112 protein-coding genes and 2 pseudogenes (1 of these 114 only partly in view) are annotated in these 112,937 nt (G+C 61.0%); 39 read left to right on the forward strand and 75 right to left on the reverse strand.

The genetic code is table 11. From position 1 onward, the window contains the following. The 8 genes and pseudogenes from K6G35_RS29180 to K6G35_RS29215 form a co-directional block, all read right to left on the reverse strand. Positions 1-1,059 carry the 5' portion of a ClcB-like voltage-gated chloride channel protein gene (locus K6G35_RS29180; protein WP_495677162.1) on the reverse strand. 675 nt of this gene lie to the left of the window's left edge, so only the first 1,059 of its 1,734 coding nucleotides appear in the window; it begins with the start codon at positions 1,057-1,059; the stop codon falls past the left edge of the window. 153 nt (positions 1,060-1,212) lie between these two features. Further along, the gene (locus K6G35_RS29185; protein WP_495677163.1) at positions 1,213-1,704 is read right to left on the reverse strand and encodes an aconitase X swivel domain-containing protein; all 492 of its coding nucleotides are present in this window, start codon (positions 1,702-1,704) and stop codon (positions 1,213-1,215) included. After that, on the reverse strand, positions 1,701-2,936 hold the full coding sequence (locus K6G35_RS29190) for an aconitase X (RefSeq protein WP_495677170.1): 1,236 nt from the start codon (positions 2,934-2,936) through the stop codon (positions 1,701-1,703). The genes K6G35_RS29185 and K6G35_RS29190 overlap by 4 nt, the downstream gene beginning before the upstream one ends. A gap of 352 nt (positions 2,937-3,288) precedes the next feature. After that, positions 3,289-5,469 (reverse strand): malate synthase G, encoded by a 2,181-nt coding sequence (locus K6G35_RS29195; protein WP_495677164.1) that lies wholly within the window; start codon positions 5,467-5,469, stop codon positions 3,289-3,291. A 94-nt stretch (positions 5,470-5,563) separates the two neighbouring features. Continuing rightward, positions 5,564-5,965, reverse strand: a complete 402-nt coding sequence (locus K6G35_RS29200; RefSeq protein ID WP_495677165.1) for a heme-binding protein — start codon at positions 5,963-5,965, stop codon at positions 5,564-5,566. A gap of 13 nt (positions 5,966-5,978) precedes the next feature. Continuing rightward, positions 5,979-7,196 (reverse strand): glycolate oxidase subunit GlcF, encoded by a 1,218-nt coding sequence (gene glcF / locus K6G35_RS29205; RefSeq protein ID WP_495677171.1) that lies wholly within the window; start codon positions 7,194-7,196, stop codon positions 5,979-5,981. Positions 7,197-7,207: 11 nt separating this feature from the next. Continuing rightward, the gene (gene glcE / locus K6G35_RS29210) at positions 7,208-8,302 is read right to left on the reverse strand and encodes a glycolate oxidase subunit GlcE (protein ID WP_495677166.1); all 1,095 of its coding nucleotides are present in this window, start codon (positions 8,300-8,302) and stop codon (positions 7,208-7,210) included. Next, a pseudogene (locus K6G35_RS29215) lies at positions 8,302-9,069 on the reverse strand (FAD-linked oxidase C-terminal domain-containing protein); the annotation flags it as partial. The gene glcE and the pseudogene K6G35_RS29215, both read right to left, overlap by 1 nt. Before the next feature lie 65 nt (positions 9,070-9,134). Here K6G35_RS29215 and K6G35_RS29220 point away from each other — a divergent pair. From K6G35_RS29220 to K6G35_RS29235, 4 genes are all read left to right on the forward strand, one after another. Further along, positions 9,135-10,127: a hypothetical protein gene (locus K6G35_RS29220; protein ID WP_495677167.1), complete on the forward strand. Its 993-nt coding sequence runs from the start codon at positions 9,135-9,137 to the stop codon at positions 10,125-10,127. Then, complete coding sequence (locus tag K6G35_RS29225; RefSeq protein ID WP_008650722.1) at positions 10,124-10,507, forward strand: GtrA family protein; 384 nt, start codon at positions 10,124-10,126, stop codon at positions 10,505-10,507. The genes K6G35_RS29220 and K6G35_RS29225 overlap by 4 nt, the downstream gene beginning before the upstream one ends. Continuing rightward, positions 10,504-11,625 (forward strand): glycosyltransferase family 2 protein, encoded by a 1,122-nt coding sequence (locus K6G35_RS29230; RefSeq protein ID WP_008650723.1) that lies wholly within the window; start codon positions 10,504-10,506, stop codon positions 11,623-11,625. Before K6G35_RS29225 ends, K6G35_RS29230 begins: the two co-directional genes overlap by 4 nt. Positions 11,626-11,881: 256 nt before the next feature. After that, positions 11,882-12,160, forward strand: a complete 279-nt coding sequence (locus K6G35_RS29235; protein WP_223277440.1) for a zinc ribbon domain-containing protein — start codon at positions 11,882-11,884, stop codon at positions 12,158-12,160. Positions 12,161-12,217: 57 nt separating this feature from the next. Here K6G35_RS29235 and K6G35_RS29240 read toward each other — a convergent pair whose 3' ends face one another. Both K6G35_RS29240 and flgB read right to left on the reverse strand, forming a co-directional pair. Continuing rightward, positions 12,218-14,707, reverse strand: a complete 2,490-nt coding sequence (locus K6G35_RS29240) for a heavy metal translocating P-type ATPase (RefSeq protein WP_011514822.1) — start codon at positions 14,705-14,707, stop codon at positions 12,218-12,220. 499 nt (positions 14,708-15,206) lie between these two features. Beyond that, positions 15,207-15,629 (reverse strand): flagellar basal body rod protein FlgB, encoded by a 423-nt coding sequence (flgB, locus tag K6G35_RS29245; RefSeq protein WP_008650726.1) that lies wholly within the window; start codon positions 15,627-15,629, stop codon positions 15,207-15,209. Between the two features lie 296 nt (positions 15,630-15,925). On the opposite strand from flgB, the gene K6G35_RS29250 reads away from it, so the two are divergent. Further along, positions 15,926-16,993, forward strand: coding sequence for a porin (locus tag K6G35_RS29250; RefSeq protein ID WP_011229350.1), 1,068 nt, complete (start codon positions 15,926-15,928; stop codon positions 16,991-16,993). 182 nt (positions 16,994-17,175) lie between these two features. Continuing rightward, positions 17,176-17,454 carry a hypothetical protein gene (locus K6G35_RS29255; RefSeq protein ID WP_008646716.1) on the forward strand — a complete coding sequence of 93 codons (279 nt, stop codon included), beginning with the start codon at positions 17,176-17,178 and terminating at the stop codon, positions 17,452-17,454. A gap of 298 nt (positions 17,455-17,752) precedes the next feature. Here the strand turns inward: K6G35_RS29255 and czcE are convergent, their stop codons facing one another. From czcE to czcN, 9 genes are all read right to left on the reverse strand, one after another. Then, positions 17,753-18,154, reverse strand: a complete 402-nt coding sequence (gene czcE, locus K6G35_RS29260; protein ID WP_011514820.1) for a copper-binding periplasmic protein CzcE — start codon at positions 18,152-18,154, stop codon at positions 17,753-17,755. A gap of 108 nt (positions 18,155-18,262) precedes the next feature. Continuing rightward, positions 18,263-19,693 carry a sensor histidine kinase CzcS gene (czcS, locus tag K6G35_RS29265; RefSeq protein ID WP_011229349.1) on the reverse strand — a complete coding sequence of 477 codons (1,431 nt, stop codon included), beginning with the start codon at positions 19,691-19,693 and terminating at the stop codon, positions 18,263-18,265. A gap of 4 nt (positions 19,694-19,697) precedes the next feature. Continuing rightward, positions 19,698-20,375, reverse strand: coding sequence for a heavy metal homeostasis two-component system response regulator CzcR (gene czcR / locus K6G35_RS29270; RefSeq protein ID WP_008646724.1), 678 nt, complete (start codon positions 20,373-20,375; stop codon positions 19,698-19,700). Between the two features lies 1 nt (position 20,376). Next, a complete protein-coding gene (locus K6G35_RS29275; RefSeq protein WP_004635344.1) occupies positions 20,377-21,327 on the reverse strand; it encodes a cation diffusion facilitator family transporter in 951 nt (316 codons plus the stop codon). A gap of 50 nt (positions 21,328-21,377) precedes the next feature. Further along, complete coding sequence (czcA, locus tag K6G35_RS29280) at positions 21,378-24,569, reverse strand: heavy metal efflux RND transporter CzcA (RefSeq protein WP_004635342.1); 3,192 nt, start codon at positions 24,567-24,569, stop codon at positions 21,378-21,380. A gap of 16 nt (positions 24,570-24,585) precedes the next feature. Next, on the reverse strand, positions 24,586-26,148 hold the full coding sequence (gene czcB / locus K6G35_RS29285) for a heavy metal efflux RND transporter CzcB (RefSeq protein WP_004635340.1): 1,563 nt from the start codon (positions 26,146-26,148) through the stop codon (positions 24,586-24,588). A 17-nt stretch (positions 26,149-26,165) separates the two neighbouring features. Then, complete coding sequence (gene czcC / locus K6G35_RS29290; protein ID WP_024570390.1) at positions 26,166-27,422, reverse strand: heavy metal efflux RND transporter CzcC; 1,257 nt, start codon at positions 27,420-27,422, stop codon at positions 26,166-26,168. A gap of 75 nt (positions 27,423-27,497) precedes the next feature. Beyond that, positions 27,498-27,845 carry a CDF family cobalt-zinc-cadmium transporter CzcI gene (czcI, locus tag K6G35_RS29295; RefSeq protein ID WP_011229345.1) on the reverse strand — a complete coding sequence of 116 codons (348 nt, stop codon included), beginning with the start codon at positions 27,843-27,845 and terminating at the stop codon, positions 27,498-27,500. 314 nt (positions 27,846-28,159) lie between these two features. Beyond that, positions 28,160-28,810: a heavy metal efflux RND transporter CzcN gene (gene czcN / locus K6G35_RS29300; RefSeq protein ID WP_020206397.1), complete on the reverse strand. Its 651-nt coding sequence runs from the start codon at positions 28,808-28,810 to the stop codon at positions 28,160-28,162. A gap of 249 nt (positions 28,811-29,059) precedes the next feature. Here czcN and K6G35_RS29305 point away from each other — a divergent pair, with 249 nt between their 5' ends. After that, entirely contained in the window at positions 29,060-29,518 is a 459-nt protein-coding gene (locus tag K6G35_RS29305; protein WP_004635330.1) for an MgtC/SapB family protein, read from the forward strand. Between the two features lie 603 nt (positions 29,519-30,121). On the opposite strand, the gene K6G35_RS29310 is transcribed toward K6G35_RS29305, so the two are convergent. After that, on the reverse strand, positions 30,122-30,298 hold the full coding sequence (locus K6G35_RS29310; RefSeq protein WP_004635326.1) for a hypothetical protein: 177 nt from the start codon (positions 30,296-30,298) through the stop codon (positions 30,122-30,124). 597 nt (positions 30,299-30,895) lie between these two features. On the opposite strand from K6G35_RS29310, the gene K6G35_RS29315 reads away from it, so the two are divergent. Together K6G35_RS29315 and K6G35_RS29320 are read left to right on the forward strand one after the other, a co-directional pair. Next, entirely contained in the window at positions 30,896-31,849 is a 954-nt protein-coding gene (locus K6G35_RS29315; protein WP_251165158.1) for a DNA-binding protein, read from the forward strand. Next, positions 31,846-33,333, forward strand: coding sequence for a tyrosine-type recombinase/integrase (locus tag K6G35_RS29320; protein ID WP_251165159.1), 1,488 nt, complete (start codon positions 31,846-31,848; stop codon positions 33,331-33,333). The genes K6G35_RS29315 and K6G35_RS29320 overlap by 4 nt, the downstream gene beginning before the upstream one ends. A 187-nt stretch (positions 33,334-33,520) precedes the next feature. On the opposite strand, the gene K6G35_RS29325 is transcribed toward K6G35_RS29320, so the two are convergent. The 10 genes from K6G35_RS29325 to K6G35_RS29370 all read right to left on the reverse strand — a co-directional run bounded on the left by K6G35_RS29325 (position 33,521) and on the right by K6G35_RS29370 (position 41,191). Next, a complete protein-coding gene (locus tag K6G35_RS29325) occupies positions 33,521-34,489 on the reverse strand; it encodes a YncE family protein (protein WP_225934913.1) in 969 nt (322 codons plus the stop codon). Between the two features lie 94 nt (positions 34,490-34,583). Next, positions 34,584-35,510: a DUF1259 domain-containing protein gene (locus K6G35_RS29330; RefSeq protein ID WP_029306717.1), complete on the reverse strand. Its 927-nt coding sequence runs from the start codon at positions 35,508-35,510 to the stop codon at positions 34,584-34,586. A gap of 57 nt (positions 35,511-35,567) precedes the next feature. Further along, entirely contained in the window at positions 35,568-36,809 is a 1,242-nt protein-coding gene (locus K6G35_RS29335) for an MFS transporter (RefSeq protein WP_029306716.1), read from the reverse strand. Positions 36,810-36,831: 22 nt separating this feature from the next. Continuing rightward, positions 36,832-37,140, reverse strand: a complete 309-nt coding sequence (locus K6G35_RS29340) for a hypothetical protein (protein ID WP_029306715.1) — start codon at positions 37,138-37,140, stop codon at positions 36,832-36,834. A gap of 19 nt (positions 37,141-37,159) precedes the next feature. After that, positions 37,160-37,519 carry a hypothetical protein gene (locus tag K6G35_RS29345; RefSeq protein WP_029306714.1) on the reverse strand — a complete coding sequence of 120 codons (360 nt, stop codon included), beginning with the start codon at positions 37,517-37,519 and terminating at the stop codon, positions 37,160-37,162. A 58-nt stretch (positions 37,520-37,577) separates the two neighbouring features. Then, entirely contained in the window at positions 37,578-38,000 is a 423-nt protein-coding gene (locus K6G35_RS29350) for a chromate resistance protein ChrB domain-containing protein (protein ID WP_017510988.1), read from the reverse strand. Continuing rightward, a complete protein-coding gene (gene chrE, locus K6G35_RS29355; protein ID WP_011239975.1) occupies positions 37,997-38,338 on the reverse strand; it encodes a rhodanese family chromate resistance protein ChrE in 342 nt (113 codons plus the stop codon). Before chrE ends, K6G35_RS29350 begins: the two co-directional genes overlap by 4 nt. 17 nt (positions 38,339-38,355) lie before the next feature. Continuing rightward, on the reverse strand, positions 38,356-38,949 hold the full coding sequence (locus K6G35_RS29360; RefSeq protein WP_011239974.1) for a superoxide dismutase: 594 nt from the start codon (positions 38,947-38,949) through the stop codon (positions 38,356-38,358). Positions 38,950-38,968: 19 nt separating this feature from the next. Further along, positions 38,969-40,174: a chromate transporter gene (locus K6G35_RS29365; RefSeq protein ID WP_011514877.1), complete on the reverse strand. Its 1,206-nt coding sequence runs from the start codon at positions 40,172-40,174 to the stop codon at positions 38,969-38,971. A gap of 42 nt (positions 40,175-40,216) precedes the next feature. Beyond that, a complete protein-coding gene (locus K6G35_RS29370) occupies positions 40,217-41,191 on the reverse strand; it encodes a chromate resistance protein ChrB domain-containing protein (RefSeq protein ID WP_011514878.1) in 975 nt (324 codons plus the stop codon). Positions 41,192-41,471: 280 nt separating this feature from the next. Here K6G35_RS29370 and K6G35_RS29375 point away from each other — a divergent pair, with 280 nt between their 5' ends. Beyond that, positions 41,472-41,840 carry a COG4315 family predicted lipoprotein gene (locus tag K6G35_RS29375; RefSeq protein WP_029310258.1) on the forward strand — a complete coding sequence of 123 codons (369 nt, stop codon included), beginning with the start codon at positions 41,472-41,474 and terminating at the stop codon, positions 41,838-41,840. 108 nt (positions 41,841-41,948) lie between these two features. On the opposite strand, the gene K6G35_RS29380 is transcribed toward K6G35_RS29375, so the two are convergent. Continuing rightward, positions 41,949-42,116: a YHYH domain-containing protein gene (locus tag K6G35_RS29380; RefSeq protein ID WP_349677146.1), complete on the reverse strand. Its 168-nt coding sequence runs from the start codon at positions 42,114-42,116 to the stop codon at positions 41,949-41,951. 238 nt (positions 42,117-42,354) lie between these two features. Here K6G35_RS29380 and cnrY point away from each other — a divergent pair, with 238 nt between their 5' ends. The 7 genes from cnrY to cnrT all read left to right on the forward strand — a co-directional run bounded on the left by cnrY (position 42,355) and on the right by cnrT (position 50,498). Beyond that, positions 42,355-42,642, forward strand: coding sequence for a cobalt/nickel resistance anti-sigma factor CnrY (gene cnrY, locus K6G35_RS29385; protein ID WP_011239971.1), 288 nt, complete (start codon positions 42,355-42,357; stop codon positions 42,640-42,642). Then, positions 42,639-43,085: a periplasmic nickel sensor CnrX gene (cnrX, locus tag K6G35_RS29390; RefSeq protein ID WP_011239970.1), complete on the forward strand. Its 447-nt coding sequence runs from the start codon at positions 42,639-42,641 to the stop codon at positions 43,083-43,085. Before cnrY ends, cnrX begins: the two co-directional genes overlap by 4 nt. Continuing rightward, complete coding sequence (gene cnrH / locus K6G35_RS29395; RefSeq protein WP_011239969.1) at positions 43,082-43,657, forward strand: nickel resistance ECF sigma factor CnrH; 576 nt, start codon at positions 43,082-43,084, stop codon at positions 43,655-43,657. Before cnrX ends, cnrH begins: the two co-directional genes overlap by 4 nt. 72 nt (positions 43,658-43,729) lie before the next feature. Further along, positions 43,730-44,986 carry a nickel efflux RND transporter outer membrane subunit CnrC gene (gene cnrC / locus K6G35_RS29400; protein ID WP_011239968.1) on the forward strand — a complete coding sequence of 419 codons (1,257 nt, stop codon included), beginning with the start codon at positions 43,730-43,732 and terminating at the stop codon, positions 44,984-44,986. Then, a complete protein-coding gene (gene cnrB, locus K6G35_RS29405; protein WP_011239967.1) occupies positions 44,983-46,170 on the forward strand; it encodes a nickel efflux RND transporter periplasmic adaptor subunit CnrB in 1,188 nt (395 codons plus the stop codon). The genes cnrC and cnrB overlap by 4 nt, the downstream gene beginning before the upstream one ends. Further along, positions 46,167-49,397 carry a nickel efflux RND transporter permease subunit CnrA gene (gene cnrA, locus K6G35_RS29410; protein WP_011239966.1) on the forward strand — a complete coding sequence of 1,077 codons (3,231 nt, stop codon included), beginning with the start codon at positions 46,167-46,169 and terminating at the stop codon, positions 49,395-49,397. Before cnrB ends, cnrA begins: the two co-directional genes overlap by 4 nt. A gap of 45 nt (positions 49,398-49,442) precedes the next feature. Further along, the gene (gene cnrT, locus K6G35_RS29415) at positions 49,443-50,498 is read left to right on the forward strand and encodes a nickel diffusion facilitator CnrT (protein WP_011239965.1); all 1,056 of its coding nucleotides are present in this window, start codon (positions 49,443-49,445) and stop codon (positions 50,496-50,498) included. A gap of 90 nt (positions 50,499-50,588) precedes the next feature. Here cnrT and K6G35_RS29420 read toward each other — a convergent pair whose 3' ends face one another. From K6G35_RS29420 to K6G35_RS29465, 10 genes are all read right to left on the reverse strand, one after another. Then, positions 50,589-53,528 (reverse strand): Tn3 family transposase, encoded by a 2,940-nt coding sequence (locus K6G35_RS29420; RefSeq protein WP_011239964.1) that lies wholly within the window; start codon positions 53,526-53,528, stop codon positions 50,589-50,591. Positions 53,529-53,739: 211 nt separating this feature from the next. After that, the gene (locus K6G35_RS29425; RefSeq protein WP_029310259.1) at positions 53,740-54,171 is read right to left on the reverse strand and encodes a DUF3304 domain-containing protein; all 432 of its coding nucleotides are present in this window, start codon (positions 54,169-54,171) and stop codon (positions 53,740-53,742) included. Positions 54,172-54,561: 390 nt separating this feature from the next. Beyond that, complete coding sequence (locus K6G35_RS29430) at positions 54,562-54,933, reverse strand: hypothetical protein (protein WP_017510401.1); 372 nt, start codon at positions 54,931-54,933, stop codon at positions 54,562-54,564. 136 nt (positions 54,934-55,069) lie between these two features. Then, a complete protein-coding gene (locus K6G35_RS29435; RefSeq protein ID WP_029310261.1) occupies positions 55,070-56,839 on the reverse strand; it encodes a phosphoadenosine phosphosulfate reductase domain-containing protein in 1,770 nt (589 codons plus the stop codon). 107 nt (positions 56,840-56,946) lie between these two features. Further along, positions 56,947-57,231 (reverse strand): hypothetical protein, encoded by a 285-nt coding sequence (locus tag K6G35_RS29440; protein WP_011239962.1) that lies wholly within the window; start codon positions 57,229-57,231, stop codon positions 56,947-56,949. A 291-nt stretch (positions 57,232-57,522) separates the two neighbouring features. After that, positions 57,523-59,847: a sbcc family protein gene (locus tag K6G35_RS29445; RefSeq protein WP_011239961.1), complete on the reverse strand. Its 2,325-nt coding sequence runs from the start codon at positions 59,845-59,847 to the stop codon at positions 57,523-57,525. Further along, the gene (locus tag K6G35_RS29450) at positions 59,835-60,350 is read right to left on the reverse strand and encodes a hypothetical protein (protein WP_011514882.1); all 516 of its coding nucleotides are present in this window, start codon (positions 60,348-60,350) and stop codon (positions 59,835-59,837) included. Before K6G35_RS29450 ends, K6G35_RS29445 begins: the two co-directional genes overlap by 13 nt. A gap of 178 nt (positions 60,351-60,528) precedes the next feature. Next, a complete protein-coding gene (locus K6G35_RS29455) occupies positions 60,529-61,977 on the reverse strand; it encodes a metallophosphoesterase family protein (protein ID WP_011239960.1) in 1,449 nt (482 codons plus the stop codon). Between the two features lie 96 nt (positions 61,978-62,073). Then, positions 62,074-63,390: a recombination directionality factor gene (locus tag K6G35_RS29460; RefSeq protein ID WP_011239959.1), complete on the reverse strand. Its 1,317-nt coding sequence runs from the start codon at positions 63,388-63,390 to the stop codon at positions 62,074-62,076. Next, the gene (locus tag K6G35_RS29465) at positions 63,339-63,647 is read right to left on the reverse strand and encodes a DUF7696 family protein (RefSeq protein ID WP_035822786.1); all 309 of its coding nucleotides are present in this window, start codon (positions 63,645-63,647) and stop codon (positions 63,339-63,341) included. Before K6G35_RS29465 ends, K6G35_RS29460 begins: the two co-directional genes overlap by 52 nt. A 649-nt stretch (positions 63,648-64,296) precedes the next feature. Here K6G35_RS29465 and K6G35_RS29470 point away from each other — a divergent pair. From K6G35_RS29470 to K6G35_RS29480, 3 genes are read left to right on the forward strand one after another with little or no spacing between them, the layout of a single operon-like run. Continuing rightward, positions 64,297-64,863, forward strand: a complete 567-nt coding sequence (locus tag K6G35_RS29470) for a hypothetical protein (protein WP_011239958.1) — start codon at positions 64,297-64,299, stop codon at positions 64,861-64,863. Beyond that, entirely contained in the window at positions 64,850-65,488 is a 639-nt protein-coding gene (locus tag K6G35_RS29475) for a hypothetical protein (protein WP_011239957.1), read from the forward strand. The genes K6G35_RS29470 and K6G35_RS29475 overlap by 14 nt, the downstream gene beginning before the upstream one ends. Before the next feature lie 11 nt (positions 65,489-65,499). Beyond that, positions 65,500-65,919 carry a bactofilin family protein gene (locus K6G35_RS29480; RefSeq protein ID WP_011239956.1) on the forward strand — a complete coding sequence of 140 codons (420 nt, stop codon included), beginning with the start codon at positions 65,500-65,502 and terminating at the stop codon, positions 65,917-65,919. 100 nt (positions 65,920-66,019) lie between these two features. Here the strand turns inward: K6G35_RS29480 and K6G35_RS29485 are convergent, their stop codons facing one another. The 17 genes from K6G35_RS29485 to K6G35_RS29565 all read right to left on the reverse strand — a co-directional run bounded on the left by K6G35_RS29485 (position 66,020) and on the right by K6G35_RS29565 (position 79,556). Beyond that, positions 66,020-66,391 carry a hypothetical protein gene (locus tag K6G35_RS29485; RefSeq protein WP_231138459.1) on the reverse strand — a complete coding sequence of 124 codons (372 nt, stop codon included), beginning with the start codon at positions 66,389-66,391 and terminating at the stop codon, positions 66,020-66,022. A gap of 267 nt (positions 66,392-66,658) precedes the next feature. Next, positions 66,659-67,633 carry a DUF932 domain-containing protein gene (locus tag K6G35_RS29490; RefSeq protein ID WP_011239955.1) on the reverse strand — a complete coding sequence of 325 codons (975 nt, stop codon included), beginning with the start codon at positions 67,631-67,633 and terminating at the stop codon, positions 66,659-66,661. A gap of 449 nt (positions 67,634-68,082) precedes the next feature. Next, positions 68,083-69,633, reverse strand: a complete 1,551-nt coding sequence (locus tag K6G35_RS29495; protein WP_011239954.1) for a hypothetical protein — start codon at positions 69,631-69,633, stop codon at positions 68,083-68,085. Positions 69,634-69,698: 65 nt separating this feature from the next. Further along, positions 69,699-70,052 carry a hypothetical protein gene (locus tag K6G35_RS29500; protein ID WP_011239953.1) on the reverse strand — a complete coding sequence of 118 codons (354 nt, stop codon included), beginning with the start codon at positions 70,050-70,052 and terminating at the stop codon, positions 69,699-69,701. A gap of 57 nt (positions 70,053-70,109) precedes the next feature. Continuing rightward, positions 70,110-70,502, reverse strand: a complete 393-nt coding sequence (locus tag K6G35_RS29505; protein ID WP_011239952.1) for a hypothetical protein — start codon at positions 70,500-70,502, stop codon at positions 70,110-70,112. A gap of 243 nt (positions 70,503-70,745) precedes the next feature. Beyond that, the gene (locus tag K6G35_RS29510; RefSeq protein ID WP_011239951.1) at positions 70,746-71,216 is read right to left on the reverse strand and encodes a hypothetical protein; all 471 of its coding nucleotides are present in this window, start codon (positions 71,214-71,216) and stop codon (positions 70,746-70,748) included. A gap of 12 nt (positions 71,217-71,228) precedes the next feature. Then, positions 71,229-71,612, reverse strand: a complete 384-nt coding sequence (locus K6G35_RS29515) for a hypothetical protein (protein ID WP_011239950.1) — start codon at positions 71,610-71,612, stop codon at positions 71,229-71,231. A 222-nt stretch (positions 71,613-71,834) separates the two neighbouring features. Further along, the gene (locus K6G35_RS29520; RefSeq protein ID WP_011239949.1) at positions 71,835-72,308 is read right to left on the reverse strand and encodes an outer membrane lipoprotein; all 474 of its coding nucleotides are present in this window, start codon (positions 72,306-72,308) and stop codon (positions 71,835-71,837) included. A gap of 150 nt (positions 72,309-72,458) precedes the next feature. Beyond that, on the reverse strand, positions 72,459-72,716 hold the full coding sequence (locus K6G35_RS29525) for a hypothetical protein (protein ID WP_152560226.1): 258 nt from the start codon (positions 72,714-72,716) through the stop codon (positions 72,459-72,461). Positions 72,717-72,789: 73 nt separating this feature from the next. After that, complete coding sequence (locus K6G35_RS29530; protein ID WP_029309947.1) at positions 72,790-73,494, reverse strand: hypothetical protein; 705 nt, start codon at positions 73,492-73,494, stop codon at positions 72,790-72,792. A gap of 194 nt (positions 73,495-73,688) precedes the next feature. Next, positions 73,689-74,492: a PRTRC system ThiF family protein gene (locus K6G35_RS29535; protein ID WP_011239947.1), complete on the reverse strand. Its 804-nt coding sequence runs from the start codon at positions 74,490-74,492 to the stop codon at positions 73,689-73,691. After that, positions 74,489-75,130, reverse strand: a complete 642-nt coding sequence (locus K6G35_RS29540) for a PRTRC system protein A (protein WP_011514884.1) — start codon at positions 75,128-75,130, stop codon at positions 74,489-74,491. Before K6G35_RS29540 ends, K6G35_RS29535 begins: the two co-directional genes overlap by 4 nt. Positions 75,131-75,132: 2 nt before the next feature. Next, the gene (locus tag K6G35_RS29545; RefSeq protein WP_011239945.1) at positions 75,133-75,852 is read right to left on the reverse strand and encodes a PRTRC system protein B; all 720 of its coding nucleotides are present in this window, start codon (positions 75,850-75,852) and stop codon (positions 75,133-75,135) included. Positions 75,853-75,861: 9 nt separating this feature from the next. Further along, complete coding sequence (locus K6G35_RS29550) at positions 75,862-77,001, reverse strand: PRTRC system protein F (protein WP_011239944.1); 1,140 nt, start codon at positions 76,999-77,001, stop codon at positions 75,862-75,864. Between the two features lie 90 nt (positions 77,002-77,091). Then, positions 77,092-77,316, reverse strand: coding sequence for a PRTRC system protein C (locus tag K6G35_RS29555; protein WP_011514885.1), 225 nt, complete (start codon positions 77,314-77,316; stop codon positions 77,092-77,094). 10 nt (positions 77,317-77,326) lie between these two features. After that, positions 77,327-77,794 carry a PRTRC system protein E gene (locus K6G35_RS29560; protein ID WP_011239943.1) on the reverse strand — a complete coding sequence of 156 codons (468 nt, stop codon included), beginning with the start codon at positions 77,792-77,794 and terminating at the stop codon, positions 77,327-77,329. A 76-nt stretch (positions 77,795-77,870) separates the two neighbouring features. Continuing rightward, positions 77,871-79,556 carry a PRTRC system ParB family protein gene (locus tag K6G35_RS29565; protein ID WP_495677168.1) on the reverse strand — a complete coding sequence of 562 codons (1,686 nt, stop codon included), beginning with the start codon at positions 79,554-79,556 and terminating at the stop codon, positions 77,871-77,873. Positions 79,557-80,224: 668 nt separating this feature from the next. Here K6G35_RS29565 and K6G35_RS29570 point away from each other — a divergent pair. After that, the gene (locus K6G35_RS29570; protein ID WP_152560225.1) at positions 80,225-80,623 is read left to right on the forward strand and encodes a hypothetical protein; all 399 of its coding nucleotides are present in this window, start codon (positions 80,225-80,227) and stop codon (positions 80,621-80,623) included. A 224-nt stretch (positions 80,624-80,847) separates the two neighbouring features. Here the strand turns inward: K6G35_RS29570 and K6G35_RS29575 are convergent, their stop codons facing one another. The 4 genes from K6G35_RS29575 to K6G35_RS29590 form a co-directional block, all read right to left on the reverse strand. Next, positions 80,848-81,741 carry an N-6 DNA methylase gene (locus K6G35_RS29575; protein WP_011239941.1) on the reverse strand — a complete coding sequence of 298 codons (894 nt, stop codon included), beginning with the start codon at positions 81,739-81,741 and terminating at the stop codon, positions 80,848-80,850. A gap of 141 nt (positions 81,742-81,882) precedes the next feature. Further along, entirely contained in the window at positions 81,883-82,362 is a 480-nt protein-coding gene (locus tag K6G35_RS29580; RefSeq protein WP_011239940.1) for a hypothetical protein, read from the reverse strand. 103 nt (positions 82,363-82,465) lie between these two features. Further along, positions 82,466-82,669 carry a hypothetical protein gene (locus K6G35_RS29585; RefSeq protein ID WP_231138460.1) on the reverse strand — a complete coding sequence of 68 codons (204 nt, stop codon included), beginning with the start codon at positions 82,667-82,669 and terminating at the stop codon, positions 82,466-82,468. A 162-nt stretch (positions 82,670-82,831) separates the two neighbouring features. Then, positions 82,832-83,356, reverse strand: coding sequence for a hypothetical protein (locus K6G35_RS29590; RefSeq protein ID WP_017510437.1), 525 nt, complete (start codon positions 83,354-83,356; stop codon positions 82,832-82,834). Positions 83,357-83,513: 157 nt separating this feature from the next. Between K6G35_RS29590 and K6G35_RS29595 the strand changes: the two genes are divergently transcribed. The 9 genes from K6G35_RS29595 to K6G35_RS29635 all read left to right on the forward strand — a co-directional run bounded on the left by K6G35_RS29595 (position 83,514) and on the right by K6G35_RS29635 (position 91,627). After that, positions 83,514-83,963, forward strand: a complete 450-nt coding sequence (locus tag K6G35_RS29595) for a hypothetical protein (RefSeq protein ID WP_011239938.1) — start codon at positions 83,514-83,516, stop codon at positions 83,961-83,963. Next, the gene (locus K6G35_RS29600) at positions 83,960-85,420 is read left to right on the forward strand and encodes a 3'-5' exonuclease (protein ID WP_011239937.1); all 1,461 of its coding nucleotides are present in this window, start codon (positions 83,960-83,962) and stop codon (positions 85,418-85,420) included. The genes K6G35_RS29595 and K6G35_RS29600 overlap by 4 nt, the downstream gene beginning before the upstream one ends. 11 nt (positions 85,421-85,431) lie before the next feature. Further along, positions 85,432-86,658 carry a DUF1173 family protein gene (locus K6G35_RS29605; RefSeq protein ID WP_251165162.1) on the forward strand — a complete coding sequence of 409 codons (1,227 nt, stop codon included), beginning with the start codon at positions 85,432-85,434 and terminating at the stop codon, positions 86,656-86,658. Then, positions 86,645-87,013, forward strand: a complete 369-nt coding sequence (locus K6G35_RS29610) for a hypothetical protein (RefSeq protein ID WP_251165163.1) — start codon at positions 86,645-86,647, stop codon at positions 87,011-87,013. The genes K6G35_RS29605 and K6G35_RS29610 overlap by 14 nt, the downstream gene beginning before the upstream one ends. Positions 87,014-87,390: 377 nt before the next feature. After that, on the forward strand, positions 87,391-88,509 hold the full coding sequence (locus K6G35_RS29615; RefSeq protein ID WP_251165164.1) for a phage Gp37/Gp68 family protein: 1,119 nt from the start codon (positions 87,391-87,393) through the stop codon (positions 88,507-88,509). Next, the gene (locus K6G35_RS29620) at positions 88,506-89,756 is read left to right on the forward strand and encodes a DNA methyltransferase (RefSeq protein ID WP_251165165.1); all 1,251 of its coding nucleotides are present in this window, start codon (positions 88,506-88,508) and stop codon (positions 89,754-89,756) included. Before K6G35_RS29615 ends, K6G35_RS29620 begins: the two co-directional genes overlap by 4 nt. Then, entirely contained in the window at positions 89,753-89,998 is a 246-nt protein-coding gene (locus K6G35_RS29625) for a hypothetical protein (RefSeq protein ID WP_251165166.1), read from the forward strand. The genes K6G35_RS29620 and K6G35_RS29625 overlap by 4 nt, the downstream gene beginning before the upstream one ends. Positions 89,999-90,092: 94 nt before the next feature. Beyond that, complete coding sequence (locus K6G35_RS29630; protein WP_008648655.1) at positions 90,093-90,683, forward strand: hypothetical protein; 591 nt, start codon at positions 90,093-90,095, stop codon at positions 90,681-90,683. A gap of 53 nt (positions 90,684-90,736) precedes the next feature. Continuing rightward, the gene (locus K6G35_RS29635; RefSeq protein WP_251165167.1) at positions 90,737-91,627 is read left to right on the forward strand and encodes a DNA/RNA non-specific endonuclease; all 891 of its coding nucleotides are present in this window, start codon (positions 90,737-90,739) and stop codon (positions 91,625-91,627) included. Between the two features lie 90 nt (positions 91,628-91,717). On the opposite strand, the gene K6G35_RS29640 is transcribed toward K6G35_RS29635, so the two are convergent. The 4 genes from K6G35_RS29640 to K6G35_RS29655 all read right to left on the reverse strand — a co-directional run bounded on the left by K6G35_RS29640 (position 91,718) and on the right by K6G35_RS29655 (position 94,801). Next, complete coding sequence (locus tag K6G35_RS29640) at positions 91,718-92,635, reverse strand: hypothetical protein (protein WP_008648652.1); 918 nt, start codon at positions 92,633-92,635, stop codon at positions 91,718-91,720. Positions 92,636-92,639: 4 nt separating this feature from the next. Then, on the reverse strand, positions 92,640-92,933 hold the full coding sequence (locus K6G35_RS29645) for an HU family DNA-binding protein (RefSeq protein WP_008648651.1): 294 nt from the start codon (positions 92,931-92,933) through the stop codon (positions 92,640-92,642). An 86-nt stretch (positions 92,934-93,019) separates the two neighbouring features. Beyond that, on the reverse strand, positions 93,020-93,601 hold the full coding sequence (locus K6G35_RS29650) for a hypothetical protein (protein WP_008648650.1): 582 nt from the start codon (positions 93,599-93,601) through the stop codon (positions 93,020-93,022). A gap of 45 nt (positions 93,602-93,646) precedes the next feature. Further along, a complete protein-coding gene (locus K6G35_RS29655; RefSeq protein ID WP_251165168.1) occupies positions 93,647-94,801 on the reverse strand; it encodes an integrase domain-containing protein in 1,155 nt (384 codons plus the stop codon). A 1,101-nt stretch (positions 94,802-95,902) separates the two neighbouring features. On the opposite strand from K6G35_RS29655, the gene K6G35_RS29660 reads away from it, so the two are divergent. The 3 genes from K6G35_RS29660 to K6G35_RS29670 all read left to right on the forward strand — a co-directional run bounded on the left by K6G35_RS29660 (position 95,903) and on the right by K6G35_RS29670 (position 97,614). Next, positions 95,903-96,904 carry a PRTRC system protein D gene (locus K6G35_RS29660; RefSeq protein ID WP_058698174.1) on the forward strand — a complete coding sequence of 334 codons (1,002 nt, stop codon included), beginning with the start codon at positions 95,903-95,905 and terminating at the stop codon, positions 96,902-96,904. 11 nt (positions 96,905-96,915) lie between these two features. Continuing rightward, positions 96,916-97,398 (forward strand): hypothetical protein, encoded by a 483-nt coding sequence (locus tag K6G35_RS29665; RefSeq protein WP_143010732.1) that lies wholly within the window; start codon positions 96,916-96,918, stop codon positions 97,396-97,398. Between the two features lie 90 nt (positions 97,399-97,488). Next, on the forward strand, positions 97,489-97,614 hold the full coding sequence (locus tag K6G35_RS29670) for a hypothetical protein (protein WP_256333827.1): 126 nt from the start codon (positions 97,489-97,491) through the stop codon (positions 97,612-97,614). 83 nt (positions 97,615-97,697) lie between these two features. Here the strand turns inward: K6G35_RS29670 and ltrA are convergent. Further along, a pseudogene (ltrA, locus tag K6G35_RS29675) lies at positions 97,698-98,720 on the reverse strand (group II intron reverse transcriptase/maturase); the annotation flags it as partial. A gap of 29 nt (positions 98,721-98,749) precedes the next feature. Between ltrA and K6G35_RS29680 the strand changes: the two are divergent. The 3 genes from K6G35_RS29680 (at position 98,750) to K6G35_RS29690 (ending at position 101,631) form a co-directional block, all read left to right on the forward strand. After that, entirely contained in the window at positions 98,750-99,037 is a 288-nt protein-coding gene (locus tag K6G35_RS29680; RefSeq protein WP_058698175.1) for a DUF5372 family protein, read from the forward strand. Between the two features lie 52 nt (positions 99,038-99,089). Continuing rightward, complete coding sequence (locus tag K6G35_RS29685) at positions 99,090-99,422, forward strand: DUF6788 family protein (RefSeq protein ID WP_058698176.1); 333 nt, start codon at positions 99,090-99,092, stop codon at positions 99,420-99,422. A 136-nt stretch (positions 99,423-99,558) separates the two neighbouring features. Further along, positions 99,559-101,631 carry a recombinase family protein gene (locus K6G35_RS29690; RefSeq protein WP_058698177.1) on the forward strand — a complete coding sequence of 691 codons (2,073 nt, stop codon included), beginning with the start codon at positions 99,559-99,561 and terminating at the stop codon, positions 101,629-101,631. Between the two features lie 8 nt (positions 101,632-101,639). Here the strand turns inward: K6G35_RS29690 and K6G35_RS29695 are convergent, their stop codons facing one another. From K6G35_RS29695 to K6G35_RS29730, 8 genes are all read right to left on the reverse strand, one after another. Next, a complete protein-coding gene (locus K6G35_RS29695) occupies positions 101,640-101,975 on the reverse strand; it encodes a reverse transcriptase family protein (protein ID WP_176844252.1) in 336 nt (111 codons plus the stop codon). A 1,000-nt stretch (positions 101,976-102,975) separates the two neighbouring features. Continuing rightward, positions 102,976-104,199, reverse strand: coding sequence for an ISL3 family transposase (locus K6G35_RS29700; protein ID WP_116318649.1), 1,224 nt, complete (start codon positions 104,197-104,199; stop codon positions 102,976-102,978). Between the two features lie 153 nt (positions 104,200-104,352). Further along, positions 104,353-104,562: a hypothetical protein gene (locus K6G35_RS29705; protein WP_058698180.1), complete on the reverse strand. Its 210-nt coding sequence runs from the start codon at positions 104,560-104,562 to the stop codon at positions 104,353-104,355. A gap of 103 nt (positions 104,563-104,665) precedes the next feature. Then, entirely contained in the window at positions 104,666-105,742 is a 1,077-nt protein-coding gene (locus tag K6G35_RS29710) for a primase-helicase zinc-binding domain-containing protein (protein WP_058698181.1), read from the reverse strand. Positions 105,743-105,954: 212 nt separating this feature from the next. After that, positions 105,955-106,524 carry a single-stranded DNA-binding protein gene (locus K6G35_RS29715; protein WP_058698182.1) on the reverse strand — a complete coding sequence of 190 codons (570 nt, stop codon included), beginning with the start codon at positions 106,522-106,524 and terminating at the stop codon, positions 105,955-105,957. Between the two features lie 12 nt (positions 106,525-106,536). Then, entirely contained in the window at positions 106,537-107,337 is an 801-nt protein-coding gene (locus K6G35_RS29720) for a hypothetical protein (protein WP_058698183.1), read from the reverse strand. Positions 107,338-107,340: 3 nt separating this feature from the next. After that, positions 107,341-107,769, reverse strand: coding sequence for a hypothetical protein (locus K6G35_RS29725; protein WP_058698184.1), 429 nt, complete (start codon positions 107,767-107,769; stop codon positions 107,341-107,343). Between the two features lie 96 nt (positions 107,770-107,865). Then, a complete protein-coding gene (locus tag K6G35_RS29730) occupies positions 107,866-108,198 on the reverse strand; it encodes a hypothetical protein (protein WP_495677151.1) in 333 nt (110 codons plus the stop codon). A 573-nt stretch (positions 108,199-108,771) separates the two neighbouring features. Here K6G35_RS29730 and K6G35_RS29735 point away from each other — a divergent pair. From K6G35_RS29735 to K6G35_RS29745, 3 genes are all read left to right on the forward strand, one after another. Then, positions 108,772-109,980: a coiled-coil domain-containing protein gene (locus K6G35_RS29735; RefSeq protein WP_058698186.1), complete on the forward strand. Its 1,209-nt coding sequence runs from the start codon at positions 108,772-108,774 to the stop codon at positions 109,978-109,980. Positions 109,981-109,992: 12 nt separating this feature from the next. Further along, complete coding sequence (locus K6G35_RS29740; protein ID WP_058698187.1) at positions 109,993-111,168, forward strand: FlhC family transcriptional regulator; 1,176 nt, start codon at positions 109,993-109,995, stop codon at positions 111,166-111,168. Positions 111,169-111,698: 530 nt separating this feature from the next. Continuing rightward, the gene (locus K6G35_RS29745) at positions 111,699-112,712 is read left to right on the forward strand and encodes a CAP domain-containing protein (RefSeq protein ID WP_058698188.1); all 1,014 of its coding nucleotides are present in this window, start codon (positions 111,699-111,701) and stop codon (positions 112,710-112,712) included. Positions 112,713-112,937 lie beyond the last annotated feature (225 nt).

The following is a 112,937-nucleotide window of genomic DNA, read 5'->3' on the forward strand; positions in this document are numbered from 1 at the left end:
GAATATGCACCCGACCACCGCACCTACAAAGAGCGTAGGCGTAAAGACGCCCCCGACCGCCCCTGTTCCGGCTGTAGCGAGTGTCGCGATGACTTTGAGAACCAGCACCAGGAGTAGCGCCTTCCAGGTCCACTGCTGATGCAGTAGCGAGTTCACGACCTCGTAGCCATTTCCCCAGACCTCGGGCGCCCACACGGAGACGATACCGACGATAAGACCTCCCATTGCGAGCTTCATCGGAAGAGGAAGAGGCAGTTTTCCGAACCCTTTCTTGGAAACCGCGAAAAGCTGAAGGAACCGAGGTGCCAGAAGACCACAGAGAAGGCCGAGGACGATGAATGGAAGCACTTCGACGCCCGTGACAGTCGGAAATGCAGGCATCTCGTATGGAGGTCGATAGCCCGCGAACTCACGCATCGTGATATTGGCTACAACTGATGACACGACGATCGGGCCGAACCACTCCATCGCCATCGACCCGAGCACCAGTTCCGTGACGAAGAAGGCGCCCGCAATTGGGGCGTTATAGGCCGATGTGATGCCTGCTGCCGCGCCGCATGCAACGAGCATGCGCAAACGAGCCGGGTCGAATCGAACCAAACGGCCGATTATCGACGAGCAAAGCGCCGCGAGCTGAACCATCGAGCCTTCCCGACCAATCGAGCCGCCGCTTGCGATTGAGAAAAGCGATGACACGGTGCGCCAGATGCTCTGCCAAACCGGCACAACGCCGTCCCCGATGGTGACGGCCTCCATATAGTCAGCGCCGGACTTTGAAGCCCCTCGCCGCGCGACCAGTAGACAGATGCCTGCGATCAGACCTCCTCCCGTTGGCACCGCAATACGAATGGGCCAAGGTAAAGCTTTCGCCAGTTCGACGAAATTTCCCGGCTCTCCGCCTACCGCTTTCTGTAGCAAATCGACGCCTTCGCGAAAAGCAGCAGTCGCGTACGCGCCAGCGACGCCGACCACAACGGCCCACAAAAGCATTGCATGCGTGTCAGGCTGACGAACTGCCTTCCATAGGAAGGCCCGAAGCAGGCGAGAACTGTTTTTCATGAAGGGCCGCTGCAGGTGGGTCGATAATGCTGACCGGTCAATGCACAGACAGCACCGAAACTCTGACCTGAAACTGGGTGCCGCGACGTTGGGGGAACGAAGAACAACGCCGCTTTAAACGGCGGCGTTGTCATTCGGCGCGGTGAGACATGCTCAGTGTCGCGATTTGATGTGAACGGGAGACGTTTCGGATTGCCCGTGAGCGAACGTTGCGGAGGAGGTCTCACCCGAACCCGCGCGCAGCAGGCGAAGCGTCTTCGTTTCCGGGTCGACCTCGACCAGCGACCCGTGCGGAATAACCTCTGTCACGTCCTGGTCAAATCCGGCCAGCATCGAGATGCCGCCGAGCGCAGCGCCCTGTGCCAGAATCGTATTGACAGTGTTGAAGATGATGGCAACCGGCGCCATGTTCCGTGATTGCATCTCGTGGAGCATCCAGGCGCTCGCAACCCCGCCCTTCGCCGTATCCAGCACCAGAATCCGACCAACGTACGACTGGCCAACCAGTTTGTGCGCAGGACGCGAGAACACCCCTTCCAGACGATTCAAGTCGTAGCGGGCCGAGAACCCGTCCTTTGCAACAAGCGCCTCTGCCGACACCTTCTTTCCGAGCGCGTGACGCGCCGTCAATACCAGTTCGCTCATGCCAGTTCTCCCTTTTCCGCGGCAGCTACACACTCGTCCATCGATGCAAGCATGGGCGTGTAGCCGTAGCCGCCCAGAATATTCACAAGCTTTGCGCTGTTGGTCGCAAGCGTCTTCCAGCCCTTCGCTTCGGACATTTCGCGTGCATACGACTGATAGAAGCACATGCCGGCCAGAACAGTCCCGCCGGCGCTTTCGATGCGACGCGTGTAACCAAATCGCTCCGAGTCTGGCGAGACTTGCGGGCTGGTGACTGCGAGGAGCGGCACCTTGAATTTGCGGCCATCGCAGAGCTCGGCGAGCGAGCGCAGTTCGTACAGGCTCAACTGGGGCGCAGAGAATACGACCACGTCGATGGCTTTGGTCACCGCGTAGCTGGCGGCAAGCGCTTCGATTTGTTCGCGGTCGATATGATGATGAACCGGCAGTTTGTCGCCGCCAACGTCTTCAATGCGCTGGGCTTCAGGCGTGATCCCAACCAAGTGGAACAGCGCGATGGAACCGAAGCTCGCCATCGCAGCGCCAAAGTGCTTCAGGTCGTCGGAGGTCGGCGCACCCTCGATGCCTTCAATCACAGGCACTTGCCAGTAGTTGCCGGCCAGACGACCGATGACGCCACCAAGCGCACCCCATTCATTGAGTGTGCGCGGCGTGAAATCGACGCGAAAACGCATTGTGGCCTGTCGCTGTTCGTCGAGATGATAGCCGTAGCGCGGTGTGCGCCCGGTCAGGCCAGCAGACAACGCGGACGGGCCACCTTCGAAGTTCGAACGCGCGCCGTTCACCGAATTTGAGTAAATGACCACACCGGTGTCACCGAAGGCGACGTGCTCGCCACGCGTCGCGGCCAGCACCGTCTGATAGTTGATGCAGGTGTCAGTCATGCTGACGCCCAGGCGCTCGAACGCATGAATCGCACGGCGCTCCAGTTCGACCATCCAATCGCGCTGACCGAGGTCGTTGGCCTTGCTGAAATCTGTGCCGCGCGGGTCCGTGATGGTCGGAATGCAGACAGTGTGACGGCCGTCATTCGCCTCGGAGAGGCTTTCCAACCACATCACGCCGGCCTGCCCCAGGCTTTCCGTGTCAGCCATCACGTGCGCCTGCGTCACCGGGACGAAATCGCGCGCTCCGAAGAAGTCGCCGACTTGAACCTGATGTCGCATCGCCATTTGCAGGACCTTTCCGCGCTCGCCGTTGAGCATTGCGGTTTCTTCATCGTTGAGAAGCATTCGCCGTCTCCAGTCGTATCTCGTAAAGTGGGGCAATTCGCGTTGAACTCAGCCGAGCAGCGCGGCACTCGATTTCGAGAAGACATTACCCCGCGAGATGTAAGGCAATGTCTACTTTCTATCCGTTTCTTGTCTTAGCTTGTATTAAGACAACGTGAGCCAATAGTACCCAGCCGTCCGGGAACTGTCAACACTCAAATGAGGCTTCGCGTTATGGTCAAAGAATGGAATTTGGCAGTGGCCGAACAAGCTGAAACCCGCTTGGTTAAAGCGCGTCGAGGTGGATGCAAAAGAAAAGGCGCACGACAAAACAAGCCGTGCGCCTCCAAGATACGGGTAAAACCTGATGCAGTTAGCGCGATAGCTGAGCCTTCAAACGGAGGCGGAATTCGTGGAGAAGGGGCTCGGTGTAGCCACTGGGCTGCTCGTGACCTTGAAAAATAAGCGCACGGGCGACCTTAAAAGCGAGCGACGTCTCAAAATTTCCTGCCATCGGCTTGTAACTGAGGTCGCCGGCGTTTTGTTGATCGACGATCTTTGCCATCCGCCGCAGGATTTCCTCGACGTACTGTCGCGTAACCACCCCGTGTTTGAGCCAGTTCGCAACGTGCTGACTCGAGATACGAAGCGTTGCACGGTCCTCCATCAACCCGACGTTGTGAATGTCGGGAACTTTGGAGCAGCCCACGCCCTGGTCGACCCACCGGACCACGTAGCCGAGAATGCCCTGGGCATTGTTCTCCACTTCGCTCTTGATTTCGTCCGCACTCCATTGAGCGCTTTCGACTACCGGTATCGTCAGAAGCCCTTCAAGTAGTTCGTCCCGAGCGCTCGCTGCATCCGCCCTCTCAAGCTCCTGCTGTATCGCCTGAACGTCGACTGTATGGTAGTGCAGTGCGTGCAATGTTGCGGCGGTTGGCGACGGCACCCACGCCGTATTCGCGCCCGATTTCAAATGAGCAATTTTCTGCTCGAGCATCGCGTGCATCAGGTCGGGCATGGCCCACATACCTTTGCCGATCTGCGCACGGCCGCGCAGGCCGGCCGAAAGCCCCACCAGAACGTTGTTGCGCTCATAGGCGGCGATCCACTTGCTGGACTTCATATCGCCCTTGCGCATCATCGGTCCAGCTTCCATGGCCGTGTGCATCTCGTCTCCAGTGCGGTCGAGAAAGCCCGTGTTGATGAATGCGACACGCGCTGCGGCTTCGGCAATGCAGGCGGCGAGGTTCACGCTCGTGCGGCGCTCCTCGTCCATGATGCCCATCTTGATCGTGTTGCGCGGCAGTCCGAGCAATTCCTCGACCCGCGCAAACAGCTGGCTCGCGAAGGCGACTTCTGCCGGACCGTGCATCTTCGGCTTCACGATATAGATCGAGCCACTACGCGAGTTGAGCTTCGTTCGCCGGTCGTGCAAGGCGCACAGTGTTGTCATCACCGCATCGAGAATACCTTCGGGGATCTCGTGGCCGTCACGGTCGATGACGGCGGGACTCGTCATTAGGTGTCCGACGTTGCGAATGAACAGCAAAGACCTGCCGTGCAACATGACCGGCTCGCCTTTGGCACCGGTATACTCGCGGTCTGCGTTCAGTCTGCGCGTGAACGTCTTCTCGTCCTTGCGTACATTCTCGGACAAGCTGCCGTTCATCAGACCGAGCCAATTCCTGTACAACTGAACCTTGTCGGCTGCATCGACGGCGGCGACAGAATCTTCGCAGTCGATGATCGTCGATACCGCGGCTTCAAGCACGACATCCTTGACGTGGGCGCTATCCGTCCTGCCAATGCGGTCGTCGGCGTCGATCTGGATTTCCAGATGCAGGCCGTTGTGCCTGAGCAAAATTGCCGAAGGCGATTCTGCCGCACCGCGATACCCGACGAATTGCGCGGGGTCCTTCAGTTGCGCACGTCCATTTCGCAGCGTCACGACCAGGGCGCGGCCTTCGACGGCATAGTGCGTGGCTTCGGCGTGAGAAGCCAGGGCCAACGGCACCGCTTCGTCGAGGAACTCGCGTGCAAACGCGATAACGAGTTCACCGCGCCTGGGATTGAACGTCGAGCCACGCTCTGCGCCGTTCGCCTCGGAGATCGCATCGGTTCCGTACAACGCGTCGTACAAGCTTCCCCATCGGGCATTCGCAGCGTTTAGCGCATAGCGCGCATTAGAAAGAGGAACGACGAGCTGAGGCCCCGCCTGCCCAGCGATTTCAGTGTCGACGTTCTCGGTGGTTGCCTGAACCGTGGCCGGCGGCGGCACGATGTAACCGATATCGGTCAGAAACACACGGTACGCGTTCATGTCGCTGACCGGTCCTGGGTGTTCCTTGTGCCAGCGATTGAGCTCGCCCTGAAGTCGTTCACGTTCCTCGAGCAACGCTCGATTCCGCGGGCCGAGGTCGTACACGATTGACGAGAATCCGGACCAGAAGGCTTGCTCGTCGAGACCGGTGCCGGGCAATGCCTCGGTGGCGACAAAGCGTTCAAGCGAGGGCGCCACTTTGAGGCCGCTGCGCTCGGACATTTGAGTCATGTGCTGCTCCATCGGGAATCGGACTGATGAGGTGTTCAGCCCGCAATTTGCTTAAGAAAGTCGGGGAATGGCTGAGTTCGGGTGTTTGACCGTCTCACGTCAGCGCCTGAACTCCGGCGCGAGCGATCTGCGCGTCTTCGGCGGGCTTGACGCCAGATACGCCCACCGCACCGATCACCTGATCATCCACGATCACAGGAATGCCGCCTTCCAGCGTCGCGACGAGTGGTGCACTGACGAACGCTGTGCGGCCGCTGTTGATCATTTCCTCATAGAGCCGCGACTCGCGACGACCCACGGCAGAGGTCTTGGCCTTTCCAATTGCCATATCGGCGCTGATGGGCGCGCTGCCATCAAGTCGAAGCAGGCCGAGAAGATGCCCTCCGTCGTCAACGACAGCGATGGCTACAGTCCACTTGTTCTTCTCGGCCTCGGCGCGCGCAGCGTCGAGAATTCGCGTGGTCTCGGTAATGGTCAGGATGGACTTCGTTTGCATGTTTTCCTCGGGGTCATTGAAGGGTATCTTCGACAAGTTCGATCCAATGCCTCACTCCGGTGCGATTCGCGCCCCCGAGATGAGTCTGGCATCCGATATTGGCCGTGACGATGATTTCGGGATTGCCACTCTCAAGCGCATCGAGCTTGCGGTCGCGCAATTGGGTCGACAGTTCGGGCTGCGTGATCGAGTAAGTACCCGCCGAACCGCAGCATAGATGGGCGTCGGGCACGGCGGTCAAGTCATAGCCGAGCCGCGTGAGAATAGACTCGACGGCTCCGCCGAGTTTCTGGGCGTGCTGCAAGGTACACGGACAGTGAAACGCGATTCGCTTGCGCGCGCCGAGATTCAGCTTTTCCAGCGACTCTCCGCCGATGACCTCGGCGAGATCGAGCGCCATTTCGCTCACGCGCGCCGCCTTTTGCGCATACTTCGGATCACGGCTCAGCAGATAACCGTACTCCTTGACGAAGGCGCCGCATCCGCTGGCAGTCTGGACGATGGCTTCCGCACCGGCTTCGATCGCGGGCCACCATGCATCGATGTTCCGGCGCGCGCGCATCAGGCCCGCTTCCTGTGCGTTCAGATGATAATCGGTTGCACCGCAGCAGCCGGCCTGCGGCGCGTTCACGATACTGATGCCGAGCCGGTCGAGCACGCGCGCTGCCGCCGCATTCGTGTTGGGCGACAGCGATGGCTGCACGCACCCTTCCAGTATCAGCATGTGACGGGCGTGACGCGCGGGCGGACGCGGCTTCGCGGGCACAGTTTGCGCGGGAATCTTCTGCTTCAGCGCCTTGGGCAGAAAAGGCCGTGCGAGCCGTCCAGTCTTGAGCAACGCGTCGAAGACGGCGGGCCGCGGAATGACCTGACGCAGCCCCTCGCGAAGCATGCGCTCGCCTGCCGGACGCGGCACGCGCTTCTCGAGTTCGGCGCGACCGATGTCGAGCAGCGCGTGGTACGTCACGCCCGATGGACACGTCGTTTCGCAGTTCCGGCACGTGAGGCACCGGTCCAGATGAAGCTGTGTTTTCTCTGTAACGTCCTGTCCTTCGAGCAATTGCTTGATGAGATAGATGCGCCCGCGCGGGCCGTCGAGCTCATTGCCGAGAAGTTGATAGGTCGGGCACGTTGCGTTGCAGAAGCCGCAATGCACGCAGCTACGAAGGATCGATTCGGCTTCTTCGGCTCGCTGCAGGCCTTTCGCCTGCTCGCTCAGATTAGTTTGCATGCTGGCTCCCGTCAGATATCGGCGTACAGTCGGCCGGGGTTGAAAATGCCATGCGGATCGAGCTTGAGCTTCAGTTCGCGATGCAGGCGAACCAGCGGCGCGGCAAGCGGCGCGAACGGACTTTCTGCGCACGGTTGCTCCGGAACAGCGAGCCGCGAATACCGCGTTGCGTGGCCACCTGCCGCTTGCGCGATCGCGCGAATCTCGGCTGTCTTCGCCGTGCTCTTCAGCCAGCGCCGAGCACCGCCCCAATCCCATATGACATCTCCCGGCAAGGGCATGAGCGGCGCTGCATAAGGTAGCGACAGGCGCCAGAGCGGACGTGGATCCTCGAAGAACGGCAGTTTCTGCTCGCGCAGCAGCGTCCAGAACTGCATGTCGAGTTCCTCGCCGCCGATTCGGTCGACTGCGGAGGCAACTGAGCCCTCTCCGCCCTCGAGCCGCACGTGCAGAAGCCCGTCGACGTAACACGCGCCCGCAACGGGCAATGCGCCCCGTCGCCAGGCCGCCAGCTCGGTGATCGCCTGGGTGGCATCGATGTCGAGCACGAGGCTCCTGCGGGCACGCGGCTTGGGTAGCACCTTCATCGATACCTCGGTGATGACACCGAGACTCCCGAAGCTCCCCGCCGCAAGACGTGACATGTCATAGCCCGCGACGTTCTTCATTACCTCGCCGCCAAAGCGCAGGTGCTTCGCTTCCCCAGTAATGAGCCGGCAGCCAAGGACAAAGTCTCGCACCGACCCGGCCCACGGACGACGCGGCCCCGAGAGTCCGGTTGCGACCACGCCTCCGAGCGTCGCCTTGCCATCGAACTCAGGCGGCTCGCAGGGCAGCATCTGGCCGGCGGCATCCAGCGCAGCCGACAGCGCCGCGATCGGCGTCCCCGCGCGCGCCGTGATCACAAGTTCTGTCGGCTCGTATTGAACGATGCCACTGTGACTGCACACATTGAGCTCCACCGCCTCCGCAGGAGCTTCGCGCCCGAGAAACGATTTGGTGTCGCCACCGCGGATCCGCAGCGGGATGCGCGTCGAGACCGCGCGTGCAACTTCGTCGACCAGACGGTCGCTGTCATCCATCGGAATCGTCATGTTGTTCAACATCAGAAGCGCTCCAGTTCGGGAAACGGCAGAGCGCCGTGGTGCACGTGCATCGAGCCGAACTCCGCGCAGCGATGCAGCGTAGGGATGTTCTTGCCCGGGTTCAGCAAGCCTTTCGGATCGAATGCGGCTTTGAGCGAGTGGAACAGCGTCAGCTCGTCCGAGTTGAATTGAGCGCACATCTGATTGATCTTTTCGCGCCCCACCCCGTGCTCGCCGGTGATGCTGCCGCCGACTTTCACGCACAATTCGAGGATCGCGCCCCCGAGCGCCTCGGCTCGTTCCGTTTCGCCCGCATTGGCATCGAACAGGATCAGCGGATGGAGATTGCCGTCCCCGGCGTGGAACACGTTGGCTACGCGCAAGCCATATTCGGCCGACAGGCGCTCGATGCCCGCGAGCACGCCAGGCAACTCGCGGCGTGGAATCGTGCCGTCCATGCAGTAATAGTCCGGGGAGATGCGCCCGACCGCAGGAAACGCATTCTTGCGCCCTGCCCAGAACTTCTGGCGTTCTGCCTCATCGCGGGCAAGTCGTACGTCCGTTGCGCCGGCAGCCCGTAGCACCGTCTCGACCTTTTCGCAGTCTTCCCGAACGTCGCTCTCGGCGCCATCGACTTCGCACAGGAGGATGGCGGCAGCATCGACCGGATATCCAGCATGAATGAAGTCCTCTGCCGCGCGAATCGCGAGGTTGTCCATCATCTCCAGCCCGCCCGGTATGATGCCTGCACCGATGATGTCAGCAACGGCCGCGCCGGCGCGCTCGACAGGCGGTCACTCGACAATTTTCCGCATTTTTTAGCGCGAGATTCTGGCGCTGGAGCCTGCTTGCGGTGGCCATCACCATGCCTTGGTTTGTCGTGGTGTCCCAGCGCAACCCCGAATTTCTGAATTACTTCTTCATCCACGAACACTTCGCGAGATTCTCGTCCTCGGTTCACGAGCGGGACAAGCCATTCTGGTTCTTCCTGGCCGTTGGTGCGGCAGGCGTCCTGCCGTTCATGGGCTTGATTCCCCGTGCTATCGCACTCCGCTCTCGCAGCGCACAGGCAACGCCTGGCTTCGACGCACGACTGTTTCTGTCGCTGTGGGTAGTCGTTGTCATTGCCTTCTTTTCGATTTCGCGCTCGAAGCTGCCGCTCTATATCCTGCCCGCCTTACCACCGGTGGCCGTCTTGCTCGCGTACAGATCCATGACTGCAGCCCGCCCCACACTGGCGGCAAGCTTTCTTGCCATGCCTGTGCTCGGCGTTGCCATCGCCGTGCTGCTATGGCATCCGACAATGTCGAATGCGGTACTGAAGCTCAATATCAGCAATCCGGCCTCATTGCATACCTGGGGCGCCATCACGATGGGCATTCTGGTCATCGGTGGCTTCCTGGCCTTTGGGATCGCCCTGCGCGGCCACAGGCTCTGCGCGGTTGCCGTCGCTTCGCTGGCGACGCTGGCCAGCCTTCAGGCTGGCTTGATGGCGTCTCGGGCGTTTGGGTCCCTCTCCATCAAACCACTTGGCTTGGAAGCCAAGGCGGCGTCCCGCGACAACACACAACTGTTCAACGTGGGCCAGATTGACCGAGGTCTGGCGTTTTACGCCGAACGAGAACCGATCATTGTCGGGGCCAGATCCGAGCTGGATCTCGGCTTCTCGGTCGAGCCCGACAAGTGGATTGCTAATGAAGAAGCTTTTGCGCAGCGATGGCTGACCCCTGGTCACAAGCTCGCGGTCATGCGGCACGAGACGTTTCATCGACTGAGACCGCTGCTCGGCGGCAACACAACTGTGATCGGACGACATGGCGTCAACGTTCTGGTGCAAAAACCATGAACATCCCATCACGATTTGTACGGTTTCTGGGCGCGGGGGCGACGGCAACCGCTACACACTACGCAACACTGATCACGCTGGTCGGTTTCGGGGTTGCAGCGCTACCGGCGTCTGCCGCCGGCAGTGTTGCAGGCCTTCTGACGCACTACTGCATCAGCAGCCGATGGGTGTTCACACCAGTCCGACCACAACGCGCCACTTTCGGACGGTTCATTCTCGTTTCCGCGCTGGCGTTCTTTCTTAACTCACTTCTGATGTGGGCTGGACTAGCATTGGGGCTTCACTACCTGGTTGCTCAAATCCTCTCGACAATTTTCGTCATGTTGGTCAACTACGTACTCCATGCAAATTGGACGTTCATGAATGGAGCGATGCGATGAATGCCGCCAGCCTGCTGCCAGAGAAGATCTCGGTCGTCGTACCGCTCTTCAATGAAGAAGCTGTCCTGCCACAGTTTCACTTTCGGCTTCTCCGCGTGATGGATGGATTGGCATCGGACTACGAGATTATCTACGTGGACGATGGCAGCCGCGATCGATCACTGGCGGTTGCACACAATCTCAAGGCGGCCGAAGCGCGCGTCGGCATTGTCGAGCTGAGTCGCAACTTCGGCAAGGAAGCCGCGCTAACGGCGGGCCTCGACGTGGCAAGCGGCGACGCCGTTGTGATCATCGACGCCGATCTGCAGGATCCGCCCGAACTGATTCCGTCGTTGATCGAGAAATGGCGCGAGGGGTTCGACGTGGTGTACGCCACGCGCACTTCCCGGGATGGCGAATCGTTCCTCAAGAAGTTCACCGCGCACTGGTTTTACCGCCTGATGGGCAAGCTCAGCGATACGGAGATTCCGGCCGACACCGGCGACTTCCGCGTCATGAGCCGTCGTGCCGTTGCCGCACTCGGACAACTCCGGGAGCAGCACCGCTTCATGAAGGGGCTGTATGCCTGGATAGGATTCCGGCAGACGGCCGTCTTGTATCGGCGTGACGCGCGGGCATCCGGGACGACCAAGTTCAACTACCGCAAGCTGTTGCGTTTTGCCGTGGATGGCATCACTGCCTTTTCCACCGTGCCGCTCAAGTTTGCAACCTCGATCGGCCTGCTTGTTGCCGTTCCCGCCTTTGGCATGGCCGCCTTCATCGTTGGCAAGACGCTGCTCTACGGCGACCCCGTACACGGCTACCCATCCATGATGACCGCCCTGCTTCTGCTGGGCGGCCTGCAACTGGTTTTCCTAGGCGTGCTCGGGGAATATGTTGGGCGTCTGTTCAATGAAGTCAAGCGGCGGCCGGTGTATCTGGTGGCAAGCTATACGGCGCCGATCGGCCCCGGCACCCCCACCGCTGAGCCGGGGCAGGTGGCCGCAGCGACACGGGGTGGCACCCCGCCTGCAGCAATCTTTCACGCACCCGGATGCCCGGAAGGCAAAGCTCCTGGCCTCCCCGAGGCTCCTCAGCGGGATGCCATCCTCACGGAAACCCTTGCGCCAAGCCGATAGACAGCCCGCCTTCCATGCGCTCTCACGACATGGCCAGCAACTATCGGGATCATGACGTTTTCGAAAGAAAGAGCCTCGTATTCAACTTATTCCGTTCTTCGCATCCACCGACCATTGACCCTGTAGTCACTACAGACTATTTACTACAGGCATTGGCTGACGCGTAGCAGCGCAAGTCGTCGCAGCACCCGACACCACGGGGCCGCAGCGACGATCCATCCACTTAGGAGGAATGATGGGTTTCTTGGAAAGGCTCATGGGCCGTCACAGCGGCGGTCATCACGGCGGCGGAAGTGAGCACGGTCGTCGAGGAGGTCATCATGATGGTGGCGGCAGCTACGGCTATGGGAATCCTTTGCCACCACAAAGCCCCGCCGGCGTCCACTGCCCCAACTGCGGCACGGTGAGCGCCCAGGGCGCGCGCTTCTGCCAGCAATGCGGCAGTTCACTGGCTCCGGCGCCGTGCAGTCGATGCGGCACCTTACTCCCACGCGACGCAAAGTTCTGTGGAAGTTGCGGCAATGCCGCCAAATGAGTCGGCGGCCATAGCTGCCGCCGCATCTGGCATCGCCATCATTGCGGCCGGGGCCCGTCATGGGGATTTGTCGCGATAGGCTAGCAGTCGAAGCGCATTGAACACGACGATCAGCGTCGACCCCTCATGCATGGCCACGGCGGGCCCGATACCGAGGCCGAGGATCGTGGCTGGCAGAAGGAACGCCACGACGCCGAGGCTGATATACACGTTCTGAAGGATGATGGCCCGCGTATGTCGGCTTAAACCGACCACAAAAGGTAGGTGTTGGAGGTCGTCGGCCATCAGCGCAACATCCGCCGTTTCCAGTGCCACATCTGAACCTGCCGCACCCATTGCGATGCCCACCGTGGCGTTGGCCATTGCCGGCGCGTCGTTGACGCCGTCGCCGACCATGGCCACTTTGGCTTCCGCGCGCAACGTCTGGATGGCTTTGACCTTGTCCTCAGGCATCAGATCGCCCCAGGCTTCATCGATACCTACGTCCTTGGCGACGGCTTCGGCTGCGCGCTGGTGATCGCCGGAGATCATGATCATGCGTGTGATACCCAGCCTGCGCAGTGCCTCGAGGGCGGCGCGCGCCGAGGCGCGCGGCGTGTCCATCAGCCCAATGGCGCCGAGGTCCCGATCTCCCTGCCTGACGATCATTGTCGTGCGGCCAGTGCTGCGCAGCGTCTGCACTGCGCTCGCCATCGATTCGCTAAGCGGTGCAATCCCGTCGGCGCCGAACATGTCAGGCTTGCCAATCCAGACGGTCTTACCGCACAACGTCGCCGTGACCCCGCGTCCGGTCAAGCTTTGGAGATGAGACGCTTCCGGGATGGAACTGCCTTCCAGGCGCTTGCGGCCATCGCGGGCAATGGCCGCAGCCAACGGGTGGTCGCTGAGCGACTCCACGGCGACCGCTACGCTCAACAATTCCGCTTCAGCTACTCCTTCGGCGACCATCACATCGGTAATACGGGGGCGCCCCTCCGTCAGCGTCCCCGTCTTATCGAATGCAATGGCTTTCAGTGAACCCAGGTTTTCGAGCGGCGCCCCGCCCTTGATCAGTACACCCCCTCTAGCGGCGCGCGCTACCCCCGACAGCACCGCGCTCGGTGTCGCGATGGCGAGCGCGCATGGGCTGGCGGCAACCAGCACCGCCATGGCGCGGTAGAAGGTCGCACTGAACGGCTCATTGATCACTAGCCCTGCAAACAGCAGCAATACCGCCAGCACAAGCACTGCAGGAACAAAGATCCGTTCGAACTTCTCAGTGAACCGCTGGCTCGGTGACTTTTGCGCTTCGGCCTCGTTGACCATCTTGACGACTTTCGCCAGGGCGCTGTCCGTGGAAAGGCGCGTCACTTCCACTTCAATGGCGCCGGCGCCATTGATGGTTCCGGCGAACACGCGGGACACGGCCCCTACGGCATCGGGCTTCCTCCTGGCTGCGGCGGCGTCATCCACGGGCTGCTTGTCGACCGGGATGCTTTCGCCAGTAACCGGCGCTTGATTGACTGCGGAAGCCCCCTTTACCAGAAAACCATCGGCGGGGAGGCGTTCGTTCGGCCGAACCACCACCACATCCCCCACCTGCAATTCCTCGACGGGGACCTCTCGTACCTCGCCTTCACGCCGCACACTTGCTGTAGCCGGTGCGAGCGCCGCCAACGCTTCGATCGCCCGCTTGGCGCGCCCCATGGCGTAGTGTTCGAGCCCGTGGCCGAGACTGAACAAAAAGAGAAGTAGCGCGCCTTCCGCCCAAGCGCCTAACGCCGCCGCCCCTGCGGCGGCTACCAGCATCAGTGTGTCGATTTCGAACTTCTTTAGCCGGAGGTTCTCTATCGCTTCCCGAACGGTATAGAAACCACCAAAAAAATACGCGCCGACAAAGAAGGCAACCGGAATCCATGCTGGCAGGCTGCCGAACAGCTTACCAACGGCAAATCCGAGACCAAGCAAGGCCCCACAGATCAGGGAGAAGATTAGCTCAGTATTCGGGCCAAACACGCTGCCGTGTGCGTGGGCCTCATGCCCCTCGCCTTCCCCATGTGCATGATCCTTGACGCCTTCGCGGTGTTCATGGTCTGCATGACCGCTCTTCCGGGCACCGATCTCAACCGGCGCGAGCCCGCGTTTTGACAGGGCCTGCTCGATCCCTGCCGCGGAGATCCGATCGTTGTCGAATTCGACGCGCGCTATGCCGGAGGCGCTGACTTCGGCCTCGATGACGCCGGGCAAGGCCCGCAGTTGGCTAGCTACGGTTCGCGCTCGTCGTTCGTGCCAGACGCCCTTCAATTGCCAAAGCACATGACCAAACCGCGACGAAATCACCGCACCCGTGCTTGTCACCAGCTCCCGGATGCGGGCAAGGGAAATCGCTGCGGGATCGTAGTGGACACATATCTGTGAATCGCTATCAACATTTGCAGTTTTTATATGCGCCGCCTCGACGCCCTCTTTCCCTCTCAGTTCGGACAGCAACCGTTCTACACAGGGATCAGAGGAATCGGGAAGGCCAGGAAGCAAGACAGGAATGTCCAGGCGCAGCTTTTCGGTCATTGTCGCGGGCTCCAGTCAGTCTGAATCGGCATTCACGCCGTTGCACACTATTAGCAACTAGTGTGCCCCGCATTGCAACAACAAAGCTCAACGAGTCAGCGCCCCAATGCCCCGCCGTAATGCGTTGGTAATGTGCCCGCAATCTGAGCGTACTATCTTGCGGATGACAGGATCCTCATGTCATCCGTCCAGGAACCATACAGATGATTAGCGCCGTCGCATGCTCTGCCTTGCTGGCCTACGCTTTGCCGGCTCCTGCGACCGGTGATCGACTCAGCGAGAAGCCGACCCAGTGGCACACCCTCGCCATTGGACATTCAGACACGGGATACGCCTCCCGCGACCAACGGGTTGCCTGGGCGGCCAACCCGCGACATCGCACAGCCAAACATCCGTCGAAGCAGGAATCCGCAGCGAGCACACCGGAGCCGTCTTCCAGAGACGCGTCCAGCGCTGTCGCCGCACCCAAGCCGCCCTGCCAGTAGTCGCGGTTTCCCCGCTAGGGCCGCATGTCCTGGTAGAGCTTGAGCATGTCCTTGTACTCGTCGGCAGTCTTTTGAATGGAGAACCGCATCCGCAGCGCGTTCTCTGCAAACGCCACACGCTCGACGTCCATCTCCACGGTGTTGCCGTCCATACTCGACTGCAGGGGGACGCGATACATCAGATCCTCTTCCAGCGCGGGCTTGCTTGCCTCGATGTGTCGCGGCGAAGTCATGGTCATGCCCGCAAAATTCTGGCCACTGCCCATCACCCTATCCAACTCGGCGCTGAAGTCGATATCGCGCGCCTTGTAGTTCGGCGTATCCGCATTTGCAATATTTGCAGACAGCAGCTCGAACCTCCGTGTGCGAAGTCGCAGCGCTTGCTCATGAACGCTGTCTTCGCTACGCGCCCATTTTGCGACGTATGGCGTGTCCATCCTTACTCTCCAACTAGATCGGAACCCGCAGCGTATTGCAAAGGCAGTCGATCTTGCTTCGAGAGAAGCGACCTCTTTTCGTGAGTTTCCCATTACCGGCCCGCAATGTTCGCGCGCACACAGGTTGACGCGTCCGCGCGAAAGCCATGTCAATCCACATAACCCCGGTACGTTCCACCTTGTCGTCATCACGCGACGAAGTGACCCCACGTAATTACTTCGCAATCTGACCGTCATCTGCAGATTTCTATACTCGCCCCCACCAAATTAATTTCGGGTCTTAATGAGGAGAATCCATGAAGATTAGTCGCATTGCCGTCGCATCCCTCGGTCTGTTCGCTACAACCGCATTCGCTCAATCGAGCGTCACGCTGTATGGTGTGGCCGACGCGGGTATCGAGTATCTGAGCAACGTCCCATCGGCTTCGCCCGGTGGCTCGAACCAGGTTCGCATGACCTCCGGCAACATGTCGACGTCGCGTTGGGGCCTGCGTGGCGTCGAAGACCTTGGCGGCGGTCTGAAAGCCATCTTCGAATTGGAAAGCGGCATTTCGTTCGACACCGGCGCACAGAACAACAGCACCCGTCTTTTTGATCGTAGTGCCTTCGTAGGATTGGGTAGCAAATATGGTCAACTGACGTTGGGTCGTCAAACGACACCAATGTATGACACCACGCTGCAACTCGACCCGATGGGCTTCGCGCCGCGCTACTCGCTCTTCAAGATGGATGACGTCTTGGCGGGTCGCGCTGACAATGCTATCAAGTACCGTGGCATCTTCAGTGGCCTGACGGTCACCGGCCTCTACAGCTTTAGCCGCACCGGCGGCGGCGAAGTGCCGGGGAACTACAAGGTCGATCGAAACATGGGCGTATCGCTCATGTATGAAACCGGCGCCCTCGCTGTCGGCGCGGTGTACGACGAGATCCAGGGCAGCACCGTCGCCACGGCCGACCGCAAGGACCGCCGCGCTCTAATTGGCGCGAGCTACGCTTTCGGACCGGCTAAGGCATTTATTGGTTATCGCTGGTACAACGGCAATGTCGGTGCGCTGCCGACGAACGGTTCTAACATTTACTGGGCCGGCCTGCGCTATGGCCTGACGCCCGCACTGACGCTGACCGGCGCCGCCTACTACACGGACAGCCGCAATTCTGGCGCAGACCCGTTCCTGTTCGTTGCCTCGGCAGATTACGCTTTCTCGAAGCGTACCGATGTGTATATGAACGTCGGTTATGCACTGAACCGCGGCAACTCGCAGCTGGGCATGAACGGCTACAACTCGACGACCGGCAGCCCGACCAACGTTGTCCCTGGCAAGGATCAGACCGGCGTCGTCGTAGGCGTACGCCACAAGTTCTGAGCGAGCTCAAAAGAATCGACACTTTCTTGTTAATTCAAGAGAGTTTGTGCCTCCCAACCGGGAGGCATTTTTTTATGACAGGATCGTAATACGCGGGTAATTCAGTGGAGCAGGTCCGGTAGCTAGACTGTGAACACGGTGAGCGATTAGAGACTCACAAACATTGACTCCGGAGAGATTCCATGAAGACGATTCACACTGCCCTGATTGCTGCTGCCCTCACGATTGCTGCCGCCGGCTCCGCCATCGCTGCTACCCCTGATGGCCAGATCCACCGTCCCCGCGACCCCTACACCGACGGCGGACGCGCCGCAGTCAACGACATTTACGCCGGCGGTGCACGCATCGACAAGCGCGACGTGTTCACCGACGGCGCACGCCTCGGCCAGCGTGACGTATTTACCGACGGCTCGCGTATTGGGCCGCGTGATGTGTTCACCGATGGCGCACGCGGAATTTGACGCAAGCCGTCCCTGAAACTCAGACCGACCTCTGTGGGGGAGCCAGGCACCCGTCAGTTGCTTGGCTCTTGGTGCTCTTTCGCTTTATCCCGATGGCGAAAGCTTCCGAAGCTTGCCCTCCCCGGAGGGCAAGCTTTTTTTCCCTCCATCGGCGTCAATCCGGTGCCGTTCATGATGCGGTGGCGCGTGCTACAACTTCCCATCGCCTCGTGTATTGCTAAGCGGCAGAACCGACGCCAATGACGATGAAAAAGGCCCCGCATTGTGCGGGGCCTGTAGTTCACCGGTTCAGCAACGTTCAGCCACCTGTGAAGAGGTCGCTTCTATCAATATAGACGCGCACGCCAGCGCTACCCGGCAGATCCGGCATCAACAAGCCAAGGTCCACACTCGTATCCCTGACCATCTGGGCGAAGGTCCATGCGACGATCTTCTCGCCGGCCCGAAACGCCACCGTCTCGCCAGAGTCCACGTTGACATACCGCATCCCTGGCTTCACGTCGATAATGCGACTGGCCTGAGATTGGCCGGCTGGATCGCCATACAAGGTCGCGTGACGCTTCGCCATCGCCTGCGCCGTCGCCGTCGACGCAGGCACGCCCGGTTTCAACCCGGTCATTTCCAAAGCATACGAAGCCGACATCCCACCCAACAGCAACGCCGCAAACAGCAAGGCGTGTTTCTTCGTTTTCATAGTCATCTCCTTTCTAGAGACTTCGTTGATCTATGAAAACGAGTGTATAAATTGTACGCATGCTGCAGCCTTGCCCGGCGATTACAAATAGGCAATCGGGCTCATTGCACCACTCTACCCAACGACTGGTCGGTCCTGACTCGGCCTACCCACCGAAACCCGCGCTGAGGCTTCAGCACCGTTGAGCGGGAAGCGCAATGTAAAGCGTGTCTTCCCATCCAAGCCGCTCACGGCTGACGCGTCGCCGCCATGGAGCTCCATGATCGACAGGACGATGGCCAGGCCCAGCCCCGTGGACTGTGACGAGTTGGATCTCGCCCTATCCCCACGGAAGAACCGATCAAAGATGAGGGAAAGTTCCCGCTCCGGGATTGGGTCTCCAACGTTCGTGATGTCGATGCAACAATGTGCCGCTTCGCGGCGCACCACCAGATCTATCATCGAATTCGGCCACGCATGACGGACCGCATTTGACAGAACATTGTTGATCGCACGCTGGAACAGAATGGCATCAGCGACCAGGGTGGCATCCCCGCTTACCCTGATTACGACGCTTCGCTCCTCTGCAAGCACCGAAAAGTAGGCGGACAACTTGCGAAGTTCTGCATTCAACTGGAGTTCCGTCAACTCGAGCGCCACATTGGCACTGTCAGCTCGCGCGAGGAACAACATCGCATCGATCATCCTCGCAAGTCGCTGGTATTCGACCAGGCTTTCCTCCACCAAGGCGACATACTCGGGCCCGGTGCGGTCTCGTGACAAGGCGACCTCGGCATGTCCAATGAGGTTGTTAAGCGGCGTGCGCAAATCATGGGCAAGATCGGCGGAGAACCGCGACAGCTTCTGATAACCATCCTCGAGGCGTTGCAGCATCGCATTGAACGCAGAGGCGATATCACGCACTTCGGTGGGCTTGGGTGGCATGTCCACCCGGTAGCTCAGCCGTTCCACACTGATCCGGTTGATCTGCTTGATAAGTACGTGCGCCGGCTCCAGCTCACGGCGCGTAATGGCCGCCCCCACCAGGGCCGTCAATATCACACCGACGGTGGTACCAAGCACGAGCGTCGTCCGGAATCGCGCAGTCACCTGCTTCCTGTCCTCGCCAGACTTCGCCACGAACACCGTCGCCCGCGTACCGTCTCGCCCCAACACCGCATCGGCGGACTGGAACATGAGCGATGACTTTCCCGTGACCGCCGCTTGGTCAGTGCCTTCCAGCAATGCATCGTTGCCCGTGCGAAACAAAAGCCGGCCATCCAGCGCCGTGACGCGAACGATGAGGTCCGAGTAACCTCGCACCAGATCATCGAAGCGATGCTGCGCCGCCGGGACGCCCTGCACCCCGTCCACCTCGCGCAAGAAATGCTCGACCTGTTCGAGTTTTCCCTTTACAACCTCATCGTCTCTGGCCTCGAGTTGCGCGGCGAGCGAGTAGTAAGCAAAGGCGCCCATGCTGGCCAGCGCGATAGACAGTACCAATGCAAAGAAGAGCCCAAGCCGCCTCGTCAGTGACAGCGGGGTTATCGAAGTCCCGGGCCTCATTCCGTCACCGGCCGCGCTCTGGGTCGAGGACATAGCCCATTCCCCGTACGGTATGGATCAGCTTTTGATCGAAGGGATCATCCACCTTGGATCTCAGGCGCCGGATCGCGACGTCAACGACATTGGTATCCGTGTCGAAGTTGACGTCCCAGACCTGGGACGCGATCGTGGTTCGCGACAGCACCTCCCCTCTCCGGCGCATGAGCAGGTGCAACAGCGAGAACTCCTGATTCGTCAATTCAATGCGGGTAGTTCCCCGGAATACCCGCCTTCCAAGCACGTCGATGTCCAGATCGGCAATGCGCAATCGCTCGGACTCCTTCGAGGTGCTTTGGCGCAAGCAACGCCGGATACGGGCAAGGAGCTCGGCAAAGGCGAAGGGCTTGACCAGGTAATCGTCTGCCCCCAACTCGAAGCCTCTGACACGATCCGCCACATCATCCAGCGCCGTCAGAAACAGTACGGGTGTCTCGGACTTGGATCGAATGGACTTGATGACCGTCCACCCGTCCATACCTGGCAGCATGACGTCCAGGATGATGACGTCGTAGTCGGTCTCTTCCGCCATGTGGAGCCCATCGCCACCATTGTTCGCGATGTCGACCACGAAACCCGACTCCGACAATCCCTTCTGCAAATACTCCGCAGTACGCGGTTCGTCTTCTACAACAAGTACCCGCACCTTAGTTTCCTCCTGCAGCAAGCGACTTCGATCCGACCAGTGCTGGCGATGCATTGAAATGCTGAGCTGCATCCGCTTGTTCGCATGGTGCCAGTTCGAACTGAATGGTCACGTGCGTGATATCGAATTTGTCAGCCAGCATCTGCTTCAATTCCGGTAGCACTTCCATTTCCGGGTTGACGGCCGTGTCATTCACGACATGAACCGTCAAGCTCGCCTTGCCGCTGGTAAGTGCCCAGATGTGGAGGTCATGGAAGCTTTTTACCCCGGGCGTCGCCAGAATTTGCTTCTCAACCTCTGCCAGATCCACGTCATCGGGTACGCCTTCGAGCAGCACATTCAGGCTCGACTTCAGCAGGATCCACGTGCGAGGCAGTACCCAGAGGCCGATCAGCACCGCAATGGCGGAGTCGACCCACGCCCAGCCCGTGAAGCGGATGATGATCGCACCGGCGATGACGCCAACCGACCCGAGCAGATCGCTCCAGACTTCCAGATAAGCACCCTTCACGTTCAGGCTGCTGCTTTGCCCGGAGGACAGCATGCGCATGCTGATGAGATTGATGATCAGGCCCAGCACAGCCACGACGAACATGCCGGTTGACTCAATCTGAGGTGGCGATTTCAGCCGCAGGTAGGCTTCGTACAGGATGTAGATAGCCACACCGAACAGCAGCAATGCGTTAAAGGCCGCGGCAAGAATCTCAAAACGGTAGTAGCCAAATGTCCGCTTCTTGTCCGCGGGTCGCTTGGCGATCGCAATAGCAGCCAGTGCGATGGCCAGTGCGACGGTGTCCGTGAGCATGTGCGCGGCGTCGGAGATCAACGCCAGGCTCTTCGTCATGACACCACCGACCACTTCGGCAATCAGGAACGTACCGGTCAGCGCAAGGGCGATCTTGAGCGATCGCTCGTTGCCACCGGGATGGTCGTGTGAGTGACCTGCGCCCATAGAAACTCCTATAAAAATTGGGCGGTACGATGACCGCCCAAGGATTTACGTCATGCAGGCTGGCGGCCTTGATCCGGTTGATGCGTCTGAGTGACTGGCTCGCGAGTATCTTCCGCGTCCTCATCCTTGCGGTGAGCAAGTCGATAGAGCACCGGCAACACCAGTAGGGTCAGCGCCGTGGACGACAAGATGCCACCGATTACCACCGTTGCGAGGGGACGTTGCACCTCAGCGCCCGTACCGGTGGCGATGGCCATCGGCACGAAACCCAGGGATGCCACCAGGGCCGTCATCAGCACCGGACGCAGTCGCGTCAGGGCGCCAACTCGGACCGCGCTGTCGAGGGAATGCCCTTCTTCGCGCAGCGATCGGATAAACGACAGCATCACCAGACCATTGAGCACCGCCACCCCGCACAGCGCGATGAAGCCCACCGCTGCAGTAATGGACATCGGAATGCCGCGTATCCACAGGGCAAGAATCCCGCCAGTCAGCGCAAAGGGAATGCCCGTGAAGACTAGCAAGCCATCCTTGATGTTGTTGAACATCGCAAACAACAGTACGAAGACCAGCAACAGCGCCACCGGCACTACCACCTGCAGGCGGGTGGTGGCGGACTGCAGTTGCTCAAAGGTGCCACCCCATGTCATCCAGTAGCCAGCCGGGATCTTGACCTGGCTTTGGATAGCCGCTTCCGCCTCGGGCACGAATGAACCAATATCACGTCCACGAACGTTGGCACTGATCACGATGCGGCGCTTGCCGTTCTCGCGCGAGATCTGGTTCGGGCCGGGCGCCATTTCCAGCGTCGCCACCTCGCTCAATGGGATAAACGTCGTTCTCGCGTCCACTCCTTTTGGCAACGGAATCGGCAATCGGCGCAGAGCCTCGACCTCGCCGCGCACAGCTTCGGGCAGGCGGACCACGATATCGAAACGACGATCGCCCTGGAAGAAGGTTCCGGAATCACGGCCTCCGACGCCCGTTGCCACCGCGTCTTGCACGTCGCTCATGTTAAGCCCGTATCGCGCCGCCTTCTCCCGATCGATCTTGACCGTCAGCATCGGCAAGCCGGTGGTCTGTTCTACCTTCACCTCCTGCGCGCCGGGGATGCCCTGCAGCACGGCCGATACCTTCTTCGCCGTCTCGCTGAGCACGTTGTTGTCATCGCCGAAGATCTTGACTGCGACGTCCGAGCGGACCCCGGAGATCAGCTCGTTGAACCGCAGCTGGATCGGTTGGGAGAACTCGTAGTTGTTCCCGGGGATCTTGCCGGCTTCCTCCTGGATGGCGGACAGCAGTTCGGCATGTGTTTTCTTCGGCTCTGGCCAATCCTTCTCAGGCTTGAGCATGATGTAGCCATCCGAAATATTCGGCGGCATCGGATCGGATGCAATCTCCGCCGTACCTGTCCGCGCAAACACGCGCTCGATTTCGGGGAATTTTGCCTTGAGGGTCGTCTCGATCGTCTTCTGCATCTCCACGGACTGCGACAGGCTCGTGCCAGGAATGCGCAGCGCCTGGATGGCAATGTCGCCTTCGTTCAGATTGGGGATGAACTCGCTGCCCAGGCGGGCCGCAATGGCCACGCACAGAACAATTGACACCGCGGCAAACGTCAATACAACGGCCGTGTTCGCGAGCGACTTTTCCAGCAGCGGCTCGTAGCGACGCTTCGCCCAGAGCATGAGACGATTTTCTTTCTCGGCCACCCGTTCGCCGATGAACAAGGCGACCGCAGCCGGAACGAACGTCACGGACAGAATCATCGCGCCCAGCAGCGCCAGGACGACCGTGAACGCCATCGGGTGGAACATCTTGCCTTCCACCCCCGTCAGCGCAAAGATCGGCAGGTAGACGATCATAATGATGAGCTGACCGAAGATCAGTGGGCGACGCGCCTCCTTCGCTGCGGCAAACACCTCATGGAACCGCTCGGAGCGCGTCAATGGCCGGCCATGGTGTTCCTGCGCATGCGCCAGTCGCCTCACACAGTTTTCGACAATCACCACCGCGCCATCGATGATGATGCCGAAGTCGAGCGCGCCCAAGCTCATCAGGTTCGCACTGATCTTGTAGTTCACCATCCCCGTGAAGGTGAACAACATCGCCAGCGGAATGATCGTCGCGGTAATCAGCGCCGCGCGGATGTTACCCAGGAAAAGGAACAGAATTACGATGACGAGCACCGCGCCTTCAAGAAGGTTCTTCTTGACGGTCGCAATGGCCTTGTCGACCAGACGTGTCCGGTCGTATACCGTTACGATCTTCACACCTTCCGGCATCGTACGGTTAATGGAAGCGACCTTTTCATCGACCGCTTTTGACACAGCCCGGCTGTTTTCGCCGATGAGCATGAATACCGTGCCCAGCACAACTTCCTTGCCATTCTCGGTTGCCGCACCGGTACGCAGTTCCTTGCCAATCTCCACATCCCCGATGTCGCGAATGCGGATCGGCTGCCCCTGCGCTGTACCGACAATAATGTTGCGGATGTCGTCTTCGGACGCAACCTGACCCGGCGCACGAACCAGATACTGCTCGCCCCTACGCTCGATGTAGCCCGCACCCACGTTGTCGTTGTTCTTGTTCAGCGCATTGACGACGTCGGTCAGCGTCAGCCCGTACGACGCTAGCCGTTCAAGACTCGGCGCGACCAGGTACTGCTTGTTGAAACCACCGATAGTATTGATCTCGGTGACACCGGGCACGTTACGCAGTTGCGGCCGTACCACCCAATCCTGGATTTCGCGCAAATCTGTCGGCGTATAGGCAGTCCCGTCAGCTTTGCGAGCACCCTCTTCGGCTTCAACGGTCCATAGATAGATCTCCCCGAGGCCGGTCGAAATAGGCCCCATCGCCGGCACAACGCCTTCAGGCAGATTGTCCTTGGCTTCCTGGATGCGCTGGTTGACGAGTTGGCGCGCGAAATAGACGTCCGTGCCATCCTTGAAGATGACCGTCACCTGCGACAAGCCATAGCGGGACAGGGAACGCGTCTGTTCGAGTCCCGGCAGGCCGGCCATCACGACCTCGATCGGATACGTAACACGCTGTTCGGTTTCGAGCGGTGAATAGCCTGGTGCCGAGGTATTGACCTGAACCTGAACGTTGGTAATGTCAGGGACCGCGTCGATCGGTAGTCGGTTGTAGCTGAAAATCCCTAACCCGGCCATTCCAAACACGGCGAGCAGGACCAGCCATCGCTGCTGGATGGCGAAACTAATGATACGTTCAAACATTGCTGTTTCCCCCGTATCAATGGCCGTGTTCGGCGCTGGATTTGCCAAGTTCGGCCTTCAGAACAAAACTGTTGGCGGCGGCGTAACGTGCGCCCGGCTTCAGGCCCTCGACAATCTCGATGACCTTGCCGTTTGTCCGGCCGACCTTCACCGGCTGCGGCACGAATCCACCTTGAACCGCGACAAAGACTACGCTCTCGCCATTGACGTCCTGGACGGCCTCGGTCTTCACCGCAACGGGCACCTCGACATCAGCACCGAATACGTCGACCGTGACGAAGAGACCCGGTCGCCAAGCCATCTGTGGATTGGTCAATGTTACGCGGGCCTTCGCCGTCCGCGTCTGCTCGCCCAGCAGCGAACCCACGTATGAAACGGTGCCATCTGCCTTCACATCGGACGATGCCGAATTGATCGACGCCTTTTCGCCGATGCGCACCCGCTCGACATCCTTGGCAGACACCACGAACTCGGCCCAGACGGACGACAGATCCGACAGCGTGAACACGTTGGCGTTGTCCGCCACCGCTTCCCCAAGCGAGATATGCTTTTCAACGATCATGCCGTCGAACGGTGCGCGCAGCTCGTAGCGATTGAGTGCCGTCGAGCTGTTGCTGGCGCCAATGGCGGTCAGCTTCTGCTGCGCGTTCTGGACACTGATCTGCGCTTCCTGCAGCGCGTTGCGGGCGCTCAGATAATCTTGCTCCGCAGAGATCTTCTGTTCCCAGAGCTTCTTCTCGCGGTCATAAGTGACACGCGCCAGATCCAGACGTTTCTGTGCTGCGAGCAGTTCGCTGCGCTGGTCAGAAAGTCCGGTGCTCGCGATGACCGCGAGAACCTGTCCCTTCTTAACCTGTTGCCCAATATTGGCCGGAACGCTCTCTACGACGCCAGCCAGTCGCGGCACCACGTGGGCTGTCTTGTCTTCGTTGAAACGGATTTCGCCGGGGAACTGGACGCCAGCCTGGACCTTTGCCGAGCCCGCGGTTTGAACCACTACCCCTGTCTTGGCCAGCTGGTCCGCTGTCAACTCAATCTTGCCTTCCTCTTTCGAGAGCCGCACGGCGAGTGGCGAAGACGAACCGGGCAAGGTCACATTTGCGGTCACGTCAAAGACATGGGGCTCGGCAACTGGCTGTTGGCTTTCCAGCGCGTCGCCAGACACCACGAACTTGAGCGCTTGAGACTCGCCCGTAGCCCGCACGAGCTGGCCTGTCGCTGCCACGCCATTTGCCACCGCCTTCCCAGACTTGCTAACCCAGAGCCGAATACGGGCCTCGCCCTTGGATTCGGCCGTGCCAATTTCGACGTCATAGCCATCACGCGAAAAGAGCGCGCCACCATTGGGGCCCTTCTTGACCTCGTGATGCTCGCCGTCGCCGTGTGACTTGTCATCCTTGTGGTCGGCTTCCGCCGCCTGCTTGCCATGGTGCTCGGTGTCGCCATGCCCCTTGGATTCCGAGTGCCCACCCTGCTCTTCCGGCGCAGAGCGCCCGCTCAGCAGAACGCCACCAGTCGCGACGCCGCCCACCAGTACGATGGCCGCAATGGCAGCCTTTTGTTTGTTCGAAATAGCCATGTTTTATGAATCCCGTCTTAACGTCCCAGAATGCGATCGATCGTGGTCGCCGCCTGATAGGTTTGTCCAAGCACGCCGAGATAGCGGATGCGTGCCTGGAACAGCGTGCGCTGGGCATCCAGGACGTCCAGATAATTGAACTTGCCGGCCTCGAAGCCAATGGTCGCCGCGTTGAAGGCTTGCTCGGCGCCTGGCAAGACGGTCTGCTTCAGCGTTTGTGCCGAGGCGCGCGATACCGACAGCTGGTTCGATGCCATCAGGAGATTTCGGGTCAGGCTGATGCGATTGGCCAGATATTCATCCTGGGCCTTGTCCGCCTGGCGAATGGCCGAATACAAGTTGCCCTGATTCCGGTCAAAAATCGGCAACGGGATCGCCACACCGATCACCGCCATGTTGCGGTTGGCTTCTGTATCTCGCTTGGCACCCAGACTGACTGTCAGATCCGGATACTGGCGGCTGCGCTCAACGCCCACCAATGCCTGGCGGCGGTCAAGTTCAGCGCGGCTTGCGGCCACCAGCGGTGAGTTTTCCAGCTCCTTCTGAAGGAGTTCAGGCGCCGGCCTGGATGGCAGCGCGTCCAGATTGCCCTGTGCTTCGGCAAACTGCGGCGATGCATTGCCCCACAACGCCGTCAACGCCTGACGGGCGGACTGCAGGCTCGCCGTTGCTTCGGCCAATTCAAGTTCGGCGTTGGCCTGTTCGACACGTGCCTTAGTTTCGTCAACCGGGGAGATCTTGCCGGCCGCGACGCGGCGTGAAGCGGCTTGCGCGCCCCTCGCAGCGATATCCGCGGAGCCAGTTGCCAGCTTGACGCGTTCCTGTGCGATCAAGACGGAAAAAAAGCTCTCGATTACCTGCGCCCGAATGTCACCGCGAACGCCAGCCAGCGTTGCCTGCGCCAGTTCGCGCGTCCTTTCCGCGGCATTGATACGAGCCGAGCGCTTGCCGCCCAGTTCGATGGGGATATTCATCTGGGCGGTGGATGTACGGGTGGATTTCCGCGTGTCCTCGACCAGCGTCTGGAGTTCCGGGTTCGGAATAACCCGGGCCTGCATGATCCCACCTTCTGTGGAATCGAGTTCCTTGGCGGCGGCGGACAGGTTGAAATTGCTTCCTGCCGCCAGCGACAACGCGGCCTCGAGGGTCAACGGTCCCGCCGCTTCCCTTGGGAAGACGGGCACCATGGACGTGCCGGTGTCAGATTGCGCTACGGCAAAGTTTGGGCTGAGAAATGCTACCGCCAGCCCGAGCGGCAGAAATAGTCTTCGCATCGAATTGCACCAAGGTATGTGACCAGGAGAATTCGGCGAGAGACGAAAGGAGAAAAAGAGTCGTCGTCTCGCCGATCAAGCGAGACGCTGCCACTGAGGACGGTCGGGAGCCCTGGCATTCAGAGACGAGAACTCGGACGAATGTTGAGTATCGGTCACTTCTACCCGATTCGCTATCAACACGTCCTGCGTCTGTCCATAGACGAACGGGAGGGAGACCAGATGGCATACCCCGCAGTCTGTATCCACGAATGGCTTTTTCTCGGCATCCGTTTTACCTTCCGGCTGCTGATGACGATGCTCGTGGTGCCCAAGGTGCCAAGTGGCCGTGGCTTTCTCGTGCTGACAATAGCGTGCCGCTGCCGCCCAGGAAAACTGGAACGGCAAAATGAGCAGCACGAAGATCAGAACGAAACGTCGCATTCCTTGGGAGACTGTGCGGGGGGCTTGGGGTTGAAGTACTAACGGCTGGGCCGTCGCCGAAGTTTACATGAATCCTCGATCACCAGCATTAAGAGCAGATTACGATTATCGCTTTCGCCTGCTCGTTTTGGGGTGCCGCTTTCGCCCCTCATCAGTCTTACGCTTGGGGGCGGGCCCATGCTTCCACCGCAAATAGACAGCGAACCCCACATACAGGACGATCAGGCCGACCAGCATCACGAGCATGCTCTCGACAACAGAATCGGAGACGTGAGCGTAGTGCATGGCTGTACGTGTATGCGGAGTTGCCCGCATCAGGCAAGCGTCACGACCGCCCGGAGGACGCCGGCGTCATGGAACAAATCAAACGACTCCACGACCACCGACAGGCCGAGAAACCAGACCGAGTCCGCAATATTGCGTTGAAAGGAAGACACATGGACCGTCCATGTCGACTCCCCCCTATACAGCGACAGACGGGGAAAGAACGCTGGTGTACGGCGTGCGTATTCGGCGAATTCCGGGAAGGCGGAAGCCAGAAAGCGGTCTTCCGTCCGGATGACAGCCGGGTACATCAGCGCAAATGCGAGCGCCAGGACTGCGGTAACCGCCAGCGACTCGGTCATCGCCCCTAGTCCGATAATGCCTAGCAAGTTGCAGACATAGAGCGGATGGCGACACAGTGAATATGGACCCGAGGTCACCAAGGTATTGTTCTTGCGCCCGGAAATGTACAACGCGCACCAGAGCCGCCCGACCGTGGCCAGGCTCACCCCCAACATCCCCAGCGTCAGCAGCAGCGGCGACACCCAGGTACCGTCCCAGCGAGAATGGCCAAAGACCAGACTTGCCAGGACAAACGTTACGACAACACGCCAAACGCCGATGCGGTGGCGTGTCAGGAAATTGTCCAGCGCCCTCGAGAGACCAGCGGGTTGGGACGGGGAGATTGAAGAATCGGTCATGCGGTTCGGGGGCTGGAGGAGAATGTCGCGCACTTCGAGTGGACACACTGGCGCGAAAACGAGCACTAATGGCCGGCATTCTAAGGTTGCCCTTCCGTTGTCAGGCTTTATTGCCGAAATGTAATACGTTGTTAATCTTGCCCCCCGGCCAGCGAATCCGGTTGTGTCATAGCTCGGCAATCTGACAGTCATCTTCTGCGACATAGACTGTCTTGGCCATTTTCAGGACACACCCAGAGACGCTCCGCAATGAACGACATCATCCGCACATTGAGCTCGGAATTCTCCGATCTCGCTAATGCTGCCGAGGCAGTACGTGCCGTCGTTCGAATGACCGTCTCTATCGTTTTGGGGGGCTTGCTGGGGTACGAGCGGGAGAGCTCGGGAAAATCCGCAGGCGTGCGCACTCACATGCTCGTCGCGCTGGGGGCATGCGTTTTTGTCGTGGTTCCCCTCCAGGCGGGCGTGCAGCTTGCCGACATGAGCCGCGTGCTTCAGGGTCTCACGTCAGGCATCGGATTCCTTTGTGCAGGGGCGATCCTGAAGCCGGACAATGAGACACACGTCAGGGGGCTCACAACTGCCGCGAGCATCTGGATTGCTGCCGCGATCGGCGTGGCCGCCGGCATGGGCCATGCGGTGACGGCCATCGTCGCGACTGCCTTCGCACTCATCGTGCTCAGAATCCTTCAAATGTCGAAGAAGTAAGACTCCCACTGCTCCCAAGCCACGTGCAGCGCGAATGCGCCAACTTCAGGTTCGGCCAGCATTTCCCAAACGTATGAGCGCGCTTAACAATACGCAAACTCCATCGCATGAGAATTTACCTGGATTACAACCTGTTTGCGTACCTTCACGAGGGCACGAACCCGGCTCTGCAAGCCAAAGTGAGCGCACTGTCCGATCGACATGAGTTTCCTTGCAGCCCGGCGCACATGGAAGAAATTGCCTCGGCGCTCGCAAGACCTTCGGATACTCCCCCGCTCGATCGGTTAGCGGCCGCTTTCTGCAAAATAGACGATGTTTCTCGAATTAGCCGGAACGTGCAATTGTCTCCGACGACGTTAGGCCCGATGGTTACGAAAGAAGGAACAGCCTCTCGAGTGCTTTCTTCGGGTCATGCGGCACTATCGCAAAGAGCCGGTTGTCGAGAAGAACGACTGGTATACGCGGGACTCCGTAAAGAAGGGGTCACTTCAGAAAACGGAAAATATTGCACGCTAAGGCATGGAAGAGGACCACTGCTGTCCCCAGGGGCATTGGCCAGCCGATGGCAAGCAGGTAGAAACCAAAGTCGGGGGACTCCCGTTCTCAGAGATCGGCTAGCAGCAGGTAGGCGCGGTCGAGTTGCCGATGAGCTTCCTGCCGGCGATCCATCGCTTCTAGGGCGAGCAGGAGGTCCTCGGCCAGCTCGAAATCGCTTTCCTGGCATGCCCTTTCGAACACCGCAAAGACCTCTTCATACAACGTGCGCCCCGGAACGCCCATTTGACTAACCTCCGGCGGAAAATCCGATGCTCTCTGCCGACTTGGTCCTGCCACGCCGCAGGGGCTTCTGTCCCCCATGGTTAATATGGACGTTCCCACGGCAGGGAAGGTCAAGCATTTTTCCGGCCGCGGGCCGACCTATGGTTCGCAAGCCGCCGCGCGAGACGGTTAGTGCTCGCCCCCTACAGTTCGTCCAGCGACTAGTTACCCGCACCCGGGCGCAGCCGCACCACCAGCATCGCCGCCCACTGGATATGCGGCCAGGCCAGCGAATAGACGAATGTCTGGATCAGGGGTCCCCTTGATTTCGCCGCAATTTACCGGGGTAGCCACCCGTAGCAGCCATGCGGGTTCCAGGGTGATGCCCACCCTAAAACCCTAGTCAAATCAGTCACTTGCTGACTGGTCCTTTTCCCCTTGGTTTTGGAACGTTGACCGCCCCCGCCGCGCGGCCAAGCGCGCCCTGTGGCTGGAAGCCATTGTTTCCGCAAGATAACTAGATTTATCCGTCTTCGGTAATTTCAAATTACTATTAAATTGCTTTCCTAACGTTATATATGTACGTAAGATAGGGTGACTTTACACCTGGATGCCACCATGCCCCGCCTCGCCGCCACGCCCGACCAGATCCGCGCCACCGTGCTGGCCATGCTGACCGAAGCCGGCGACGCGGCGCCGCCTACGGCCGCACGCTTTCGACGCGTGGTATCGGTGCGCAAGCTGCGCGACCGCCTCGGCGGCGGCGACCCGGCGACGCTGTCGCGCACGCTCAATGCCATCGAGGCCGAAGTGGTGCGCGCGGGCCTGGCCGACCTGGCCCTGCCCGAGCTGCCCGCCGAGATCGCCGAAGCGATGCGCGCGTTGTGGCAAGCCGCGGTCGCGGTGCAGCTTGACGATGTGGTGCGTCTGCGGCGCGAGGCGCAACAGACCGCAGAGGCCGCGCAGTCCGCCCGCGCCGAGGCCGACCTGCGGGTCGAACTGCTGCGCCAGGAACTCAGTGAGGTCCGCGGGCAGCTTGCCGCGCGCGACACCGTACTGGCCGAAGCCAGAGCGGCCCTGGCAACGGCTAGCGCGCGGGCCGACGAGCAGGCGGCACGTCGTGGCGAACTCGAGACGGCACTCGCGACCGTGCAGGAACGTGCCGTGGCGGACGAGCGCGCCCACACCGAGGCGATCGCCACGATCCAGACGCGCTACGAGGCACTGTCGAAACAACTCCTGCAGGAAACCGCCCATCAGCGCGATGCGGTGCGCGCCGAGCGCGCACAACTGGCCTCACAACTCAAGTTCGCGGAGCGGCGCATCGCTGCGCTAGAGGAGGAGCGCGGACGACTGGACGCAGAACTGGTCAGCGAGCGCGCCGCGCGCCAGACCGCCGTCGGCGAGGCGAGCGCGCTCAAGGCCGTCACCGCCAGCCAGCGCGCCCAGCTCGACGAAATGCTGCGCGCGACCCTGGCCGCTGCCACGCCCGCCGCCAAGGTGGCACGTGCGACCCGATCGACCGCCAAGCCGGCCGGTAAGCCCGACGGCAAGCGCCGCGACAAGCCATGAATCCGGCCGACTGGATCGATACGGGCGCGGTGCCGCCGCGCCCCTTGCCGGCCAAGGTAGACGCGGCGCTCGCCTACCTCGCCGAGGCGCTCGGGCACCCGGTCTACGCGCACTGGACCCTGACGCGCATCAAGCGCCGCTACGGATCGCTCGCGGACGCCAAGGCGGCGCAGCCGACGGTCCTCAAGTTGCTGCTGACCCACGACGGGGCGGTCGAGTACTGGGAGCGCGGGCGTCTGCGCACCGCGCCGGCGGATCAGGCGCCGAGCCCGGACGCGATCCTCGCTCGGCTGCTGCACACGCACCGGCGTCGCTTCCGGTCCGCCGGCGCCTCGGCGAACGCAGTGGCAGTGCCGGCGACCGCGCAGACAACGGGGCTGGTGGCAAATCCGTGGTTGGCTGCGCACAGTCACGCAGATCACGCGTGGCTTGCGCGCACCGGCCGCTTTGCCCAGCCTCAAACCGCGGCCAACACGCTGGGCGCCGTCGACGACGCGCAGGCGCTGGCGCTTTTTCTGCGCGACCGGACTGGCCGATCGTCCCACACGCTACGCGCCTATGGGGCCGAGCTGCGTCGGCTGATGCGCTGGTGCGGCACGCATGGCTTCGGGCCTTTGTCGGACCTGACGCGCCAGCAACTGCTCGCCTACCGGCACACGTTGGAGCACGGCTCGCCCGGCACCGCGGACACCTCGCCGCCCCTGTCCGAAGCGACCCGCACGCGCGCACTCGCGGTGGTAGCCAGCCTCTACGGGTACTGGTACTCCACCGGCTACCTGCATGCCAACCCGGCCGCCGGACTGTCCGCCGGCAGCCGCGCACGAAGCGGCTTTGTGCCGACGCGGCTGATCCCGTCGGCACTGCTGGACGCGTGCGATGCCTGGCTTGACGCAAACAGTGCCGGCGATTTGTTGCCGGCGCTTCGCCAGCGTGCGATTTGGGCGCTGTATCGCTATGCCGGCGTGCGCCTGGCGGAACTGGCCTGGTCGGCCGAGACTGCACTGCCCCGACTGGAGGCCGAGGCGCCTGGGCGGTGGACGCTCTATGTCTGCGGCAAGGGGCGCAAGGTACGAGCCATCCCGCTGCCGGCCCAGTGCATGGTCGTGCTGCGGGCCTATCGGCGTGCCCGCGGCCTGCCACCCGAGCCATCGGCGCACGAAACATTGCCCGTGATCCACGGCAGCAAGGGGGAAGCGCTGCAGCAGACGGGGCTCTATCGGGAGATCAAGGCGATCTTCGCTGTCGTGGCCGATGGTCTGCAGGCGCGCGAGCCGGCACAGGCGATGCTGCTGCGCGCCGCGTCGCCTCACTGGCTGCGCCATGCCTACGCACGTACGCTGGTGGTCGACCACCAGGTGCCGCTGCCGGCCGCCCAGGCGCTGCTTGGCCACGCCTCCGTACAGACCACGGCAGCCTACGCCAAGACCGACCTGACGCAATTGCGTGCCTTCGTCGATGCCACGTTCGCTGATGATGTGCCGTAGCGACCGGTCGGGCCGGCGAGGACCCGATGTGCAGGCGACACGGCGCCTGGTCGACCAAGTCAGATGGCTCAGAACAACCCATCTCAGTTGCTCGGAGACCTGACATGAAGTGACCGCTATGGGCGCCGATGTGGACGTCCTGATCCGGAGCAGCCAGGATGTGCGAGCAATATTGCCAGAACGAGCGTTAAGGCCTCATGACCCGCATTGCAGGGCGATGATCTGCATTCTTCAGCGGAAGATAGATCTCATGCGAAGCGGGGTCGACGGCGAGGCTGTGCGCATTTGCTCCGACAAAGCCTTCCGCGACCTTTGTCACGTCTGTAGCCGTGACCTTGAAAACCGACAGCACGCCTGACTCGCTTGCCACATACAGTTGGCCAAGATTTTCGTCATAGCCCAGCACATCCGGCTCCCCGCCGACTCCGAGGTTTGCGACGATTCGTTTGGCTTCCAAATCCAATACTAACAGGCGATCATTTCCCTCGCAGGCGATGAACGCTAACCGGGACTTCGGCACGATTAGCAACCCGTGGTTGCCTTCTGCTCCCGGCAGCGCGATGCGATCGAGGACTCTGTCAGTCTGCGGATCAATCTCGGCCAGAGACTGGCGACCCTGGACGTTCACGAAGATGTGTTTCGAGATGGGGTCGTACTGCGTGTTCCCGACGGCTCCGCCTAACTCAATGGTAGCCACACGCCGGTTAGTTCGGACGTCGATCACGGTTTCGGTGTTGCCATGCTCGTCAGAGACATACAGCTTGCCAACCTCTGGCGCATAGGCGATCCCGTCAGGATACTTGCCGCCTGGGATGCGGGCCACGATCTTGAACGTGGATGCATCGATTGCCACGACCTCATCGGTTCCGGTTGCCGACGCGTACACGCGATTGAGCTCCGGAATGGCGAGCGTTCCGTGCACATGGCCCACGTTGGCTATGGTTGCCACAATGGTCTTCGACTTGATGTCCATCACGACGATCTCGCTATCACCGAGATGAGCAATAAATAGCTTGGAACGGGCCGGATCGAGGCTGAGATAGTCCCATCGGGTCGTCCCACCTGGCAATGGAAAGTCGCCTGCGTGTTGCAGCGGCAAGGCGCGGGAGGGCATCGCCGTCGTACCGGACAAGCAGAGAGCTGGTCCGAGCAACATAGCCAATAAGAGTACCCAAACGGATAGGCCGTGGTATCGCAGCGATTGCTGTTGTCGCGGGGTGCGCCTTGTGAACATAGCGATGCTCCATGACCTAAGGTCGATGCACGCCAGCCTGTGCGTCCAAGGCCTTCTTGATGCTTGCGGCGAGCTCAGTCGCTTTACCCTTGCCCCAATAATGCAGGAACATATAGCGCGGCTGTTCGTTGGTCATGTGCTGGTGTATGGCAACGATATTGATTCCACCTGATCGCATCGCTTTGAGCACCACCTGAAGCTCCTCTTCGCGCATCGCAAAGTCCCCGTCCACGATGGCGGAGTCATCGGTCCCGGCGAACGCCGCCCACGTGTTAAGGCCCATCTCATTGCCGAACGTGACGCCATGCATGGTCCCCTTGGCGCCGATGACGACTTTGAACATCCCGTTGCTCGCCTGTCCCTTCTTGCCGAAGACGGTTTCAAGCGGTGCGGCACTGATTGCATTCTCGTGCGGAATCGCACCTGAGAAGCCGCTCGCAACGGAAGGGTTGGCCGCGCGTATTTCGGCTATCTTGTCGTATAGCTTCTTCACGCCGGCGGCTAGCTGATCAGGATCGCCCATACCTCCGATGTGCATGAAGTACACCCGCGGTTGATCAAAGAAGAAGTGATTGTGGAGCGCCGTGACTTCCAATCCGGCATCGAGCGCGACGCTCATGGCTGGATTCACTTCGTCCTCAAGAAGCACGGTGTCTCCCATCAGCATGACTTGACGTCCGTGCGCAGGAGTGAAAGCTGCCCAAGACGTTAGCCCCATGAAGGGGGGCATGGCCGCACCATCCACTTTGATCGGTACGTCGGTACGTGGTTTGGAAACCTTGAAGACGTTCTCGGCTTCGGAGAAACTGCCCTTCAAGCCGGTGATCTGCTCGAGTCGAGTGGTATCCAGTGCTGCACGTCGCTCCACGGGGGCTGCGGTGGCGATGGCGCAGGCACCGATGATGTAGGAAACGGCCAGTACGACTTGCTTTGCAGCTTGCATTGTTCGCTCCAGTTTCGCGCCTGAAAGGCGCCAGGTCGGCTACACGCCGAATCTCGATCAGTTGAGCGGTTTGATCCGTCTGAAGGCGGTCAGAATGGCGAGGTCATAGCCGATTTTCAGCACACCGTAGGCCAACAGCGGTGCGCCAATCCAGCCCATGGCCATTAGCCCCCCTGCAAGTACCGGGCTGACCGCAGCGGCCAGGCTCCTCGGCACAGCAGTCAGACTTGCCGCCGCCGTACGCTCAGCGGGCGTCACCACGGCCATCACGAACGCCGTTCTAGTCGGCACATCCATTTGCGACAGCGCACTGCGCGCAAGCAACAGCAGCAAAGTCAATGCCAAGGATGGCGCGAAGGCGGCAGCGATCAGAAAGGCGCTCGAACGGATGTGAGTGAACACCATGGTGTTTAGCAACCCGATCTTCCGCGCCAACGGCACCGCCGCGAGCTGGGAGGCCGTTGTCAGCAATCCCGCCCAGAAAAAGAACTGACCCGCTGCTCCCGGAGACATTCCGAAGCGCTGCATCAGCCAAAGCGACAGCAGGGCATTGACTACCAGACCGCCAGCAAACGCATCGATGCTGAACAGCATCGCCAGCCTGATAACGACATGACGAGATGGCCCCAAGGGGGTCGTCGGCGCGGCTGACTGCGGATGAGGCTTGGGAAGACGGGCATAGAGCGCCCATAAGGCGATGCCGGTCAAGGCGTAAATGACAAACATCCACCGCATTGCAGCCAGAAATGACACGTCGGCGTGAGCGGAGATCCATGCCGGCAAGGCAGCAGCTAACGCGCCGATGGCGGCGGAGAATGCCCCCACAAGGCTGTACCGAGCGAACAGCGCTGTCCGCGCCTCAGGTGTCGTGGCGTCTGCAAGACGGGCTTGCTCCAGCGGCAGGAACACGCTGACATCGCCAGAGCTCGGGTTCAGCGTACCGACAAAGGCTACGATCAACAGTGGCCAGAGTGATGTCAGGACTGCAAAGCCCAGCCCTGTAGCCGCCATCAGCACCGCAGCAAGCATCAGCAGACGGCGTTGTGAAAAGCGGCTCCCAACGAGTCCGACGAGAATGGTTCCGAGCGCGGAGCCAATCAGCGTCCCGCTGCTGATCAGTCCGACAGAAAACTGGCCGAAGCCAAGCCCCAGCAGATACGCTGGCAGGAGTACCGCGACATACCCGTCGCACAATCCACGCAACGCACGGCCGACGAGAAGCGGCTTCACGCTTGCGTCGATTCCAGGCGGAAGCACAAGACTGGCGAGTTTCGTACGGAAGGTTGCGCGTGCCGACATGCCAGCCTCGCCTGGTGCGGAGTCAGTCCTCGTCATCGTCGTCTGCGAGTTGTCTGCCATCCTCGCCGATCAATATTGTTGTCTTGTCAGCGCCGGACCCGAAAGTGACCTCGTATCTAGTCCTGCCATCCACTACCTGCTTTTTGATGTCGCCGACGGCGCGGCCCCTCGCCTGCTGGTCAATCGTTGATCTGACTGGTGCGGGAACCTGAGCGATGGCGACCACCTGGTGACTGCGCTCGCCGAATGGGTGCCTGTCGCAGCCCGTCGTGGCCAGGGCTAGTGCACCAGCCAGTGCAGCCGTTGCGAACTTGCGAAGACGAGAAGACATCGCAGGCTCCCTCCTTTCTTCACTGAATCACCAACTTCCCTTGCGCCACGAGGACGCCATCGCGGCGATACTCAATCATTTGGCCGTACCGCCACACCTCGAAACACTCCTCGGCCTTTGCGCTGGGATAGGCCAGGCAAAGATTGCTGCCGCGTACACTCCAGCGCCCCTTCTGCACCTGGCCTTGCATGATGGATTCGACGGTACCGTCCGATGCGAATTTGTCGGCCCAGTGGGGGCCGTCAGTGATCACCTTCCCGCTGATTGTCCGTTTGATCTCCGATGCCTTCAGGTGTCGAAATACGTCTTGCGCCGTTGCTGCGGTCGCTGAACTGGTGATAGCGATTCCTGCACATACCGCAGTCAGTATTCGTTTCATTTGAACGTCCCAAGGGAAGTCAGGTGGAGACCTGTGGTGGCCATTGATGGGTTTCCGCCTAACAGCTTTGACACCATGCGTACAATGCGTCGTACATCACCATGCCTTGCGCAAGCATCTCGTGGTCATTCGTGAAGACATGAGAAAGCCCTAGTGAAATGGCGTAGAGCCCGCTTGACTGCGGCGTGAGGTCGAGCCGCGAGGTATCCGCACCGCGAACAATGCTGGCTAGTTGCTGAAGGGCCGGATTCTCGCCTAACTTGTACTTCTCCAGAAACGCGTCGAAGCTGCACAGCTCACCGACGTGCGTGAGCTCAACACCTGGGATGTCGTAGGGGATCGCGCCGGTTTCGTTGGCGATGCGAACCACGTCGCCCGACGGTACATACAGGAAGTCGGGCGCGTCATCGACAAATCGGGCGATCAGCCATGGGCAGGCAATACGATCGATCTTTGGCCGTTCACGTGTGATCCATTTCATGGCTCTATCCGTAATGGTTTCCGAATCGTCGGGTGATTACCTGCGATCCAGTCTTCGAATCCACCAACCAGATACGTCGCGTCGAAGCCAACGGCCTCGAGTAGCGCTGCGCAGTCCTGGCTGACCTGGTGGCCGTGGACGCAATAGACGGTAACCGGGCGATTCGCATCAAGCGTGGCGATCCAGTTGCCAAGTTCGTCCGGATTGCGCCAGGCAGCCCCCGCAATCATTTGTTCACTCGCATCGAACGCAGGCTTACGCCGGACGTCGATCAACTGCGGGGCGTTTAATCCGTGCAAGGCAGCCGCGAGTTCCAAGGAAGATGTGGCGTTAGGCATAGGTGTGCCTGCTTCGGTTAGTCCCGCACGGCAGCCGCGAAGCGAGTGGCCGCCCGTTGCCAGTGGATGTTCTGCATGAACGCGTCCACATAAGCTGCCGCCTTTGCGCCGTAGTCCATGTGGTAGGAGTGCTCATACATATCGAGCGCCAGGACCGGTGTACCCCCAGCCAACGTATGGGCGTGGTCAGATGCCCACTGGTTGACCAGCCGCCCGTCACGCGGCGAGTAAGTAAGCAGTACCCAGCCCGATCCGCCGCCGAGCGCCTTGCCCATCGCGGTGAATTCGGCCTGCCAGCGTTCGACCGAGCCGAAATCACGTTCGATCGCCGTCTTTAAAGCACCGTCCAGCGAACCGCCGTCACCCAGGCTGTCGAAGTACACCTCATGCAGAATCATGGAATTCGTCGCGATGAGTTCTTCGCGCTTCAGTCCGTTGAGCGTGAACACGGGAGCGGTTGCCATATCCAGCTCTGCGAGCGTGGCCGTAATGGCATTCAGTCGCTTGACCGCGCCGCCATAATTGTTCTCATAGTGGCTGAAGATCAGCTTCTCGGAGAGGCCAGTCAGCTTCGCAGGTTCACAACCTAGCGGCTTCATTTCGTAGAGCATAAGAGTCTCCTGTGGCATCTCAGTGATGCAACAACGGATAGGCGACCAGACCAATCAAGGCCGCCCCGGCAACGATCATGGGCTCGGACAGCTTCTTGAACTTCAGAAGCAATGCGACGGTGACAAGCGCCAGCAACGCTGTCGGGATATCAACGATCGACCGCTTCGCCAACACGATCACCGCGCCAGTAATGGCGCCGATGGCCGCCGCGGTGACACCGTCCACAAAGGCGAGGATCGCAGGTAGTTTTCCGTATTTCTTGAAATATGGGGCGGGTAGGACGGTGAACAGGTAGCACGGTAGAAACGTTGCGGCCGCAGCCACGCAGGCGCCAGGCAGGCCGGCGACGAGGTAGCCAATGAAGCCAACGGTGATGACCACCGGGCCGGGTGTGATCATGGCGACTGCGACGGCATCGACAAACTGCTTGTCGTTCAGCCAGTGGTACTCCGTCACCACACCACCGTACAGGAACGGCACGATGGCAAGTCCCGACCCGAAAACGAAGGCTCCCGCCTTGGCAAAGAACACGCCAATCTGGGAAAGAAGCGGCCAATCCAACGTACTCATCATGCCGCTTGCCGCCGGCAGTGGGGTCGCAGCGAACGCATTCATCTTGCCTTGGCGCAGCCACTTCGGCGGGGCGCGCCAGAACCAGACCAGGACGCCCGCGGCAAGGAACAGCCACGCCACTTCCGATTCTGTAATGACCGTGACGGCCACGAGCACCAGATAGATAAACCAGAGCAACTTGTCGTTGCCGACGCTCTTTTTGGTCAGCTTGTACGCGCTGATTGCGATGATGCCAATCACTGCTGCGCCTACGCCATAGAATACCGACTGCATCCAGGTCAGGCCGCCGAAGCGCACATATGCCCACCCGAGTGCCAACACCATGAGAAACGACGGCAGTACAAAGGCCACGCCGACGAGCGTTGCGCCTACGATGCGGTAGTGGACGTATCCCAGGTAAATGGCCAGTTGAGCGGCAAGCGGTCCCGGCGCGAGCTGGGCCAGGGCAAGGCCTTCCTTGTAGTCGGCATCGGTGATCCACTGCTTTGCCTCGACGAGGTCGCGGTGCATGTAGCCGGCTAGCGCCACGGGACCGCCAAAGCCGAGGGTGCCAAGCCGCAGGAAGTACATCACCAGTTGGCGTAGCGTATAAGTGGGCGCGGTATGTACCGAACCGGCTGCAGTGGTATCGGGTGGTTGGGGCGAGTTCATCGTGTCTGTTGAATAGTTTGCTTCTTTGTTGATTGGCAACGACTAGCGTTTGCGCGGGCTTGAGAAATGCGTGTACAGCGAGTCGAGGACATAGCCGACTTCATCCAGCAGTGCGTCGTCGTTAGGGAGGCGTTCCCGGGCGCCTGCCAGCACTGCCTCAAAGCCACTGGCTTCGGCAACCGGTGTGCCGCCGACATCCAGAACATGGATCATCTGGCCGAGGCGGGCGAGCCCTTTGTCTTCGTCTAGTCCGAAGCTGGCGAGCAGCACCTCAAACGAAACGCGGTCGCCAATGTGTGTGAACGTCGCGCCATCGAAGTCGAATCCAAGTGCGTCGTCAGGGCACTGACGGACATCTTCGAGCCAGAGAAAAGTGGCATGGGGATCGATAAAGCGCCGGATCAACCAAGCGCAGGCGACACGGTCTACCCATAGATGCTGGCGGGTCGCCCACTGGCGCCCCTGATACTGGGTCGGGTCACGTCGCGGAATGTTGCCGGCTACTCCGTGCGGCTCGCCGGGCGAAAGCAAGATGTCGATCGCTGCATTGAAGTCGCGCCACTGCAATTCGGCACGGGCGGACGCCTCGTTAGGGAAAAAATCGACCTTGCGGATAGCGTCGATCCCTCGACCGTGCCGGCGTGCCACGCGCAGCAGCTCCGCCTCGTCCGAATCGGACAATGTTGAGCGGGCGCTGGAGAGTTCGACCATCCATTCGGCATATTCGGTGGACCGGTCGAACAACGCGCGATACTCCGCCTCCTGCTGGTCGTCAGCGGCCTGTACGGACAGCATCCAGACCTTGCCATCCTCACTGGCCGCATCGGTTGCCAGTGTCTGCAAAGGTGCCCGCAGTCCTGGCAGATTGGGGAGTAGATAGGCCCCGTCCCGCAGTGCTGTGGCGCCAAGCGCCTTGATCCCGCGCCAGAATCGCATGCGCGCAGTGGAGGCGGATGTTGGCAAGCTAACGACGAGCAGTAGCCAGGCAGTCTCGGGAGAGGATGGGAGAGCGTTCATGCAGACAGCTTAGCGGGCTGTATGCGCTACTTCAATGTTGTAGAGATCTCTACAAAATCAACGTTCGGCGCCTTGGAGATTGCAATAAAGTGCCGTATGAGCACTTTTACCTCCATGGTGCTCGCTCCTTAACTCGCGAGCAGTCTGTAGGACGATGGCGGATGTATGGCCAGCCCCTATGGAGTTACAAGAATTCATCGCCCCCTGCGCATACGACAGAGCCCTCTACATCCGGGCCATCGTTCTTGTTGCCGAGTTGGGTCTATTTAGGAGGTGCCTTATGAAAGGACTCTCGATCGCATTGATTGTGATGGGATATCTCGCCGTTCCTTCTGCTGTTGCCGCCGCCCCGCACGCAAGCGAAGGCATTCTGGTCGACGAACAGGGAATGACGTTGTACGTCTTCGCTGGAAAGAGCAGCCCCGATGCCAAATCCTGCGAGGGGAACTGCGAGCGGAATTTTCCACCTGCACTCGCCGCTTCCGACGACAAACCGGTTGGGATGCTCACGCTAGTCCCCGGCCGCGGTGGTAAATCGCAATGGGCTTATCAAGGAAAGCCGTTGTATCGCGGCCTGATGGACAAGAAGCCAGGCGACCGTTCAGGGGATGGTCTGAATGAGGTTTGGCACAGCGTGCCTGTGCGATGAACGCTTGGTCGAAATGAGAGTTCGGGCGGGAGACCCTCGTGCATTGACTGCGGTCAGAACCCTGGCGGCCGCGACGTTGGCGGCCGCCAGGTAATGCCTGGCTTTGCTTTAGTGGCAGTGACGAATGCCGGTCTTGTGGTCCATATGACAGCCTTGACTGTCAGTTCCGCCGCTGTGCGCCCATACACTGCCCGATGCGCAAGCCAGAACGGCGGTGAGAATGATGGCAATCCGTTTCAAAGTCAGTCTCCCTGGAATATTGGTTTGCGGTCTCAATTTGCCGCACGCTCAAACTATCATCAGAGCGGTGATTAGGCCTTCCCCGCCACGGGAGGGCCTGTTGCGGCCGTGTCACAGCGCCAACGCCCGAGAATCTCGGCGGCAAGACGTGCCGCGAGGCTGAAGTCTCCTTCAGCCCCTGAGTCGCGAATTTCTGCAATTTTCTACCCGAGGTTCAAGGGGGAGTCCTTCGCGCAGCCGTATAAGAGGCAATGGATCTGGATGGAGGTTTGCCATGGCAGACGTGGAAGAGTGGCTGACGCACGCGAGAAAAGTGACGCAAGAGGCGTCCATTGGGGTCGATGTGACCAGCATTCAGGAGTGCATCAGTGCAGAGCCGGCCCAAAGAGTCCTCGTCGCGCGCCGCGACGCGTGGCGTGCCATCTGCTGCGCCGCATTTGCAGCCTTGGTCGCGTTTGCGGCAATCAATCGCGTGGCGACCATCATGTTGGAAAAGCCTGCCCCGACGTGGGTGGCGACGCCGTCCGCCGCCTCTCCCTTTGGACTCCTCATCGGTAAATGATGAAATCTCGTACCCGACGGCTTTCCTTGTCTACGCTGTTTGGCGCACTACTTGGCGTGTCCGTCGCGGCGGCATGGCTGTATTACTCGCATCGGAATGAAGCCGGACATGGTGACTTGCATGAAATCCTGCACGAAGCTGTTCCACTAGATGCCAACGAGCGCGAGATTCTTGAGTTGAAAGAAGATGCCTTTGCGCAGCGTCGGCGCGAGATCGAAACACGCCTGCGGGCTGCAAATGGCAAGCTTGCCGACGCCATCGCCAAGAATCCCGCCTGGTCACCGGAGGTGGAAGCAGCAACCCAGGAAGTAGAGCGGGCCGCCGGCGATCTCCAGCGAGCGACCTTGGTTCACGTGTTTGAAATGCGTGCGGGCCTGAAGCCGGAACATCGACCTGCTTACGATCGCGTTCTTATCGATGCACTACGCCGCGGCTCGCAGTGAATCCGGAAGACGCTGACAGGATCCTTGCCGCACAGGCCGCTTCCGGCAACCAGCGTGCATTCGGCCAACTTGTGGCGCGACATGGCGTGGCGCTGGCTCAGGCCGCGCGCAGCTTCGGCATCCCTGAAACCGATGTGGACGACGTCGTCCAGGACACCTTTGTTGCCGCCTGGCACGCCCTGGATGACTTCGATCCCGACAGGCCATTTCGCGCCTGGCTCTTCCGCATTGGGCTGAACAAGATGCGGGACTTGTATCGCTTTCGGCGCGTCAGGCAGTTCCTTTTCGGTGCCGAAAACCTCGGCGACCTGGAGCTTGCGGGCGGCGTGGCCAACGACGAGCCGGGCCCGGAGCAACAGGTTGCCGCCCGGCTGGAGTTGGCCCGCGTGGCTAGCACCTTGGGCAAGCTGGACACGGGTTCGCGAGAAGTCATAGTCCTGACGGCCATTGTCGGGATGTCTCAGCCAGAAGCGGCTGCCGTGCTTGGGCTGAGTGTGAAGGCTGTCGAAGGGCGCATCGGGCGGGCACGGGCCAAGCTTTCCGCCCTGCTGGATGCTGACTCGGAAAAATAAGTTTGGATTCACCGAGGGGAAGCATCGACCTGGTCCGTATAGAGAGGGATAGCCTCCACCGCTGACCTCTTGATGAAACAGGTGATCTCCTCGTTCCTTTGTCGACCTCGCTTCGTCGGCTCCGCAATATGGCTGCTGCCCGTTGCGTTGAGCCACGCTGCCGAGGCGCCTCCTTTTCCGAACCTGTTGCAGCAATCGCTTGCACTCGCTCCGGCGATGGTCGCGCAGGCCGCCAATGTTCGTGCGGCTGGCGCCGATGCTGCTCAGGCCCAAGCCTGGCTGAATCCGCGAATCGATACGGTGCTTGAAAACCTTGGCGCTCCCAGTAGTGATGGGCTGAGTCAGCGCCAGAATACCTATTCGATCACGCAGCCTTTCGAGCTAGGAGGTAAGCGCGGCGCACGGATCGAAGTTGGCGAACGCAACTTCGCTGCGGCGCAAGCACGGGAGCGTCAGGCACAGGTAGCCTACGCCGCCGAACTTGCAGTAGCCTATGCAACGGCTGAAGCGGCGCTCGGACGCAAGATACTGGCCACGGAAAACCTGGCGCGTGCCAATGAAGAGTTGGCGGCCGCGCGTGCGTTGGTCGATTCCGGGAAAGAAGCCAGCTTGCGCAGCGCGCAGGCCAAGGCCAGTGTGGCGGCGGCGCAGGCCGCGGAGGCGGCAGCCACCAACGATGCCACCCAGGCTCTGGCGAGATTGTCCGCGATGTCCGGCGCCTCCGAACCCTATACGGCCGTCACGAGTTCCTTGCTGACGACCCAGGCCGTCGTCCCGAATGCCCCGGCAGCACTCGCCGAGTCTCCGTCAGTGCGGGCCGCCGAAGCGGAACGCAATGCGCTGGATGCTCAAGTTGACGTCGAGAGGAAGCGCTGGATTCCTGATGTTGGCGTCAGTGCGGGCGTCCGCCGCTATGGCTGGACCAATTCCAGTGGCTATGTGGTTGGGGTCACGGCCTCCATTCCATTGTTCGATCAGAACCGGAACGGCATCAATGCCGCGGTTGAGCGGGTTGCAGCCGCCCAAGCGCGGCTTGACAGCGTCCGGCTCGAGGCCAACGTGGCGCGCCAATCGGCCATATCCCAGGTAGCGACCGCCGACAAGCAGCTCGCTGCTGCCAGCGAAGGAGAGCAGGCGGCGGCAGAAGCCTATCGCATGGGGCGCATTGGCTATGAATCCGGCAAGACGCCACTGATGGAATTGCTAGCGGTGCGGCGAGCGCTCGTCGACGCCCGGCAACTGACGATCGATGCGCGCCTGGCGCGCGTGCGCGCCCTGGCGGCGCTGGCACAGGCGGACGGCCGCCTAGCCTTTGAGGAATCACGATGATGAAGAACGAGCGCCGGTCGGTCAACTGGCCGATGATCGCAGGGGTCGCCGCCGTCGCAGCGGCAGTAGGTTTTGGCGCGGCGCATCTCCCAGTGTCGGAGAAGTCCCCCGCATCTACACAGGCCCCGGAAGCACAGAAGCCACAATCCGCCCCAGTAAAGCCCGGTCTGAAGGAGGTTAAGATCCCAGCAACCTATCTTGCCGCCGCAAACATTGCCGTAGAACCTGTGGCGAGCGCCGCCGTCGGAACGGAAATACTTGCGCCCGCCACGGTTGCTGCGCTGCCCGGTAGCGAAGCCGTGATCGTATCGCGTGCGGCCGGCGCCGTACAACGCGTCCAGCGCCGGCTTGGCGACGTCGTGAAGGCTGGCGATGTACTCGCCCTGGTCGATAGCCCCGAGGCCGCCGGCATGGCAGCGGAGCGGAAAGTGGCCCAGGCCAAGGCCGATCTCGCGCGCAAGACCTACGAGCGCGAGGCGAGCCTGTTTCAGCAAGGCGTGACACCGCGCCAGGAAATGGAGGCGGCAAAGGCTGCTCTGGATGTTGCGCAAGCCGAGGCGCTGCGCGCTGCTACGGTGGCCCAGTCCGCTCACCTTGCGTCCGACGGGCGCTCGGTCGCCGTGGTCAGCCCGATTGCAGGAAAGATCACCGCCCAGTCCGTCACCCTGGGTGCATTTGTGGCGCCACAAGCCGAACTCTTTCGGGTAGCCGGAACTGGCGCCGTACAGGTAGAAGCCGCCGTGACGGCTGCAGATACCAGTCGCATCGTCGCTGGGAGCGAAGCCACCATTCTGTTGGCCAATGGATCGCCATTGTCAGCGCGCGTGCAGGCGGTGACGCCAACCGTGACGGGCAGCGCTCGCGTTGCAACCGTGGTGGTGGTACCAGCACAGCCTACAGATCGACTTGTCGTTGGCGAGGGTGTGCAGGTGCGTCTGCGTACAGCGGTGGCTGATGCCGCCGCCCTGTCCGTGCCGGAAGACGCGGTGCAGAACCTCGACGGCCGTGACGTCCTATTCGTCCGCACGCAGGAAGGCTTCCGCCCTATGCCCGTCCTCGTCGGCACCCGCAGCGGCGGCTCGGCACAGATTCTGTCAGGCGTGCAGGCTGGAGAACAGGTGGCCACCCGTAATGCCTTCCTGGTTAAGGCCGAGATGAACAAAGGCGGCGGGGACGAGGAATGATCGAGAGCATTCTCAGCGGCTCAGTCCGCTATCGCTGGCTGGTCCTGTTTCTGACAGCAGTTGTCGCCGTAATTGGGGCCTGGCAGCTCAACCTGCTCCCCATCGACGTCACACCGGACATTACCAACAAGCAGGTCCAGATCAACTCCGTGGTGCCAACGATGAGCCCCGTGGAGGTAGAAAAGCGTGTCACGTATCCAATCGAGACGGCGATTGCTGGTCTGAACGGGGTGGAAAGCACGCGATCGATGTCGCGCAACGGCTTCAGCCAGGTGACGGTGATCTTCAAGGAGAGTGCCAACCTGTACTTCATGCGCCAGCAGGTGTCAGAACGACTGGCACAGGCGCGGCCGAATCTGCCAGAAAACGTCGAGCCACAGATGGGGCCTGTTTCGACGGGGCTGGGGGAAGTGTTCCACTACAGCGTGGAATACCAGTATCCGGACGGCACAGGGGCCTCCATCAAGGACGGCGAGCCCGGATGGCAGAGCGACGGCAGCTTTCTCACCGAGCGTGGCGAGAGGTTGGACGATCGTGTGTCACGACTGGCCTATTTGCGTACGGTGCAAGACTGGATCATCCGCCCGCAATTGCGCACCACGCCTGGTGTCGCCGATGTCGATTCCCTAGGGGGCTATGTCAAGCAATTTGTGGTGGAGCCGGACACGGGGAAGATGGCAGCATACGGAGTTTCCTACGCGGACCTAGCCCGGGCGCTCGAAGATACCAACCTTTCTGTCGGCGCGAACTTTATTCGGCGCTCAGGCGAGTCGTATCTGGTCCGCGCCGACGCGCGTATCAAATCTGCGGACGAGATATCCCGTGCCGTGATTGCGCAGCGGCAAAATGTCCCGATCACAGTCGGGCAGGTAGCGCGCGTCAAGATTGGTGGTGAATTGCGATCAGGCGCCGCCAGCCGGAATGGCAATGAAACGGTGGTGGGCAGTGCGCTGATGCTGGTCGGTGCCAACAGCCGGACGGTGGCGCAAGCCGTGGGTGACAAGCTCGAACAGATCTCGAAGACGCTGCCACCAGGCGTGGTGATTGTCCCGACGCTGAATCGTTCGCAACTGGTGATTGCAACCATCGAAACGGTGGCAAAAAACCTGATCGAAGGCGCGCTGCTCGTGGTGGCGATTCTGTTCGCGCTGCTGGGTAACTGGCGTGCCGCCACCATTGCCGCGCTAGTCATTCCGTTGTCCCTGCTGGTCAGCGCAATCGGCATGAATCAGTTCCACATCTCGGGCAACCTGATGAGCCTGGGTGCGCTCGACTTCGGCCTGATCATTGACGGCGCGGTCATCATCGTCGAGAACTCCCTCAGGCGGCTGGCCGAGCGCCAGCACCGCGAAGGGCGCCTGCTGACGCTCGATGAGCGTTTGCAGGAAGTTGTCCAATCGTCACGTGAAATGGTGCGTCCGACGGTCTACGGCCAGCTTGTGATCTTCATGGTCTTCCTGCCATGTCTGACATTCCAGGGCGTGGAAGGCAAGATGTTCTCCCCGATGGTAATCACGCTGATGCTGGCGCTTGCCTCTGCCTTCGTGCTGTCGCTCACCTTCGTGCCGGCCATGGTCGCCGTGATGCTCCGGAAAAAGGTTGCAGAGACAGAAGTGCGCGTCATCGTGGCGACCAAAGAAAGTTACCGGCCATGGCTGGAGCATGCCGTGGCACGCCCAATGCCCTTCATCGGCGCAGGCATCGCGACAGTCGCTGTGGCTACAGTGGCGTTCACATTTGTTGGTCGCGAGTTTATGCCCACGCTGGATGAGTTGAACCTGAACCTGTCGTCGGTTCGGATTCCGTCTACGTCGATTGACCAGTCGGTTGCCATAGACCTGCCGCTCGAACGCGCCGTCTTGTCGCTGCCGGAAGTGCAGACTGTGTATTCGAAGGCGGGTACGGCCAGCCTCGCCGCCGACCCCATGCCGCCCAATGCATCGGATAACTACATCATTCTGAAACCGAAAAGCGAATGGCCGGAGGGCGTGACGACCAAGGAACAGGTGATTGAGCGTATCCGCGAGAAGACAGCACCGATGGTCGGCAACAACTACGACGTGACGCAACCGATCGAGATGCGCTTTAACGAGCTGATCGGTGGGGTCCGAAGCGACGTGGCCGTAAAGGTGTACGGAGAGAATCTCGACGAGTTGGCGGCCACAGCGCAACGCATTGCCGCAGTCTTGAAGAAGACGCCGGGAGCGACGGACGTCCGTGTGCCTTTGACTAGCGGCTTTCCGACCTTTGACATCGTGTTCGACCGCGCCGCAATCGCCCGATATGGACTCACGGTCAAGGAAGTCGCCGATACTATTTCCACCGCCATGGCGGGCCGACCTGCCGGGCAGATTTTCGATGGTGACCGCCGCTTCGATATTGTGATCCGCTTGCCCGGTGAGCAGCGGGAAAACCTCGACGTCCTCGGCGCGCTTCCCGTCATGTTGCCGCTATCGGAAGGCCAGGCCCGCGCCTCGGTGCCTTTGCGCCAACTGGTACAGTTCCGGTTCACGCAGGGGCTCAACGAAGTAAGCCGCGACAACGGAAAGCGGCGCGTCTACGTGGAGGCCAATGTCGGCGGCCGTGACCTGGGCAGTTTTGTGGACGATGCCGCGGCGCGGATCGCCAAGGAAGTGAAGTTGCCGCCGGGTATGTACATCGAATGGGGTGGCCAATTTCAGAATCTTCAGGCGGCTACGAAGCGCCTGGCCATCATTGTCCCGCTGTGCTTTATTTTGATTGCGGCGACGCTGTACATGGCGATCGGCAGCGCGGCGCTGACGGCGACCGTGCTGACCGCCGTGCCGCTGGCACTTGCGGGGGGCGTGTTTGCGCTGCTACTGCGCGGGATTCCGTTCTCTATTTCGGCGGCAGTTGGCTTCATTGCGGTATCCGGTGTGGCGGTGCTGAACGGACTGGTGCTGATTTCCGCTATCCGAAAACGCCTGGACGATGGGATGGCGCCTGACGCTGCGGTGATTGAAGGTGCGATGGAACGCGTGCGCCCGGTACTGATGACGGCTCTGGTGGCCTCTCTGGGCTTCGTGCCGATGGCGATTGCTACAGGTACAGGTGCCGAAGTCCAGAAACCACTAGCTACGGTCGTCATCGGTGGACTCGTCACCGCAACTGTGCTGACACTGTTTGTACTGCCGGCCCTTTGCGGCATAGTACTGAAGCGCCGGACCGCTGGCCGACCGGAAGCGCAAGCAGCGCTGGAAGCATGAGTTTGCGAGTCCACGCTCCCACTGCGCCTTGATCCTTGATTTCCCATGTCTATTCGTACCGCATCTCCGGCATTACTGGCCGCTCTGCTTTTCGGAGCTAGCACGCCGCTGGCCAAGGCGCTAACCGGTTCCGTTGCCCCACTCCTGTTGGCGGGCTTGCTCTATCTTGGCAGTGGCATCGGACTGGCGCTTGTGCTCGCAATCCGAAGAGCCTGGATCACGCCTGACCCAGGAAATGATGACGTGGGTATTCCGCGAGGGGAAGTGCCGTGGCTGATCGGCGCCATCCTCGCTGGCGGCGTAGCGGGGCCAGCGTTGCTGATGACCGGGCTCGTCTCAACCAATGCCGCTTCGGCATCCCTGCTGCTGAACGTGGAGGGTGTGTTCACGGCCGTCATCGCCTGGGTGGTGTTCAAGGAGAATGCTGACCGCCAGATTGTCCTGGGGATGATCGCGATCGTGGCCGGTGGCCTTCTGCTGTCTTGGCAGCCGGGCAGCCTGCAGATGTCAACCGGTGCGCTGCTTATCGTGGGTGCCTGCCTGTGCTGGGCCGTAGATAACAACCTGACCCGCAAGGTCTCCAGCAATGACGCGCTGCTCGTCGCCTGCCTGAAGGGGCTTGTCGCTGGGCTATGCAACACCACCCTCGCCTTGACGCATGGGGCGGTGTTTCCATCGGTCAGTACTGCGGCGGCAGCGCTGATCATCGGATTCGCCGGATACGGTGTAAGCCTCGCCTTGTTTGTGGTGGCGCTGCGGCTGTTGGGCACTGCGCGAACCGGGGCATATTTCTCTGTCGCCCCATTATTTGGCGTCCTGCTTGCGTTTGCGATCTGGCCTGAGGTGCCAGGCTTCGCATTCTGGGCGGCTTTGGCTTTGATGGCCTTGGGTGTGTGGTTACATCTGCGAGAGAGGCACGAGCATGAGCATACCCATGAGCCACTGGAGCATAGCCACTCGCATCGGCACGACGAACACCATCAGCATGAGCATGACTTCCCATGGGATGGGAAGGAACCCCACAGGCATTGGCATCGGCACGAGGTGATGGTGCACAAGCATCCACACTACCCGGACGTGCATCATCGCCATTCTCACTAGAGTTGCTTTGCCTCGGTTCTGCCTGGCAAAGGCCTCTATAGGTAAGAGGCTCTCGACATCCCGACGACTCAGCCGAATAGGCTCGTTGGGTCATCCGGTACGCCATGTCGTCGCTAACGTCTGCGCGGTCGTGGCACTCGGAAGTAGTCGATGCGCGTAGCGCGCAATCGGGAAATCGAAAGTACCGCGTAAGTTGATGCCTTCCAGCCGAGTCGGTGCGATCTGCCGTAGGTCCTCGGCACGCATGGATTCGCCGCCGAGAGCTTCTATCGCCTCCAGGGCGTGCTGCATGTGCAGTGTGTTCCAAGCCATCACGGCATTGGTCAGCAGCGTCAACGAGGACGAGACCGCTGCCAGGGACGCATCGTGTCGAGCCAACTCCAAGGGAATTTTTCCGTAATGGATGGCCCGCTGCACGGTATGCACAGCTTCACCGCGATTCAGGGCATGCTGCATCTCTTGGCGGAACGCGGAGTTGGTGAAATAGTCGACGAGGAAGATCGTACGGAATAGCCTTCCCAGATGCACGCCTGCCTCATAGACGTGTTGGCCCCGTGCCGCCGCGCCGAAACGTGTCAATGCCTGCACCGCCGTGCATTGGCCGGTCTGGACCGACGCCGCGATCCGGACCAGTTCATCCCAGGCAATTTCGATCAACACCAGCCGAACATCCGCGTCCGCGACCGCGGCCAGTTCTGACGGAACCGCATAGCCTTTGGGGACATGCAACCGGCGATCACGCAGATGGGAGAGCCGCGGGCAGAGATCGAAGCCCAGCAACCGTGACAGACTCATGGCGAAGTCGGTGTAGCCGTGGGTATCGACGGCGAGTTGCGTGACGTCTTCCCCGCCATTCTGACGAATCACGCCCTCGATGGCGGCACCCGCTTGTCTCTCATTCAAGAGGATCGGCTGGTCGTAGAAGATGCCCCATCGATCGCGGACATGGGTGTACATCCCAATCGACGCGGTACGTCGACGCGGGTCAGTCCGCGCTTGCCAGACCGAGCGCGTCGTCTCGAGCGACATCATGTCCGATGAGGCCAAGTCGGCGCGACCCCAATGCGTGGCGATGGGATGCTGATGCATGAAGACAAGCACTGCATCAGCGGATTTTCGCAGCTTCCGTTCGTCCGCGATACGTTGCATCATCTGGCGAATCGCGCTTGATGAGAGTTCCGGCACCATGCGGGAGAGATCTGCCGCAGACATCGACGTTCCGTGCGCGAGCACTGCGGCGTAGACCATGAGCAACTCACTGCGGGAATAAGGCTCTCTGCCCAGCAGCATCCAACTGAAATGAGTGTGGCTATCGATTTCCAGAAGGATCTCGGGTAATTGTCCTTCTGGATGCCGGTCAAACAGTGCACGCCGCAGGGCGTCAACCGAAGTCTCGGGCCGGTTCGCCTTGAGCGGTTCTAAATGGATGGCACTATCGATCTTCAGTTCGCCCCGCGCGGCCGCATCGCGCAGTCGGGCTAGCCCCGCGTCCAGATGCGCGACAACAGGTTCCAAAAATGCGTTGGCGTCCTGCGGCAGTTTGAGATGGCCATAGAAGTGGTTGCGCCGCGCCTGCCAATCCTGGCCGGATATCAGCATGGTGGCCTGGCTGCGGAAGGCGAAGCTGTGATCCAGGAATACCGAGCCATTACGTAGCGCCACGCGCAGCGCAAACAGCGTTCCCCATTCGAAGGCGGCCAGCGCTCGCCTACGGTCCTGCCCCTCCAGTATTGGCTGCCAGGCTCGCCCGAAACGCACAGTCCCCCGATTTGGTAGCCAGTCGGCCCTTCGTGCATAGAGATTGCGCAAAACCTCCATTGCCTCTATCGCGGGATGGGCGGACTGCGTGGCGAATGGAAGTCGGACTATCCTGGCCAACATGGCTCTGGCAACCCGATGCCTCGACAAGAGTTGCTCGCGAATCATGCCGGCACGGGTTCGCAGGTGCTGCTGGCTGGTTGCGGCGTCCGCCAACGCATCCAAATGTTGGCAGAGCGCTTCACGCGTGAGCGTGTCGTCAGCGATGAGCCCTTTGACGGCAGAAGCAAATTCTCGCAGCTTAGTGTCTGGATCCGGTCGGCCAGCGTCAATGAGTCGTCCGGCATCGTTGACGGATTTGCGAATCCAGTGGCGCAGCATGGACGACATCTGGTCCGTGGCAGCACACAAGGCATAGCGCAAAAAGCAAGCGGACTCCAGGCGGCGGGATTGTTGCACCACGCGTTTGCTGACCGAGGGCGGTCGATTCGCGCAACGTCTCGCGTAGTGCCGCACCACCGCCTCGTTGCAGACCGCCGGCCAGCGATGTTGGATGCCCAACTTGTACAGCCGCTCGATCTTGTCAAACAGCTCCCCCATTTGATGCGTGGAGCTTCGCAAGGGAACAGCCCACAGCCATTGCTGCAGACTCGATTGATTGCCTTCCGGGCGAGGTAGCAAGGCGCCCCACGCATCAAGCGATGCTTCCCCATAGGCGAGCACTAACGCGTCGGTCAATGAAGCCTCGGAGATCTCCACTGCCTGGCTGATGAGGCGTTTCAGCGCACGATCATGCGGAATCAGAACACGATGCTCGTACAGCCACCGCTTCAGCTCGTGCAGCATGTCACTGCGATTGGGTTGTCCAGCCAATCGCTCCTTGAGCCAACGCGTCACGTAGCGGCGCTGATGCTCTGCCATCGGGCTGAAACCAAGCGCCTGATAGGCGAGCATCTGATGGTCTACCAGTGTGTCGGTGCGTCCGTCATACAGGGCGCTCAGTGTGCCCATATCCGGCGGAGCGATGCCGAGTTGGGCGCCCACATAAGCCCAGAGAAATTTCGGCACCTGCTTGGAGGCGTCAAGGGTGCGCCCCGTCATACGGACAAAACCGATATGGACGGCACAGGCCAGCCGATACAGGTGACTGCGCCGCGCGTCGATCAGCGCGCGCTCTTTGGGGGAGAAGGTGAAGAATGTCGCAAGCTCGAACTCGCTGAGCTCGCGCGGCATCTGCCGCATGCCGAGATACGCCAGTTGCCAGTGATCCATCGCGCTTGCTCCCAAGCAGTAGACGGACCGCCGAGATTAGCGGCAAGAAGACCGAGACGCAACGAGACGCCGACTAAGAGGCTCTCAAGCCACTTGCGAAACTGAAAATCATGAGTCAGCAACTCATTGATTTACATGACTATCGTGTTCGTCTCTGCCCGGAAACCCGCATGAGTGCTTGGGGTCGCTATCCCGGCAAACTGCAGCACAATCAAGGGCACCCCAGATACTGCGGATCGGCGGGCACCGGGCCATCTAGAACGGCGCTCTGCCTGCACCAAGGCACGCGCCCATCCCGTTTCCAAGCGATATCGATCGTAATCGGTAGTGCAGCGCCGGCTGGGATGGCGGCACAGCACACGCCACCGCCACCGCCAGAAGTCTTTGACGAAACCTCGATGTTGCCGCCGCCGGCCCCGTTGACGGTAAAACTGCCGATGTAAGTATCCGTGTAGTTGTAGCCGACGATGGTCAGCCCGCTCATGTTGGCCGGCAGGCGATTGTGGGGGGTAATCGGAGGCATCCGGTCATCAACGCCCGAAACCGTGCCCGCCGCGGCGCCAGGCGATATCGCCAACACCAGAAGCCCAAACAGCACGGCTCCGAGGAAATTTGCAAATCCGTTAACTCGTGGCGACTTCATAGGCCGTTAATTCCTATCTATTCGACGCGCACAGCGGCCGCGTCCGCCAACGCATAGCACATGACCCTAACCTGGGCGCTACTGATGCCAGCGCTTACGCGCCCGCTCCTCTCTCGCTTGCCGGCTTTTCCTTCGTCGAATTGCACGGCCTTTCCTCCAAGCCGAAAAGCTCTTGACGAACCGGGAGGAGATCCCCCAGCCGTAGTCGATCAACCACACAAGCGCGAACAAGGCGATCACGATGCCGACGAGTATCAGTACGTCGACCAGCGTCTGCTCCCACGACACAAACCGCCCAATACCGCTGCTCCCATGTCTCATTGACGTCTACCTAAGATCGATCTCGAAAGAGCCGGTATGATCGGCACGCCTCGTCCTGGTTTCCCTGGACTATCTCGGCAGCATGTTTACTTGCATGTCGGTGATGGGCCCACCTTGGTAGTCGAATCCTGCGCACACCTCTATCCTGCCAATCTGCCATCGGGCCTCACAGCGCCCGTAGTCGAGCATCCAAAACTGATAGCGGTCTCCCAGCAAATCGACTGCCTCTCCCAGGGTCAGCGAGACCAGACGCAGAGGGTCGAGCAGCACCGCCAAGACTTTCCTCTCCCGCTCGTTCCTTTCCGCCTGTAGTCTTCGCAGCCGGCGCAACCGTACATATCGAAAAAGCACCCATGCAAGCAGGCAGCCGACAGCTACCGGCGTGGAGACCGCCACGCGCAAGACCTGCGTCTCCACGGAAAGTACCTCGGGAATATGCATAAGCTGTTTGGGGTGAGTAACGTAATTGTGCCGAGATCCGTGGTGGCTGTGCAACTGAGAAAAACAACGCTCTTTGCACGATACGTCAACAAAAAAAAAGAGCCCCGACTCTCGATGAGTCGGGGCTTCTCTTACATCAACACAGGGCCAACTGGGCCTGCTTGATCGCGTGGTTTCCCCACGCTTCGCGCGCCCTGCCCGGCAGTGCCTCGGGGGGCACAGAGCGGGCCAGTACGTCTCGGACATCATAAGCGTCCGTCAATCCCAGTCGGTCCTTGAAGGCGGTGCGCCTCGCAATGTCATCGTGCTCTACCTTCTGCGAATGCGATAGCGTGAGACATCCAAAATGCAGGTACCAGCGGTACCCCGCCGTGATAGACCCAGGTCGGTTGCCCGCGTCATGCATCGCCAGCAGGCGCTCGACTTCGAAGTCAACAATGAATGCAGCCGATTCGGCATCGACATCGAATTGCTGCTCTGTGGGGAGATCCAGTACCGCACGACCGTCGGACGTCGTGACGATCGCTGGCGCACAGCAACTCCCCTCGGTGAGAGATTCTCGCATCGGGTCACGCAGACCAGTCCAATCCGCGCACGGGGCCGACTCATCCCAACCGTCCCCTACGTGAAGAAATCGCGCGGTCGGAATAGGCGTCGGCGCGACTTCAGGCACATCCGGAATGTCGTATCGTATCCCTCGCGCACGAATGTCGCGCAGATCGGCCCAAGCCGCAAAGGGCCTTGCCACGCCGTTCAGAGACTGCATCGCATCAACGGCTATCATCAGGTCGACTGGCAGCAGCCGGAACTTCGGCGCGTCACCCGCAGCTGCCGCTCGTCGCTCTTCATCGAAGTCCAGCTGCAGCATGAAACGAGTCAACTGCCGCAGCATCGCCGGATGATACGTGTCAGGCTGGATTTTGATATAGCCGCCTCGAATTGTCCGGCCAATCCAGTGTCGACGCTCCCAGTCATGGCGCGTAGCTCGAATGAAGCAGTTGAGCCGATGCAGGCCACGAGCATAGGCATAGCGTTCGTCGAATGCGATCATGTTGGCGAGGCTCTTGTCCTCCGCCATTTGGCACACGTGACATCCGAGACGGGCGCCGCACCTGCCCTGCTTTCTTGCCGCTCCATCGAGGATCGCGTCGGCCACTACGGCGCAGCTGGTGCCAACCGAATGCGCATAAATCCGGCGCATCTCTTCGAAATCCGAAAAGCCCGGCAAAGCACCGGACCCATAGAGGGCGACCGCCTCCCAGACATCGTCGTCGGACCACCGTGCGATCGGGCTGACAACCCAGTCGCCATCCTTGTTCTGCATGGCCGCATGATCCGACTCCCCTCGAGAACGCATCGCCGCCGCCCGCCTGGCGCTCTCGTCATACCGCGTTCCTAGGCAAGTTACCGGAGGTGGTAGACCTTTCGCCGCAAGGTCTCGGAATAGCTTTCGTCGGAACGCCCGCTGCGGACTGATCTTCAGGTCGGTACTGCAATCGCCGTGCGTCCCAGGAAAGCTTGGCAAGGCCCGGCCGGATAACACTTTCAACTGAAAGGTTGCGGCCATGGACGGTTGAACCACCTTGACGATAACCTTGAAGTCGTGATCCCTGCCGTACTGATGCATCCGGCGCAACTCCGCCCGGTAATGATGCGAGACCTCTGGCGATTCCACGAGGGTGTCGCCCGTCGTCGCAACAATGATCGGCGTGCCACCTGCCGCGCGATAAAGCATCGCAGCGTGCAACACCAATGCCGCTACGACACTGCTATCTTTGCCGCCGCTGAACGCAACGACAATGGGATGCCGTGCGTGCAACAGAGCGGTGATTATCGCGAGGGCGTTGTCGATCTTCTTCTCGATCGGCTCGAAAGCGCCTTGGGGAAATAATGAAATGGTTTCCATGATGGTCCTGAATGGACCAACGCCCAACGGGCGCTGGTCCCGTTGGGTTGGAAGGAAAGAAGCCTGCGATGACGCAGGCGTTATGAGACGTGCTGGAGCGACTTCGCTCAAACCAGCTTGCGGTTAGGGGGCAGCAAACCGAATTTCGCGAGCGCCTTCAAATTGGTCTCGACGTACGTCACCATGCCGTCGATCTTGACGGCAAGATAGTGGTCAAAGCACGCGGCGTCCTGCGACACCTCCACGCTTTTCGCAGCGTGGAACACCTCGAGAAGTTTCTCGCGATCCACATCGGCCCCCTGCCATCCGAATATACGGATGAATGTGTGGACCTTGCGGCGCCTTGGCAACAACTTTTCGGCCACTTCGGCCGTGACGAACACTTTTGACATGACTAGTAACAGGGCTACGCCTGTGTGATTAACGGATCAGGAGAGCTCAAAGGCAGCCCTTCGGAAGGGGATAAAATCCGACCGGCATTTCGGTTTCGGCGTCGATGCCGTACTGGCAAACGGGTCCAGTGCCGCAATTGCCGCCGCCACAAATCTGTTGGCAGTAGCTCTCGATGCCATCGGCTCGGAGTTGGGCAAAAATATCTTCATGACATTCGATGGCCATTGGAGACAAAAGAAAAGCCCGCTCCCTTTCGGGAAGCGGGCATACGGTTAATGAATGGCGCCGATCTACTGGAGCGCCAGCGCAACGACATCGATGACGCCGTCGGCGTCGTCGACCAGGTCAGGAGTCTGCGAAATATAGAACTCCCGCTGATAGCCACCGATCCGCAGCACCTCCCGCTTCATCTTCATGAAGGCGCGCTTACGCTCCGGATCCAACGGACCATCCGCCTCGTCAGTGAACAGTGTTTGGAAAGGCTGCTGCGCGTCCTGCGCCCGATAGAGGGCGATTCCGCGCGTCAGGCACTCGTTGATCCAGACTTTCTGTCCCCCTGACATCACACCAAACTCCTTTGTGGTGTCGTTGTCAGCGTCAATCACGTTGAGGGAAAAGCCCTCACGCAGCTCACCGCTGGCCAGCGCTGTCTGCGTCTGGATCGCGATGGTGAATCGCGGTCCATAGCAAGCCAAAAGCAAGTCATTGACGATCTGCGTGATGGCGGGTCCCGCGTCATCAATGGACAACGCGATCACACCATCGTTGCCAAGGCCTTTCGCGAGCAGCTTCCATTGCGCAATCTGGTCGGACAGCGCCTGGACCTTGGCCTCGATTGCCGGCATACCAGCAAGCTCGACCTCAAGACGCTCACGCTCGGCCACCAACATGCTCTCCTGCCGAATCAATGCTTCGATCCGGCCGGCGATCGCAGCGACAGCCTCCCGGCTGGCTGCGATCTGGCGGTCCATCTTGGCAAGCATGCCGGTCACGTCTTCCGTGGCCAGCGTCGCCAGTTCCCGACAGACCGCAGCGACTTGGAATTGCACGTCCGCGATATCGCGCTTCTGGCGCGCTACGCGTGAAGCATCCTCCTCGGCCAGCGCTGTCAGGTCCCGTTCGGCGTGTGCCAGTCCTTCGCGCGCGGCATCCAGCAGTGGCTTCTTGGCGGCCATCGCTGTGAGTCGCTGCAGCAGTTGCTGATCGCGAACCAGGTGGGCCTCCAATGCCGACAAGGCAGCACGTGCCGTGGCTCGCTCGGATAGCGGGCCTTGCATCGATTGCACCTGTTCCTGCTTCTTTCGATAGCTTTCACGCAGTGCTTTGACCGACACCACCTGCTCTCCAAGCCTCGCTTTTGCTGTACGAGCCTGTGCCAGCAACGGACAGTTCGCGTGCATGGGATCCTCACGGCATGGCACCGTTTCAATGACCTCGGCTTGCAGTTTCAAGGAATCGGCCAACTTCGCGCCGGCAATGCCTTGCTGTTCCAGGCCCTTCAACTCGGTACTGAGCGCTGCATGCTCGACCTGGACTGCATCGAGCTTCTCCACGATAGCGCGCTGGCTGACAATTTCCTCCTGCCTTCGGCCAATAGCCATCTGCAGAACGTCACGCTGGCCAGACGCCGCCTCAATGTCAGCGGCCTCCGCCAGTACCGCGCGATGGCCTGCCACCTGCCGATCCAGATCGCTCCGGCGTGTCAGGACACGTCCCGAAGCGGCCTGCTCGTCGCTGGCCAGCGATGCCGCACGCTGGTCCAATTCGCCCTTGCGCTGGTTCAGTTCCCGCAACCGCGCTTCGGTACCGGCATTGGCGGCTTGCTTCGCCGCCAGCGTCGCGCGCTCCTGCAGCAGCTTGGCTGCATTTGCACTCTCACCGTCACGAGCATTGCGCTCCGCATCCAGGCTTTCGCCTATCTGCCAGATCTCCCGAGCCACCACCGCGGCACGATCACGCTTGCCCGTTAGGGTCAGCACGTCGCGCTGCAGGGTGTCGAGCGAGCGGGTCAGCAGCTTGGCCACCTCGCCCGCCTTCGCAGACAGGTCACGCAAGTGATCGATCCCCAGCAACTCGGCGAGCAGCTTCTTGATCTCGCCGGGCTGATAGCTCGCGAGGGGCCGCCTGTTTTGGGCAGAAAACACGCTCGTGAAGAACGCCTCTGGAGACCCGAGGACGGCTTCGAGACACCGGTTGTAGGTATCCGCCTTGCCGTCCGAAAGCGTGCCGTCTGCCAACTGCACAGGCTTCCACTCACCCGCGGCGTCTTTCTCAAACAGGTAGTACTCGGCCTTGCGGCTCTTGCCCGGATTGCGAAACGCGAACGCGGAGCGGTAGGTCTTGCCGCCGTGCTCCCATTCGAGGTCCTTTTCCGCGCGCGGGGCGCAGAGATGGTCCCAGTACGAGAACGCGTCGGCCGACATCTTGCTGGCGTGGCTTGGCATGACGGGAAACGGATGCAGGTTGTCCATGATCGTTGTCTTCCCAGCCCCGTTGGGGCCGACAAGGGCAATCAGGCCGACCGGCAGCGTCGACAGATCCACCGTGACGCTATCCCGATGCATGCCGTCTCGGATCCCGTGGAATCCGGAAAGCGTCAGCTTCAGTGGGCGCATTCGGACACCTCCAGGCCGGTGAAAGAATGGAGATAGTCGGGCGGCACTTCCATCGCGTCGTCCGAATAGTCGGGCATCTCGGCCAGCACAGGGCGATCCTGTTCCGGCTTGCCCTCGATGGCGCGCTCGACTGAGCGTCGCGCAGCGGAAAACTGCTTGCCAGCAAGCTTCATCACGGCGTCCCAATCCTGCTCGCCAGTGAGGGCGCGCAGTTCCTGCTCGCTCCACTGTGATGCCAGGCCGTTGGAGAACGACCAGATCAAGTCCTGCAGTTCCTTGGACGGGGCTACGGCGAAGAAGGTGTTGCCACCCGCCTCACCCAAGGCCATCACTAGCATGTGGTCGCGCTTGGCGATCACGGCGCCGCGGCCGGGGCCGAACGGCTCATACATCGTGCACGGCGTAAAGCCGTGCTGCTCGCAGAGGCGCTTGGCCATGTCCGAGCGGTTGATAAAGGTTTCCTCGACAAAAAGCCACTCGGGGCCTGCGTGGTAAAGAATCATCTTGCACTCCAGGGATATGACGGAGTGCGCCCCGGACGGGAAGCACCCGTCTGGGTAAGTAAAGAAGGAAATGGATACTGCTGGGTCGATGCGCCGGTGGCGCCGGTAAAACCAGATTTCGACAGCCTCGCGGGCTGTCGGAACATGGCTTTCGCATGTTCTAGGGATTGGCGTATTGCTACGCAAAAAGATCGTCCGTCAGCCAGTTCATCGGTGCTGACGCAGTGGCAATGGGCGCTACTGGCTCCGCCGCCGCGACCGGGAATGCCTCGGGTGCGGCGCTCGGTTCCTCGAGCTCCATGTCCGTCAGCTTCGCAACGAACGGTGGCGCAACAGCTTCTACGGCGCCGACCTTCTGCGTAACGGGCATGGACATTTCATCAAGGCCAGCCAGCACCTGATCGGCTATCGCCTGGGCCTCGAGGTTTTGGAGCATCGACAGACTGTCCAGCAACGGATTTGCATCGACACCGGTCAGTTCGCACCAACGTCCCAGCTTTGCGGACAAAGTGGCCGCCCGGCTGATGCCTTCAGCGCGGCTGCGAACAGCCGGCAGGACACGTGCTTCCAGCTTGACCTCGGCACTGCCGACAAAAAGCGCCTCGATGGCTTCGCGATCGACCAGTTGGCGATGCTCCTCATTGACCGTCCACCGCACCCGCACGAACTTGTGCGCTGCGTCCGCGGCCATCTCGGCAAGTTTTGCCATGTCAGGCGGCCCGTCGAAGTCGATGCAGACGGTCTCGCTCGCGGGTGTCTTCACCGGGATAGCCACTGCCTCCCCCGGAGATACCTGCCACTGAAGATAGCCTTTCGCGCCGATTTCGCCGTAGTGGAACCGTCCGATAGACCCGGGATAGGCCACCACCCTGCCCTCACGTTCCCACTGCTGGGCACGGTGAATGTGGCCGAGCATGAACGCGTCGCAGTGAGCCTCGAACAGTGCCCCGATAGTGAACTCGTGGTCGAGTCCGGCCATCGGCACGCCGTGCTCCGTCTGGCAACCGTTGACGGTGCCGTGGGAAACGCCGATCGTACGGACGCCGTGTGAGCGCCATTGACGATTCACAGTGCCCGCGGCAGCCAGATAGTCAGCCAGGTGGTCGCCAACCGCCGTCGCGGCGTTTGCCACGCCGGCCGCGGCCGCCAGCACCGCCTTGTTGACCGTGGGTACGCAGGTGAAGACGACGTCTGGTAGCCCTTGCTGGGTCAGCAGCTTGTCCATTTCCGCATGGCTGAAGATCGCGCCATCGCTCGGAATGAATGTCCGGCCAACGAGCGCGACCTGGTGAATCCGGTCTGCAACGTATACCGGGAAGCTTGCGCCGATCAGTCGGAACAGATCCAGCGTGCCTGGGGGCTCGTGGCTGAAGGTGCCTTGAAGCATCACCACAGGCATGTGCACGGATAGCTGGTGAATGCGTCGCGCCAGCGCGGAGAGCGCCGGCGTGTGGGCATCCAACCGGTGGTCGGTCGAGTCGCCCGACACCACGGCAACCCGGCAACGATTTGCGATCGCGTCCTCCACCGCAAAGCCAAAGCAACGATCTGCCTCGGCCAAATGACCAGGGGAGTAGTGCAAATCAGAGAAATGCGCAGCCAACAGGCTTTCGCCATCTTCGAGCATTGTGGAACCTCCAAGGGAATGTGCCGGCATGCGGCAAGAAAGAAGAAAGGGAAGCCCATGGGCTCCCCTCAACTGCCGGCACAAGGCTGGCGATAGTTATGTAGCGACGTCAGCGGCGATAGCCGCTACGTGTTCACGGAAGGCAGCGGGCTTGGTCAGCGCAGTGCGAAGTTGAGCCAAGAACCCCCGCACATCCTGTTCCCGCTTGGACCAGCCGCGCCCGAAGGTCGCCGCTGCATAAGCTTTCAACTGGCGGGCGCCGTCCTCGCTATTGAGCCCAAGGCGCTTCACGAGATCGAGATACTCGCTCTCCAGGTCCTCAGTACCCGCCGTATCGGATGGGGGCACCGAACCCGCGGACTGAACTACGCCGCTTTCCGACGTACCGGTCTGCGGCGCCTCGATGGTGCCGTCATCGACCGACCCGTGGTCGGGCCGAACCTCCCTATCCCCTTCCAGCATGGAAACGGCCTGTTCTGCCATCTCCAATGCCGGCGGGCGCCGATCCGAGCCATCAAGCAATGCCGCGATATCGATTTCGGCGTCGAGCGTGATCAGCCACTGCATCTGCCGCACCGGCTTGCCGGTGTCATCGATGCGGCTGATCTCAAGCTCTTGCTTGGACATCCAGAACTTGGCGCCTACGAGCCGCCCTCGCGCCATTGCCACGGTCTGCATAGCCGCGTGGGCTTTTTGCAGGACGTAAATCGAGGTGGTGGGCATTTCGATGAGCCCGAGTCCGGAGATATGCGGAATCGCGAAGAAGAAGCTCGCAGACAGGTTGCAATGGCCGCCTTGGTACTGGGGACATTCCTGCGGATCGCACAATCCATCCTGAATATCATTGTCCTGCCTCAGGATGACGGTGCGACCGCCCCAGGTGCGCTTGGCACGATTGGCGCGCTCATCGCGCACCGGAGGTGCGTACATCTTGCAGTAGCGCCTGCCGTCACGGCCATATTCCGAGAAGTACTGCCTGCCGCTCTTCGTCCATGCAACGAGCTGGTTGGGCATGTTGCTCAGCCAGTCGTCGAACGCGAAGACCACGGGAAAACGCCAGAGGCGATGTCCGTTGCCGTCGTTGCGATCTTCGCCGTAGCGTTGGACGATGTCTTCGGCCAACGCCGGGTTGGCGAAGTCAGATGCACGGCAGGTGAACCAGGGAACGTTTTTCGGCACGAGCGGCGTCTTGATGCCTGTCGCCCGCGTGATATCGCCTTCGATGCGCTCGAAGCTGTCGCCCCGCGCGAGACCAGCATCGTGGATCTTCACGGCTTCGAGCTTGTCGCGCGCAGCTTTGGTGAGGACCTTGATGCCGGGTCGGATCTTGCCAATGATGGGCGGCCGCATGGGCCGCTCTTCTAGCAGGCTTCGGCGTCCGCCGGGCTCGCTGTAGGTGATGGGTGCATGCATGCGTTCTTTCTCCTGTCGAGGAAACGAACGACGTTGGCCCGGATGGACGCAGCATGCTCCCGAAGGCGCAGGGCTGTGTCGGCCCCGCGCTGGGTCGTTACGCGATTAAGAAAGTCGTTCTGTGCGACTTCCGGAAGACTGGCGACATATGCCGCCTCACAAAGGGATCGCCAAGCCTGCGGCATGTCCCTGTACTCGGGACGGCGCAAATTCAGCGTTGCCGCGATCGCGGCGGAAATCTCGGCGTTCTGGTGCATGAGCTTCTCCTGAAGATCGAGGTCTCTCACCAGAAACAAAAAAAGCCCGCCCCGGTTTGCGCCGGCAGCGAGCTTTGATGTCAGGAACCCGAACTGCCACGCCCCTTCCGGGGGCGTGGCACTCGGGGAGCGGCGCACTAGTGCGCGCGGCTCAATGTTGAGGACGTAAAGTCGCCCTCGTGCAGCATGGTCACGCTGCACAACAACCCTTTTCGCGAACCCACAGGTTCGGCCGCAGGTTCACGGATCGGCTCGACGTCTGCCGTTCTGCCTAGGAGGGGCCTTTGAGAGAGCTCCACATGGTCCCAGGCTCGAACGGTGTCCAGCGTGCGCTCATGAAGAGGCACAGCGAGAACGCGTATTACGAGCTGATGAGGGGAAGTGTTCGGCGAAAACACTTAGCACAAGAGATATCCACACTGGTAGCCAACCAGTCGGCGCGTGCGCAAATGCACGACTTGAACAAAGAGATGGACTCGCCAGGAGTCAGAGTCGATGCGTCGATGACGCTAGGTGTGAAAGCATTGTGGCACAGGACTTTCTTTCAAAACTGACGAATGCTCGGCTATTTCGCGTAGCTTTCGAAGTCATGTGGTGTCCGTTCTTGTCCGACAATTCCGAGTGAGAGAGCATCCGAAAACATGGACAAATGGCCGAACAGGATCCACCCAAGAAGCCCGCTACCGGGCTCAGGCCCATCGAGCGCCTGAACAGTGAGGAACGCCTCAGCCGACTGACACCGGCAACGGCATCCGCAACCAACCACGAGTACTGCTCAAAGTTCGCTCGGGACTTCCTGGACGCGCATTTTTACTTTTGCTCGTCCAAATTTGTCGTCGCGCGCGGCGGTAAGGTCAAGGCACTTGACGAGGCATTCCGAGACGCGGAAGCGTGGTACGCCAAAGCCTTGGAGTGGATCGGAAACAAGGATCAGGTCGAGATCCCGCTGTTTTACGAGTCGCGGGAAGTGCAGGTGTCGCATTCGTTTGCCGGTCGCCTTCTCCGGCTGCTGATGCAATACGACAGGCTCTTCGCGGAAACCCTCTACGGCCTGAACTGCGAATCCATCCCGGCTGACGCGCGCGAGAACACGACGGCAGTGGCCGCCAAGCGAATCAAGGCCATCCAGCAACTCTGCATCCCGGACACCGACAAGTTCGCTCCGGACGGCACCCTCCTCAACTCTTCCCGGAGCCAGAACCATGGACATGCGTGAGATCGAGCAGCTGCATGCTCAGTACGCCCAACCCGCCCTGACCATCGACATCTCGCCCTCACCGGCACGCTCGTCGACGCCGCCGTTGTGGCTTGGCAACGATAATAGTGGCGGCTTTGGTAAGGAAGCATCGGCTCCCGCCGGTGGAAACTTGTCCGTGCCTCCGCGTGCGTTGTGGGCAGCCGTCTTCGTCGTGGGCGCCGCCGCAATGTTCCTCATTGGCAGTTCCATGGGCAAGCGCGACGCCCGTACCCATAGCTCGGACGGGCCCGCCGCAGCCGTCACCGCGTCGGAAGCAGGGCCGTCTGCGGCTTCCCAGGCAGAGCCCGAACCGCATTCGCACGAATGGCCCGTGCGCGGCGATGCGAACAATGTCACAAGCCCAACGCCGGCATCTGGCGCGGCGCCACTGGCGGCAGCAGCTGACACCCCGAGAATCACCCTGCCTTCGCAGGAACCTGTCAAACCGATTGCGCCCGCCCCGAAGCCAGCCCCCGCGCCTGCAGCGCCTGCAGCGGCGGCCTCCGCGCCGGCGAAAGCCGCAGCGCCCGTCGTGCCTGCGCAGATCGCCCGTCCAGCCGTATCGCCGCAAGCCGCCCCCAACCGCGAAATCAAACTGTTCTAAGAGAGCGTCCCATGACGATGCCAAGTACTCCAACTTTCAGCGTCCTGCGCGCCGGCATGAGCATTCACGGCGATCTCGTTTCGGAGGACGGCTTCACCTGCCTCGCCCTCGTTACCGGCAACGTCAGGGCCAGCCACGGCCTGTTGCATATCGGTCGTGGCGGGGTCGTCCATGGCGACGTGGAAGGCGAACACATCATCATCGACGGCACCGTAGAAGGTGACGTCAAGAGTCGGGTCTCCCTCAAGATCAACGGCCGCGTGATCGGCCGCATCTTCTACGCCGGGACCATCCGGCTGGGCGAAAACGTGACGCTTGAAGGCAGCTCCATCACTCGGGTGCCCGCTGTGGGCTACGTGGCGTCCCCCCAAAAGGAGGATGCGCCCGCTATCCACATCGATGACCCGGAGGTCCCCGGTACTGCGGCGTAAGGAAGGAACATGTTCCTTTCAAAAAACGCGAAAGCGACCGTCTGAGACCACTCTTTCAAAGACAAAAGGCCCGGCAACGTCAGTTGCCGGGCCTTCTTGTTTAATAGACACGCCGCAGCGTCATCAGCTCCGCTTGCGTGAACACACCTGGGAACGTGATCCAGGGGAAATCGATGGCATTGGCGGGATCCCTGAAGGACAGGTAGGGAAAATCGCCATCCAACTGTATGCGGAAAATCCGTCGGAGCCGATCCTTGCCTCTGACTTCGTAAAGCACCCCATGTATCAGATCGAAGACAACGGCGCCTTGACTGAAACTAGCTGACGCGCCCCGATTCTGTTGGTATCGCAAGTCCATCCACGTATCGTAACTGAGGGTAGTCAGGCGATCGCGGGTCTGGACGAGCCAAGAGGTATATTGCCCGGTGAACCGCTCCTTCTGCAGGCTGGATAGTTCAATGGTTTGGTGCATGAGTCGGTCCTGTACTCGCTGCACCCTGTTCCCTGCCGTGCTACGGCAAACGTACTCGCCCCGTAGCCCGGCGATTGCGGCATCGCCTCCGCGAAACAGCCATCGCGGATAACGTGAATAGAAATCAATGTGGAACATGGCAACGAGCAAAAGAAAAAAGCCCCGGGCTGTGCCGGGGCTTTAAGACCTGAAACGACCACTCCATTACCAAACAACGGCAACGGAGCGGCTCGCTTGAGGGCGGATAGAAGAGACGCTCGAAGTTGCTTATGCAATCTCCGCGAGTTCGAGGGCTGCGTCCCAGGCGCGCTGCTTGAGAAATGCGCCCGCGCCGAACCATGCAGAGTCCAGCCGATTACCCGGCGAGCGGGCTCGCTGCTGGTGGTCGACGTACTCGGTGACGCTGTTCACCAAGCCCCAAGCAGTGCCCGATGCAGACTCCAGCGCAGCGCCGCGGCCGGCCCCGTCGAAAAGACTCAGCACGGCTTTCAGGCCACGCTCGTTCATTCTTGCAGGCGCATCGGCACCATCCCTCGCCGAGGAATAGGTAAAGAGGCGCTGGAAGAACCGCTCGGACTCGGCCTTGCTGACCTTACGGTCTGCGAGGCTGTGCATGTTGGCCATGAAACCATCCCACGACGAAATGGCAATGCCGAGCTCTTCTTTCACCGCACGCGGATCGAACTGGCTACGATGCGGCACCTTGACGGCGCCACGATTGCGACCCAACGCGATCTGCAGCGTGTTGTTGCAAACCACGCGGACCGAGGTGAACTGCGCCGTGGTCGCCAGCGTGCCATCGCAGGCCGTGGCCAGCAGCAGGTAGCCACGGACCTCGTCACCACCCTTGAGGAGCGCTGACTGTCCCGTACGGGCGAGCGCCCAGAGCTTGCGACCCTCTTTCAACACGCCTGCAGTCTCGAGCTGATAGCCGCCCACCTGCACGAGGTCTCGATAGAACTCCAGGATCTCTGCAGGCTGAACAACCTGGTACCGCTGAGATACCGTCGACAGCGGCTTGCCGTTGTCCGAGCGGTACAGGACCTTCTGCTCGGGAAACGACTGGATGGGATCCAGGTCATGGGAACCAACGCGGTACATAACGTTGGTCTCCTCAATGCGCCAGTTCATGCCGGCGGCTTCGGCCCAGACTTCGAGGGGCTGATGCTCCGCCAGGCGGTTGCCCAGACCGTGCCAGGGGGTTGCGCCGGCGTACGCCATGGTTTGAACCAGATGGGACATAAAATTGCTCCTAAAAATGGGAATGCGAGCGACAGGCTGTGCTGACGCTCGAAGGTGGAAATGAAGGGAGAAAGAAATGGAGACCGTGCTTGTGCGCGGTCGGGGATGCGACGCTCGCCATGAACCGCCTACGGCGACAAATGACAACGCGCCGTGTGGCTACAGCAAGGTGGATTGCATGGGGATCGGGAAGATGCCCACGGAGCCGTCCCGACAGGGAATGCTCCCTGTGGGCGGTTTCAAGAGATGGCCGGCGGTGCCGGCGTAGGGTCGATGCGTCGGAGACGCGGGTAAAACTTTGTTTGGACTGAACGTATTCACTGCAAACAAAGCTCTGGTGGTACGGGAAAGCCTATCGCAAGAATCTTGAGCCGAGCCTGCGAAAGCTACGGATTTTTGATAGCCAAATCGAGAATATCCCCCAGCCGGATTCGGCTGGGGGCAAACAATCAAGCGGTCACCTCGGGGGCGATTTGCGCAATGCGTGCCCGCGCATAGTTGAGCGTGCCGTCCTTTGCACGCAACGGCCGCGACATGCGCTTCACCGGATCATAGATACGGTAGCGCGTGACATTGCCCCGACGCTCGTCGACGAGCTGGGTAAAGCCGGCCTCGATGCAGAAATCGACGTACTCGCGTCCGTTCATTTGCTGACCGGTCTCGAGCCTGTAGGTCGTGCTTTCCGCCAACGATATTGCATCGGCCATCGAACGTTCAGCGCGCTTGCGCGCTTTGTCGATGGCTTCATGTGCTTCCCATTGCGCTTGCTCGTCTACTGAGAACCCACATAGCTCGAAAAGCCGACGACGGCGCTCTGCCGCGCTGCATTGCAAGACATCGACACCGAGTTCGTCACGCAGAGCGCGCTTAGAGTCGGTATTCCAGTCCTTGGGGCCGTCGAAGATGTGGAGTACTGCCGCAACATTGCGCTCCATGACCGCGAGCGCCACCCGGTTGGCCCAATCGTATCCATAACCGGCCCGGTAGATTGCGGCCGCCTTGGTCTGACGATCAAACTCGCGCTGGCTGATTTTCTGCCCTTCGCGCTCCTCAGCCGCCTTTTTCATGGCTTCCTGGTACTGCCGCTCGCTTATCAGACCGTGGATTCGCGCCGCCAGTTTGGTGGCCGGCCGTGCATTCTCACCTTCGAGGGGCTTGGGCGTGGGCATCGTCCGCGGAGGAACAATTCCGGCCGCGAAAAGAGCGTCATCGACAGCCACGTAGCCACCGTCACTCGGCACGTTACGCACTGCTGCGAGCAGTCTGGGAGCGTTGTGCGGCGTGATCTCCAGCTTCTCCCCGCGCATGACCTGGCAGAGCGCTTGCAGCACGCTGGACGACAGGGCTCCTCGCAGGGCCGGCACTTCGATCAAGGGCTGCATCCAGAACTCGGACCGCGCATGGTGCGGATTGTCGCGGTAGGTATTGATGATGCAATCCCGCACCTTCTCTCCGCGCATCAGCGCGTAGGCGACATGTACCTCATGCCGGCAGTTGGGACTCGCGGCCGGGTGATACAGCGGGCCATTCGTGCCATAGCCGAAGCGGCGGACAAATTCACCGCAAACGAAGCCTGCGATATCGAACGCTCCGCGATCCTCAAACAGATCTACCGTCTGGAACAGCGGACCTGCATCGTCGTGAGACATGTCGATAGCCTCCTCGGGGAAATACGCCAAGCGGCCAGCGGCCACCACGGCGCCCCAGGCGGCGCGGCTCATCTCGTGTGGGCGCAGGATCTTGCCGCCGACACGAACGATAAACCGATCCACCTCGTCGAGGATCATCGAAAGGATGGCCCGCCGCGTGCCAACGGGTCGAACGGCAAAGTTTCCGCCGGCCAGTCGAACCACTGGAATTGCGCCGCGTTCGACATGGCGCACTGCGATATCTTCGACGCGTGGCGCTGCCTTCCCGTCTCTATCTTCATTCAGGTACTGCAGCACGCCGGCGAGCGTGGTGCGATGCTCGGCGCGTTGGCCGATATGAATCACGTACATGGGGAGCTCCAGGACGGAGCATGCCCCTTCGGGGACATGCCCCGAATGGGTTGGAAAAGAATGACCTATGCAGGCACGCCCGCTTTCGCGTCGTGGATTGCCTGCAGGAGGTCGACAGAAGTGATGCGCCAGACGGCCCCGCGAGCGTTGCCTACGGCAAGCGTTCGAGTCGGTTCGAAACAATCCGAATCGAGCAGCGCGACCACGGTGGACATAGGCAAGCGCCACAGGCAGACGATCACCTCATTGTCCGCAAGCGTTTCGCTGGGGACGTTGCTCGTGAAAGTCTCGTAGAGATCGCCGGTCTTCGTTTCGACCAGCGACAGTGCAGCGCGATCGTTGACGGCATAGAGTTCCACTGCGATGCGCAATGGACCAGGCGATCCGGCCAGGCCGGCGCCGTCGATGGTGATGGGCATAGGGGTCTCCCAGGCCCACCGCCTTGCGGGATGGGCCCGCAAGGGTTAAGGAAGGGGTCAGGCAACCGCAGCGGTGCGCCGATCGGATCTGCTGCGACTGGCCACGACCCGTGCCGCAGCGACTTCCGTAAGGATTTCGGCGTCGACAATGCGCCAGACTTCACCCTGGTCAAACCCGACCTGGTTCCAACGGCCGGTTTGCACGAACTTGCCGGTCTCAAGCAAGGCAGCCTTGAGATCGGTTGGCAGATTCCAGTCGCCCGTAACGAGGAACTCGTCGTCGGCCAGATTGGCATCGGGCAGGTTCACCGACAACACGCCGTAGGGCATTTGGTCATCGGCGCAAACCAGTGAGAAGGCTGGGCGTAGGTTGGTGGAATAGACACTGGCACGAAGCAGCACGCCAGCAGGATAGCTGGCCAGGCCTGCGCCATAGACAGTACGGCTCATCGGGATACTCCTTTAGTGGGGAGACGCCCCGACGGGACGACGCCCGTGTGGGAGGGAAAACGAAAAAACGCACCCCGAGAGGTGCGTTCAAGCGGTGAGCCGACGAATCGGCTCCTGAGAAGGAATTGCCTCAGCCGTTGCGGTCGAGGTCTTCGAGCATGCGCTGGCGATCGGCATTGCGTTGAACCCACATGCCGAAGGCGGCCAAACACAAGGCAAAACCAAGAACAAATGGTCCAAACATCACTTCTCTCCTTTCGCCAAGACTGCTCCTAGCGCAAATAGTACAGCAGCACCGAGGAGTAGGCACGCGGCGTTAATCACGACCGTGGCATTGATCGATTGCACGCCGGCAACGTATCCAGCGAAGCCAACGGAGCAGGCTGCGGACAGCGTATGGTAATAGCGACCATATGCCTGCATCTGATCCTTGGTTGGGTTGGTAAGGGCGTCGGCCAGCCGACTGAGCCAACCGTCGCCGGTGGCATGCTCGGTGTCGAGCCGATAGACAGCGTCCACCATGTGCACCAGCGGAACGGAACTGCCCCGTTGATGGGCCACGAGCGCATAGCCCTCGCCGGCATCGACCGCAGCTGTGACACGTGCCGCCATCCGCTTGGGAAGCTCGACAGTGTCATCCGTATGCAGCGTGGCAAACGCCGTGGTTTCTTCTCCGGAAGTGGAGTTGAACGTGACCTTAATCAGTCGACTCATGGCGTACTCCTTTCAACCGCGACGCCCGGCCACCACGCGAAGCGTGGCGACGAGGTTCGCGTAGCCCTGGTCGCTGGCCAACGATTCGACGGCGACAGCGTTTTCACGGCCGCCGGTCAAATCTTCACGGTTCCGACAAGTCCGGTACGACATGAGCACACCGCCTTCGGCGCCGGCGGGATGCTTGATCTCGACGAGCAACGAATCGGTGTGCAGCGCGAACACGTCGACCTCGCGGCGACGCTGACGATGCTCCCTGATCGTGAAATCGCGTGGGCGCAACGCCATGTCTCCGGCGACGCGGCGCAGAACGCGGCAAGCATCACGACGGATCTCCTGGCATGCCGCGGTGTTGGTCGACGGATGCCGACGGGTAAAGGATTTGGGGATTTTCATGGATATCCTGGATAAGGACGGGACATCCTTCCCCACGGGACGGTTGTCCCAGCTGGGTTGGTAGTCCGGCGATGCCGGACATGGTCGATGCGTCGAAGACGCGGGTGAAAGCGACTTGCCCAAGCCTCGGGGCTTGGGCAAGCCCTCTCGGGCTTGCGATAGGTTGGCCCGCGCGGCAAGCCGCGCAGGAGAGAACGAGATGGGACTCCGACTGGAGTCCGCTTAACGCGTAAGACGGTAGCCGTTACCCGACGACACGAGGTACAGCTGCTCGCCAGTCGTGAACTGCTGATCGGCATCCTGCGTGAGAACGATCTGGCTGCCATTCTCCTTGCGGACAACGACCTCGACGCCTGCACGCCGGTTGAGCTGCGAGGCAACGCCCTGCGCCAGCACCGCGGAAACGGTACCGGACATCGCACCTGCGACATAGCGGCCATTGCCGCCGCCAATCACACGCGCGCCGAGCAATCCACCGACCAACGCGCCGACAACACCGGGGATACCGCTGTTGGCCGACGAGTAGCCGTCACTGTCGATGATCGTCACCTGACGGAGACGAATGACAGTGACGACTTCCGCGGAACCCGTGCGGAGCGCTTCCGAACTGCGATAGCTGTTCGGAGACGTCTGCTGAGCTGCGCAGCCGGTGAAGATGATCGAAGCAAGGAAAAGCGAAGCGATACGCTTGAACATGATGGCCTCTTCAAAAAAATAAGGGCCAACATGCCTACGGGCAGGGTGGCCCGTAGGTGGGAGAAAAACAGATGTCCGGCTATACAACCGGAAAGGTCGATGCGTCTGAGACGCGGTAGGTGGAGCAATCTTAGCAGCGTTGCCGTGCTTTCAGCAACCGTTGATCGACGCGATCTCTTCGGCGTCCTGTTGCAGGATGCCGTACTCGATTACGGGGTCGACATCGCTGGCATAGCCCTCGCAAAACAGAGGGTTCATGATCTCCGTATCGTTGTGTACGAAAACGAGGCACGGTAGAAGATCGCCCATACCGTCGTCGCACATGGCGATGTGGAAGCCGATGCTGGGATATCGCGCATGGAACCGGGCGAGATCGTCCACGGTCGCGCCGTTTGCAGGTCGAGACAAGAAATGCTCCTAAAACGAGCACGCCCTATCGGGCAAGTGCCCGAGCGGGTGGATATGGAAGATGCCGCTGTGATCAGATGCGGCCGATCTCGCGGGCCAGCTGGTCGAGAATGGCTTCGACAATGCGCTCGCGCCGGGTCCGCTGCGCCAGCGCATTGAACGCGAGGTCGGGACTGAGATGCGCGAGCGCATCCACAATGCCAATCCAGGTCTCCGCGACCACAGCGATACGCACAACGTTGGCGCCAACCGGCGCCTTGCTGGCAATGCAGAGCAGCGCGTCGAAGCGCGAGAGGTCGAGCGCGTGCTTAAGCTCCATGCGCTGTTCGACATAGCTAGCGATGAGGAAGGAGCAGAACGCAGCAAGACCGACGTCGGCATCGGATGCCAGCGCCTGAATCCATTCCAGCGCGGCAGGCCGCACGTTCACGTAAAGCGAGTCGCCGCGCGGCACGCGGTCAACTTTGGCGAGCTGCCAGCCCCAGTCCGGTCCGATGGCATAGAACTGCACGAGCTTTCCGTCGAGGACCTGCGGCACGGCGTCGAACCACGTTGCACCGTCTTGCGCGGTCTCCACAAAGGCATTCCGGCTTTCGTCGAAAGCCAGGCCGCGTACGTACTCGCACAACTGGAGACCTTCGGTCCGCGTGAACAATGGGGAGCGCAGCGGTTGCCATGGCTTCCCATTGGAGAATGCGATCGCGACCAGCGATTTGGGTAGCCTTAGAGACGCCACGAAGATCTGGCGAAAGGCTGCGGGCGATTGAACTTGACTCATGAACGTGCTCCAAAAGATGTGGAGCACTCCGCCAGGGCAGGTGCCCCAACGGGATGAGAAAGATATGTGGCCGCGGCCACTGAGTCGATGCGCCTAAGGCGCGAGGTGTGGCTGCATAGTAGCAGCCAGGCACGCGCGATTGCAACGGCGCGCAAAAGAAAAAAGCCACTCCCGACGAAATCGGGAATGGCTGTTTAAACAGACTGGGCAGGCTTGCGCTTCGCTCGTGCTTTGCGTGCGCCAAGCTTGTAGCCGAAGCGCTCCCACACGACGGGATCAACGGGCAGCGGACTCGTTCTCCCCGTCAACAGGTTCACGAACGCGCCGCAGTTCTGCAGCGTGCCGGTGCGGAACAACGTCCAGAGCAGGTTATACGCCTGCACTGCGATCGCCATGTTGATCACCAAGGACTGCTTCTGCAGTGCCTCAGCCATCGAGCACGAAGGCGCGGTATCAGCCTTGTCCCCTTTCGGATCCAGCAGCTGCGGATACAGATCACCGACGTGCGGCAGGCGCTCCTTTGCCTTACCACCGATTTGACCGAGGATTACCTGACCGTCATCCGCGTTGTTGCCGCAGTCGAGGTAGTAACCACCGGCACCGCGCTGCATGGCACCGACAATCGCCTTGCGCGCGGCACGGCTATCGACGCAGCCGATCACCATGTCGCACACGAAGCGATCTCCCGACCCGACGCGCCGGGTATGCGCTTCCCAGCGCGTACCCATCAGGTTGTTGAGCCGGTTCACGATCAACGTCGCCTTGTACTGGCCCACGTCCACCGGATAGAAGCCCTGACGGCCGACGTTGGTCTCGCTGACGGTATCGTCATCGTAGACCGTGCAGTCGATGCCGCCGGGGTGGCCCAGCTCGAGCATCGCATGATGCAGGCGTGCAAGATTTGGCAGCAATGCGCTACCGGTACCGCCGGCGCCCACAACGGATACGCGCCAGGCCCGAAGCAGCATGTCCTCTGGAATGCGATGGACGAAGGTCATGCCGACACCTCCGCGCGCGCCGCGTCGTACCAACCGTGCGGGATGCGCTCGACGTTCTCGAAGATGCCCTTGGCACATAGGCGTAGAGCCAGCGATGGCACGGCGGCATTGCAGTTGCCGATCACGAAGGCAAACTTTACGTCGTGCCGGTCATCCGCATCGTCCGTTGCCGAAAAGAATGCCGGGTAGCGACCATGAGAATGGCAGTCGACCACCAGAACATCATCGGCACCGAGCCGGGGACGGTCGTACTTGAGGTGGCCAGTACCCTGCGCCAGGATCCGCAGCGGAACCAGGCGGAACTGCTGGGTACGGGCATTCCAGACCACGAACGCACCGGTTTCATTCGGATACGCAGCGCGCGCCATGTCGGTAAACTCACCGATGAGCGCCGGAGGCACGCGGCCGCAGCGCAGTTCCGTTACTTCGGTCGCATCGCCATACGGGATGGCGGTTTGATGCTGGAACTCGCCGAGCCGGCGAACAACGCGCAGCCACGGCCGCACGATCTCGAGGAACACACCGTTAGCAGCGATGAGCAATCGCTCACCTACCTGCTCCAGTGCCGGCAACGCGCCGTGGCGCGGCACCATCACCGAGGGAAACGACTGCTGCAAAGCCATATCAGCTGGATGCATGATTAGTTGTCCAGTTTGCCGGCGATTAGTTGCGCGAGCGTGAGTTTCATGGGAACGAGAACCTGCTTCGGAAAGTCCGGAAACTTACCGTCGAGCATGTCCTTCCAGAAGGCGTAGACACCGCGTTCGTACGCGACTCGTTTGCCGCCGTGATTGGGGTGGGTAAAGGCCGAGTTGAAGAAGCCCTCCTCCCAGCCAGAGATCGAAGCCACGTCGATCTGCTTTGGCACCTGCGCCGAGCCAATGCAGATCCTTCCGTGGTCCCAAGTGTTGAAGTAAGGCGGCTCGAACAAGGCGGTCTCCGGGCCCGGGCGATCCTCGCCCTGCAGGGCAAAGACGCTGAAGCCCGAATGCGACGCCTGAAACACTAGGGCTGGATGCGCGACGATCGCGTTACGCTCACCGAACTCCTCGCACTTGAAGAACACGCGGCGCGAGGCCGCAGGGCACCACCACGTGACAGTGGTGGCACTGATCGACAGTACATTCGGTGTCAGGAACTCGCCCTTGGGCAGCGCGTTCGCGGCAACCTGCCGAACCGCATGGATGAGAGCCATGCGGTTCAGCGGTACGCCAGCGCCAATCACCGGGCGCCCGGAGGCATCCGACACCATCCGATGGGCAGTCGCGTACGAGAACTGTCCGGGACCCTCCCCATAAAGCAAAATGGCCCCTTGGAGGGCCACGTCATGCGACCGCGACACGGTCAGGATTTCGGCCATGTGGCCCTCCTAGTCAGAGATAAGTGTGAGAACGCGATCAAGCGCAGCGATGATCTTGAACATGCCGCTCAAATCCTCGAACTGCTGCCGGATCGCCTTTGGCTCAACGGCGATGGGAATGAAGCACTGGAACAGTGTCGCGTCACCGCTGTTAGCGTACCCGTCATAAAGGTCGTCGAGCACCTGTGTGACGTAGTCCGACTCTGCATAGGCCAAGGTCGCCGCGGAGTGGGCCGGCTCAGCCCACTGTGAGTCAGCAACGGCCGAGCGGTCGCGCTGTCGTTTGACCGCGAGATTCAACTCCGCCAGCGCCACGCAAACATCCTTGAGCCAACCATGCTGGCTTCGGGCCAGCTCGTAGAGCTTCCTGCTGCCAACGGTCTTTAGCTTGCGCGACTCCGGGTACGCATGACAGAACGGTGGAAGCACGTCGTCGGGCGCGAGCTCGGGACGGACGGCCGATGGCAGATACCGTGCGATGTCGCCTTCATCCATGCCACAGCCATTCTTGAGAAACTCACGCGCATCATCGTCGTTGGCCAGGGTGCAGTCGTACTCCCAGTGCCAGCGCGCGAACAGGTCGAGCAAGACATCCGGTGTACGAAGGTGCAACGATTTCGAGCTGGCCAGATTGATCAGCGACATGGCGGTGTAGAGCAGGTAGGGATGCACTGCACGCAGCGCATCTGCCCGGGCCTTGCCAATGAAATAGACCTCATCGCCAGGCAGGTCGATGGCCAGGTAAAGCGATGCATCCACTTGGTCATCCCAGCCAAACTGCATCAGCTGATCCTTCGCCGCATTGAGGTCGACAAGCGAGAAGCTGAAGTTCAGCCTGCGGCAGGTAGGCATTCGCGCGGCCAGCCACGCAAACATCGCCTGCGCGAACGCATCCGCGGCGCTGGTCGGATTGACGACGTCACTGGCTCGAAGCACGCCAGTCTCGAATTGCGCGCGAGCAAGTTCGAGCGCATCGGGCTCGTCACCGAACGACAGGAACGCACGACCGGGGGTCTCCGCCGCGATGGCCGGGAGCGTCAGAAAACCATGGGAAGGTCGATGTCTGGCAGCGGGATGCTGTCGCGCAAACGACCATCCGGGTTGTCCTCCATCGAGCGCTGGAACAAACGACCGAGGATCGAACAGCATTGTTGAGTCTCCTCAGAATGTAAAAAAACCGCCCTCTCGGGCGGCTTCGTAGTGGAAGAGAACTGGCCTGACGCCAGCGCTTTCATCAAGTCAGATTTGCGCATACGCGCCCTTGGCGCCGGCAGCGCGCACAAAGGTAAATCGAGCAACACCGTCCTTTACCTCCGGACCATCCACCGCAGCGGTGGTCAGCTCGGGGTATTGCGCGGAGTAGACATCGCGAACCTGGTCCGGCGTGAACGCAGCACCGGGATCCATGAACGTCATGCCGTTGTACGAGAACTGTCGGATCAGCTTGACGATTTCGAGTGCCATGATGGGCTCCTTAAAGCAGGGATGAGAGATCGGTGCCCGAGGGCACCATGGTGCCCGGTTCGGCCTTGGCTTCGGTCTGCGTGTCGCCCTTCGTAGTGCTACCGCGTACCGCAACCTCTCCCGCATCGTTGTCATCGTCATCGTTGCCATCGCTCGAACCCGATCCCGACGCCGCCTTGGCCAGTGCCTTCGTCGCTTTGGACGACTGCGTGGTCTTGGCTGCATCGAGAATCGACTTCGTTGCTTCGGCCTGCTCCGCCAGAGAGCGATGCGCTGCCGTGACGCTCGTGACCGCGTTGGCAAACTCGGCGTCCAGCTCTGCCGCCGTTGCGGACAACACGACTGGCGTCGTCAGCGCGGCATCTGCGGCATTCTTGATAACGGGCATGACGACAGCCGACATGGTGTCGCCTTGCATCGTGAGCGTGATCACGACCTTGTCGCTCGCGCGAACGAGCGGTACCAATTCAGTGAACATGGTGAGTCCTTTGGGGAAATGGAAAGACAGATAGGCGCCATGAGCGCCCATCCAAACTGTGAAGAGTGAAGTTCGGTCAGAAGCCCAAAACCTTGGGCACCTTCCCGGTGTAGTCGAAACCGTCCACCGCCAGCAGGCCGGCGATGACTTCGGGCTTCGATTTGTTGAACAGCTTGGCAAAGCCGTCGCCCAGCGCTTTGCGGATACCCAACTCGTCGGCGAGAACCTTCATCTCCGACTTGGTGAGCATCTCGAGGAAGTCCTGCGCCTTCTGCAGGTTCCAGTGCAGCTTGAGATCGAGCTTGTGATAACGGCACAGGTCACGAAGACTCGTCACGTCCATCCCGTCGATCGCCGCCACCGTCGTTGCAACAGTCAGCTGCTGGCGCTTGCCAGGGTCCAGCGCCTGTACCGCCGTCAGACAGCCGGGGAACGTAGAAGACGCCTTCTGCTCGGTAAGCTTCTCGAAGAACTTGCCCATCGTGTCGCCAGTGATGGTACGTGCAAGCCCGTGCAAGGCAATCGAGATCAGGTACGCGTTGGCGAGTTCGGCATTCTGCGCGACTTCCTTGCGCAGCGCCTTGCGCCAGACATCGGTCCGATAGGCTTTCACCTTCTCGGATTCACTGATCGACGTAACGGGCTTCTCTGCAGGTGCAGTGGCCTTGCCCGCCGCACCCTTGGCGGTAGCAGGCTTGTCGGAAGAGGAGCTGCTGCTCGCGGGCGCTTGCGTGGCCGCTTTCGCGTCGCGCTCGGCCTTGATGCGAGCCGCGACCTTCTGCGAATTGCAGGCGGTATCGAAGCACTGGCCGCCATAGACCTTGCCGAGAGAGCCCGGGAGGCCACTGACGGCGGCGCCAAAATTCTGGCAGCCGTGGCACGCCTTGGCTTGTTCCTCACCAACGCCAGTGGGACCCTCGACCAGCAGTTGAACGCGGGTCTCGTTGTCCCCCGCGCGCACGATCCGAATGACCTGGTACTCGTCCTTCAGCCCATAGGCAATGCCTTCGAGCTTCCGGTCGGTCTTCTCCGTATAGCATGCGCGATTGGTACAGTTGCCCGTCGCGATCGCCTCGCCGAACATCTCCGTCTGCAACGAAGAATTGTGCTGGCAGGTCGTGCACTGCGTCTTCTCGAAGATGGCCTTCTCGAGGCTGCACGCGGCGGCCTCGATGGTCTTCTTCAATTCCGCAACTGCTTTCTTCTCGCTCACGATGACGGGCAGCAGCTTATCTTGCGTGCCCTTCTCGAGCGTCGCCAGCAGCTCGGCATGCCCCAGCTGGATCGTGCGGGTATTGAGCGCCTCCAGAACGGATTCGCTGCAGTTCATCAGCGCGAGGCGCTTGTCGAGCGTCGATCGCGACCAGCCGAGCTGACGAGCCGCCTCATCGCGGTCCCCCTGCAGCCAGCCCACAATCTTGGCCGCTTGCACTGCCTCCTCGGAAGGAGCCATGTCGGCACGCTGGATATTCTCGATGAGCGCAAAGCTATCTGCTTCGGCATCGGTCATGGCCATGATGATGACAGGAACGGGATAGTCTTCGCCGTGGGCCGAAAGCGCTGCGCGGTAGCGGCGTTCACCTGCAACTACCTCGTACTCGCGGCCGCTCTCGTCTTCTTCCACGGGGCGAATCAGGAGGGACTGAAGCACGCCATTGACCCGGACGGACTCGGTGAGCTCGGCCATTTCGGCAGGATCGAAGTACTTGCGCGGATTACGGCCAGGACGGATCTTGCCAACAACTACGGTCGGAGTTTGCATTTTCTGGGTTCTCGCGAAATGGGGAACCCGTTGCCGCACCGGGAACGTGGTTCCCGATGGGATGGAAGGATGGACTACCAGGCTATGCTGGCCGGCCACCGTACTGCAAAAGCTGGCACCGGAAGGTGCGGGGTCGATGCGTCTAGGACGCGGTAGGTGCCGAGAAGAATACCTAAATTTTGTTTAACAGGCAATCGCTAAAGTGCCCCAGCAATACCGGCCCCGGTAGCAGATCTCGCAGGATCGCAGTCGCACCTCCAAATCTGTGACTCCGAGGCCCTACGCCATCCTGGGCGAGCCCTATCCCATCGACGCTATGTTCGGTAACACACGGAAGCCGACCCATGGGCCTCATTATTTTCCAGCCACGACGTAAACTTTTCCGACATAAACAAGATTTCATAAACTAGCCGCTCCTATGGACGTTAATGCTCTCACAATGGCGCATCAAGTCATCACCATGCTCGAATTCTACCGAGCACATTACGCGGACTCACAGGTCTTTGTCGATAAAAAACGAGAACTCGTAATGTCTCTAAAGAATATTTCCTCTACGGGCGTCGATGACGCCCCATTCATATCGGCGTTCTCTGATGCAATAGACAAGCTGTAATTGAGGCTTTCAGCAATACCATTAGCATCTACCGATGCTCCTGAGAGATTATAAAATGACGAAACCTTTCACGCTCTTTAATGCAGCCGCGCTTGGTAAGTCTCAACCAATTGTTGATGTCGGCGAGCCGGAACCGGTCGTTGGAATTGCGACAGATGACTATATCATTGCGCTCGCGAACCTAACTAACATAGTCGTGAGTCTTCAGCGAATGAAGGTGGGAAATAATCCGTGGACGGCCTTCACACCCATGGCTCCAATAGGAAGAACATGCAGCTACGGCGACCCAAAAAAATGTGCTGACGAGGGAAAGTACCAGAAAGTCACCGTTATCGGATGCGGAGGGGCTAGTTTCTCCATCGAGCTTCGGAATCACGACGGCGAAGGCGCAGTGTGGGATGGGTTGTATGCTGACTGTCAGTATGGCGGCGGCGTTTTATTTCTCGTCCCATGAATTCGCCTTAAAGACCGCGAGGACCTCTGTCGACCGAACCTGTAATCTTCACTAGTATCGGACTAGATTAAGATTCAAAAAAAAAGCCCCTCACAAGGAGGGGCTGGTAGGAACGGGTCCATCTGAGAGAGCCTGTAGCGGGGTCGTGCTACAGAGATCATCTTATCGTCGAACCCGCTCCCCGCAGGAGGCGAAAGCTCGCCAATTTTGCGGGTGTTTTGCGGTTAGAACAGCGCGAGCTGGTCGTCAGGCACAAGGACCCGCAGTGCCGCTGCGGGAATGGGTGTTCCGTCAGCGCGAAACGCCTCGTCGGCCGCACGGTCGCCGACCTCCGTCTCATTCACGCGCTTCGCACTCTGGAGCAGCTCCCGCATGGCCTCGGCCCTCCGGCGAAACCTGAGCTTCTCGCCCCAGCCTCCCACGACATGTGCCGGCGTGAACCAGGTAGACCAGGCCTCCACCGACAGCGCGTTGCCGTGAATGACGATCGCGGGGATGTGCAGCAGCGCCAACTGGACATACGTCATGTGCACGCACCGCGGATCGATATCGATGCACGTGGCGTGCATCGTCTGCTGGTAATTGTGCCCCGCATCGTGCAGTGCATCGGCACAGGCAATCACCATGCCGCCCGCGCCACACGCTGGCTCGCTGAGCGTCACGAAACCATCGCGCTGGACGAACGGAGCACCATCTCCTATGTTCATTCGCGCCATGAGCCGCGAAACGGGGTACGGTGTGAAGAACTGCCCCGCCTTGTCGTTACCGAGCTCAAGCATCATGTACGTCTGACCAAGGACATCGGCCAGACCGTCGCCGTTGGGCACCCATCCCTGCACCAAATCCTCGAACGTCTGGACCAGCGCCCCAAACATCTGTGGGAAGCGCTCGCGATCCACGCGCTCGTATCGCCTGACGATCTCTTTGTACCGTTTCTCACGAGCCTCGGCGTGGTGGCGATCAACGGAATTGCTGATGGACAGGGCTGCGATCTCCACGAAATCGGAGAACACCTCGTGTACCGAGTATCGGTGGCCGAACTGCTTGAAGAGCGACAGCAAGACCTTGTGCGGCTCGCTAGCACTGCCTTCGAACCTCCGTTTGGCGGCGCGACTCATCGTAACCGCTCACGCAGAAATGGGTACGCGGCCGAGGTGGGACTGGCAATCTGTGTATGTATTCGGGGCATTTCAATCGGCTTTTTTTGGCCGGGGAAACGCACCCTCCGGGACGAATCCCGGCAGGGTTGAAGAACTGAATTAGTGCAGACGGTAAGCCGTCGTGACAGGCGTGAAGCCCATGGCCCACCATTGGGCGATGGGATGGTTGGGAAACTGCGGGATCTGGCCGCTCCGGAACACGTCCGGTACCAGCGCGAGTGCTTCCGGGCGGGCCATTACAGTCGCCCGCCATTTCCCTTGAAGCTCGAGCCAGGTCAGCTCGGCGCGTGCGATGTGGTCCCACTGCATCGGGAGCATGGCCTCGTCGAAGCGCTTCGCTCCCTCGGCCGTCATGACGGCTACGACTTCGTGGTAGCGCCCGAGTTCGTGCGGAAAGCCGCAACGAACGAATCGGAGATCCTCGGGATCGGGGTTATCGAAGATCCGCTGCAGCTGGCGGATGTACACGGCGCACTCGCGCCGCGAGCGCTCGCTGTAATCTTCGTGGCCAACCTGTGCGCACGATTCCTCCGCCGGCACGGGGCCGACTTCGATGCGGATAGTTCTGGGGTAAGACATGGTGCGTTTCCTATGCGGATATGGGAAACGCCCCGGCCGGGACGTTTCCCGGTTAGGAGGGGGGCCGCGCGCGAGCCCGGTAAAGGACTGCGCGCGGCGATGCTCAGGCCAGATGGCCAGAGAGATGCGAGAACTTCGACAACACCCAGGCGGCGGCCACCACGAGGACGGCCGCTGCGAGAGAGGTCAGTTGGAAGTACAGCAGTGCGAGGCTTGCAGTCGTCACGATGAAGAACAGCGCGGCGAACAGGATCACGACCAGCGCAGCAACGGCGATGGCGGTCTCACGGGTCTCGATAACAGGCATGATGGCTCCAGAGAAAGTGGAGCCATGACCCATAGGGGACAAAAGCCCCAATGGGTGGAAGAAAAGCAGATGGCCGGTACGCCGGCAGGTGTCGATGCGCAGTAGCGCGGAGAATCGGACGAATCTTACCTCGCCTTCCGACAACCTACAACACCACGACGCCTACCGCTTCCCTGCGGCGTGCCGGGCGAGACGATTTGCCTCACGGAGGCGATTCACCACGGCCCAGCGACGTTGCTCGACCTCTTCTGGGTTCTCCAGATTGGAATAGTCCTGCACGGGACCGTCCCCGACGAAAGGCACATAGTCTTCGGGAAGCCGGCCGTCAGCTTTGGCTTTTTCCCGCTGCAGGCGCCCAAGCCCGTCGGTACTCTCTGTAATGGCGACGTAGTCCCACCGCGTCGGGACGGCATCCTCCGCGAACCAAACCTCGCCTTCGCCCTTCCCCACGATTGCAACGACGTCATAGATGCTCCCTACGGGAGAGGGGTTCGCCCGAACCTCAAACCGCAGAACGTCGGGCCGCGGATGCCAGAACACGCGGTCCAGGTAGCGCTTGAAGATGAACGCGTCCAACCGCGCAATCTCGCCATATTGCGGCTCGCCTGGGGCAATGAACTGCGGCTCGTTCTTCGGGCGGTTGCCGAGCGATACCTCGCGGGCCATCGATGTAGTGACTTGGGACATGGGTTTTCGGTAAAAGGCGCACGAAATTCTATCCCTTTCGCGGCCTACGCCCGCTTTTCTGCCTTGAAAATGTTTGGCGGCGAACTTCGCCCGCCGGCGGCCTTGACTTCGATGTGGCCCCGGTATCTTGGTCCTAGACCCATTTACCTTAGCCGCCATGCGATTCACCCGATTCGGACGCCACTCCCCCATCAACTTCAATACCCGCCGCCAAGCCGCCTTCGCTCGCAAACAGCAGCGTGAGCGCGAGCGGTACCCGCTCTTCGCCGAGCATGTCGCCGCCGAGCAGCATTCTGCTGATGACGAGTTGGCGCGCCGGCAGCGACGTTCGGACCGGCTCGAAGCGTCCACGCGTGACCACCAGGCCCGTGTCTGGCGGCAGAAGCGCGCGGTCTACTTCTCTCTCACCCCAGAACAGCAAGCCGAAGTCCGCGCCAAGTGGCTGGCCTGGACAGGCCCCACCACCGCGTTCTATTTCGCTTACATCGTAGACAACATCAGTGGCGAGGCCGCACGACGCGACGAGGTGCTTCGCGCCCGCACGCTGGAAGTGCGGCGCCGCGTCCTCGCGAACATGCCCGAGCAAGTCGCTTTGGAGATGGCATGACGCCGACCACTGAGCAGGAACAGGTTGTGGAAACCGTCCGCGGCGGTGGCCCCGTCAAGGTCAAAGCCTACGCCGGCGCTGGCAAGACATCGACGTTGCGCATGGCCGCAGAAGCCCGCGGCCGCGCGCGCGGCCTCTACCTCGCATTCAACAAGGAGATCGCCAACGAGGCGGCCCGCAAGTTTCCGCAGAACACGCGCTGCCGCACCGTGCACTCCCTTGCATATAGCGGCACACGCCCGGAGATCACCCGCAAGCTGCGCAATCCCGTCGAGCCGCCCCACCAACTGGCGCTGCGCTATGGCTTGGGCAAGCTGCACCTGCCGACGACGATCGGCAAGGATCTGGAGCTGAGCCCGAGCAAGGTCGCACGCATGGTGATGGACGGAGCAGCCCGCTTTTGCCGGTCGGCCCAGGCCGAGCCGCTGGCATGGCACATCCCGGTCGACGCGATCGTGAAGGACGATGAAGCCGAGCACCTGCGCGAAGCCCTCCTGCCTTCGGTGAAACGTCTCTGGTCGGAATATCTCGATCCGGCCGCGCCTTCGGCAATCGGTCACGATACGTACGTAAAACTCTGGCAACTCAGCAGGCCCCGCATCGGCGCCGACTTCATCCTGTTCGATGAAGCGCAGGACGCCGACGGCTTGATGCTCTCTGTGCTGCGGGCCCAGCAATGCCAGGTGATTTACGTCGGTGATCCCTACCAGCAGATCTACGAATGGCGCGGCGCGGTCAACGCCATGGACCATATCCGCGCGCCGGAATGCGCCCTCACCGAGTCGTTCCGATTCGGGCCTGCGATCGCACAGTTGGCCAGTCGTGTCCTCGCGCTGATGGACGAAGACACGCCCGTGCGCGGCCAGAACGGAGTCGCTTCCCGCATCCTGCACGAGTCCGCCCTCGGACAAGAACGATTCGACGCGGTTCTGTGCCGAAAGAACGCTACGGTCCTGACTCACCTGGCCCAAGGCATCGGCCGCGGCGATCGCGTCGCGGTGCGCGCCAACGTCGACGAACTGCGGGCCTTTGCGGACGGGGCGGAGCAGCTCATGCGCGGCCAGCGAATCGGGTATCCGGCCACTCTCGCCCTCTTCGAAACGTGGGAAGAGGTGCAGGAATATGCAGAGTCTTTCGCTGGCCGGGATCTTAAGCCGCTGGTCACGCTGATCGACAACGAGGGAGTGGATTACCTGCGGCTGATCCTCACCCGCGTATCGCCCGAGGACGAAGCCGACTACATCGTTTCAACCGTACACCGGGCCAAAGGCCTCGAATGGGACCGCGTGCAGCTGGCAGGGGATTTCAAATTCAAGAACGGCGACGACGGCAAGCTGACCATGGCGCCGGAAGAAATGCGGCTGCTCTACGTCGCCATGACCCGCGCCAAGCACGTACTGGATGTAAGCGAGATCCGCCGCGACCTGTACACGATGTTCCGTGAAGCCGGCGTCTAGAGAGGAAACATATGATCACCGTGCGGATTGGCGGGAACGAGTTCCCCCTGGACGATGTACTGGACGACCCCGGCCGCTACGCGCGCCACCTCGAGCGCGCCAAGAAAATCCAAGGCTTTGCTGAATGCGGGTGCGGCACGCAACGGCCCAGGCCGAAGCTCGTGATCCGCCGCCACCGGGACATTTTTCTGCTTGCCCGATGGCCAGAACAGGCGCACCAACACGCGGCGGCCTGCCCGTTCAACCGGCAGACGCTGGCCAAGTCGGGGCCGGCCGATGACCTCGATGCCTTCCGGCTCAAGGACGGCCATCATGACATCCGGCTCGGGGTAGCGCTGAGCGTCAGCACGCGTACGCCAGCGGCAACCGTCCAGCGGTCTGCGCAGGGCCAAAGCAGCAAGCCCCAGCGGCGCTCCGCCGGGCTGCTGGCGTTCCTTGAGTATGCCTGGGAGCAGGCCGGGCTGAACGTGTGGCCCGGAACCGGCTATCGCGGTTGGACGGCTTGCTGGTCACAACTGACCACCGAACTTGCGGGATGCCGGATCAACGGGACGTCTGCCGACGGTTTGCTCCACATCGTTCAGCGATGGGATCCCAGTCGCAAAGCGGAAATCCTTGCCGAGTTCGACGCTTGGCAGGCCCGGCTCACCCCCACGGCCGCCGGCAACCCGCGCGGCATCGTCATTGGCCAGCTTGAATCCCACGAACCCTCACAGTACGGCGGCAAACTCGTATTGCGACAGAGCCGGCAACGCTATTTCCTCAATGCGGACCTTTATGCGCGCCTGCAGAGTTCGTTTGGCAGCGCCTTGTCCGCCGTGGGCAGGGACGACCAGCGCTGCGTTGCAATCCTACTGGTAGAGATGTCCAAGGGCGGCTATCTGCGGGTGGTCGACGTCGCGGCGATGCTGACCAACAGCCATTTCGTGCCGTGTGACTCGTCGCATGAAATCGCCATGGCCGATCGCCTGATCGCCGAGCGTCGGGCGTTCCGCAAGCCGCTGCGCCATATCGGCCGGGCTGCCACTCACCCGGACTTCATCTTGACCGATGCAGCTCCGGAGGTGGTCATCGAGGTCCTCGGCATGTCCGGCAATGCAGACTATGACGCGCGCATTGCCGAGAAGCGGTCGCAGTACCGCGCCTCAGGCGTTCCGTTCCTTGAGTGGAACGTCAAGTCCGGTCCGGTCGCCAGCGTCCATCTGCCACCCGCGAACCGAAGAAATGACGGCGCCTGATATCGCATCGGCAGCGCTGGTTGACCGTGAATACGCCGGCGCGTTGGATCTGGTCCAGCGCTTTCGCGCCGCCTCGGTAGCGCTGCTGCAGCGGCATTTGCAGATTGGCCCCGATGTGGCCGAATCGTTGCTGCTTCGCATGTCGCGGGAGACAACGCTCGTACGCAGGATGCCAGATGGGCTCTACCTCTTCGTCGGCGAAATCATCGGCAACGAACTGCAGGCTTTCCACGGTTTCGCCCGCGAGGTCCTAACGGCAATCACCGTAGGTCGCATCGACGCCGAGCAACTCCGCGCTGCTGCCGACCGTTACGGCATTACGCCGCAAGTCTTGACTTCGTTGCCGCCTCGATAGGCTGATGAGGTAACCCGGCGCGTTGCACCCAACACCCCGCGCCTCCATACGCAGCCCGACCATATGGAAAAACATATCGTACGAGAAAACATACCCTCTGGAGCCGAGTCGCCGTCGCTTGTCAGTATCGGCCGCGGGCCCATCGCCGCACGAGCCAAAGGCGGCTACCTAGTGCATTTGGTGGACCTCGCCACAGGCCTTGCGCTATGCGGACACAAGCCGCGCCATACGGCCAAGCGCATGAAGCGCCGGAGTGGCTGGCTACCGTATGGCGCCGTGCCCCCTACCTGCATCAAATGCAAGGCAGCGCAACCGCCTGAGACCGAGGGGCCCGAGCGCGACCCCCTGACGATCGACATGTTTGAGGACGCACAGTCATGAGCGAAAACACTAAGATCGAGTGGACCGACCACACCTGGAACCCGTGGGAAGGCTGCCAGAAGGTAGGCCCGGGCTGCGACCATTGCTATGCCGAAACCCGCAACGAACGCTTTGGCGGGGGCGTTGCCCCGAACTGGGGACCGGGGGCGCCGCGCCGCCGCACCTCCACGGCCAACTGGCGAAAAATGTTTCGGTGGAACGCTGCTCACGCCGCGTTCGCTGCGGTCCACGGCCGCCGCCAGCGCGTCTTCTGCGCGAGCCTGGCCGACGTGTTCGATATCGCCGTGCCTATCGAATGGCTTATCGACGTGCTTGATGTCTGGCGCCAGACGCCGCATCTGGACAAACTCGTGCTGACCAAGCGCATCGGTAACGCTACGAAGCGGCTCGGCGAGGCGTTCAACACACTGATGCTGCGCGACGATTGTGCAGAGAATCCGCTCGTACCTTGGCTGGCGACTTGGATCGCCGGCAATGCGCCCGCCGATATCTGGCTCGGTGCAACGGTCGTGAACCAGGCCGAAGCGGATCGCGATATCCCCAAGCTGCTGCGCACGCCGGCAAAGACGCGGTTCCTTTCGATGGAGCCGCTGCTCGGCCATGTCGACGTTTTCTCCTCTGCGACCGGCGAACTGTTGCACACGTCCGGCAACGACTACGAGCCGGGCGCCCTCGACTGGATCATCGTGGGAGGTGAGAGCGGCGTCGGCGCCCGGCCGATGCACCCGGCATGGGCGCGTTCCCTGCGCGACCAATGCGCGGCGGCCGGCGTGCCTTACCTCTTCAAGCAATGGGGGCACTGGCACACGGCAGTCGTGGACGGATCTACGGGGAAACCGACATTCCGCGAGTTCGCGTCGTTCCAGCAATGGGTGAGCAAAGCGCAGACATGGGTCGCGGGCGGGATCTGCCTCGACAGGCACGGCGTGCCGCTCGAGTGCGGGGAAGATTTCATACGCGCACGCGACGCAGGGAGCTTTCCAGTGACCGTGATGCACGCTGTCGGGAAGAAGGCCTCCGGCCGGCTGCTGGACGGGGTGGTCCATGACGCCTTCCCTCTGACATCACTCGACGTCGGCGCTGCCTGCGGACGCGCACTGGCGCGTTCGAAATGATGGATCAACTGAGCCTGTTTGGCCACGTCGCGGCGGCGTTCGCCGAGGCGCCCCCCGAAGGCATCGCCACCGCGCATCTGTACGAAGCAGTCGCGACTGCGGCCGGCATCGGCGTCGACAAAGCTTCCGCCAGAATCCCGGTCGGCGCCGCGGGCGCACTGCACAGCCCTTTCAAGCGCGCCGTGCGCTGGCACCAGCAGACGCTGAAGTCCATGGGCATCGTGGAGCGAGTGGCCGACCGCGCCGGCTTCTGGAAGCTGACGCAGCCGGTGACGAAGGAGCTGGATCGCGCCGCTGACGGCGTGCGGCTGGTCGCCTTCAGCACCACGCTCGGAATGGCCGTGTGGGCGCGCCACGAAGACGTGTTTCGTGGCCTCCGCGAGCCGATTGCGCTGTGCGTCACGTCGCCGCCATATCCGCTGCGCCAGGCGCGCGCCTATGGAAATCCCACCGAGGCGCAATACGTCGATTTCCTGTGCGAGGCGCTCGAACCCATCGTTGCAGGGCTGGTGCCCGGCGGTAGCATCGTACTCAACGTGTCGAACGACATCTTCGAGCCGCGCAGTCCGGCCCGCTCCCTCTATATCGAGCGCCTGACACTGGCACTGCACGACCGGCTCGGCCTGTCGCTGATGGGCCGGGTGCCCTGGGTGAACTACAGCAAGCCGCCGGGGCCCACGCGATGGGCCTGCGTGGAACACGTCCAGCTCACATCGGCTTACGAGCCGGTGCTCTGGTTCACAAATGATCCCGCCTGCGTGCGGGCCGATAACCGCCAGATCCTCCAAGCCCACACCGAACGGCACCAGCGACTGATCGCCGCCGGAGGGGAGACACGCAACGCCGTGTACGGAGATGGCGCTTATCGCATTCGGCAGAGCGCCTTCGGCAACCAAACGGCCGGGCGTTTGCCCCGCAACGTCATCGAGCGCGGCCACAGCTGCTCGGACACTCGCGCCTATCGCCGTGCCGCCCAGGCACTCGGCTTGCCGACCCACGGCGCGATGCAGCCCACCGACATCCCCGACTTCTTCACGCGGTTCCTGTCACAGCCAGGCGACCTTGTGGTCGATCCATTTGGCGGGACGATTCGCACCGGTCTGGCCGCCGAGAGGTTAGGCCGGCGCTGGATCGCAACGGAATGGATCCTGCAATACGCGCGCGGTGCCGCCGAGTTGTTCCGCCAGTTCGACGGCTTTCAGATGCACCCGGCCATGCAATGGGCCACTCAACCCAAACGACAATGACGCAGCACGACGACAACGAACGCGAATACCCCGAACCCGAAACCGTCCTTGCCATCCGCGGTGCCATCGCGACCGGGCAGCTGGGCGGCCCCATGGGTCCGCCTGGCCACTGGCTCAATGAATTCTGGCAGATTGGCGCCGCGCTTCGCGACCATGCCGAAATCCTGCAGGGCTTCGAGGACACCGCGCTGCAGGAACTCCTGAATACGACGGCAGACTATCTGGCGGCCGACGTCCCTTAGCCCGGCCGCCTTTCGCACAGTCCGTCGCGCCCGACCGTTGGGCACAGGATGCGGGCAGGCATAATGCCGGCATTTCCCGATCCTGATTCTCCCCATGCCCAGCGGCCTCCTCCAATGCGCCCACTGCGACGGCGCCCCGACCTACATCTCTGGCCGGCTCCAGGCAGTTATCGTATGTGAAGAATGCGGCATTTCTACGCCTCCTGTTCGCCTGGACTCTGCGGACAAGGACACCGCGTTCACGACGCTCAGCGCGATCTGGAATAGCCGCGTCGAGCACCGCCCAGCCGACCAGAACGCGGTCTCAATGATGTCGCGGCGCGCGCTCACCGCATCGGACATCCCCTACTTCCTGAATCTGCTGGCGGCAACGACCTCCGACTGGGAGACGGTCGGACCCAAGTTTGCCGCCATGGCCGCGGCGCTTGCCCAGCCAGGGTACGAGTTCAAGCACGTAGATCCACCGGAGACCGTGATCTCCCAGGCGGCGAGATACCAGAAACTGTTGAAGCGCGCGAAGATCATCTATATCGATGGCGCACCGATGATCCGCTTCGATCATGTGCCGGCACTGTGCGCGGAGATCGCCGAAGAATCCCTCGCCGACAAGGACTGGCCGCTTCTGGATCTGCACGAGTTCATTGGTAAGGCTATCGATGGCCTCCCCGATCACTGGCAGCCTTGACTTTGGCCCAGAAAGGGCAAGCTGGGAGCGTGTTCAATGACGCCCTCCCAGCAATGATCCGTCAACTTACAGTCGCCCTTCTCCTCGCCGTCACCGCGGCAGCCGCCTCCGCCAAGGACGCCGCGCAATGCGGAAACATCCTCGAGGCCGGCAAGCCCGCGGCCAGCCGTCCTGCCGCCAACACCAAGCTTCTCTGCTACCGCGCGTACGCAGTCCTCTACTCGCCGCAGACCCGCACGGCCCTATGGTCCGCGGAACGCCTGACCGCCGCCGCGGCGGATGCGGCCCGCACATTGCCGCGCGACAGTGATTTCTATGAAGAAGATCGCTTGCCGGCTGGCGAGCGTGCGCAGCTGCGAGACTTCGTACGATCTGGATACGACCGTGGCCACCTTGTCCCGAGCGGTGATTTCGGAGACAAGGCGTCTCAGGCCGAAAGCTTCAGCCTCGCCAACGTCGTGCCTCAGAACAGCACGTCGAACCGGAGGACCTGGAGCCATATCGAGACATCGACGCGCAAGCTCGCGCGTCAGTATGGCGCCATCCATGTCGTGACCGGTCCGGCATTCACCAATGCCGCCCGAATGCTGAACGGCCGCGTGCGCATCCCGGACTATTTGTGGAAGGCAATCTATGTGCCGGGCGTCGGCGCTGCGGCCTACGTCGTCCGTAACGATGCGACGCAAGCCTACAGCGTCATCAGCATTAGCGAACTGTCGCACTTCACCGGCATCGATCCGTTCCCCGCTCTGGCGCCGACAAAGCGAGGCGTCGCATTGAATCTACCGCCGCCGACACCGCATCCGGGGGAGAAGGCGGTTCGCCGTGTCGCATTTGCCTGGCTTGTTGGAAACGACAAAGCAGGGGATGCGGCTGAATCCCTCGGTGGGCTGGTTCAGCACGCCGGTGCGCTGGCCACGCTCATGCTGGCCTACGCGCGGTAGCATCCCGCCGGAAGGAACATGTTCCTTTCAAAAAAGACGAAAGGCGCGCCTTTTGACGCGCCTTTCGCTTTCATACTGGCCGATTTACAGTCAGCCTCGTGCCCAAAGCCACGTTCCGAGGCCGAAGTACAACGATAGCGGGATGGATGCCCCCGCCAGCGAAGCCAGAACGAAGCGGAGCCGGGAAGGGCGCCGCGGCGCGCGCGCAAGCTCGATAGCGCGCCAGCGGACATTGTCCACCATGTCCCGTACCTTCGGGTCCACCGCGGACTCGTCGAAGCCCGCCAGCCACACCATGTCGGAGTTGTGAATCTCGCCCACGAACATCGATATCTCACTGCCCCCCAACACCCTCGCCCGTTCCACTGCGAACTCCAGCATGAAGACGCTTCGCAACGGGATGTTGAGCTCAGGCTCGATCATCGCAAGCCAGCGCCAATCAGGATCCGGAAACACAGGCCCGCAGCGATCACCCACGCCCGCCCGCCGCCGGCAATTCTCCACGAGATAGGCGTAGGGCTCCGGAAAGCCGGCAATCCTGCGCCGCTCGTCGGGCGAGAGCGCATGGAAGGCGGCAGAGCCACCGATGTCCTGGAGACGACGAAACCCGTTCGCTCCGAAGCGGTCCGCCATCGTCCGCCGCTCGCGCCGCATGCCGGCGGCCACCATAAACATGCGCATCGGCGTGAGAGCGGCTTTGAACTGCATCCGGAATGCATCGCGCAGTGGGATCTCTGTCCAGTCGTCCATCTCGACCTGGATGCCCCGGTACAGCTTCGCGAACTTCGTCTCGCCAAAGACAAGCTCTCCCGGGGCATTCTCGATCGCGTCTTCGACCAGAGCTTTGTACTGGCGATTGGTGCCGCCCGTCAGACCATGGAGCACGCCATAGACATGGCAAGTGACGCCGCGATATCGGATCGTCGCCGCATCGAGGCGTTGCGGGATCTCCGCGGTGCCGGCGAGCAGCTCCGCGACCGGCACGTATTGTGGGGAGGCCGCATGCATCGCGTCACCGGCCACCGGCGCCCCCGTTGACCGCGTCCTTGAATCGCTGGCCCGCCTTGAACTTCACGGTCTTGGCTGCCTCGACCCGGATCTCCTCGCCGGTGCGCGGATTGCGCGCCATGCGTTCGCCACGCTCGCCTTTGCTGAAGGTACCGAAGCCGATCAGGCTCAGGGTTTCGCCGCGGCCTACCGCCTCGACGATGGCATCGAGCGTTGCATTGAGGACGTGCTCGGCCTTGGTCTTCGTGAGGCCGTCGACACTGCGCGCAACGGCGTCGACCAGTTCGGATTTCGTCATGAGGGTAGATCTCCTTTCGAGTTGAATGTGCCAGGGTATTCAAGCACGCCCCGACTACATCGCCTGCCTTGAAAGACCCACCAATTTCATGAACTTTCGGCGCTGGAGCCCGCCTCTCCCCCTATCGGCCGCGCAGGCAGCTCCGCAAAGTCCTTCAAACCACCGAGGTAAGCGCGCCCCTGGCATGCGAGACTAAGATGCGCGACGTCGGCCTGCTTAAGCGCTACACCCAACGCCTTTCCCAACACATCGCCCTTCTCCGACGGCATCGCGGACGAAATGCGGAAAATCGTTCCCGCCTCAGTATCGTGATCCTCGAGCTGCCACCCGGCCCCGCTCAACCGCCGCCTGGCTGACAGTGCGAAGTGCATCGATACCAGGTCACTCAGATAGGCGCCAACCGCAACGCCGTCACCCCAGATCTCACCGAAGTCGAAGAAAGGGTTGTCCACGATGTACCCTTCGATACCGACCTCGGAAACCTCCAACTCATCGAAGGTATAAAGCAGAATGCCACCCCAACTAGTGCGCAGGCCTCGCCGGCGAGCCGACGGCCACGCCGGGGAGGAAATGGGAAGCCAGGGCCATTCGGCGGTTGAGTTTGCCGCGACGCCATTGGCTAGGATGCGGCGAAGCGCATCGTCAGAGTAGAGTTTGTCTACATACATGGGTCATCTAAGCCTCTGTTTTGCCACCACCCACAATATCGGCCATTACGTGTCCCACTTCGACAATACGCGATACAGCTTGGCGCGCGAAATGCCCAATGCCTTCGCCGCAGCGGCTTTGTTACCGTCGGCTTGCGCAATTGCCGCCTCGATCTCTGCGACCGTGGGTTCGGGCCTGTCCTGGGCGCGCTGCGTTGCATACGTCGACAAGTACGCGTTGGCCTTTGTCGCGCGGCTATGGCCTGCGGCCTCCACCACCTTTCGCATGGCCTCGTGGTGCGCAGCCGCGTCCTCAACCTTGCCCCCGCCCTTGACGGCAGCGGGCTGCCCGCTGTGACGCTGGTACATCTGCTGCAGATATTGGTGGCGAAGCCCGTGTGCCGTCACGCCAGCGCCATTCTTGGTGACACCATGCTTCTCCAACACCGTATAGAAACGCCGGCGCCATTGCTTCTGCGTATAGGTCGCCGGGATGAGCGACTCCCTCCCAGGATTGGTCGCTTGCGCCAAGCGCGCGGCCTGCCCTAGCAGGTCGTACTGCCAGTCGAATTCGATAGGCACGCGTCTCGGCCGGCCGCCCTTGGTGCCATCGTGGACATGCAGCATGCCCGATGGAAGGATGTCCAGAGCAGGACGCAGCCGCCAGCTTTCCTTCGCACGCAATCCAAATCCGGCCTCAAGTTTCAGCTGCAGCGCGACGTGCCGATCCGTCACCTCAATCTCGGCAATCTTCGCCAGAGCATCGATCCCCTTGCCTTCCCAGGACCGATCTTCTTTGGCGACGTAGCCGCGAACGTAACCCTCCGGGCGCGCCGTGTAGTCGTCGATCCGCCCCACCATGTTGGCCTTGCCCATCCACGACATGAAGGCGCGCAGATGCGTCAGCCGCAACTCTACAGTGCCGACATTCAGCTTGCGATCTTCTACCCAGTAGCGGACAAGCCAGCGAACGTGCTTCTGCCGGATTGCATACGGCGACGTCACCGCCATGCCACCGATGCGCCGTAACTCCACCATCATCGCAAGAAGCGCCTGCGCCCTCTGGCGTTGAGACATTTGCGAGAGCGACCGGCCGCTGACTCGCGTGCCGCTATGCGGTAGGTGGAGGTGCTCGCTCGCCAACACCGCAAACTCGGCCTTGAAACGCTCGGGGAGGTTGTACTGGTCCAGGATCGGTCGAAGGTTAATTGTCTTCAGCATGAAGGATTCCGATTCGCGCTAAGCGCATACCGCCGGCCGCGCAAATCTGCGCAACCCAATTCTCGGCGGCGCCAACCCCGAATTGGCCCTGCCCGCTTGGTGCACCGGGGTACCACCCCCAGCTTGCCGGCCCACCCTGCCGGTCCTACAACCACTCTTCCGGTCCTTTAGCGATGCCAAACCGATCGGCCCTGAGCATGGAAGCAATGCGTCGTGACCGTCCGCTTCGCGAACACGCAAGGCTCTCGCCTCACGCGCCGCTTACGCGGCCACCCTATCCGGTGCATCTCTGGATGCGAGCCTGCCTTCGCGTGGATTGCGTCCACACGCCTGCGGCCTTTGCCGTGATGGGTGATTACCTGTTGCGCCGTTCTGGTACCGGTGGCGCCCCCCGGATCGATATTTGCTCAGAAGCCTGCGTTCGCCGTCATTCGGCACGCAAAGCAGCTCCCCACCCCAAAGTCAGATCATCCCCGCCGCAGTGTGTCGGGCTTCGTGATCCGCACCCAGCCACGCGGCTGTAAGGGTGTCGGGCATACGCGGAATTTCCACAGAGCACCTGTCCGGTGTCCGGCTTCGGAATTGTCCACACTGCGGTCTATTTTCACGAACAGACCGCCAATCGGCTTGGTATCGCGGTGTCCGGTGTCCTCACTATCCGACACGGTCCATTTGATTTAATTGAAAAAAATGCCGTTTCAATTTCCGGCGTGAACAACTGGCGATCGCAAGGCCCGAATGTCGGGGTTTTGCGTGCTGGATTTGCCGCGCAACTGGCGGCGAGGTCGATGCGTCGGGGACGCGGTAAGTGCTCGAAGCATATACCAGGCATGGGCCAAACGGCAACGTTTGCCACTGCAAAATCGCGAGCTTTCGGCGACTTGACTTCGATTTTCCGACGGTAGAGTGGGCTATGTCGATGTGCCATCTAATCCGACGCTCTCAAAGCAAGACCGACAAAGTCCGACCAAGTCCCAGATGCTCCCACCGACCTGAGGCGAGTGAATGGGGCTCGGAGGTACAAAGTCCCACTTGCTCGGAACACGAAGGACATTCGACACATCGGAGCCATCCACTTCAATGAATCGCCAAGGAGCACAAATGAGAATCTCGACCGTCGCAATCGATGTTGGCTACGGCAACACCAAGTCCGCCTTTCCGCTTGGCTCGGACATCGCAACCAACATGTTCCCCTCGCTGGCACCCATTGCCGCAACGTCCTCTCTCACCGCGCATACCGGCGGCATCTTCCGGGCTCGAAACGTAGTGAATGTGGAGGTCGATGGTGCGCGATACGAGGTCGGACCCGATGTTTCGCTGAGCGCCGCTCATGTCCATACCGGTCGCTCCCTGTCTGAGGATTATGTAACGACACCCAACTACGCTGCCCTGCTCGCCGGCTCGCTGCACTATGCCAATGCCATGGAAGTTGATCGGCTCGTCCTGGGCCTGCCGGTGCACAATACGCTGAAGTACGCTGCCTACCTCAAGGACCGTTTCACCGGCACCCATAACTTTGGGTGGGGCGACGTTCACATCAACAGCGTGCTCCCGCTGCCGCAGCCGCTGGGCACGCTGATTACGTACATCCAGCAAAACGGCAAGAAGTACGACCCTGAGAACGCATACCTGGTGATCGATGTCGGCTACTTCACAACCGATTGGGTGGTGGCGCGTGGCTACACCATGGACGACACGCGAAGCGGCGGGGTGCCTGGAGGCGTCGCGCGCATCTACCAACAGGTGGCAAGCCTCATCTCGGCTGACCGTGGGCATCCCACCGACAGCATCGAACGCATCGACAAGGCCATCCGCGACGCCAAGCCAATGGTGTTTTTCGGTCAGGATCTGGACGTTTCGCCCTACCTGGCAGAGGCCATGGCCGTCACCCATCAGCCGGTCAAGGAAATCCAGGCACGCGTCGGCCGCACCGACGATATCCGGGCAATCATCCTGACTGGTGGCGGGGCCCAGCTCTACGCCCCGACAATTCGTGCTGCCTTCCCGCACAACGTGATCCACATCATGGACGCGCCCTGCTTCGCCAACGTTCGCGGCTTCTATACCATCGGTTCCGCACGGCAAGTCGCCAAGGCCGCCTGAGGACGCCCGCCATGGACAAGCTCCAGATGACCGTGACGCTGTCCGCCGACTCGGCTCCTGATCTGCTCGCGTATCTGCGGCAGTTCCCGGGAGCTCGGGAGCGGGCGTTCATGCTTAAACTGCTCGCGCAACGGGGGCTGCAGCTTGTGCTCAGCGCTGGTCCCGACACGCTGCTGCGTCCTCCCACTGCTGCAACGACGCCGACCGTTGCAGCACCGGTACCGCCTCCACCGCTGCTGGCTCACCCCGAACCCTCAGGAGCGAGGGAGCGGGAGACCGCCGCACCATACGCTACAGTAGCCGCGATCCTGCCATTGTCGCCGGCTGCGGCAGGCCGGCTTGCTGCGGATCGACCGCAGGTTGCCTCAGCCCATGCACAGGAGCGGCCACGGGCTACACCGGCGCCCGCATCTGAGCCTGCCGCGGACGGTCCTGATCCGCTTGCGGGACTGGATCTCGGTGCGCTCAATGACGCAATGGCGCGATTCGGCTAAGCGAGAATCTGCGGCGCACGGCGGCGCTTGACTCCGCCTCTTCATGTGGCAACCTAATAGCATTCAGAGAAAACAGGAGGATACCGAGCCATGTTTGAATACCTGTCCACGACTCAAGGCATTAACCGCTTCGTCTTCACTGTCCTGATTGGGTGGTGTCTTCTGGAGGCCGTCCTGGTCGTCTACAACGGCGTCAAAAACCGAAAGCGCGGCTGATCTTCGATCGGGATAGGGGCAGGCCTCGCGGCCTGCCTCCTCCCACACCACCGTGCATACGGGTCCGTACACGGCGGTTCGGATCAGTTGATCGGCGATGGTCCCAGCGACGGAAGGCCCAACGAGCGGAAGTAACGATTCGACAGCGCCTTGTTCAGTGCCGGGCTGTGGCTTAGGCGCCAGACACCGTGGGGCGAACCCGCCGTTTGTGCGGCAAGGTTGCGGTCCACGCCTCGCGCAACTAGCTCCCGGAATCGGGTCCGGCCACGCTTCCACTGCGTCCAGAAGAAGCAGCGTAGGCGGCGTCGGGTCCATTCATCCAGTTGCTTGAGCACGCTGGGCGTTTCACAGAAACCAAAGTAGCCACGCCAGCCCGTCAGATATCGTTTCAGCGTGCCGATCAACTGGTCGACGCTGATCCCGCGCGAGCGTTGCGTCAGTTCCCGGACCCGATCCTTGAAGCGAGCCAGGGCCTTGGGCGCGATGCGCCTTCTGACCTGCTCCCGCCCCAAGAAGGTGAAGCCCAGAAACTTCCGAGTGTGTGGCCGGGCGACCGCGCTCTTCGCCTCGTTGACCTTCAACTTCAGCTTGCTGGTGAGGAAGGCTTTCAGCCCACCCATCACCCGTTGGCCCGCGCGTTCGCTGCGCACGTAGACGTTACAGTCGTCTGCGTACCTCACGAAGCGCAGTCCGCGTCGCTCAAGCTCGCGGTCTAGATCGTCGAGCAACAGATTGGATAACAACGGTGACAGCGGACCGCCCTGGGGCGTGCCCTCGTCCGTTGCACCAACCAGCCCGTTCTCCAGCACACCTGCCGTCAGGAAGGAGCGGATCAGCTTCAGGACGCGCCTGTCGCTGACCCGCTTCGCCACCCGGCTCATCAGGATATCGTGGTTCACGCGATCGAAAAATTTCTCGAGGTCGAGGTCTACAACCCAGCGATGCCCTGCCTGGATGTAGCCCTGTGCGCGCTCCACGGCCTGATGCGCCGAGCGTCCCGGACGGAAGCCGTAACTGGAGTCCGAGAACGTCGGGTCCCACTGCCTTTGCAGCACCTGCAACACTGCCTGCTGGACGAACCTGTCGAGCGCAGAGGGGACGGTCAGCGCGAACTGCACAAGCGCTCAACGAGCATTTGGGATGGGCTGAGATCCGCCATCCGTTTCATCCGCTCCGGGGCCAGCGTTTTCCGGTCCTGAAGACGCGCCGGGTGACAGGCGTCGACACATTGCTACTGGGTCATGTCGAGCGCGGCAGCTTCAGCATTGCCCGCGAATGGACCGACTGGGGCGCGCCTGCCGTCGAAGACGATTGCGAGATCCCTGTGTCTCGCTTCGATCTGGGCATGCTGCTGGAGCTGATCGCGTTGATCGACCAGCTTGCCGCTTCGTCCTCCAAGAAGTCATCAACCAAAGGAGCTTGATCAATGCATTTCATTGCCCTACTATCAGACCAGTTTTTAACGTGGTCCGCCAATGGAAGATATTCCGTCGTCAACATTACGCAGGCGTCGCGCGCAATTGCTCAAGCAAATGCCGGCGTTGGACACGCTCTTGCGGGGCTCGCTCATCGAACGCTACAAGCGCTGCGGCAAGCCCGGCTGCAAGTGCGCCGATGGCCCAGGTCATGGCCCCAAGTACTACTTGTCGGTGAGTTTTCCCGGGCGCCGACCACAAATGGACTACGTGCCACAGGCCGATTACGCCGACGTCACCGAACACCTGGCGAACTATCACCGGGTCCGCGAGATCATCGAGGAGATCTGCGAGATCAATCGCGAACTATTACGCCGCCGCGAGGCGCTATAAGGGGCGTCGGTGAGCCAGTCGCCGCTGTCGCTCACCAACTCCATCGACCTGCAATCGGCCGGCGTACTCATCGCCAACATGCTCGAAGCCTGGCTCATCGCAGAGCCCGCGCTGGAGTTGACCGAGGAGGCCGTCGATGAACACCAAGATCACCCCCCAACATCAGAGCAAGCCGGCGTACATCTATATCCGCCAATCGACGCTGGCCCAGGTGCGACACCATCAGGAGAGCACGGAGCGCCAGTATGCGTTGCGCGACAAAGCGCTGGCATTGGGCTGGCCACAAACGTCGATCCGGATCCTGGATCGGGACCTCGGTCAGTCAGGCGCGCAGATGACGGGCCGCGAGGACTTCAAGACGCTGGTGGCAGATGTCTCGATGGGGCACGTGGGCGCCGTGTTTGCGCTGGAGGTCTCGCGCCTGGCGCGCTCGAATCTGGACTGGCATCGCCTGCTCGAGTTGTGCGCCCTCACCCATACCCTGGTAATCGACGCCGATGGCTGTTACGACCCAGGCGACTTCAACGACGGCCTGCTGCTCGGTCTCAAAGGCACAATGGCACAGGCGGAACTGCACTTTTTGCGCGGGCGCCTCCAAGGCGGCAAGCTCAACAAGGCGCAGAAGGGTGAGCTGCGCTTTCCGCTCCCGGTTGGGTTGTGCTATGACGACGAAGGCCACATCGTCCTGGATCCCGATGACGAGGTGCGCGGCGCCGTGCAGTTGGTGTTTCGTCTCTTTCGAGAGACCGGCAGCGCATACGCGGTCGTCAAGCGCTTTGCCGAAGATGGCCTGCGCTTTCCGAAGCGCGCCTATGGCGGCGCCTGGGCGGGCCGGCTCATCTGGGGGCGCCTGAGCCATGAGCGCGTGATCGGCCTGATCAAGAATCCTTCGTATGCGGGCATTTATGTCTTTGGACGGTACCAGTACCGCCAGCGCATCACGCCACAGGGGGAGGTGCATAAGCGCGTGCAGCCGGTACCCAAGGCAGACTGGCGCGTCCATCTACCCGACCATCACGAGGGATACATCAGCCCGGAGGAGTTTGAGCGGAACCAGGCACGCCTGGCGGGCAACCGGACCAACGGTGAAGGCACCGTGCTCAGCGGTCCGGCGCGTGAAGGATTGGCGCTGCTTCAGGGGATGCTGATCTGTGGCTGCTGTGGTCGGGCGCTGACCGTGCGCTACCAGGGTAACGGTGGCATCTACCCAATGTACTTGTGCAATGCGCAGCGCCGCCAGGGTTTAGCGACCAGAGATTGCATGAGCGTGCGCAGCGACCTGCTCGACAACGCGATCGGCGAAGCGATGCTCGCGGCCCTGCGGCCAGCCGAACTCGAACTCGCCGTGACCGCCCTGAACGAACTCGAGCAGCGGGATCAGGCCATCATGCGTCAGTGGCATATGCGCATCGAACGCGCCGAGTATGAAGTCGCTCTTGCCGAGCGTCGCTATCAGGAATGCGATCCCGCCAACCGTCTGGTCACGGGCACCCTCGAGCGGCGCTGGAATGACGCGATGCTTCGCCTCGCAGCGATCAAGACGGAAGCCGCCCAGTTCCAGAGCCAGAAGGCGCGCGTTGCCACACCCGAACAGAAGGCCCAGATCCTCGCACTGGCGCGCAATCTGCCGCGCCTCTGGCGTGCTCCGGCGACCCCGGCGAAGGATCGCAAGCGCATGCTGCGACTGCTCATCCGGGACATTACGGTCGAGAAACTTCCCGCAACCAGACAGGTGGTCCTACACGTGCGTTGGCAGGGCGGCACCTGTACCGACACCACCGTGACTTTGCCCAAGCCGGTCGCCGACGCGATGCGCTATCCCACTGCAACCGTCGAGCACGTGCGCAAACTGTCGCAACATTTGTCCGACCCGCAAATCGCTGCGCACCTCAATCAGGAAGGCCTGCGCAGTTCAACTGGCAAATCGTTCACGCTCTCCATGGTCAAATGGATCCGCTTCCGGTACGGGATTGCGGCGACCAACTTCATGCGGCCTGACGAACTCACGGTTCAGCAACTCGCTCACCGACTGGGCATCAGTCCACACGTCGTGTATTACTGGATTGAGCGCCAAGTCGTCCACGCTCGTAAGCTCGACGGGCGGGGCCCATGGTGGATCACGCTGGATCCCGTCAAGGAACAGCAACTGCGGGACTGGGTGCGCACTTCAGGGCATCTTCGGGGGCAACATTCCCACACTCAACTGTGAGAGGTGCATTATGAGATCACCGTCGGTATGCCGAGATTGCGGAACTCCCCCGGTTTGCCGACTTTCGGGATCGAGACCTGCCGGACCGGTTGCGGCTGATAGGTCCGCGCACGCAGTTCTGCCTGCAGACGGTCCAGATGCTGGTCCGCCTGTTCGGCAAAGTCTGCCACGCTGATTCCATCGACACCGCCACTGCCCCGGTTGGCCCGGACTCGCTCCCAGGCGACTTCCAGATTCTTCCGTTGAAAAACCTTGTCAATTAATGAGTGGACCTTCCTTGCTTCCATCGGGTTGATCCAGTCAGACAGTCTCCTCGGGCGCGGATGTACGGGTATTTCACTCATGGAACTGATCCTCCTCCGTGTCCTTACTCACTGTCGTCCGGGCTCTTCCCAATCATCTTCGCCGGCTGCCTTCCCCGACCCACTTCTGTCGCCGATCGCTCGGTCACGTGGTTTTGGCCACGCTTCAGGTACTACTCAGCCGTCCGACTACTGGCACAGCACCGCTCGCCACTTCGCTCCTCGCTTATAGGCTCACTTCCCGCGGTGCCACCCGCAGACTGTGCCAGTCCTCCTGAGGTCACACGCTGTTCTTCCGTACCGTGCCGTCCGCAAACACCTTGGTGCGGTGGGTGAATGAGAACGCCTTCGCCCCCATACTGCGGGCTCGACCTTGCCCCACCTTTGGCCGACCGGTTCGTCATCGGGGCAGCCCCCATCGACTACGGCCCGGTACTTCTCCTCATGCCCTTCGGATTCCACCTCGCGGTGGACACCCTGCCCTCCGGAGACCTACGGGAAGGTGGCTCCAGGTCTGCCTTGGCTGTCTCCGGCTTTCGCCTTCGTGCCCGGTTAGGCATCTCCATACCTGCCTTCTCTCTCCGGCCAGCGAGGCATTACCCCCGCTTTTGGATATGACGCCCCTCATCTGAGCGTCAGAGGGACTTGAACCCTCCCGAACAACGCGCTGCTCAGCGCACAATATGGCCTCTGCTGACTTCTACACCGCCATCCCGACGCCTCTCGACGTCGGTAGCACCATGGCAGCGGTGCAGATCTCCCCGGGTATGACGCACCCACCTTCACGCTTATGCCTGTCGGATATACGCCGCACCGTTCCGTGCAAGTACTGGGCTTTGGCAATTTTGGCTACCTCACCCCGATACGACGCCTCATCCGCTTCCTGTTCGTCAGGCCAGCGCTTTGCCTCGGACTTCCTTCAGACTCCCAGTCGCCCGGGAAACCCTTGTCTCTGGCTAACACTTCCCCTTGCCGGGTGTGTAAGGGACTTGCACCCTCAAGTGAGTGCGCCCTGCCGGGCGCACCAAAAAAAAAAGGTTCTTCACCGATTTCCGGGGAAGGCCGCCCGGATCTTCAGGAAGAAGTAATGGTCATCGCGGAAGCCATAGGCCATCCGTTTGATGACCTTGATCCGGTTATTGATGCCTTCCACCAGATTGGTTCCCAACGGCCAGCGGCTGTGAGCCAGGATGCCGGGTAAATATGGCTTGAGGCGTTTGGCGAACAGGCACAGAGGTGCGATGCCGCTGGCCATTGCGCGCTCGTACCACCCTTGCCAGAAGCGCCGGGCGTAGCCGGGATGCCGATATGTCCAGAGCGTCTTGAGATCGTCCTTGAGCACGTAGACGGTCATCAGCGCTTGGTTGGCAGCCAGTATTTCATCAAGCCGGATCTGATCGGCCTCACGCGTGACGTTCTCCCGATTGCGCAGCAGTAACCAACGAGAAGACTTCACCACCTGACGAGCGGTCTTGTCGCCGCGCAGCCGATTAGCCTCATCCACCCTGACGCGGTCGATGACCTCACGACCGTACTTGGCCACCACGTGGAACAGGTCATAGACAACCTCCGCTTGCGGGCAGTGCATCCGCACTTCCAGGTCGTAGGCGGTATTCATGTCCATCACCGCGGCGCGAAGCCGGGCACAGCCTTCAGGGCCAAGCAGCTTGAAGAAGGGCCGGATTTCCTCTCGGGAGCGACCGCGCCCGACCCAGAGTACCCGCTTGCTCGACGGCTCGACGATGACTGTGGCATAGCGATGGCCCTTCTGGATCGCAAACTCGTCCATCGCGATCACCGTGACCCCGCTCAGATCGACCGGTCCCAATTCCCGCTCAAGATGGCGCAGATCGATGCGCTTGACCGTGGTCCAGGCCAACCGGTAGAAGGCCGCGACATGGCGCAACGACATGACCTTGCACAGTTGCGCTACGCTGGCCGCAAGCCGCGTCGTAACCCGCGCATAGGGCGCGAGCCAGTCCAGGCGCTCCAGCTTCGGGCCACATCGCCGGCAAGCCAGACGAAGTCGCGGCACGATCAGCTCCACCGGAATCTCGAACACAGGCAGATCCCGCACGCGCCGCTCTACCCGATCATGGATACTGCTAACGCCCCGACCACAGCCATCGCAGCACCGCCTACGGCGCCCCTTAGGTTCCAGCCGGATGATGCAAATACGCTGCCCATTGCGGGTCTCTTCCCAACTATCGCGCATGCGATAGCCTTCCCAGCAGCCGAGCTGGGCCATACAATCGCGTGGGGCCAACCTCCACCTTCCTGATTCTTGTTGTGTCGCAACTCCAAGATAACAGTGGTGGGCGTGTTGGCCCTTTTTGTTTCTAAACGGTCACGCAGATCGGCGAAGAACCAAAAAAAAGCCCAGCAGTTTGCTGGGCTTTTTTGTGAATGGGATGGCCTCTCAGTGAAGAGTCGGCGCCAAACAGTAGTCGAGGGCGGAATCGAACGAGAACTTCCGGTCTAGGAACGTGAAGCCACCGGACGGCTCTCGGCGGTACACATCGAAGAATTGCGCTTCCGATTGTCCGGCCTGAACTTCCGTAGCGGCGGTCGCACGCATAGCTTGGATATGCAGTTTATTGATGATTGCTGTGAAACCCTTTTGCGGCATTGCTTTTCTCCTCGGAGAGCCTGCCAAGGGGGGACTCCTTCCCTGTGGGAAGGACCCACAGGGCAGAGGTTAGGTAAGGCGCCACCGGCTGGTGGCGAACTGATCAGGCGGTAACAGCCTGTTGAGACATCAGGCGCAACTGGTACTCGGTGCGCCATTGATCGCAGAAGTCGGTTCCACGAACCTTTGGTCGATGCATGACGGTGTGCAGCCCTTCGGCGCGCAACCGCTTTTCCAACGCGAGCGCGTCGGCCATGCCTGGGGACTTTCGGGTCTTCGGGTCGATCCTGTCAAAATCCGCGAAGATGTGGACCGTGCGGATGCCCAGGTCCGGCGGCACCACAAACTGACTCAGCAGTACCCGGTTGAGGCAATTCCATGCCGGCACGCCGAAGAGCATGTACGCCGCATAGGCGCTCTCCAGCCCTTCCGCGACACCAACTTCACCATCGCGCGGTTGCATCAGACGCACTGCACCACCGGTCAGCGGCAACGCAGACACACCATTGCGCTTGGCCGGGAGGATCTCCCCATCCGCAGTGATTATCGTCGCCTTGGCGGGCTGTCGCGGGTCGAGCGACGTGCGATGCACCGTGGCCATGCGCCCATCTGGCCGTGTGAATTGCGCAACGATGGTCGGGTAGCGGCCAACAAGCTGGCCTTCATACCAATAGTCCTGCACCGCCAGGCGCAAGGCCGTTGGCCGCGGCGCGCGCAGGCCAGGAACCCGGGCAGCAAGATAGCGCATGGCGTGATCGCCAGGCACCAGCCCGGCAGCAGCTTCCCACTGCTTCGCAATACGCCGCATCTTGGTGGCGGGATCTACTGCTTTCCCCCGGCGAGCTGAATTTGGCCTCGTAAAGGGGGGGTCGATCGGCACAGCCCGCTCGCCATTCAAGTCCCGCCACAGTTCCGAGTAGGTCATGCCGGTGTAGCAACGCACGAGCTCGAGGCCGTCGCCGGCTTTCGGATTCCCTGCATTGCACTTCCGGCAGACCCAATCGCCGCGGCCGCGTTTGTTGTCATAGGTAAAGCGGTCATGGCCACCACAGAGGGGGCACGGACCTGGGCGTCCTCGCCAGAAGTTGTCCGTCAGGACTTCCGCTGGCACGTACTGCCTCACCAGAGCGTCCCATTGAGCGGGCGTCCAGCTTTTTACGATATCACTCAGTTCTTTCATGGGATGGCTCCAGGTGGAGGGTTGGTCGATGCCTGAGACAGGCGAAGGAACGCTTGCTCAAAAGACATCCCGGCCGAGGCCAGAAGGTCTTTTCAGCATTGCGTTTAGCTGAGGGGAATATGGGGATTTGGCCGAGCGGCCGAGAAAGGCACCGCTGCTACCGGGCAAGCCGGTAGCAGTTAGTTCAAAGAGGCACTTCTTGGAGGAGCGCGTCAGTACATCGGCGCGCCATCGTTGCGGAAGGGAATGCCATCGAGCACTGCAGGTCGCGCGAAGGGAATCTCATTGTCGTCGAATCCGCCGAATCCACCCGACGGCGGTTGCGCAGGCTGCTGACGCGCCGCGCCCGAGCGTTGCGTTGGCGGAGCCGAGCGCTGCTCGCTCCCACGACGCTGCTGCGAATCCGCTCGCTCTGCGCCGGCATCGCCGTCGTCATCGTTGACACCCGCGCGACCACTGAGCATCTGCATTTGATCGGCGACGATCTCGGTACTGTACTTGTCCTGGCCGGACTGATCCTGCCACTTGCGCGTACGAATGCGGCCTTCGATGTAGACCGGCGAACCCTTGCGCAGGTACTGACCAGCAATTTCTGCCAGCTTGCCGAAGAACGAAATGCGATGCCATTCGGTGGCTTCCTTCATTTCGCCGGACTGCTTGTCCTTGTAGCGATCGGTGGTCGCAATACGGATGTTTGTCACCGCGTCGCCACTGGGCATGTAACGAGTTTCAGGATCTGCCCCGAGGTTGCCCAGGAGGATGACTTTGTTGACGGATGCCATGGTGCTTCCTATTCAATGAACGAGATTGATGTTCCAGACCCACCTGTCCCAGAGCTTCTGCTCTCCGGTCCTTGGGTCCTTAATGGGATCGCCAGTCTTCTTATCGAAGGCTGGCACCTTTTCCTTGCGCAGGCGTTTGACCGCAACACGGTCACCCAGCTTGCAACCGGCTTCTGCGAGAGCGTCCTTCAGACCTTCGCCCTGCAGGGTCTTCTCGCCGGCACTCGTGTACAGCTTGACGGCAAACGAAGTGTAGGTACGAGGCCCGCCAGACTTACGGTTGGGGAACTCCATTTCGCCCCACTCGATGAGCTTGCCCACGGTGTAGGCGGAAGAGGAACCCTTTTCAGAGGAGGCGCTTCCGCCCCCTTCCCGCTCGCCGTCTTCGCGTTTGCTGCGCGATGGCTGGGCGCCATCCAAGCTACGCGTTGGCTGAAAGCGGCGCCCTCCTGCTGGCGCGTCACTACTTGTCGGCACGTCCGGCGTGAGTTCGCGCTCGGCTTGAAAAATGACGTCAGCCGCGACCTTCTCCAGCGCTTCGCCTGGATGCACGCTGACCTGTTTCCAACGAGGGATCACCTCCGGCAGCAGCTTGTCGCCATACGGCGTGCTTTGCAGCCGATGATGAAAGCCCCCAACGAAGTGGATCACGCGATCACCTTCGTCCCGAAGCAGATGGGGGACGCCGTGAACATAGAACTGCCGCTCGTTGGCGGCGCCCGTGCCGACCGGGATCGTGCTGGGAGAGGATGACCCTCTGTGTTCCGCGCTCAGAACACCGGCCACACGCTTGATGAGATTGAGCCAAGTCATGGTCTAAAGAAGGGAGCCACAGCACAAACGTCGGACCACATCGAGGTCGCAACGCAGCCTGGCATGATTGAGAATCACGTCTTGCAGGGTCTCAGGGTCGACCCCGGATACTGCGCAGACGTAGCTATATGGCAACGCGCCATTCCAGTAGCCAAAGATCCAGCCGAGCGTCATCGAGTATTCCTCCAGATCGAGAGGCCGATTGCGCATGCGGGCACGCAGCATCTCGGCACAGTCGATGAGGGACTCCGGCATGTTGTCGCCGCGCCGGCTATCGCAGGCGAGGCTGATGAGAGCGTCGACCATTTTCTCGCGCACCGCCTTGCTCCAGAGAGAAGGGTCGGGCAACGGGTCGAGCTTGGGAGGGGGCACTACGATGGCGGCCGCCTCACCGAAGAAGTCGAGCTGCCATCCCGCTGTTGTCGTTTCCATGATGGTCTCCGGACAGGCACCCGGAGACCCGCCAGCCGGCGGATAACGGGTACCCGCGACAGGTGGAAAGCGCCGCCTCAGAGAGGCGGCAACGGATCAGGAACGGTCGTGCGTTCCCGCTCGACGAAGCGGCGTCACCACAGCCGAGCGTTCATACGGTTGCTCGAGCGGATCTCCCACTTGATGCGATTCGTGCTTCGATTTGGATTGGGTATCCGGCATCGAAACCTTCGGCGCTGCGGGCACGGCCTTGTTCCAGACCATGGCCCGGTGATACAGGAATGACAGTCCAACGACGGTCACAAAGGCACCGACGATGAACGACTGCGACGCCATGTACAACACCATGCAGAGCATGAAGAATTTGAATGGACGCTTGATGAGATTCGTGACAAAGGATTCCATAGTTTCTCTCCAGAAACGTTGCAAGGGATTTCCTGGCAGATGCCAGGCGATGGTTCGATGCTCCGAGGGAGCAAGGAATCTCTGGAGGAACAGCTGCGCTTCAACGCGCTTGCGGCATGCAGTAGCGCATGGCGAAAGCACGCTGGCGTGGGCGGGGGACTATGAGATTGAGCGCTGCCGCCATTCGGCGCGCACTAGGTCGATGCGTCTGAACGCAGGTTTGTCACGATCCTAACGACAGAGGATCAAGGAAGGTAGGCAGAAAGCTAACCAAAACACGGTGGCTTTCCGGGAAAAACGCATGAGCATGCTCATGGTTTGAGGTCGCGTCCGCAAATTAAGGTTTGTTTATTTCTGTTTTTCGAATGTCTAATATCGACCCCTAACGTTAGGGGTAAACCCCTAAATTCCCGGGCAAACGGTACCGATAAGCGAAGCATAAGCAACCAGCTTTGCACCTGTCCCGGCAAATGACACCCCTAAATGAAGAGCTTTTGCTGACCAAAAGGCGTCGCACGTTCCGTACTCTCCATGAGGACTTGACAACGCTTCTGGGCCGTAACGCTGGTTGTCAGGTTCCTTCCAAGTGAGCGAAAAATGCCGCAGAAAAAAATCAAAACTGAAGACGTTCCTGCCGTGCGGGCAGACATCGTGAATTTCCCTGTGCAACCTGAGGTCTCCCGAGCGGAGATAGCCTTACGCAATGCGCTCGGGACTGTCCCAGTCAACGAGGACGCATTCAGCCGTCTTCTTCAATGTGTCCGAAACATTCAGCGCACGAAGGACAAGATCTCTCGTCTGCTCCAGGACCTTGGGGCGGACCTTCAGCTCATGCATGAATCAACGACGGAAATCGTCGCTGCTGAGTATGGCGACACCCGAGCGGCACGGTCACGCGCGCGGGAGATGTTCTTCACCATCGCTGAGGACGCACTCGACCTCACTCGTAGCCAGGCACAGCTATACCTGAGTCTCTACCATCGCTTTCTTCAGCACAACGGCGCGCTTTCGAAGCTCAATATTGGTGAACTTATGGTTCTACGCCGGCGTGACTACTCCGCGGAGGAAATTGACGCGGTCATCGAATTCAAGGAGAACGACCCGGCCTACCATCGCAAGGACATTCGCAAGTTCGTCGAGCGGCTTCGTAAGCAGGAGGAGGAGGTTATCGACGTCCAAACCAAGTTGGACATCGCGACAGCGGAACTTGCAAGTACGGTTTCCGAGAATGCCGACAAGGATTTTGAGATTAGGCGCCTCAACACTGAGCTCGGACGATTGGCGTCAGAACGCGACGCGGATCGGGAAGCGCTGAGTCACGTACGGGAGGAGATGACCCGGCAAAACTTGAGCTACAGCGCTATCCGGATGCAGATCGATGATCTGGAGCGCGAGAAGCGAGAGCTGCAGGACCGCATGGCGTTCTCGAAGGCCAATACCCGCCCGGAAACCGTTGAAGTGCAAGTGGTTCCGCTAGGCTACGCCTCCCTGGAAGACGCCCTGGCCGCCAAGAATGACGAACTCTCCGCGGCAAAGGCAGAGCTGGCCGATATCCAGTCGCGGCGCCAGCAGATTGAGGACGAAATCGCAGAACGCTCGTCCGTCCTGGATAAGCGTGCGCGCGCCCGTGATGAACTCGCCAAACTGGTGACGGAATTCGAGCAAGTCGTTTCGACATTCGCGTCGGTGCAGCTCGCCGTACAGATGGCCGGAGACGTTTCCGAATTCCGCCCGGCCTTGACGGTGCTCGACAGCATCGTCTCACGTCTCCACGCCGACATTCGCTCGGCCCTGAATGCCCGATGAGAGCAAAGAGCTATGCTACAGCACTCCCCCACCGCCGAGTTTGAGCGTTTGCGACTCACCAGGATGACATGCGATCGGATTCGGTCGGCAAACTATCACCTCACCGATCACCTTGCGGAACTGCTCGGCGCGCACCCTGAGCTTGAGCAGATGCTGCATATTGGCAAAGGTGGCGTCGACAAGGTCCGCAAGGCGGAGGCCACGCAACGCGATTTGATGGGCACCCCGTTCCTCGTTGTCGTGCCGACGCTCTCCGAGGTACAGGACTGGCGTTGCTTGAGTGAAAACACAACGACCACACTGGCCGTCGACACACTGCGTTCTCAGTTACCTGGCTGGACCAACGACGACAAGCTTCGCTTGTTCTACAACAATCGCCATTACATTTGGCTGATGGTCGAGTTGCTCCACGTCAGCATTCTGGCCGCGCCGCTTCTCGGGATCACCAAGGAGCTAGCAGAGTATCTGCGTTCGCTCCCGCAGCACGTCCTTGACACGGCCATTGCGCGGGTGGACTTCCCGATTTTCCGTTGGCGCCTGCATAGCAAGACTTTCTGGATCGACTTTGATTCCAGTCGGCTGGGGACCGATTCGAAAGGGCATCACTTCCTGACCTCCACCCCGCTGCGCGCCGATCGCTTGGCGACGAAGAACAGCTGGACGAACCTCCGGTTGGAGCCATTCCAGAAGAAGGTCTACAGCGAAATGATGGTCCGAAGCTACTGCCGCGCCTCGACTATCACATCGCTGCTGGGCATAACCTCGACACGTACCCGCAAGCTGTTCCACCTGATCCACGGAAAATCCTCTCCCTCCGGTCAGCTACCGACGTCGACCGCCTGGTACTTCGAACATCCTACCCATCGCCTTCAGGCGACGACCATCGTCACGCTGTATCGCATTGCATTGGCGTTCGGCGCCAATGTTCCGGAGGCATTCATCGCAGCCTACGATCTTTTTGAAAAATTCTTCGGAACTTCGTCCAAGATCTCTGCCGATCGGGCATGTCACATTTGCCGAACCATGTCCACCGATGCGCAATTGGAATTGGCACCTTGCAGGGTATGTCGGACCCCCTATCTCATTGCAAACGCGGCGCCCCGTATTGAACTCAGCCACGCATTCTCCTGCCCCGGCTGCAGTGGGCTACTTGGCGGTCCAAATGGCGCGGCGCGCCGGCACAAATAGATCAAAGAGGACTGAAGGATGATGAGTACCGCTATTCTATTCGTTCTCGTCTTTGTAGTGCCCCCGGTCCTGGCATACATGCTCGCGCGGCAATGGGGATGAAGCGGCTGGAAGTGGGCGTTGATCTGCTTCTGCACGCATTACATCGGCCTCTTCCTGCTGTATCTGCTGCCGTCAAGGGAGACCCCAAAGCTTCAGCAGTACTGCGAGAAGCATCCCGAATGCGCAACGAATATTGGCATGGCCTGCTATTGCGGATCGCGCAGCATCCGCCTGTGGCGCGAACAACGGTTCCTCTCCATGCGGCAGCACCATATTTGCAACCACTGCGGCCGGACCCCTTACACCACTGATGCTGAAGCCCCACCTTCAGGGGGTCAAAGTTGGCTTTAGTTTGTCGTCTAGATGGTGTTCCCCTTCGTGTATGCTCACGCCGGCCGAAGGCTGGGCGCGGACTTGACTTTGCGCCCCGGACGTTAAGCTAAAAATAACGGACCGATCCCCGGCCGATTCAAAATCAGAGAAGAAAAATGCAAAACTCCAAATTCGCTTTCTCGGTCCTGGCCACGGCCACGGCGCTCACTTTGGCCGCATGTGGCGGTGGTGGTGGCGACGACGGTGGCTCCAAGCAGGAGCCGAGTACACCAACCACGCCAACGGTTCCGCAGGCTCCGACGTCGGTGCCGCCGGCGACAACGGTCTCCGCCCCTTCGTACCCCAGTGGCGACCTGCGTCTGGCAGCGTTCAATGCCCTGAGCGACTATCGGATCAAGATGGGCGTCGGTGCCCTGAAGCAAGATACAGCCCTCGATGTTGCCGCGGACAACCACGTCGCGTACCTGAAAGCAAATTCTGCGGTTGGCCACGACGAAACTGCCGGCAAGCCCGGCTTTACCGGTGCAACTCCTTACGAACAGGGCGTAGCCGCGGGTGCCTCGAAGGACCAGTGGATCAGCCAAGCGGCAGATGGTTCCATCGGCTGCCTGGCGGACTTTAGGAACTCGGTGTATCACCTGCAGGGCATCACCAGCAACCAGGAGACGATCGGCCTTTCCATTCGTGACGGTTATTGCGTTATGAATTTTGGCGTAAAGACCGGTGCAAACGGCAGCGGATATGGCCTCCCGCAGTGGGGTGGACAGCAAATGGCGACGAACGCCTTTGCTTATTCTCCAATCGACGCCGAAAGCGTCCCAGGAACATTCACCGCCACCGCCGAGTCGCCAAGCCCGGCACCAGATCTGCCGAGCGCAGGCCACCCTGTCATGTTCAGGGTTCCAGCTCCCAATGCAAGTGACGTGCTGACGGTCTCAAACTTTATCCTCACGGGCCCAGCGGGTAACGCAGTTCCCGCCAGAGTTCTGGTTGCCAGCGCCGCGAAGCCGAGCTCAGTCGCTTCGGCTATCTCGGATCCCTACGTCTACAGTGGAGTGGCCTTCCTTCTCCCTACCCAACCGCTCTCGGCTGGCACTTACACCGCAACTTTCGCGGGCGCTCGCAACGGCGTAGCCATCAGCAAGTCTTGGAGCTTCACGGTATACTGACGTAGCGCCAAGCTGCAAAATTGGAAATGGCCCGCATCGATGCGGGCCATTTTCTCTTCTTCCGCGGGCTAGTCTCACTGCACTGTAGCGCCGTTATTACAAACACTGGCCGGCGCCAGGTATGTCCAAGTGAAGCACGTCCCTGGGCCGTTGCTGCCGCCGCCGGTCAAGGCCGAGTCGAACCCAGGCCCAGTAACGGCTTGAAACTGCATTGACGGTGTGCCA

The organism is Cupriavidus sp. HY129, from assembly GCF_059492215.1.

Coding starts and splice junctions, on each gene's coding strand:
- czcS (WP_011229349.1), bottom strand. CDS start 19,693: ATGAGGCCCGGGACTTCGATAACCCCGCTGTCACTGACGAGGCGGCTT.
- czcE (WP_011514820.1), bottom strand. CDS start 18,154: ATGACTATGAAAACGAAGAAACACGCCTTGCTGTTTGCGGCGTTGCTG.
- K6G35_RS29310 (WP_004635326.1), bottom strand. CDS start 30,298: ATGGGCGTTCCGGGGCGCACGTTGTATGAAGAGGTCTTTGCGGTGTTC.
- K6G35_RS29240 (WP_011514822.1), bottom strand. CDS start 14,707: ATGACCGAAAAGCTGCGCCTGGACATTCCTGTCTTGCTTCCTGGCCTT.
- K6G35_RS29335 (WP_029306716.1), bottom strand. CDS start 36,809: ATGTCGGCACGCGCAACCTTCCGTACGAAACTCGCCAGTCTTGTGCTT.
- K6G35_RS29200 (WP_495677165.1), bottom strand. CDS start 5,965: ATGCAAACGAAGTCCATCCTGACCATTACCGAGACCACGCGAATTCTC.
- K6G35_RS29230 (WP_008650723.1), top strand. CDS start 10,504: ATGAATGCCGCCAGCCTGCTGCCAGAGAAGATCTCGGTCGTCGTACCG.
- glcF (WP_495677171.1), bottom strand. CDS start 7,196: ATGCAAACTAATCTGAGCGAGCAGGCGAAAGGCCTGCAGCGAGCCGAA.
- K6G35_RS29625 (WP_251165166.1), top strand. CDS start 89,753: ATGACGCAGCACGACGACAACGAACGCGAATACCCCGAACCCGAAACC.
- K6G35_RS29480 (WP_011239956.1), top strand. CDS start 65,500: ATGACGATGCCAAGTACTCCAACTTTCAGCGTCCTGCGCGCCGGCATG.
- K6G35_RS29715 (WP_058698182.1), bottom strand. CDS start 106,524: ATGGCATCCGTCAACAAAGTCATCCTCCTGGGCAACCTCGGGGCAGAT.
- K6G35_RS29340 (WP_029306715.1), bottom strand. CDS start 37,140: ATGTCTTCTCGTCTTCGCAAGTTCGCAACGGCTGCACTGGCTGGTGCA.
- K6G35_RS29440 (WP_011239962.1), bottom strand. CDS start 57,231: ATGTCAAAAGTGTTCGTCACGGCCGAAGTGGCCGAAAAGTTGTTGCCA.
- K6G35_RS29530 (WP_029309947.1), bottom strand. CDS start 73,494: ATGAGTCAAGTTCAATCGCCCGCAGCCTTTCGCCAGATCTTCGTGGCG.
- czcC (WP_024570390.1), bottom strand. CDS start 27,422: ATGCGAAGACTATTTCTGCCGCTCGGGCTGGCGGTAGCATTTCTCAGC.
- cnrA (WP_011239966.1), top strand. CDS start 46,167: ATGATCGAGAGCATTCTCAGCGGCTCAGTCCGCTATCGCTGGCTGGTC.
- K6G35_RS29590 (WP_017510437.1), bottom strand. CDS start 83,356: ATGTCCCAAGTCACTACATCGATGGCCCGCGAGGTATCGCTCGGCAAC.
- K6G35_RS29190 (WP_495677170.1), bottom strand. CDS start 2,936: ATGCTTCTCAACGATGAAGAAACCGCAATGCTCAACGGCGAGCGCGGA.
- K6G35_RS29435 (WP_029310261.1), bottom strand. CDS start 56,839: ATGGAAACCATTTCATTATTTCCCCAAGGCGCTTTCGAGCCGATCGAG.
- K6G35_RS29350 (WP_017510988.1), bottom strand. CDS start 38,000: ATGAAATGGATCACACGTGAACGGCCAAAGATCGATCGTATTGCCTGC.
- K6G35_RS29365 (WP_011514877.1), bottom strand. CDS start 40,174: ATGAACTCGCCCCAACCACCCGATACCACTGCAGCCGGTTCGGTACAT.
- K6G35_RS29580 (WP_011239940.1), bottom strand. CDS start 82,362: ATGTCTTACCCCAGAACTATCCGCATCGAAGTCGGCCCCGTGCCGGCG.
- K6G35_RS29450 (WP_011514882.1), bottom strand. CDS start 60,350: ATGATTCTTTACCACGCAGGCCCCGAGTGGCTTTTTGTCGAGGAAACC.
- K6G35_RS29570 (WP_152560225.1), top strand. CDS start 80,225: ATGACGAAACCTTTCACGCTCTTTAATGCAGCCGCGCTTGGTAAGTCT.
- K6G35_RS29635 (WP_251165167.1), top strand. CDS start 90,737: ATGATCCGTCAACTTACAGTCGCCCTTCTCCTCGCCGTCACCGCGGCA.
- czcN (WP_020206397.1), bottom strand. CDS start 28,810: ATGACCGATTCTTCAATCTCCCCGTCCCAACCCGCTGGTCTCTCGAGG.
- cnrT (WP_011239965.1), top strand. CDS start 49,443: ATGTCTATTCGTACCGCATCTCCGGCATTACTGGCCGCTCTGCTTTTC.
- glcE (WP_495677166.1), bottom strand. CDS start 8,302: ATGTTGAACAACATGACGATTCCGATGGATGACAGCGACCGTCTGGTC.
- K6G35_RS29490 (WP_011239955.1), bottom strand. CDS start 67,633: ATGTCCCATCTGGTTCAAACCATGGCGTACGCCGGCGCAACCCCCTGG.
- K6G35_RS29360 (WP_011239974.1), bottom strand. CDS start 38,949: ATGCTCTACGAAATGAAGCCGCTAGGTTGTGAACCTGCGAAGCTGACT.
- K6G35_RS29510 (WP_011239951.1), bottom strand. CDS start 71,216: ATGAGTCGACTGATTAAGGTCACGTTCAACTCCACTTCCGGAGAAGAA.
- K6G35_RS29460 (WP_011239959.1), bottom strand. CDS start 63,390: ATGCATGCACCCATCACCTACAGCGAGCCCGGCGGACGCCGAAGCCTG.
- K6G35_RS29375 (WP_029310258.1), top strand. CDS start 41,472: ATGAAAGGACTCTCGATCGCATTGATTGTGATGGGATATCTCGCCGTT.
- K6G35_RS29685 (WP_058698176.1), top strand. CDS start 99,090: ATGGAAGATATTCCGTCGTCAACATTACGCAGGCGTCGCGCGCAATTG.
- K6G35_RS29420 (WP_011239964.1), bottom strand. CDS start 53,528: ATGGATCACTGGCAACTGGCGTATCTCGGCATGCGGCAGATGCCGCGC.
- K6G35_RS29425 (WP_029310259.1), bottom strand. CDS start 54,171: ATGAAGTCGCCACGAGTTAACGGATTTGCAAATTTCCTCGGAGCCGTG.
- K6G35_RS29495 (WP_011239954.1), bottom strand. CDS start 69,633: ATGTACGTGATTCATATCGGCCAACGCGCCGAGCATCGCACCACGCTC.
- K6G35_RS29575 (WP_011239941.1), bottom strand. CDS start 81,741: ATGAGTCGCGCCGCCAAACGGAGGTTCGAAGGCAGTGCTAGCGAGCCG.
- K6G35_RS29235 (WP_223277440.1), top strand. CDS start 11,882: ATGGGCCGTCACAGCGGCGGTCATCACGGCGGCGGAAGTGAGCACGGT.
- K6G35_RS29535 (WP_011239947.1), bottom strand. CDS start 74,492: ATGACCTTCGTCCATCGCATTCCAGAGGACATGCTGCTTCGGGCCTGG.
- K6G35_RS29670 (WP_256333827.1), top strand. CDS start 97,489: ATGTTTGAATACCTGTCCACGACTCAAGGCATTAACCGCTTCGTCTTC.
- K6G35_RS29305 (WP_004635330.1), top strand. CDS start 29,060: ATGAACGACATCATCCGCACATTGAGCTCGGAATTCTCCGATCTCGCT.
- K6G35_RS29505 (WP_011239952.1), bottom strand. CDS start 70,502: ATGAGCCGTACTGTCTATGGCGCAGGCCTGGCCAGCTATCCTGCTGGC.
- K6G35_RS29655 (WP_251165168.1), bottom strand. CDS start 94,801: ATGCTGAAGACAATTAACCTTCGACCGATCCTGGACCAGTACAACCTC.
- K6G35_RS29470 (WP_011239958.1), top strand. CDS start 64,297: ATGGCCGAACAGGATCCACCCAAGAAGCCCGCTACCGGGCTCAGGCCC.
- K6G35_RS29640 (WP_008648652.1), bottom strand. CDS start 92,635: ATGCATGCGGCCTCCCCACAATACGTGCCGGTCGCGGAGCTGCTCGCC.
- K6G35_RS29565 (WP_495677168.1), bottom strand. CDS start 79,556: ATGCAAACTCCGACCGTAGTTGTTGGCAAGATCCGTCCTGGCCGTAAT.
- K6G35_RS29485 (WP_231138459.1), bottom strand. CDS start 66,391: ATGCACCAAACCATTGAACTATCCAGCCTGCAGAAGGAGCGGTTCACC.
- K6G35_RS29445 (WP_011239961.1), bottom strand. CDS start 59,847: ATGCGCCCACTGAAGCTGACGCTTTCCGGATTCCACGGGATCCGAGAC.
- K6G35_RS29665 (WP_143010732.1), top strand. CDS start 96,916: ATGGACAAGCTCCAGATGACCGTGACGCTGTCCGCCGACTCGGCTCCT.
- K6G35_RS29320 (WP_251165159.1), top strand. CDS start 31,846: ATGAATCCGGCCGACTGGATCGATACGGGCGCGGTGCCGCCGCGCCCC.
- K6G35_RS29545 (WP_011239945.1), bottom strand. CDS start 75,852: ATGGCCGAAATCCTGACCGTGTCGCGGTCGCATGACGTGGCCCTCCAA.
- K6G35_RS29710 (WP_058698181.1), bottom strand. CDS start 105,742: ATGAAAGAACTGAGTGATATCGTAAAAAGCTGGACGCCCGCTCAATGG.
- K6G35_RS29630 (WP_008648655.1), top strand. CDS start 90,093: ATGCCCAGCGGCCTCCTCCAATGCGCCCACTGCGACGGCGCCCCGACC.
- K6G35_RS29650 (WP_008648650.1), bottom strand. CDS start 93,601: ATGTATGTAGACAAACTCTACTCTGACGATGCGCTTCGCCGCATCCTA.
- K6G35_RS29610 (WP_251165163.1), top strand. CDS start 86,645: ATGACGGCGCCTGATATCGCATCGGCAGCGCTGGTTGACCGTGAATAC.
- K6G35_RS29315 (WP_251165158.1), top strand. CDS start 30,896: ATGCCCCGCCTCGCCGCCACGCCCGACCAGATCCGCGCCACCGTGCTG.
- K6G35_RS29745 (WP_058698188.1), top strand. CDS start 111,699: ATGCAAAACTCCAAATTCGCTTTCTCGGTCCTGGCCACGGCCACGGCG.
- K6G35_RS29195 (WP_495677164.1), bottom strand. CDS start 5,469: ATGACTCAAATGTCCGAGCGCAGCGGCCTCAAAGTGGCGCCCTCGCTT.
- K6G35_RS29735 (WP_058698186.1), top strand. CDS start 108,772: ATGCCGCAGAAAAAAATCAAAACTGAAGACGTTCCTGCCGTGCGGGCA.
- cnrC (WP_011239968.1), top strand. CDS start 43,730: ATGAAACAGGTGATCTCCTCGTTCCTTTGTCGACCTCGCTTCGTCGGC.
- K6G35_RS29225 (WP_008650722.1), top strand. CDS start 10,124: ATGAACATCCCATCACGATTTGTACGGTTTCTGGGCGCGGGGGCGACG.
- K6G35_RS29430 (WP_017510401.1), bottom strand. CDS start 54,933: ATGCATATTCCCGAGGTACTTTCCGTGGAGACGCAGGTCTTGCGCGTG.
- cnrY (WP_011239971.1), top strand. CDS start 42,355: ATGGCAGACGTGGAAGAGTGGCTGACGCACGCGAGAAAAGTGACGCAA.
- K6G35_RS29645 (WP_008648651.1), bottom strand. CDS start 92,933: ATGACGAAATCCGAACTGGTCGACGCCGTTGCGCGCAGTGTCGACGGC.
- chrE (WP_011239975.1), bottom strand. CDS start 38,338: ATGCCTAACGCCACATCTTCCTTGGAACTCGCGGCTGCCTTGCACGGA.
- K6G35_RS29555 (WP_011514885.1), bottom strand. CDS start 77,316: ATGGCACTCGAAATCGTCAAGCTGATCCGACAGTTCTCGTACAACGGC.
- K6G35_RS29600 (WP_011239937.1), top strand. CDS start 83,960: ATGACGCCGACCACTGAGCAGGAACAGGTTGTGGAAACCGTCCGCGGC.
- K6G35_RS29550 (WP_011239944.1), bottom strand. CDS start 77,001: ATGCTGTTCGATCCTCGGTCGTTTGTTCCAGCGCTCGATGGAGGACAA.
- K6G35_RS29465 (WP_035822786.1), bottom strand. CDS start 63,647: ATGCACCAGAACGCCGAGATTTCCGCCGCGATCGCGGCAACGCTGAAT.
- K6G35_RS29560 (WP_011239943.1), bottom strand. CDS start 77,794: ATGTTCACTGAATTGGTACCGCTCGTTCGCGCGAGCGACAAGGTCGTG.
- K6G35_RS29255 (WP_008646716.1), top strand. CDS start 17,176: ATGAAGACGATTCACACTGCCCTGATTGCTGCTGCCCTCACGATTGCT.
- K6G35_RS29615 (WP_251165164.1), top strand. CDS start 87,391: ATGAGCGAAAACACTAAGATCGAGTGGACCGACCACACCTGGAACCCG.
- K6G35_RS29540 (WP_011514884.1), bottom strand. CDS start 75,130: ATGCATCCAGCTGATATGGCTTTGCAGCAGTCGTTTCCCTCGGTGATG.
- K6G35_RS29520 (WP_011239949.1), bottom strand. CDS start 72,308: ATGTTCAAGCGTATCGCTTCGCTTTTCCTTGCTTCGATCATCTTCACC.
- K6G35_RS29720 (WP_058698183.1), bottom strand. CDS start 107,337: ATGACTTGGCTCAATCTCATCAAGCGTGTGGCCGGTGTTCTGAGCGCG.
- K6G35_RS29330 (WP_029306717.1), bottom strand. CDS start 35,510: ATGCAAGCTGCAAAGCAAGTCGTACTGGCCGTTTCCTACATCATCGGT.
- K6G35_RS29250 (WP_011229350.1), top strand. CDS start 15,926: ATGAAGATTAGTCGCATTGCCGTCGCATCCCTCGGTCTGTTCGCTACA.
- K6G35_RS29185 (WP_495677163.1), bottom strand. CDS start 1,704: ATGAGCGAACTGGTATTGACGGCGCGTCACGCGCTCGGAAAGAAGGTG.
- czcB (WP_004635340.1), bottom strand. CDS start 26,148: ATGGCTATTTCGAACAAACAAAAGGCTGCCATTGCGGCCATCGTACTG.
- K6G35_RS29725 (WP_058698184.1), bottom strand. CDS start 107,769: ATGGAAACGACAACAGCGGGATGGCAGCTCGACTTCTTCGGTGAGGCG.
- cnrB (WP_011239967.1), top strand. CDS start 44,983: ATGATGAAGAACGAGCGCCGGTCGGTCAACTGGCCGATGATCGCAGGG.
- K6G35_RS29475 (WP_011239957.1), top strand. CDS start 64,850: ATGGACATGCGTGAGATCGAGCAGCTGCATGCTCAGTACGCCCAACCC.
- czcA (WP_004635342.1), bottom strand. CDS start 24,569: ATGTTTGAACGTATCATTAGTTTCGCCATCCAGCAGCGATGGCTGGTC.
- K6G35_RS29500 (WP_011239953.1), bottom strand. CDS start 70,052: ATGCCCATCACCATCGACGGCGCCGGCCTGGCCGGATCGCCTGGTCCA.
- K6G35_RS29695 (WP_176844252.1), bottom strand. CDS start 101,975: ATGAGTGAAATACCCGTACATCCGCGCCCGAGGAGACTGTCTGACTGG.
- K6G35_RS29515 (WP_011239950.1), bottom strand. CDS start 71,612: ATGAAAATCCCCAAATCCTTTACCCGTCGGCATCCGTCGACCAACACC.
- czcI (WP_011229345.1), bottom strand. CDS start 27,845: ATGCGACGTTTCGTTCTGATCTTCGTGCTGCTCATTTTGCCGTTCCAG.
- K6G35_RS29660 (WP_058698174.1), top strand. CDS start 95,903: ATGAGAATCTCGACCGTCGCAATCGATGTTGGCTACGGCAACACCAAG.
- K6G35_RS29690 (WP_058698177.1), top strand. CDS start 99,559: ATGAACACCAAGATCACCCCCCAACATCAGAGCAAGCCGGCGTACATC.
- K6G35_RS29455 (WP_011239960.1), bottom strand. CDS start 61,977: ATGCTCGAAGATGGCGAAAGCCTGTTGGCTGCGCATTTCTCTGATTTG.
- cnrX (WP_011239970.1), top strand. CDS start 42,639: ATGATGAAATCTCGTACCCGACGGCTTTCCTTGTCTACGCTGTTTGGC.
- flgB (WP_008650726.1), bottom strand. CDS start 15,629: ATGGACACGCCATACGTCGCAAAATGGGCGCGTAGCGAAGACAGCGTT.
- K6G35_RS29275 (WP_004635344.1), bottom strand. CDS start 21,327: ATGGGCGCAGGTCACTCACACGACCATCCCGGTGGCAACGAGCGATCG.
- K6G35_RS29370 (WP_011514878.1), bottom strand. CDS start 41,191: ATGAACGCTCTCCCATCCTCTCCCGAGACTGCCTGGCTACTGCTCGTC.
- K6G35_RS29705 (WP_058698180.1), bottom strand. CDS start 104,562: ATGCCGCAAAAGGGTTTCACAGCAATCATCAATAAACTGCATATCCAA.
- K6G35_RS29595 (WP_011239938.1), top strand. CDS start 83,514: ATGCGATTCACCCGATTCGGACGCCACTCCCCCATCAACTTCAATACC.
- K6G35_RS29345 (WP_029306714.1), bottom strand. CDS start 37,519: ATGAAACGAATACTGACTGCGGTATGTGCAGGAATCGCTATCACCAGT.
- K6G35_RS29585 (WP_231138460.1), bottom strand. CDS start 82,669: ATGCCTGTTATCGAGACCCGTGAGACCGCCATCGCCGTTGCTGCGCTG.
- K6G35_RS29620 (WP_251165165.1), top strand. CDS start 88,506: ATGATGGATCAACTGAGCCTGTTTGGCCACGTCGCGGCGGCGTTCGCC.
- K6G35_RS29740 (WP_058698187.1), top strand. CDS start 109,993: ATGCTACAGCACTCCCCCACCGCCGAGTTTGAGCGTTTGCGACTCACC.
- K6G35_RS29325 (WP_225934913.1), bottom strand. CDS start 34,489: ATGTTGCTCGGACCAGCTCTCTGCTTGTCCGGTACGACGGCGATGCCC.
- K6G35_RS29605 (WP_251165162.1), top strand. CDS start 85,432: ATGATCACCGTGCGGATTGGCGGGAACGAGTTCCCCCTGGACGATGTA.